General features: G+C 63.9%; 79 protein-coding genes and 4 pseudogenes (1 of these 83 running past the window's edge). 51 read left to right on the top strand and 32 right to left on the bottom strand.

Features of this window, described 5'->3' with window-relative positions; all coding sequences use genetic code 11:
* Positions 1-134 (top strand): annotated as a pseudogene (locus IPF85_RS27180) (peptidylprolyl isomerase) (its annotated part extends 208 nt beyond the left edge of the window); the annotation flags it as partial.
* A 111-nt stretch (positions 135-245) separates the two neighbouring features.
* On the opposite strand, the gene IPF85_RS27175 reads toward IPF85_RS27180, so the two are convergent.
* The 13 genes from IPF85_RS27175 to IPF85_RS27115 form a co-directional block, all read right to left on the bottom strand.
* Entirely contained in the window at positions 246-1,013 is a 768-nt protein-coding gene (locus tag IPF85_RS27175; protein WP_343411184.1) for an electron transfer flavoprotein subunit alpha/FixB family protein, read from the bottom strand.
* Positions 992-1,195 (bottom strand): hypothetical protein, encoded by a 204-nt coding sequence (locus IPF85_RS27170; RefSeq protein WP_343411183.1) that lies wholly within the window; start codon positions 1,193-1,195, stop codon positions 992-994. Before IPF85_RS27170 ends, IPF85_RS27175 begins: the two co-directional genes overlap by 22 nt.
* Positions 1,196-1,213: 18 nt before the next feature.
* Positions 1,214-2,008, bottom strand: a complete 795-nt coding sequence (locus tag IPF85_RS27165) for an electron transfer flavoprotein subunit beta/FixA family protein (protein ID WP_343411182.1) — start codon at positions 2,006-2,008, stop codon at positions 1,214-1,216.
* A 338-nt stretch (positions 2,009-2,346) separates the two neighbouring features.
* The gene (locus tag IPF85_RS27160) at positions 2,347-2,796 is read right to left on the bottom strand and encodes a hypothetical protein (RefSeq protein WP_343411181.1); all 450 of its coding nucleotides are present in this window, start codon (positions 2,794-2,796) and stop codon (positions 2,347-2,349) included.
* 17 nt (positions 2,797-2,813) lie between these two features.
* Entirely contained in the window at positions 2,814-4,772 is a 1,959-nt protein-coding gene (locus IPF85_RS27155) for a DUF2723 domain-containing protein (RefSeq protein WP_343411180.1), read from the bottom strand.
* A gap of 122 nt (positions 4,773-4,894) precedes the next feature.
* Positions 4,895-6,139, bottom strand: coding sequence for an interleukin-like EMT inducer domain-containing protein (locus IPF85_RS27150; RefSeq protein ID WP_343411179.1), 1,245 nt, complete (start codon positions 6,137-6,139; stop codon positions 4,895-4,897).
* Complete coding sequence (locus IPF85_RS27145) at positions 6,028-7,173, bottom strand: hypothetical protein (RefSeq protein WP_343411178.1); 1,146 nt, start codon at positions 7,171-7,173, stop codon at positions 6,028-6,030. The genes IPF85_RS27150 and IPF85_RS27145 overlap by 112 nt, the downstream gene beginning before the upstream one ends.
* Positions 7,076-7,654, bottom strand: coding sequence for a hypothetical protein (locus tag IPF85_RS27140; RefSeq protein WP_343411177.1), 579 nt, complete (start codon positions 7,652-7,654; stop codon positions 7,076-7,078). Before IPF85_RS27140 ends, IPF85_RS27145 begins: the two co-directional genes overlap by 98 nt.
* A gap of 651 nt (positions 7,655-8,305) precedes the next feature.
* Positions 8,306-10,330: a glycosyltransferase family 39 protein gene (locus IPF85_RS27135; RefSeq protein ID WP_343411176.1), complete on the bottom strand. Its 2,025-nt coding sequence runs from the start codon at positions 10,328-10,330 to the stop codon at positions 8,306-8,308.
* Complete coding sequence (locus IPF85_RS27130) at positions 10,330-11,817, bottom strand: hypothetical protein (RefSeq protein ID WP_343411175.1); 1,488 nt, start codon at positions 11,815-11,817, stop codon at positions 10,330-10,332. The genes IPF85_RS27135 and IPF85_RS27130 overlap by 1 nt, the downstream gene beginning before the upstream one ends.
* Positions 11,814-12,848: a hypothetical protein gene (locus IPF85_RS27125; RefSeq protein WP_343411174.1), complete on the bottom strand. Its 1,035-nt coding sequence runs from the start codon at positions 12,846-12,848 to the stop codon at positions 11,814-11,816. Before IPF85_RS27125 ends, IPF85_RS27130 begins: the two co-directional genes overlap by 4 nt.
* Before the next feature lie 12 nt (positions 12,849-12,860).
* A complete protein-coding gene (locus IPF85_RS27120) occupies positions 12,861-13,271 on the bottom strand; it encodes a hypothetical protein (RefSeq protein WP_343411173.1) in 411 nt (136 codons plus the stop codon).
* The gene (locus IPF85_RS27115) at positions 13,271-14,809 is read right to left on the bottom strand and encodes a cytochrome c biogenesis protein ResB (RefSeq protein WP_343411172.1); all 1,539 of its coding nucleotides are present in this window, start codon (positions 14,807-14,809) and stop codon (positions 13,271-13,273) included. The genes IPF85_RS27120 and IPF85_RS27115 overlap by 1 nt, the downstream gene beginning before the upstream one ends.
* Before the next feature lie 285 nt (positions 14,810-15,094).
* Here IPF85_RS27115 and nuoB point away from each other — a divergent pair.
* From nuoB to IPF85_RS27065, 10 genes and pseudogenes are all read left to right on the top strand, one after another.
* A pseudogene (nuoB, locus tag IPF85_RS27110) lies at positions 15,095-15,604 on the top strand (NADH-quinone oxidoreductase subunit NuoB); the annotation flags it as partial.
* A 451-nt stretch (positions 15,605-16,055) separates the two neighbouring features.
* A pseudogene (locus IPF85_RS27105) lies at positions 16,056-16,496 on the top strand (NADH-quinone oxidoreductase subunit C); the annotation flags it as partial.
* A 216-nt stretch (positions 16,497-16,712) separates the two neighbouring features.
* A complete protein-coding gene (locus IPF85_RS27100) occupies positions 16,713-17,825 on the top strand; it encodes an NADH-quinone oxidoreductase subunit D (protein WP_343411216.1) in 1,113 nt (370 codons plus the stop codon).
* 56 nt (positions 17,826-17,881) lie between these two features.
* Complete coding sequence (locus IPF85_RS27095) at positions 17,882-19,345, top strand: 4Fe-4S binding protein (protein ID WP_343411171.1); 1,464 nt, start codon at positions 17,882-17,884, stop codon at positions 19,343-19,345.
* Between the two features lie 208 nt (positions 19,346-19,553).
* Positions 19,554-19,931 carry a hypothetical protein gene (locus IPF85_RS27090; protein ID WP_343411170.1) on the top strand — a complete coding sequence of 126 codons (378 nt, stop codon included), beginning with the start codon at positions 19,554-19,556 and terminating at the stop codon, positions 19,929-19,931.
* Positions 19,932-19,985: 54 nt separating this feature from the next.
* Entirely contained in the window at positions 19,986-21,302 is a 1,317-nt protein-coding gene (locus IPF85_RS27085; protein ID WP_343411169.1) for an NAD(P)/FAD-dependent oxidoreductase, read from the top strand.
* A gap of 94 nt (positions 21,303-21,396) precedes the next feature.
* The gene (locus IPF85_RS27080; RefSeq protein ID WP_343411168.1) at positions 21,397-22,449 is read left to right on the top strand and encodes an Mrp/NBP35 family ATP-binding protein; all 1,053 of its coding nucleotides are present in this window, start codon (positions 21,397-21,399) and stop codon (positions 22,447-22,449) included.
* A 35-nt stretch (positions 22,450-22,484) separates the two neighbouring features.
* Positions 22,485-23,090, top strand: a complete 606-nt coding sequence (locus tag IPF85_RS27075) for a YdcF family protein (RefSeq protein WP_343411167.1) — start codon at positions 22,485-22,487, stop codon at positions 23,088-23,090.
* Positions 23,091-23,133: 43 nt separating this feature from the next.
* Positions 23,134-24,690: a Ppx/GppA phosphatase family protein gene (locus IPF85_RS27070; protein WP_343411166.1), complete on the top strand. Its 1,557-nt coding sequence runs from the start codon at positions 23,134-23,136 to the stop codon at positions 24,688-24,690.
* A gap of 174 nt (positions 24,691-24,864) precedes the next feature.
* Positions 24,865-27,612 carry a choice-of-anchor B family protein gene (locus IPF85_RS27065; protein WP_343411165.1) on the top strand — a complete coding sequence of 916 codons (2,748 nt, stop codon included), beginning with the start codon at positions 24,865-24,867 and terminating at the stop codon, positions 27,610-27,612.
* 179 nt (positions 27,613-27,791) lie between these two features.
* On the opposite strand, the gene IPF85_RS27060 is transcribed toward IPF85_RS27065, so the two are convergent.
* Together IPF85_RS27060 and IPF85_RS27055 are read right to left on the bottom strand one after the other, a co-directional pair.
* Positions 27,792-28,565: a PIG-L deacetylase family protein gene (locus IPF85_RS27060; RefSeq protein ID WP_343411164.1), complete on the bottom strand. Its 774-nt coding sequence runs from the start codon at positions 28,563-28,565 to the stop codon at positions 27,792-27,794.
* 46 nt (positions 28,566-28,611) lie between these two features.
* Complete coding sequence (locus tag IPF85_RS27055; RefSeq protein WP_343411163.1) at positions 28,612-30,219, bottom strand: SagB/ThcOx family dehydrogenase; 1,608 nt, start codon at positions 30,217-30,219, stop codon at positions 28,612-28,614.
* 285 nt (positions 30,220-30,504) lie between these two features.
* On the opposite strand from IPF85_RS27055, the gene IPF85_RS27050 reads away from it, so the two are divergent.
* From IPF85_RS27050 to IPF85_RS27025, 6 genes are all read left to right on the top strand, one after another.
* A complete protein-coding gene (locus IPF85_RS27050) occupies positions 30,505-30,777 on the top strand; it encodes a 4Fe-4S binding protein (RefSeq protein WP_343411162.1) in 273 nt (90 codons plus the stop codon).
* Between the two features lie 85 nt (positions 30,778-30,862).
* Positions 30,863-31,570: a PIG-L deacetylase family protein gene (locus IPF85_RS27045; protein ID WP_343411161.1), complete on the top strand. Its 708-nt coding sequence runs from the start codon at positions 30,863-30,865 to the stop codon at positions 31,568-31,570.
* Between the two features lie 30 nt (positions 31,571-31,600).
* Positions 31,601-33,025 carry an aspartate ammonia-lyase gene (locus IPF85_RS27040; RefSeq protein WP_343411160.1) on the top strand — a complete coding sequence of 475 codons (1,425 nt, stop codon included), beginning with the start codon at positions 31,601-31,603 and terminating at the stop codon, positions 33,023-33,025.
* A gap of 157 nt (positions 33,026-33,182) precedes the next feature.
* On the top strand, positions 33,183-34,073 hold the full coding sequence (locus IPF85_RS27035; RefSeq protein ID WP_343411159.1) for a phosphatase PAP2 family protein: 891 nt from the start codon (positions 33,183-33,185) through the stop codon (positions 34,071-34,073).
* A 9-nt stretch (positions 34,074-34,082) separates the two neighbouring features.
* Complete coding sequence (locus tag IPF85_RS27030) at positions 34,083-34,721, top strand: DUF624 domain-containing protein (protein ID WP_343411158.1); 639 nt, start codon at positions 34,083-34,085, stop codon at positions 34,719-34,721.
* Between the two features lie 52 nt (positions 34,722-34,773).
* Positions 34,774-35,634, top strand: coding sequence for an alpha/beta hydrolase (locus IPF85_RS27025; RefSeq protein ID WP_343411157.1), 861 nt, complete (start codon positions 34,774-34,776; stop codon positions 35,632-35,634).
* Positions 35,635-35,644: 10 nt separating this feature from the next.
* Here the strand turns inward: IPF85_RS27025 and IPF85_RS27020 are convergent, their stop codons facing one another.
* Positions 35,645-36,961 carry a hypothetical protein gene (locus tag IPF85_RS27020; RefSeq protein ID WP_343411156.1) on the bottom strand — a complete coding sequence of 439 codons (1,317 nt, stop codon included), beginning with the start codon at positions 36,959-36,961 and terminating at the stop codon, positions 35,645-35,647.
* A 282-nt stretch (positions 36,962-37,243) separates the two neighbouring features.
* A complete protein-coding gene (locus IPF85_RS27015) occupies positions 37,244-38,116 on the bottom strand; it encodes a DMT family transporter (protein ID WP_343411155.1) in 873 nt (290 codons plus the stop codon).
* A gap of 299 nt (positions 38,117-38,415) precedes the next feature.
* Here IPF85_RS27015 and IPF85_RS27010 point away from each other — a divergent pair, with 299 nt between their 5' ends.
* From IPF85_RS27010 to radA, 6 genes are all read left to right on the top strand, one after another.
* Positions 38,416-39,171 carry a Nif3-like dinuclear metal center hexameric protein gene (locus IPF85_RS27010; protein WP_343411154.1) on the top strand — a complete coding sequence of 252 codons (756 nt, stop codon included), beginning with the start codon at positions 38,416-38,418 and terminating at the stop codon, positions 39,169-39,171.
* Between the two features lie 82 nt (positions 39,172-39,253).
* Positions 39,254-39,550: a hypothetical protein gene (locus IPF85_RS27005; RefSeq protein ID WP_343411153.1), complete on the top strand. Its 297-nt coding sequence runs from the start codon at positions 39,254-39,256 to the stop codon at positions 39,548-39,550.
* Between the two features lie 6 nt (positions 39,551-39,556).
* Positions 39,557-40,696, top strand: a complete 1,140-nt coding sequence (locus tag IPF85_RS27000) for a glycosyltransferase (RefSeq protein WP_343411152.1) — start codon at positions 39,557-39,559, stop codon at positions 40,694-40,696.
* Between the two features lie 22 nt (positions 40,697-40,718).
* A complete protein-coding gene (locus IPF85_RS26995; protein ID WP_343411151.1) occupies positions 40,719-41,876 on the top strand; it encodes a glycosyltransferase family 1 protein in 1,158 nt (385 codons plus the stop codon).
* Positions 41,873-43,300 (top strand): sugar transferase, encoded by a 1,428-nt coding sequence (locus tag IPF85_RS26990; RefSeq protein WP_343411150.1) that lies wholly within the window; start codon positions 41,873-41,875, stop codon positions 43,298-43,300. Before IPF85_RS26995 ends, IPF85_RS26990 begins: the two co-directional genes overlap by 4 nt.
* A 2-nt stretch (positions 43,301-43,302) precedes the next feature.
* Positions 43,303-45,888 (top strand): DNA repair protein RadA, encoded by a 2,586-nt coding sequence (gene radA / locus IPF85_RS26985; RefSeq protein WP_343411149.1) that lies wholly within the window; start codon positions 43,303-43,305, stop codon positions 45,886-45,888.
* Positions 45,889-45,943: 55 nt separating this feature from the next.
* Here the strand turns inward: radA and IPF85_RS26980 are convergent, their stop codons facing one another.
* The 3 genes from IPF85_RS26980 to IPF85_RS26970 all read right to left on the bottom strand — a co-directional run bounded on the left by IPF85_RS26980 (position 45,944) and on the right by IPF85_RS26970 (position 52,816).
* Positions 45,944-48,748, bottom strand: a complete 2,805-nt coding sequence (locus IPF85_RS26980) for a leucine--tRNA ligase (protein WP_343411148.1) — start codon at positions 48,746-48,748, stop codon at positions 45,944-45,946.
* A 452-nt stretch (positions 48,749-49,200) separates the two neighbouring features.
* The gene (locus tag IPF85_RS26975; RefSeq protein ID WP_343411147.1) at positions 49,201-51,786 is read right to left on the bottom strand and encodes an SdrD B-like domain-containing protein; all 2,586 of its coding nucleotides are present in this window, start codon (positions 51,784-51,786) and stop codon (positions 49,201-49,203) included.
* Positions 51,787-51,904: 118 nt separating this feature from the next.
* Entirely contained in the window at positions 51,905-52,816 is a 912-nt protein-coding gene (locus IPF85_RS26970; protein ID WP_343411146.1) for a TIGR01777 family oxidoreductase, read from the bottom strand.
* A gap of 206 nt (positions 52,817-53,022) precedes the next feature.
* Between IPF85_RS26970 and grpE the strand changes: the two genes are divergently transcribed.
* The 12 genes and pseudogenes from grpE to IPF85_RS26910 all read left to right on the top strand — a co-directional run bounded on the left by grpE (position 53,023) and on the right by IPF85_RS26910 (position 68,205).
* Complete coding sequence (grpE, locus tag IPF85_RS26965; RefSeq protein ID WP_343411145.1) at positions 53,023-53,145, top strand: nucleotide exchange factor GrpE; 123 nt, start codon at positions 53,023-53,025, stop codon at positions 53,143-53,145.
* Between the two features lie 37 nt (positions 53,146-53,182).
* The gene (locus IPF85_RS26960; protein ID WP_343411144.1) at positions 53,183-54,169 is read left to right on the top strand and encodes a J domain-containing protein; all 987 of its coding nucleotides are present in this window, start codon (positions 53,183-53,185) and stop codon (positions 54,167-54,169) included.
* A gap of 39 nt (positions 54,170-54,208) precedes the next feature.
* Positions 54,209-56,614: an endopeptidase La gene (lon, locus tag IPF85_RS26955; protein WP_343411143.1), complete on the top strand. Its 2,406-nt coding sequence runs from the start codon at positions 54,209-54,211 to the stop codon at positions 56,612-56,614.
* A gap of 13 nt (positions 56,615-56,627) precedes the next feature.
* Positions 56,628-57,083, top strand: a complete 456-nt coding sequence (locus tag IPF85_RS26950) for a DinB family protein (protein WP_343411142.1) — start codon at positions 56,628-56,630, stop codon at positions 57,081-57,083.
* 25 nt (positions 57,084-57,108) lie between these two features.
* Positions 57,109-57,741 (top strand): hypothetical protein, encoded by a 633-nt coding sequence (locus tag IPF85_RS26945; RefSeq protein ID WP_343411141.1) that lies wholly within the window; start codon positions 57,109-57,111, stop codon positions 57,739-57,741.
* 83 nt (positions 57,742-57,824) lie between these two features.
* Positions 57,825-60,728: pseudogene (locus IPF85_RS26940) on the top strand (SUMF1/EgtB/PvdO family nonheme iron enzyme); the annotation flags it as partial.
* Positions 60,611-61,234 (top strand): SUMF1/EgtB/PvdO family nonheme iron enzyme, encoded by a 624-nt coding sequence (locus tag IPF85_RS26935; RefSeq protein WP_343411140.1) that lies wholly within the window; start codon positions 60,611-60,613, stop codon positions 61,232-61,234. The pseudogene IPF85_RS26940 and the gene IPF85_RS26935, both read left to right, overlap by 118 nt.
* A gap of 447 nt (positions 61,235-61,681) precedes the next feature.
* Positions 61,682-62,284 (top strand): IS200/IS605 family transposase, encoded by a 603-nt coding sequence (tnpA, locus tag IPF85_RS26930; protein ID WP_343411139.1) that lies wholly within the window; start codon positions 61,682-61,684, stop codon positions 62,282-62,284.
* Between the two features lie 477 nt (positions 62,285-62,761).
* Positions 62,762-65,047, top strand: coding sequence for an NACHT domain-containing protein (locus IPF85_RS26925; RefSeq protein ID WP_343411138.1), 2,286 nt, complete (start codon positions 62,762-62,764; stop codon positions 65,045-65,047).
* Positions 65,044-65,529 carry an SUMF1/EgtB/PvdO family nonheme iron enzyme gene (locus IPF85_RS26920; protein ID WP_343411137.1) on the top strand — a complete coding sequence of 162 codons (486 nt, stop codon included), beginning with the start codon at positions 65,044-65,046 and terminating at the stop codon, positions 65,527-65,529. Before IPF85_RS26925 ends, IPF85_RS26920 begins: the two co-directional genes overlap by 4 nt.
* Before the next feature lie 556 nt (positions 65,530-66,085).
* Entirely contained in the window at positions 66,086-66,688 is a 603-nt protein-coding gene (gene tnpA, locus IPF85_RS26915; protein ID WP_343411136.1) for an IS200/IS605 family transposase, read from the top strand.
* Positions 66,689-67,368: 680 nt separating this feature from the next.
* The gene (locus IPF85_RS26910) at positions 67,369-68,205 is read left to right on the top strand and encodes a DegV family protein (protein WP_343411135.1); all 837 of its coding nucleotides are present in this window, start codon (positions 67,369-67,371) and stop codon (positions 68,203-68,205) included.
* A 5-nt stretch (positions 68,206-68,210) separates the two neighbouring features.
* Here IPF85_RS26910 and IPF85_RS26905 read toward each other — a convergent pair whose 3' ends face one another.
* Positions 68,211-69,677, bottom strand: a complete 1,467-nt coding sequence (locus tag IPF85_RS26905) for a HEAT repeat domain-containing protein (protein WP_343411134.1) — start codon at positions 69,675-69,677, stop codon at positions 68,211-68,213.
* Positions 69,678-70,080: 403 nt separating this feature from the next.
* Between IPF85_RS26905 and IPF85_RS26900 the strand changes: the two genes are divergently transcribed.
* The 15 genes from IPF85_RS26900 (at position 70,081) to IPF85_RS26830 (ending at position 99,124) form a co-directional block, all read left to right on the top strand.
* Entirely contained in the window at positions 70,081-70,608 is a 528-nt protein-coding gene (locus tag IPF85_RS26900) for a hypothetical protein (protein WP_343411133.1), read from the top strand.
* Positions 70,511-72,934, top strand: a complete 2,424-nt coding sequence (locus IPF85_RS26895) for a hypothetical protein (RefSeq protein ID WP_343411132.1) — start codon at positions 70,511-70,513, stop codon at positions 72,932-72,934. The genes IPF85_RS26900 and IPF85_RS26895 overlap by 98 nt, the downstream gene beginning before the upstream one ends.
* Before the next feature lie 144 nt (positions 72,935-73,078).
* On the top strand, positions 73,079-74,881 hold the full coding sequence (gene lepA, locus IPF85_RS26890) for a translation elongation factor 4 (protein WP_343411131.1): 1,803 nt from the start codon (positions 73,079-73,081) through the stop codon (positions 74,879-74,881).
* Between the two features lie 15 nt (positions 74,882-74,896).
* Complete coding sequence (locus IPF85_RS26885) at positions 74,897-78,670, top strand: DUF2298 domain-containing protein (RefSeq protein WP_343411130.1); 3,774 nt, start codon at positions 74,897-74,899, stop codon at positions 78,668-78,670.
* Positions 78,556-79,599 carry a DUF2298 domain-containing protein gene (locus IPF85_RS26880; protein WP_343411129.1) on the top strand — a complete coding sequence of 348 codons (1,044 nt, stop codon included), beginning with the start codon at positions 78,556-78,558 and terminating at the stop codon, positions 79,597-79,599. Before IPF85_RS26885 ends, IPF85_RS26880 begins: the two co-directional genes overlap by 115 nt.
* Positions 79,600-79,795: 196 nt before the next feature.
* Entirely contained in the window at positions 79,796-80,326 is a 531-nt protein-coding gene (locus IPF85_RS26875; protein WP_343411215.1) for a sigma-70 family RNA polymerase sigma factor, read from the top strand.
* 41 nt (positions 80,327-80,367) lie between these two features.
* On the top strand, positions 80,368-81,237 hold the full coding sequence (locus IPF85_RS26870) for a hypothetical protein (protein ID WP_343411128.1): 870 nt from the start codon (positions 80,368-80,370) through the stop codon (positions 81,235-81,237).
* 69 nt (positions 81,238-81,306) lie between these two features.
* On the top strand, positions 81,307-83,910 hold the full coding sequence (locus tag IPF85_RS26865) for a DUF2298 domain-containing protein (RefSeq protein ID WP_343411127.1): 2,604 nt from the start codon (positions 81,307-81,309) through the stop codon (positions 83,908-83,910).
* 78 nt (positions 83,911-83,988) lie between these two features.
* Positions 83,989-85,722, top strand: coding sequence for a hypothetical protein (locus IPF85_RS26860; protein WP_343411126.1), 1,734 nt, complete (start codon positions 83,989-83,991; stop codon positions 85,720-85,722).
* Between the two features lie 126 nt (positions 85,723-85,848).
* Positions 85,849-89,292: a flippase activity-associated protein Agl23 gene (locus IPF85_RS26855; protein WP_343411125.1), complete on the top strand. Its 3,444-nt coding sequence runs from the start codon at positions 85,849-85,851 to the stop codon at positions 89,290-89,292.
* A gap of 48 nt (positions 89,293-89,340) precedes the next feature.
* A complete protein-coding gene (locus IPF85_RS26850) occupies positions 89,341-92,226 on the top strand; it encodes a PA14 domain-containing protein (protein WP_343411124.1) in 2,886 nt (961 codons plus the stop codon).
* Between the two features lie 139 nt (positions 92,227-92,365).
* Entirely contained in the window at positions 92,366-96,229 is a 3,864-nt protein-coding gene (locus IPF85_RS26845) for a DNA polymerase III subunit alpha (protein WP_343411123.1), read from the top strand.
* Positions 96,187-96,432: a hypothetical protein gene (locus tag IPF85_RS26840; protein WP_343411122.1), complete on the top strand. Its 246-nt coding sequence runs from the start codon at positions 96,187-96,189 to the stop codon at positions 96,430-96,432. Before IPF85_RS26845 ends, IPF85_RS26840 begins: the two co-directional genes overlap by 43 nt.
* 136 nt (positions 96,433-96,568) lie before the next feature.
* Positions 96,569-97,936, top strand: a complete 1,368-nt coding sequence (hydA, locus tag IPF85_RS26835; protein WP_343411121.1) for a dihydropyrimidinase — start codon at positions 96,569-96,571, stop codon at positions 97,934-97,936.
* A 9-nt stretch (positions 97,937-97,945) separates the two neighbouring features.
* Positions 97,946-99,124: a hypothetical protein gene (locus tag IPF85_RS26830; RefSeq protein WP_343411120.1), complete on the top strand. Its 1,179-nt coding sequence runs from the start codon at positions 97,946-97,948 to the stop codon at positions 99,122-99,124.
* Positions 99,125-99,267: 143 nt separating this feature from the next.
* On the opposite strand, the gene IPF85_RS26825 is transcribed toward IPF85_RS26830, so the two are convergent.
* Entirely contained in the window at positions 99,268-101,622 is a 2,355-nt protein-coding gene (locus tag IPF85_RS26825; protein ID WP_343411119.1) for a hypothetical protein, read from the bottom strand.
* Between the two features lie 114 nt (positions 101,623-101,736).
* A complete protein-coding gene (locus tag IPF85_RS26820) occupies positions 101,737-102,150 on the bottom strand; it encodes a hypothetical protein (protein WP_343411118.1) in 414 nt (137 codons plus the stop codon).
* A 283-nt stretch (positions 102,151-102,433) separates the two neighbouring features.
* Here IPF85_RS26820 and IPF85_RS26815 point away from each other — a divergent pair, with 283 nt between their 5' ends.
* Positions 102,434-102,895: a hypothetical protein gene (locus IPF85_RS26815; protein ID WP_343411117.1), complete on the top strand. Its 462-nt coding sequence runs from the start codon at positions 102,434-102,436 to the stop codon at positions 102,893-102,895.
* Here IPF85_RS26815 and IPF85_RS26810 read toward each other — a convergent pair.
* The 9 genes from IPF85_RS26810 to IPF85_RS26770 all read right to left on the bottom strand — a co-directional run bounded on the left by IPF85_RS26810 (position 102,834) and on the right by IPF85_RS26770 (position 114,553).
* Positions 102,834-105,197: a M4 family metallopeptidase gene (locus IPF85_RS26810; protein ID WP_343411116.1), complete on the bottom strand. Its 2,364-nt coding sequence runs from the start codon at positions 105,195-105,197 to the stop codon at positions 102,834-102,836. The two genes, IPF85_RS26815 and IPF85_RS26810, sit on opposite strands and share 62 nt — an antisense overlap.
* A 136-nt stretch (positions 105,198-105,333) precedes the next feature.
* The gene (locus IPF85_RS26805) at positions 105,334-107,040 is read right to left on the bottom strand and encodes a hypothetical protein (protein WP_343411115.1); all 1,707 of its coding nucleotides are present in this window, start codon (positions 107,038-107,040) and stop codon (positions 105,334-105,336) included.
* On the bottom strand, positions 106,991-107,395 hold the full coding sequence (locus IPF85_RS26800) for a hypothetical protein (RefSeq protein ID WP_343411114.1): 405 nt from the start codon (positions 107,393-107,395) through the stop codon (positions 106,991-106,993). The genes IPF85_RS26805 and IPF85_RS26800 overlap by 50 nt, the downstream gene beginning before the upstream one ends.
* Positions 107,344-110,025: a M4 family metallopeptidase gene (locus IPF85_RS26795; RefSeq protein ID WP_343411113.1), complete on the bottom strand. Its 2,682-nt coding sequence runs from the start codon at positions 110,023-110,025 to the stop codon at positions 107,344-107,346. The genes IPF85_RS26800 and IPF85_RS26795 overlap by 52 nt, the downstream gene beginning before the upstream one ends.
* 131 nt (positions 110,026-110,156) lie before the next feature.
* Complete coding sequence (locus IPF85_RS26790) at positions 110,157-111,710, bottom strand: LamG-like jellyroll fold domain-containing protein (RefSeq protein WP_343411112.1); 1,554 nt, start codon at positions 111,708-111,710, stop codon at positions 110,157-110,159.
* Between the two features lie 72 nt (positions 111,711-111,782).
* Entirely contained in the window at positions 111,783-113,114 is a 1,332-nt protein-coding gene (locus IPF85_RS26785) for a carbohydrate binding domain-containing protein (RefSeq protein ID WP_343411111.1), read from the bottom strand.
* 57 nt (positions 113,115-113,171) lie between these two features.
* The gene (locus IPF85_RS26780) at positions 113,172-113,417 is read right to left on the bottom strand and encodes a hypothetical protein (RefSeq protein WP_343411110.1); all 246 of its coding nucleotides are present in this window, start codon (positions 113,415-113,417) and stop codon (positions 113,172-113,174) included.
* Entirely contained in the window at positions 113,414-113,884 is a 471-nt protein-coding gene (locus IPF85_RS26775) for a family 16 glycosylhydrolase (RefSeq protein WP_343411109.1), read from the bottom strand. The genes IPF85_RS26780 and IPF85_RS26775 overlap by 4 nt, the downstream gene beginning before the upstream one ends.
* A 519-nt stretch (positions 113,885-114,403) precedes the next feature.
* On the bottom strand, positions 114,404-114,553 hold the full coding sequence (locus tag IPF85_RS26770; RefSeq protein ID WP_343411108.1) for a hypothetical protein: 150 nt from the start codon (positions 114,551-114,553) through the stop codon (positions 114,404-114,406).
* Positions 114,554-115,343: the final 790 nt, after the last annotated feature.

Raw genomic sequence — 115,343 nt, 5'->3', positions numbered from 1 at the left:
CCCTGGATGAGAGCACCCTCGGCGCCAAGAAGGATCAGGCGTTCGAAGAATTCCTGACCAAGCTGCGCGATGAGAGCACGATCGAACGGACGTGGAATACCAGTAAGATTCCGCCCACGCCGATCGGCGGCTAGTTTTCTTGCGCCACACCACGTAAAGAGAGCCGGGTTTCCAAAGAAACCCGGCTCTTTCTTCTGATGCGATCTGCAGAATGGACTAACCCAGACGCTTCTTCGCCTCAGCGGTCAGCGCCGGCACGATCGTGAACAGGTCGCCGACGATGCCGTAGTTGGCAATGCCAAAAGATGGGCGCTTCGGCGTCCTTTGTTGATCGCCACGATGACCTTGGACGACCCCATGCCGGCCAGGTGCTGGATGGCGCCTGAAATACCGCAGGCCACATACAGATCGGGGCGCACGGTCTTGCCGGTCTGCCCCACCTGGTGCTTGTACGGAATCCAGCCCGCATCCACGGCCGCGCGGCTGGCGCCCAGGGCAGCGCCCAGGGCATCGGCCAATGCCTTGATCGGCGCAAAACCTTCGGCGCCCTTGACGCCGCGACCGCCGGAAACGATGATGCGCGCATCGCCCAGGCTGATCTCGCCACCGCCGACCACCTCGAAGCTGTTCACGCTGGTCCCGGCCTGTCCTTCGGCCAGCACCGGCGCCACCTTGACTACCTTGCCCACCAGACCCGGATTGGCTTCGGGCGCCGGGAAGGCGCGATTGCGCACGCTGGCAATCTGCGGATCGGCTTTGCTGACCACATCCACCATGATGTTGCCGGAGTAGATCGGCCGCGTCGCCAGCAGGCGCCCGTCACGCAGCGCCAGATCGAGCACGTCGGCCGCAACGCCTGTGTTCAGATCGCAGGCCACTGCACCGCTCAGGTCGCGGCCGCGCCCACTGGCCGGGAAGAGCACGATGGTCGGCTTGACCTCGCCAATGACCTTCTTGATCACCTCGGTGTACGGATTGAGGCGGAACGATTTCAGGCTGGGGTCATCGCACACGTAAACGGTGTCGGCCCCATAGCTGATAGCCGCCGCGCCGCGGCATCCACACCGCTGCCCAGGACAATGGCGCCGGTTGTTACGCCCAATTCGCTGGCCAAGGCGCGCGCCTTGCCCAAAACTTCCCACGAGGTGCTGGTCGGTCTGCCCTCGAACTGTTCGACCCAAATCATGACTGACATAGTGATGTCCCCCTTCCTTTAGAGTACCTTATCGGCTAGCAGCCGATCCATGAGGATGGAGGCTTGCTGCTCCACAGTGTCGGCCTTGATGATCTCGCACTTGGTCGCGCGTGCGGGCGGCTTGCGCATGTCAACCCAAACCATGACCGACCCGGCCTTGCCCACCTGACCCGCGCTCAGGCCCAAGTCACCCCCGGTCCAGGACGGAATGATGGCTTTGTTGGCCTTGCGGATGCCCATGAAACTGGGATAGCGTGGTTCGTTGATCTCGCGGGCCACGGAGAGCACCGCGGGCAGCGTGGCTGTGGTCGTCTCTTTTCCCTCTTCCATGCTGCGCTCCACGGTGATTTTGCCACCGCTGATGTCAACCACCTTGGTGACGCCGCTGAGGTAGTTGGCGCCCAACAGGCGCGACAGCCCCACCGACACCAGGCTGCTATTGCCATCCACCGCCTGTTTACCGGTGACGATCACATCGGCCGCGCCATTCTTCTTGATCGCGGCTGCCAGGACACGGGCTGTTGCCCAGGCATCGCCATCTTTGAATGCCTCGTCGGACAAGAGCACCGCATTGGCAACGCCCATCGCCAGCGCAGTGCGCAGCGCGGCGACCGCCTGTTCCGGGCCGATGCTCACCGCGGTGACATCACCGCTGAAACGCTCGCTCAGGCGGATACCCTCTTCCAGGGCAAACTCATCCCAGGGGTTGACAACCATGGTCACGCCTAACTCGCCTGACTTGACACGCGTCAAATCAACCTTGGGTAATTCCGCCGTGTCAGGCGTCTGCTTGACGCAAACAACAATCTTCATACACCTCTCCCTTTGATTGGCCGGGGGAATCGTGAGTACCGAATTCAGGAATAAAGATTTTTCAACTGTCCAGTTCCGAGCAAATTCTGAGCATACTTAGGATCCGTCACGAAATGACTGTTACATCTTTCCTTCGTGTCCAAGCGTGTCATATGCGACGCTTATTTCGTGACGGATCCTTACAGCACCAAATCGGACACTCATTTAATTTTTATTCCTTACGTGGATGATGCACCCATCAGCACGATCGTTCACAAGTTTAACATCATCGCGGCTGCCTGCCATGAGGAAAATCATACAGAGGCAGTATATTAGCGGGCAGGCGCAAGGCCGTGCCCCTACTCTCGACGTGCCAGGAAGGTGACCTCTTGCAGAAACAGGCTCTCTCCTTGTTGTGACACCGGCCCATCCGTGATGATCAGGCGCTCACGCGTGGTCTGATCGTACATGCCGCACACCAGGGTGTAGGTGCCGGGCGCCATGTCGGACGGCAACAGCAAGCGGTGTTCGTCGCGGATCGCCTGCCCAGGCACCCAGATGGAGGTGGAAGCCAGCCCCTCCGCGGGTTCACCGTCGTGTTGCGCCACGATATTCCCACGGCGGTCGAGCAGATGAACGAACACCGTGTAGTCTGTGTCAACGTAACGGGTGGCATGCCACTGCAGGATGACCTCCAGCGCGGTATCTGAGCGGCGCAGCGAATAGCCGAGCAGAAGGATGCGATCGCCCAGTTCCACGTTCAGCGGCCGTTCGGGGTCCGTGGCCGGTCGGGCGACATCGGGTAACATGCCGATCTTGCCCAGGGTCAGGGCGGCGCCATTTCTTGCACTGCGCCGGTGACCTCGTGTGTGCGGTACATGCCGGCCAGTATGGTGTAGGCGCCAGGCTGCAGCGAAGATGGCAGGGTGACGGTGAAGACATCGCGCAGCAATTCGCCCGGCCGCCACAGGCTGGTGGGGTAATAGGCGCCGCCGGCCGGATGATCATTGCCCTGCGCCACCTTGTCGCCGGACGCAGCGAGTAATTGCACGAAGCCGGTGAAGTCGGCATCCAGTTTTTGCTGCGGCTGCCAGTAGAGCGTGACGACCAGGGCGCCTCCCGGACGCAATTGATTGTTGGGATCGGCGCCATAGCCGATCAGGCGCAACGCGTCGCCCAGGCCCAGGTCAAGCGGGCGCTCCGGGGTGCGCGTCACCGCCGGCCCATTCACGCGCACCACCTGCCCCGTGGCGGTCAGGTCGAACTTCACATCCAGGCCCGGCATCGGTTTGATCAACACCACCGGCCGACCGCCGCCCAGACTCAAGGCACTCTCCACGACACGGGCCACATCGCTAAATCCCGAACCGGGCATGATCTGTGGGAAGAGGCCGGTCAGGTCTTGGTGCTGGCCCCGCACGAGCTGGTAGTACCAGAGCGGCGTCATTTCATCACGGTCGTTGCTGACCAGGATGGCATTGGCCGGAATCGGTTGACTCAGAATCTGCTCCCACCACACCGCCGCCTTGTTCTGCTGGCTCAGGTCAAGCAGGGGAAAGCGCCAGACCAGCCACGCGAGAGGCCACACGAGCAGGACGGCCGGCACGATCAATGGCAGTCGCCCGATCTGGCCGCGCGCCAGCCGCGCGCCCGTTTGCACCAGCGCGGCCAGGCCGATCGCCAGCCAGATGCCGAGCACCAGGTAGACCGGGATGTACAGGACGGCGATGTCGCCGATGCCATAGAAGAGATTGAAGGCGAGCAGGCCCAGCAGGGCCGCGCCGGTCAGGGTCAACATGCCGCGGCGTTGGTGCAGAAGCAGATGGAGCACGCCCAGGGCCGCCAGTGCCAGGCCCGCGGCGCCAAATTGCTCTCTGGCCCAAGTTAGCGCCTGGGGCAACTGCGCCAGCGCAGCCTCTGGTGTGCGCAAGGCGCCGGCAAAACGCACGCCGGTGGTCCATTGCATGAAGCCGCTGAAGCCCGATTCGTACAGTTGCAGCGCATGGCCGTTGCTCAATTCCACGCGGGCGTAGGGGGTGAACTGCGCACGCCAGGGAATGGTCAGATAGAGCAGCAACGGCAGGCCGGCGCAGAGCAGCAGGATCGTCAGGCGACGCAGCAGCAGGGCAATGGCGGGTTGCACGCGCAGCATGAAGAGCATGACGGCCGGGGCCAACAGCACCGTGGTCTGATGATGCGTCAGGCTGAGGCCGAACATGACGCCAGTGGCGTTGAGCCAGCGCCCCGCCGTGGCCCGATCGGCGCGTTGGGCGGCCGCCCAACGCAACACCAGATAGAGGACGGCCAGCATCAGCACCGCGTTGAAGGTGTAAACTTCGGCAATGACCGCCTGCGACCACCAGGTTGGGGAGACCGCCAACAGCAGTGTGGCAAACACGCCGCACAGCCACCGGCTGCCTGTTGACTGGGTGGGGAGGACGCGTAAGAGCAGGTGCTGCGTCACCAGGAAGAAGAGGCCCAGCGCGACACCGCCCCACAGCACCGAAAAGGCGTTGACCCGCGTGGCCGGTTCGGGCCACCACGGCGTTGCCTGCGTCCACAGCCAGCCCAGCGCGCCAAACAACGGGTAGCCGGTCGGGTGGATCAGGCCGCCGATGGGCAGGGCAAATTGCAGCTCACCGGAATCGCCGAACAGCAGCCCCGGCGCCATCGTGGCCCCGTACAACGCCCAGCCGCCGACCATCAGCGCCAGGGCCAGCCAGCGCTGCGCCGGCGGCCCATCCACCGACTTGGTTGTTGCCTCGTCCAGTTTTTCCATGCTCATGGTTCATCCTCACGGATGCATTTTCATCCTGAAGCGCAGCCCACGGGGATGGGCCTTGCCTGGGTTGCCGCGACTCCAGCGCGTGCTTGCAAGCGCCAGGTCGCCGGATCGAGTCACAACGCTCACTGCACGCGCACCCAGTCCAGGGCGAAGGCCAGCGGCCGGGCGTCGCCGCCCACCTTCAGATAGGCATCGCCGGGCGCCCAGGCTATGGCGCCGACGCCATTCCCCGCGCCTTGCACACCGACCGCGGCCAAACTGGCGCCGGCCGCCAGATCGGCCGGCAGCCCCAGACGCCCCAGGGCCGCGCGTGCCGCCGCGGTCAGGTGCCGCGTCGCATCTTCTTTCGTGGCAACCACCACCACGCGCCCGGCCGGCACCTGCGCCAGGTAGGCGGTCAGCGCCTCGGCCTCGAAGTCGTTGGCCGCGGTGTCGAAGCCGCGCTTGTCCAGCAGCGCGCCCGTCTTTTCATCCAGCACCGCCAGGTTGATGCCGCGGCGGCCGGCCGAGGCATCGAATCGCTCGCCCTCTGGCCCGATCAGGGTAATGAAGGCTTCGCTGAAGGCATGCACCTCGATGATGACCGGCGCAGCCACGCCAGTCGCACCGATCAGGGCGCTCTCCGGCTGCGCGTTGCGCGGGGCCTGCGTCCAGCCGCTGGTCAGGCTGATGATGCTGGGGCCGCTGCCCCCCGTCTCCTGGACATCGGGCACGTCGAACGTCAGCTCCTGCCAACCTGGCGTCAGGCTGCGCTGGCCCAAGGCGCGGCCGTTCCAAGCCACCGCCAACGTTTGCCCAGGGCCGCCGGGGTAGCTGTAAGGCGTGACCCGCAGCGTCAGCCGCAGCTTCTGACCGGGCTGCGGCTGCACCGGCAGGAAGAGCTCAGTCTGGCGGCCGGTCATCCAAACCGCGCTGGCGCCGGCCAGATCGGCTTCATCCACATCCCAGTGGTCGCCGCGGTAGGGCAGGGTGTCCTGGCCGCCAAAATCGAGCTCGAACGGCAGCGGCGGGGGCGGCGCCTGCACCCGGTAGACCTGCACGCCATCGGCCTCGAAAATGGGCTGCGGATCAACCGGCAGCACCTGCAGGGCATAGTCCCGCGTCGCCTGCCAGGTGTCCACATACGGATAGCGTCCTGGCACCGGCGGGTTGACCACCAGGTAACGCACGTTGAGCAGGCTCATCAGCGCCGCGGCCTGATCGCGGGCAGCCTGATCGAGCGCGGGCGCGGGCGTTCGATACATCTCCAGGCCGGTCAACGCCTGGAAGAGCGGCAGGCGCTCGAAATAGTCGAACTTGAAGGGCGGATTGCGCACCGCGTTACCGCCGATGATGGGCTGACCGTGGAGATGTTGGTACCACTGCACGCGTGTATCTTCGGAGCCGAAGACACGAAAGCCGTTGCGCCAGCCCAGCGGCAGGAGAGCACCGCGAACGGTCCCGGCTCCTGCGCCAGTTGGCTGTAGACGGCCGGCGGCCGCGTGTCGGTCAGCGGCAGGGGCCAGGCGAGATGCTCGAAGAGCACCGCGGCGGCCAGCACACCGCTCAACCCCGCGATCAGAGGCCGGCCGGGCCGCCAACCCGCCAGCCGCGTGCGCAGATGTTGACTGCCCACCGCGGCCAGCACCGCCAGCGCCAGCATCAGCGGGATGCTGAAGCGGTTGGGCGTGCGGTTGGCGTTGATGAACGGCAGGTAGTGCAGCAGGGCAAACGGCAGCGGGAAGGTGACGCCCTCCGGCAGCAGGTTGTCCAGCCCGAAGCGCCATTGGCCGTTGATTTGCAGCAGGGGGCCGAGCGAGAGCAGCGCGCTGAGCAGGGCCAGGCCGATCCAGCCGGCCAGCGCCTGCCAGGCTGCCAGGCCGGACTTGCTCCAGCGGGCGGTCAGGCCGGCCACGAGCGCCAGCGCCAGGGTGACGATGCCGACGAAGCCGGTGTTGACATCGCTGAAACGGGCGCTGCCGGTTTCAGCCGCGCGCAGCGCCTGCGGCCAATTTTGCCCCAGCAGGGGATGCAGCGCCACCGGCGTGACGAAGCTCGCCAGGTCGTTGGAGAGCTTGAGCGCATCGCCCCAACCCTCCAGGCCGTAGCGGCCGCCGAGCATCTCGCGCACGGTGGGCAGCAGCAGATAGCCGCTGACCAGCGCGGCCACCGCGCCGGCGAGGGCCAATCGGGCCAACTGCTGTCCCCAGGTCGGGCGGCGGGCAGGCGGCGCGGCGTTTGGCCGGGGCTGCATGGGCAGCAGCACCAGCAGCGCCAGCGCCAGGAAGACGGCAAAGGTCATGTCGGTGAGCAGGAGGAAGCCGCTAAAGAGGCCGGCCAGCACGGCTGCGCGCCAGGCGGCGCGGCCGTCGGCCTGCGCAGCCTTGAGAAAATAGAGCAGGGCAAAGGGCAGCCATTGCACGCTGGCGATGTTGTAATGACCGAGGGCCTGGTAAATGGCCCGATTGGCGCCAAACGCGTAGATCAGCCCGGCCAGCAGCGCTGGGAAGGAGTGGCGCGGCCTGGCGTTTATCGGTAGGTCGCAACAGCCAGCGGGTCAGGAGGAAGGCGCCGTAGCCGCTCAGCAGCGTGGCAAACCAGAGCATCAGGTTGCTGGCGAGGGGCACGTTGCCCGCCAGTTGCAGGGGCAGGCCCAGCACGGCATGAAAAAAGTTGTAGGTGTAGAGAATCAGATCCAGGCCAAGCGGATAGAAGAGCAGATGGGTGTGCAGCGGGCTGCTGTGCAGATCCAGCGCAGCCGTTTTGAACCACCAGGCGCTCCAGAGGAAGGTGTATTCATCGAACGCCCAAGTGGCGCTGCCCGGCACATGCGTGGTCAAATGAGTGACCAGGGGATAGGTCAGGGCCAGGGTGAGAAAGGAAAATAATGTCAGAGCCGCCATGTGTGGTCGGCGCCTGATGAACGACAACAAACGCATACCTGCCTCGCACAACGAGATAAGGCTATGTTACCACAGGCGTGGACAGGTGACAAGGTGGGATGAGGACAGCAGCTCCAAATGTAGCACACATTCAACCACAAAGAGCACATGCGGGGGTTGGTGAACACAAAGAAACGGCAGATCAGACGCAAATCGGCAACTTCTCTGCGTTCTTTGTGATCTCTGTGGTAAAAACCAGGCTACATTTGGAACTACTGGGATGAGGATGTTGGGATCACTGTGCGATCGTCAGCGTGGTGATCTCCACATGATTGCCCGCGGCCTGGCCGGATTGATCGAGTACGGGCAGGCGCTGCCCGCTGGGCGCGTGGTACAGGCCGGTGATGAGGGTGAGCGGCCCGACTGGCGCATTGGCCGGTACGTGCAGGATGTAGGTTTCCAGGCTGCCTTCGCCCGGCCGCCAGAGGGAGGTGGGGTAGCGACCGCCGGTCGGCTGATGATCGTCCTGCGCGAGGATAGCGCCATCCGCGGCCAGCAGGTGAACGAACGCGGTCAGGTTGAGGGACGGCGCCGCGCGGGCCTGCCAGGCCAGGGTGACGGTCAGCGCCTGGCCCGGTGTGATCTGGTCGGGCAGGCTGGCCGCGACCAGGTTCATGCCCTGGTCGAACGCGGCCGCGACGCCCGTCTGCAGCCCGGCGGTCGCGACCCGGTCGAGCGCTGCGCCCAGGTCGGTTGGCGCAATGGGGACGCCTGGCCCGATCTGTGCCTGCACGCCGCCCTGGCCGCGGCCGGCACGGTCAGCCAGGCGTCATCCCCCGCGCCGAACGCGCGCACCTGCACCATTAGCAGGTAGCGGCTGGGCCGCACGCCCTCGGTCGGCGGGTTGAGGATGATGATCTCCTGGAACGCGTCGCCCGCGCGCCAGCGGTCGGTCGGCCAGCGGCCGTGGGTGGGCGCGTTCGAGTGTTCGGCCAGCAGCGCGCCATCGTCAGGGTGGCGCAGCGCCACGCTGACGCGCCAGTCCTGGGTCGGGACCATCTGCGCTCGCCAGGTCAGCGTGACGGTCACCGGCTGGCCGGGCGCGTGGCGGGAATCGTCCACCTGCGCCTCGAGCAGCGCCAGCTCTGCGCCGAAGAGGATCGGCGTCGCGTCCGGCGGCAGTGCGGCCAGGGCGGGCCGGCCAAACGCGGGCCGGATCAAGCCCAGGGCCGCGATCAGGGCCAGCAGAAACGTGGCCGCGGGGATGAGCATCCAGGAGGGCCGGCGGGTCGGCCAGAAGCGCCGCGCCAGTTCGTGCAGGCCGGCCACGAAGCCGATGGCAAGCGGACCGATCACCGGCCACAGCAACCGCGCCTGATCGGTGCCCAGGGCCAGGCCGGTGTACTGCACCAGTGTGGCGAGCGACAGGACCACGCTCAACGCCAGCAGCGCCGCCAGACGGACAGCGCCGGATGAATCCGGCGGTACGGAGGCAGGTGGCTCGAACCGTAGGTCACGCCTCCGGCGTGACGGCGTCGTCTGCAACAAATCATCGCTCCCCGGCAACGGCCCAGGTTGCGCGCGCCGCTCGAACCGTAGGTCACGCCTCCGGCGTGACGGCGTCGTCTGCGACAAATCATCGTTCAACTGCCCAGGCTTACGGAATCCATACAGCGCAAGCCCCGCCAGCGCGGCCAGGCTGGGCAGCAGGAGCAGGACGTAAACCCAAGCCGGATATTCGATCTGCCCGGCCGCGCCAAATTTGCCCCAGAAGGTCTTGAAGAGGCCGCTTGCCAGCCAGACCAGCACGGAGAAATCCACCGGCCCCTGGCGCACATCCACCGTGGCGCGCACCAGCGGCCAGCCCAGGAGATCATGATACAGGAGCCAGTTGCGCAGCAGCCAGGGCGCGGCGATCAAGCCGGCCGGCGCCAGGCTGAGGCTGGCCGCAGCCAGCCTGGCCGTCCACGAACGCCAACCCGGCGCCAGAACGACGGCCAGGGCGGCCACCGGCCACAACACCAGCAGGCTGACCTTGGTCAGGAGACCGAGGCCGAGCAGGACGCCGAGCGCCAGCCCGCGGCGGTGCGTCCAACCGCCGGCCGCGATGCGCAGCGCCAGCAGCAGGCTGAGGGTTCCCAATGTGGCCGCCAGGTTGTCGTTGCTGACCGCGCCGCTGCTGAAGAGGAAGCCGGGCAGGAAGCCGACGAAGCCGGCCGCGGCCAGCGCCAATGCGGGCCGACCGGGCGCCAGGGTGCGCGCCAGGGCAAAGACGCCCCAGACGGTGACGGTGCTGAGCAGCGCGGAGAAGAAACGCAGGAGGTGCATGGCAAGGCTGCCGCCCTGCCAGGGGAAGTCTTCCAGGCGGGTATGGATGAAATGGTTCGGGTAGATGGCATCCGGGCCATGCTGGGCGTCTGGGTTGGCGCGCAGAAAATCGAAATCGAGGCCGGTCCACGCGGTCAGCGCCGCGCCCAGGCCGTGGTAGAGCGGCGGATGTTTGCCCTGGGTGATCGCTGGCCCCACCGGTAGCCGGCCCTGTGTGCCGATGAAGACCACATAGGCGTAATGATCGGCCTCATCGGGCGCTTCACCCAGCGGCACGATCAGGCTGAAGAGGGTCGCCAGCGCCAGGTGAACGGCGAGCAGAAGCCGGAGCGGTGAGCGCCAGGGTGGACGCGGCTGGGCGGTCGGCATCAATGCACCGTGACTTTTCCCAGGGGAATGCGCTGATCGGGCACAGGCGGCGTCACCGGCAGGTTGCGCAGCGGCTGCGGTTGATACATCCCGGCGCGCAGTTCGTAGACGCCGGGCGGTAGGTCGGCCGGCAGGGTGATGAGATGACGGTCGAGGATCAGCTCGTTGGGGTGCCAGCGGGTGGTCGGGGTGAAGCCGCCAACCGGTGCGCCGTCCTGCTGAGCGCGCACCGCGCCGCCCGCGTCGAGCAGGTGGACGAACACCTGGTAGTTCTGATCGGTGTCGCGCAGGTTGAACCAGTAGAGCGTGACGGCCACGCGCTCGCCGGGCCGCGCCTGCCCGGGCAGATCTGCGCCGATGAGGAGCGCCTGATCGCTCACCGCGCTGGACAGGCGCTGCGGCTGCCAGGCGGCCGTAAAATGAACCAGCGCCAGCAGCGGGGCCAGGGTCAGGGCCGCCACGATCAGCAGCCCGCGACGGTCCGCCAATGACAGCCCTCCGGCCAGCAGCAGCCAGAGCAGGCCGCCCCACCAGGTCAGGGCCGTCAGCACGCCGGCCACCTGGCGCGGCAGGGTCGCTTCGAAGGCCATCTCCACCATATGCCGCCCGGCCGGAATCTGCGCTGTCACCAAGCCCAGCTCGCCGCTGGCGCCGGTCGGCACGCGTTGACCGTCCACGCGCACCTGCCAGCCAGGGAAGTAAAAGGCGTGCAGGCGGATCGTCTGCGCCTGCGGGCTGTCCAGCAGCAGGCGGTAGGTCAAGGGGCCGCGTGCCAGCAACACGATGTCCGGGATGGCCGCGGGCGCAGGGCCAGCCTGCGGTTGCGCGGGCGGCCGGCCCAATGCCCAGCGCTGTTCTGTCACCGTCACGGGCAGAAACTCGCCGGTCCAGGTGGCGCCCACCTGGCCGTTGGCGGCATCTTCGGCCCACATCTGTTCTGGCGTCACCTCGGCCGGGCTGCGCGGCAGCACGCGGTAGGGGAGATCGGCCAGGCCGGTCCACAGGAGCAGGATGACGATCGGCAAGGCCAACGCGGCCTGCCAGCGCAATCGGCCGCCGCTGAGCCAGGGCAGGGCGCCCACCACCAGCGCGCTGGTGAACGCGGTCATGCTGAGCCAGCGCCAGGGGTATTGCAGGCGGGCCAGCAGCGGTTCGGCCAATTGCCACAGGGGCAGCGAGGGCGCGGTCAGCATGACCAGCGACAGCAGGCAGGCGATGACGGCAAAGATGAAGAGGGCGACGCGCGGCGAAAACGAGAGTTCAGGCGACGCGGCGCCATCGAGCGATTGAAATCGCGCCTGGTGGGCGTTCCGCCGGGCGTCCACCGCCGTGGACGCGAAATCGGTCGGCGCAGGTTCAGGCGGTGCGGCGCCATCGAGCGATTGAAATCGCGCCTGGTGGGCGTTCCGCCGGGCGTCCACCTGCGTGGACGCGAAATCGGTCGGCGCAGGCCAGCGCGGCGGAACGCCCCTTCGCCCCGAATTCATTCGGCGGCTGTCGTCAGGCGGCCCGCGCCAGAGCGAGAGGGGCGCCGCTGGGCGGCCACGGGGGCGCAGGGGGGCCAGCCCAGGCCCAGGACATGCTGCCAGGGTTGGTCGGCCGCCAGGCGGTAGACATAAGTCAGGGATCGTCCCACCAGAAGGGGCAGCAGGTGTTGGCGGTAGCCGGTGGAGAGCGGGTCCGCGCCCAGCTTGACCGCGCCGGCCTCCGCGATGACCGGCAGCCAGTAGAAGGCGGTCAGGCCCAGGGCGGCGCTGAAAGCCGTCGCGGCGCTGAGGATGCGGCGGCCGGGGGCAGATGTTCCACCCAGGCAGATCACCGCGCCGGCCCAGATGGGCGCCAGCAGTAGGGCGGTCAGGTGATGGGTGAGGATGAGTCCGGCCCAGGCCAGGGCGTGGCATGTCCAACGCCAGGCCTCACGGCGGGGTGTGCGGCCGGCGGCGTCGCCGGGCAGCAGGGTCAGGAAGATGAGCGGGGGCCAGACGAAGGCCAGGTGTTCGGCCAGCGCGCCGCGCAGCAGGCCATCGGCCAGATGATAGGGGGAGTAGGTGTAGACGGCCGCGGCCAGCAGCCCGCCGGCGTCGCCCCACCAGCGGCGGGCAAAGGCGAACATCGCCAGCGCCGGCAGGATGAATCCCAGGGCGAAGACGATCTTGGTGGCGGTCAGGGCGCCGAACGGCAGGAAGGGTACGGCCAGGTAGTAGCTGAGCGGGCTGTAGAAGTGCAGCACGGGCTGGCCGTAGCCGAAGCCGAACTCGGCAAACCAGCGCGGGTAGAGCAGGCCCTGACCGATGGCATCACCCAGGGCAGCTACACGGTAGAGATGAAAAAGGCCGTCGTCAGAGGCAAAGAAGCCTGGTTGCAGGAGCGGCAGGCAGGCGGGCAGGCTGACGAGCAGCGCCAGCAGCCAGACGATCCAGCGGCGGCGCGGCGCGGGCCGGCGCAGCACGCGGCCGCCCTCCCGGAGGGGGCCAGGCGGCGGCGCGAATGGAGCAAGTGCAGGCAGCGTGGTTGGCATGGCCGGTATGACTCAGCGGGTCAGGGCGATGATGAGCAGGCCGGCTTCGATGAGGAAGAAGGCCAGGGTGATCAGGCTGAGCGCGGAGAGCTGTCCGCGGGTCAGCGCCAGTTGGAAGCGGCTGCGGCGATAGGCGAGCAGGAGCAGCCAGAGAATGAGCGCCCAGATCATGACCGGTTCCCATGACCAGTAGCCGCCGGTGCGCTGCGCGTGCAGCCAGAAATTGAGCGTCAGGGCGGCGGTCAGCGCGAGCAGGCTGATGCTGCTGAGACGCCAGGCGCGACGAGCCGGGCCGGACAAGCCTTCGAGGAAGGGGCGGCGGCCGGCTGACAGTTCGAGCAGCAGGCTGATGCTGCCAACCAGCACGGCGAGCGCGATCAGCGCCCAGACGACCCATTGGGCCAGCGCGGTAACGGCGCCCATCAGAAGTCACTCACGGACGCCGCGCGCGGCGCGGTGTCTGCGTGCAACGGCGTGCCACTAGCCACCATGCCGGCCAGGGCGTCCTGCAAGGCGGCCAACTCGGCGCGCGTCCACGGTCCGCTGCCGAGCAGGGCCAGGGTCGCGGCGGTTTCGTCAGCCTGACCATTGAGCCAGGCCCAGGCGCGGGCAGGCGGTTGACTTTGCGCCAGCAGCAGGCCCATGAAGGTCAACAGGCCGCCGATGAGGGCCAGCGGCAGGCCGGGGTCGAAAATGGCGGCGAGCTGAACGTAGCGCGTGGCCGTAAAATGGAAGGTGTCCTGGGTGGTGGGGTCGGTGACGGCCGTCTGGGCGTGCTCCTGCAGGAAGGTGCTGAAGACGGGGGTCTCGCTGCCCAACGTCAGGGCCTGTGCCAGGAAAACCGGGCCGGCATAGCCTTGCTCAGGCAAGCTGGCGTAGTAGACCAGGCGTAGAACCTGGCTGCGCAAGGGCAAAGCCAGGCTCTGTTCGATCTGCGCCCGATCGAAGATCAGCGTTTGCTGCGTGGCCTGGTTGCCGCCGGTCAGCGGTCGTAGGGAGAGCGGCCGGCCATTGCTATCGGTCACGGTGACTTGCAGCGCGGGGCCGCTGCCTGTGCTAAGCAAGCGCAGCCCACGCGGCGCGGCCGCGGCCTCCGGCCCCAGGCTGACCGCGTCCGCCTGGCCGCCGACGGTGACGGTGAGGTGAGATGTGCTGCCGATGTCGCTGGCTTCGAGGGTGATGCCGGGACGGGCGCGCAGTTGCCAGGTTTGGCCGGGCGCCAGGTTGATTCCCTGTTCGCGCCAGCCGCCCTGTTCGCTGACGAACAACGCCAGCATGACCAGGAGCGGGCCGAGATAGCTGAGGATGTTGCCGATGGCGCCCCAGGCGCCGCGCGTGGCGTGAATGATGATGCGCTGGCTTGCGCCAGGCTCAGCGCCGTCGGCGGCCGAGGCTCCGCTGACCACGAGGCGAAAGCGCGAGCGCAGCTCGGCCATCAAGCAATCTGCCGCGGTCGCGGGCGCGGCGGGCACACGCACCTCGGTGATGACGAGGCCGCTGGGGGGCAGGGGCGAATCTGGGGTGGGGTGCCGTAGGTTGATCCAGAGCAGGTATTGATCGGCCAGGCGTACCAGGTTGTGGATGGCAAGGGCGGCCAGCACGAGGCGTAGCCAGGCAGCCTGCCCGATGGTGAAGAGGCCAAGCGCCAGCCAGACCGATCCCCACACCCCATAGGGCGCCGCGAGTTGCTGCAGAGCGCGTTGGTAGGCAGGCGTGTCTGGTGTGACGACTCTTGGCGCCGACGCGGTGGTCAGTTGTTGGGGCAATTGGGGCAGGGCGGAGGCAACAGCCAGACCCAGGATGAGGGGGATGACCAACAAGAGGAAGGTGCGACGCGATCCGGCCAGGCGCCAGAGTCGCGTCAGGCGATCGGGCGACGCGGTTCTCTCGTGAGTCAACGGGTCAGTCGAATCTGTGCGCAAACCAGCCACCCCATCCCAGGCATCGCGTGATGAGCGCATGATACCTTCATTCACACGGTCAGTCAAGCTCACAACGTGGACGCCAAATTGTTTGACAAAGTGATAGCGGACTGGTACAATTTTCACAAATTCATGCAGCGCAAAGGCGCATTTTAATGTCGGGGATGTCGGGGACCTGGCCCACGCAGGTGGACTTTGTACTCGTTGCAGCGACTTACAGTCGCCCGGTCTGCGCCGAGGCCCGCGTCAACCTGCGTCAACCTGCGTCAACTCGCGTCAATCCGCATCAAGATGAAAGGATCCGGTATGAATGGAAGCAATGTGATGCCATCGTCAGGTCCGACCGCAGTCGAAATCCCGCAAGACCTACAGCAGAATGTCTTCATCACTACCCTCGACAAGCTCTACAACTGGTCTCGTGCCTCTTCGATGTGGCCGCTGATGTTTGGCCTGGCCTGTTGTGCCATCGAAATGATCTGTACCGCCGCCGCACGCTATGATTTGGCCCGCTTCGGTATGGAAGTGATGCGCCCTTCACCCCGTCAGAGCGACTTGATGATCGTTTCGGGCACCGTGACCAAGAAGATGGTGCCGCAGATCGTGCGCATCTACAATCAGATGGCCGAACCGCGCTACGTCATTGCGATGGGGGCGTGCGCCACCGGCGGTGGTCCGTTCAAAGACGGCTACAACGTTGTCTCTGGCATTGATAAATACCTGCCGGTGGACGTGTATGTGCCGGGCTGCCCGCCCACGCCCGAAGCCTTGCTGCACGGCTTCATGAAGCTGTTCGACAAGATTCAGCATCAGTCCATCACCCAGGTTCCCTGGTACCGTAAGACCGAGCCTTATATGCCACTGGTGCCGGTTTTGGGGCCGGACATTTTCCGCCCTGAGGACGCCGAAACGATTGCGGCGATCTTGCAGGCCAGGCGGGCGCCGGCCGCGCCTGTCGCGGCGCTAACCGCCATTGCGCCTGATGTCAAAGCGGCCCCGCCGCGGGCCGCGGTTGCGGCTGCGGTCGCGGGCAAGGCGGTGGCGCGCACCATCAGCCCCGAAGAGCTGGCGGCTCGTCAGGCGAAGTTGGCGGAGCGCAAGGCGGGCTGGGCTGCGGCCGGCAAAAATGTGCTGGGCGATGAGCAGATCAATGACCGCATGGAAAAGGCACGTCGCGAGGCCGCGGCGCGCAAGGCACAAGAAGGCGGGCAGTAGACGGACGATCGTCAAGCCGTCGCGCTGGCCCGCTGTACGATGACCGGCGCGCGCGGAGAAGGATGAAAGATCAATGGCTGAAGCACGAACAATTGACAGCGCCGACCTGACCAATGCCGTCCCTGGCGCGGTGACCGCAACGTTGCCCAATGGGGATTTGGTCGTTGCGCGTGAAAAACTGATCGAATTTTCCACCTACCTGCGCGACAAAGCGGGTTATGATTACCTGTCCAATGTCACCGGGGTAGACTACCTGGGCTACAAGGGCCGCACCGAAGCCGACCGTTTCGAGGTGGTGTACCATGTCTTCTCCACCAAGCAGGGCGGCGGTCCGGTGACGATGCACGTGCGCGCACCGGCCAGCGATCCCTCTGTGCCGTCGGTGATCTCGGTTTGGCCGGGCACTGACCTGCAGGAGCGGGAAATCTGGGACTTGTACGGCATCCGCTTTCCCGGCCACCCCAACTTGCGCCGTATCTTGTTGTGGGAGGGCTTCGACGGCCACCCCATGCGCAAGGATTGGAAAGAGGCCTATTTCGAGGACGACAAGAAGCCGTTCAAGAGTCGCCATCCCGATGGCCATCACACCTGGGCAGAAACACGCACGCCCTGGGCACACAATGTGGCCTATGCGAGCGACTTCGATCCGCAGGAGTGGCTGCAGCCGGCCACGCAGTTCCGCGCACCGGTGACCAGCGGCGCGGCTGGACAAAATGGTCACGACGCCGACATGAAGACCGAGCGCATTGTGGTCAACATGGGGCCGCAGCATCCGAGCACTCATGGCGTCTTTCGCATGCTCGTGGCCCTGGAAGGCGAAACCATCACCGCGCTGGAGCCGGAGATGGGTTACCTGCACCGCAATCACGAGAAGATCGGCGAGCGCAACACCTACATCCAGAACATTCCCTACACCGATCGCCTGGACTACATTTCGTCCATGTCGAACAACTTTGGCTATGTGCTGACGGTGGAAAAGCTGCTGGGCGCGCAGTTCCAGCCGACCGAGTATGCCAATTATCTGCGCATCCTCATGGTCGAGCTGACGCGAGTCATCAACCACATGTGGGCCATCGGCTTCCTGCTCAATGACCTGGGCGCCTTCTTCACCCCGGCGTTGTACGCCATTCGCGAACGTGAGCTGATCCTTGACCTGTTCGAGGCTGTGTCAGGCTCGCGCATGATGTGCAACTATATGCGCTTCGGCGGCGTAGCCCGCGACCTGCCGGCTGGCTGGCTGGATGAGTGCAGCAAGATCATCAATCAGCGCCTGGATCGCAAAATTGATGAGATGGAATACTATCTGACCAATAACGAGATCCTGGTGGCGCGCTGCAAGGGGGTTGGCTATCTTTCGCCCGCAGACGCGGTGGCCCTCAGCACGGCCGGGCCGGTCTTGCGTGCCTCTGGTGTTCCCTACGATGTGCGCAAAGCCGATCCGTACTCCATCTACGACCGCTTCGATTTCAAGGTGGCCTGCTTCGATGGCTGTGATGTTTACGCGCGCTACCAGGTGCGTATCGAAGAGATGCGCCAATCGGTGCTTATTCTCAAACAGGTGCTGCAACAGATGCCCAAGTCCGGTGAGATTCAGGCCGGCAAGAAGCAATACAGCATCCGCGTGCCAGAAGGCACAGCCTACGGTCGCGTGGAAGGGCCAAAGGGTGAGCTGGGCTTTTACGTGGTGAGCGATGGCACCGGCAACCCCTGGCGCTATCGCATCCGCGCCCCAAGCTACATCAGCCTCAACGCCTTGGGGCCAATGTGCGTGGGTTATAAGGTCGCTGACTCGGTCATCGTCCTCGGCAGTATTGACATCGTGCTGGGCGAGACCGACCGCTAGCCAACGGCCGCGTTGAGCCGTGGATTTAGCCATTTTTGGACTGAGCTGGGGGTGCTATGTTTGGATCGGGAATTCTCAAGGGCCTGGGTGTCACGTTCAAGCACCTGGTTGACACCTTTACCGACGACGTCAAGAAGATTCCGAGCCGCTATGCCGGCCTGAACGGCGACCGGCAGTTCATTGACCAGCCCTGGAATGAAGAGGGGCTGTTCACGATCCAGTACCCGGAGGAAAAGCGCGTCATTCCGGAGGGTTTCCGCTTCATCCCAATGCTGCTGTGGGACACAGCCAAGAGTGAAGACCGCTGCACGGCCTGTGGCATCTGCGCCAAGGTCTGCCCACCGCAGTGTATCTGGATCGTACGCGACAAGGACGAAAAGGGAAAGCCGGTCACGCGGCCGGCCGAGTTCTACATTGATGCTTCGATCTGCATGAGCTGCGGCTTTTGCGCCGAGTTCTGCCCGTTCGACGCCATCAAGATGAATCACGACTACGAACTGGCTACCTTCGACCGCTACCCGCGCCTAATCTACGACAAAGAGACGCTGACGGTGCCGATCGAGTATTACGCGCGCCTGTGGCCGGCGCAGTACCAGGAAGAAGAACGGGTGCGCGCCGCGGAAGAAGAGGCGAAGCGCAAGCAGGCCGAAGAGAGGGCCAGGGCCGCCGCGGCCAAGGCCGCCGCGCCGGTTGCGGCTGCGGAAGCGACACCGAGCGCCGCAATGGCGCCAACCGCGCGCCCCAAGATGACGCCAGAAGAGATCGAGGCGCGCAAGGCCGAGGTGGCTGCGCGTCGCGGGGGCGAGGCCAGCGCTGAGGCTGCAGTGGCGCCAACCGCGCGCCCCAAGATGACGCCAGAAGAGATCGAAGCGCGCAAGGCCGAAGGTGGCTGCGCGTCGCGCGGGCGAGCCTGCGCCAACCCCTGCGCCCAGCATCGCTGCGCCGGTGGAACAGGCGTCCAGCATCGCCGCGCCGGCGCTGTCACCGAACGTGACGCGGCCGCGCATGACGCCGGAAGAGATCGAGGCGCGCAAGGCCGAAGTGGCCGCGCGTCGCGCAGGCGAGCCTGCGCCAACCCCGGCGCCCAGCATCGCTGCGCCGGTGGAACAGGCGTCCAGCATCGCCGCGCCGGCGCTGTCACCGAACGTGACGCGGCCGCGCATGACGCCGGAAGAGATCGAAGCGCGCAAGGCCGAAGTGGCCGCGCGTCGCGCAGGCGAGCCTGCACCAACCCCGCGCCTGCGCCGGTTGTGCCCACGCCCATGGCGGCCAGGTCGGATGAACTGGAACTGATCGAGGGCATCGGGCCGAAGATCGGCGCCGCGTTCCGCGCGGCCGGCATTACCACCTTCAAGCAGCTCGCCGCGACGCCGCTGGAGCGCATGAAGGAAATCCTGGCCGCCAACAGCCTGCGCGCTGATCCAAGCACCTGGGCCGAGCAGGCCGCGCTGGCGGCTGCTGGTCGCCTGGAGGAACTGAAAGCGTTGCAGGATCAGCTCATCGCCGGACGGCGCGACTAGAAACACAACCCCCCGATCACGCACCAAAAACCTTTGGAGCCAGGCTGGTTCCAAAGGTTTTTTTGATGTATGCACCGGCCTGATTTTCACGCCGAAGGCGCCCGGCAAAGGGGCGATGTCATCATTTGACTTTTGCCCGTTTTTTCGATACTCTTTACCCCTCAAGCGATTCTGACGCATAATGCTGAGAACGATTCGGAGAGGCACCATGATTGCTCCAAAAGCTGAGATCATTTTTCCACCCAAGCTGATCCCCCATCTGCGCGACCTGCGCGGGGATGAATGGCGCGTCCTGGTGGATCGCGTCACGCCCCTGTCCGAGATGGATCCCGATAGCCTGGCCTTTTCGCTGCTGATGATTCGCCTGGACGGCTGTCTCAAGTGTTACGCGGGCAGCTACAAGTTCATGCGCGGTTGCCAGTTGTGCGCCGTGCAGACCATCACCCAGTATAAGGGCAGCGACAGCCAGCTCCTCAAGGAGTATCAGCGCGCACAGGTTGACATTGACGATTACCTGAGCGGCCGTCGCCGCGTGTTCACCGAATCGTTTGCTGATGACGGCGAGGCAGACAAGCTGGCCGCGTAACGACCAGGCGCAAGTGGCATCTGAATCTTAGACTTCCGAAGTCTGAGGAGCGATATGAACGAATTCTCTGGCACAAAACGTGTGGGTATCATCGGCGCCGGCATCGCCGGACTGGCGGCCGCGTATGACTTGACGCGCCAGGGCTGCGCGGTGACGATCTTCGAGGGCGCACCGGTGGCCGGTGGTCTCGCCTCTGGCTTCAAGGCCGACACCTGGCAATGGCCGCTGGAACGCTTCTACCATCATCTGTTCACCTCCGACAGCGACATCATCCGCCTGACCCAGGAGATTGGCTGCCAGGACCTGCTCATCTTCCGCCGCCCCATCACCTCGATGTGGTACCAGGGCAAACCCTACGCCTTCGACTCACCCTTGCGCCTGCTGGCCTTTCCGCACCTGGACTGGCCCAACAAGTTCCGCATGGGTTTTGTCTTCGCCTACCTGCGCTATGTGGGCAAGAACTGGCGCGCCTTCGAGCAGACGACCTCGCACGCCTGGCTGGACCGCTGGATGGGGCCGCGCGGTTACAACATGCTGTGGCGGCCGATGTTGGAGGGCAAATTCGGCGATCACTACCAGGAAGTCAACCTGGCCTGGTTCTGGGCGCGCATCGTCAAACGCAGCCCGCGCCTCGGCTACTTCCAGGGTGGCTTTCAGGCCTTTGTAGATGCGCTGGTTGCCAGGGTCACGGCCCAGGGCGCGGTCGTCCACCTCGATAGCCGCGTCACCAACGTGCGGCCGGCGGCCAACCGGACACTGATCGTCAGCCATGACCGCGGCGAAGACACCTTCGACGCGGTGATTGCCACGGTCAGCCCCAGCCAGATGGCAGCCCTGGCGCCTGACCTGCCCGCGGCGTACCTGGGTCAACTGGGCCAGCTCAAGAGCATGGGCGCGGTGGTGATGACCCTGGCGCTGAAGCACAGCCTGATGCAGGACACCTACTGGCTGAACATCCCGAAAGCCGAGGGTTTCCCCTTCCTGGCGCTGGTCGAGCACACCAACTACATGGAAACGACGCATTACGGCGGCGATCACATCATTTACCTGGGCGACTACCTCGATCCCACGCATCGCTACTTCAGCCTGAGCGATCAGGAACTGCTGGCGGTTTTCTTGCCCGCGCTGGCGCGCATCAACCCGGACTTCCGGCCCGACTGGGTGCGCGAGGCCTGGGTACACAAGGCCACCTACGCGCAGCCGGTGCCGCCGGTCAACTACTCAGCCATGATCCCGCCGCTGCAAACACCCATCCCCGGCCTCTTCTTCGCCAGCATGAGCCAGGTCTACCCCTGGGATCGGGGCACCAATTATGCGGTGGAAATCGGCCGTCGGGTGGCGCAGCAGGTTCAACTTTCAGCATTGAATTAAGGGCTTGTCAAAGAAAGAATAGGTTCCCGCATTTTCCTGACCGAAATGCGGACAAGAACAGGAAGTTGTTTCTTGACAAGCCCAGGACAAGGACATGTTTGGTAAGAATCATCAAGTGACGGAGAAAGATGTTTTACGGGCGTTGAGCGCTGTCATAGAGCCGGAACTGCACCGGGACCTGGTCACGTTGAACATGATCAAGGACATCAGGATCGCGGGCCAGGAGGTCGGATTTACGATTGTGTTGACGACGCCGGCCTGCCCCCTGCGTTCGCAGATCGAGAGTGAGGCCTCGGCCGCGGTGGCCGCGCTGCCGGGCGTGGCGCAGGTGCAGGTCAACTTCGACGCCAACGTGAGGACCGATCGGCGCATTGCTGGCAAGCTGGATATTCCGGTCAAGAACATCCTGGCGGTGGGCAGCGGCAAGGGCGGCGTGGGCAAGACCACGGTCGCGGTCAACCTGGCCGTGGCGCTGGCGCAGATGGGCGCCCGGGTGGGCATTCTGGATGCCGATATCTACGGCCCCAATGTGCCGATGATGATGGGCGTGCATGCCATGCCCAGCCCGCGTGACAACAAGCTGACGCCGCCGGTGGCCTATGGCGTGGAAGTGATGTCCATGGGCTTCCTGGTTCCGGCTGGCGAGGCGCTCATCTGGCGCGGGCCGATGCTGCACAGCGCCATTCGCCAGCTCTTCACCGATGTCAACTGGGGTGACCTGGATTACATCATCGTTGACTTGCCGCCGGGCACCGGTGATGCCCAATTGACCCTGGCGCAGTCGGTGCCGTTGGTTGGCGGGGTCATCGTCAGCACGCCGCAACAGGTGGCCCTGTCGGATGCGGTGCGCGGCCTGGCGGCCTTCCGCAAGCTCGAAGTGCCGATCCTGGGCATCGTGGAGAATATGGCCGGCGATGTCTTTGGCAGCGGCGGCGGCGAAGCGGCGGCCCGGCAGTTGGGCGTCCCCTTCCTGGGCCGCATCATGCTCGATGCCGCCATCCGCAGCGGCGGTGATGTCGGCCAGCCGATTGTGGCGGTTGACCCCGACTCACCGCAGAGTCAGGCCTTCCGCCAACTCGCGCAAGCCATTGCGGCGCGCATCAGCGTCATGTCCATGCAGCCAGACCCCGAACTGCGCATCATCTGATGCCACCACCCTCTGAACCCCTGCTTGGGCGACGCGTGTTCGAGCTGGTCCGCAATCTGATGGCGCTGTTGGGCGTCTTCACCACCGTCTACGTGGTGGGCCTGACGCTGATCATCTCCTGGCAGGCCAGCCGTGACGAGGCCCGGCCGGTTGATGCGATCGTGGTCCTGGGCACGGCACAGTACAACGGCCGGCCGTCGGCGGTGCTGGCCGCGCGGCTGGATCATGCCATCAGCCTGTACAATCAGGGGGTGGCGCCGGTGCTGGTGACAACCGGTGGCTCCGGCCGCGATTCCCGCTTCACCGAAGGCGGGGTAGGGCGCACCTACGCCATGGGCCAGGGCGTGCCGGCTGGCGCGATCCTGAGCGAAGAAGGCGGCGCCAGTTCGTGGGAAAGCCTGCGCAACGTCGCGGAACTGCTCGAGGCGCGTGGCTGGCGTCGCATCGTCCTCGTCAGCGACCCGTTTCACATGACACGACTGAAGCTGATGGCACTCGGCCTGGGTTTGGAGCCGTCCGCTTCGCCCACGCGCACCTCGCCGATCTCTTACCGCCCCGCGGCCGAGATGTTCTACGTGTTGCGCGAAGTGGCCGGGGTGACCGTCTACGTTCTGACCCAGGCCGCCGCAAGCCTTCTGTGAGCACCGCCTGGCGCCTGGCCGGGTGCAGACCGCGAGGAACAGCATGGGGATAGTCCAGTCGCAGCGTATGGCGATCATTGACCTCGGCTCCAACACCGCGCGCCTGGTGGTCATGAACGCGATCCCCGGTTTTTCCTATCATCAACAGGACGAGATTCGCGAGGTGGTGCGTTTGCGCCAGGGCATGAGCAAGAAGGGCCTGAGCCGCGAAGCGATCGGGCGCGCCCTGGCAACCCTGCGGCTGTTCAAGCGCTTTTGCGACAGCACGCAGGTGGACATTATCCTGCCCACGGCAACCAGCGCCGTGCGTGAAGCGGCCAATGGCCCGGCCTTCATCGAGCAGGTGCGCCGCGAGGTGGGGCTTGACCTGCGCATCCTGAGCGGCGAACAGGAGGCGAGCTACGGGGTGCTGGGCGCACTCAATGAGGTTGCCTTCACGCAGGGCTTCGTGGTGGACATCGGCGGCGGCAGCGCGCAGATCAGCGAGGTGCGCGACCGCCGCTTTTTTGCTGGCGTCTCGTTGACGCTCGGCACCCTGGCGCTGACCGAAGGGTTCATCAGGAACGATCCCATCAAGCCGGCTGAGTTCGAGGCGGTGCAGGCCGAGATCGGCCGCCAGTTGGACAGCGTGACCTGGCTGGGCAAGGGGAGTGGGCCGCTGATTGGCCTGGGCGGCGCCATCCGCAACCTGGCCAAGATCGAAGCGGCTCGCCAGGCCTACCCGCTGAATACCCTGCACGGCTTCACCCTGCGCCGGGCCTCGCTGGAGCAGACGATCGAACTGCTGCGCAGGCTGCCCCTGACCGAGCGCCAGGCGATCCCCGGCCTGCGCACCGACCGCGCGGACATCATCCTGCCGGGCGCACTGGTCATCCGCGCCATCATGGAACGCCTCAAGGTCAACGAGCTGACCGTTTCGGCCAACGGCCTGCGTGAAGGGGTCTTCTTCGAGCACTTCTGGCAGCATTTTGCCTATCCGGTGATTCCGGACGTGCGGCGCTTCAGCGTGCTCAACATGGCGCGCACCTACAGCTATCAGAAAGCACACGCCAATCATGTGCGTTACCTGGCGCGGCGCATCTTCGAGCAGTTGATCCCGCTGCACGGTTATGGCATGGCCGAGCGCGAACTGCTGGACGCGGCGTCCCTGCTGCACGACATCGGCACCATCATCAGCTATCAGGATCATCACAAACATTCGCAGACGCTGATCGTCAACGCCGGCCTGCCGGGCTTCACCTCGCGCGAGACTGCGCTGATTGCCCTGCTGACCCGTTTTCACCGCAAGGGTAAGCCTGAGCCGCTGGAGTTCGCGCCGCTTCTCAAGGACGGCGATAACATTCTGCTGACGCGCCTCTCCGCCATTCTGCGCCTGGCCGAATACCTGGAACGCGGCCGCAACGCCACCGTGGACGACGTGAGCGTGACCTGGGGCGATGATTACTTGCGCCTGACGCTCATCGCCGACGAATACCCGGCCGTAGAAGTTTGGGACGCGCAGCGCAGCGCCCTGCCGCTGGTGGAAATGGCCTTCGGACGCCGCGCCCTGCTGGACAGCGTCGCCGCACCGAGCGCGTGGCGCGACAACGTTACGGCCTGAATTCCCCTGCGCGCTTGACAACTCAACCGGGCAATCCTTCCGTGCTGACGAAACGGAAACTTCTCCACTTTACAGAAACGGGCCTTTCCCTTACAATAGCGGCCTCTGCAATCCCCAGCCGTGCCAACGGCTCAACCGTGTGCCAGGGTTCAATTCAGAAAGGAAAACCGACCGATGACTCGTGCAATCGTCCCATCTCGTGCCCGCCTGCGCCGTTTTTGTCTGTTACTCTTGATGTTCTGTCTGCTGGGGGCCGGGTTGGTTCCAAGCGCCCTGGCCCATCCGAGCCGGCCGCCGCTGATCAACCGGCCCAAGTCTGTCTTGCCCACAGTCTGGAGCGCGCCCACGCCCGCGGTTCAGCGTGGCTCTGACGGGCTGACCGACGAAAAACCGACCCCGCTCACCGACGCGGAACGCGCGGCCATCGTGGACGGCGCCCGCGCCTACCTGGCTGAAGGCCCGCACGCCGTGGCGGTTTGCCCGGCGGGCGGCGGCGTGATCAGCGGCTTCGAGTGCCTGAACGTGGACCTGTTGTCCTGGATGCCCTTGAACGCCTTCAGTTCTGGCCCCACCAGTGCATCCAATATCTGGGAGTACCTGGCGCCCGATGGACGTGAGTATGCGGTCATTGGGGTGCGCAACGGCACGGCTGTGGTGGATATCACCGACCCGGCCAATCCGTTGGAAGTCGGCCTCGTGCCCGGCTATAGCAGCACCTGGCGCGAGGTCAAAACCTACAATCAGTTTGCCTACATCTCTACCGAAGCGTCTGGCCAGGGGATGCAGATCATTGACCTGCGCGATCTGCCGCAGAGCATTGCGCTCGTCAACACCTACACCGGCAACGGGTTGGGCACCATTCACACCCTCAGCATTGATGCACAGAATGGCTATCTCTACCTGAACGGTTCCAACCTGGCTAACGGCGGCCTCATCATCCTGGACGTCCACACCGATCCGATCCATCCGGTGGAAGTGGGGCGTTGGTCCACGCGCTACGTTCACGATTCCCAAATCGTCACCTACCCGCCCAACCATCCCACCTACGCCAATCGCCAGATCGCGTTCCTGTACACCGGCGCGCAAGGCATTGACATTGTGGATGTCACCAACAAGGCCGCGCTGGTTCTCTTGTCGCACACCACCTACACCGGCCTGGCCTATTCGCACCAGGGCTGGTTGACGCCGAATTTCCAGTACATCTACCAGGACGATGAACTGGACGAGCAAAACAACCTGGTGCCCAACATGACCACGCGCATCTTCGATGTGAGCAATCTGTCCAGCCCGCAACTGGCCGGCACCTATGTGGCGGCCAACAAGACGATTGACCACAATCTTTACATCCGCGATAACTTTGTGTATGAATCGGACTACCGCAACGGCCTGCAGATTCTGAACATCAGCGCGCCCACCGCGCCGGTGCTCACCGGCTACTTCGACACCTATCCCGGCAGCAATTCCACGGCTTTCAACGGCAACTGGGGCAATACCCCCTTCCTGCCCAGCGGTCACATCATCCTGGCCGACATCGAGCGCGGGCTGTTCGTGCTGCGTTTCAATGAACTGCCCGGTTCGACCACATTCACCATCGCCGCCGCGCCGCAGGCGCTGAATGTCTGCGCCGGCGGCAGCGCGCAATCCACCATCAGCATCGGTCAGATTCGCGAGTTCCTGCCCACCGTCAATCTGAGCGCCAGCAACCTGCAGCCGGAGATCACGGCCAACTTTGGCGCCTCATCCCTGCTGCCGGGCAGCAGCACCAGCCTGACGCTCAACGTGACGCCCAACCTGGAGCCGGGCAACTATCCTGTCCGCATCACCGGCGCCAGCGGTGCTGTCAGCTACTACACCGATTTGAGCCTGAATGTGGTCAGCGGTTTGCTGGCGGCGCCGGCACTGCTGTCGCCGGCCAACGGCGGTAACAGCGGCGTGCTGGCAACGCTCTCCTGGCAGGCCCTGGCCGGCGCCAGTGCGTATCATGTGCAGGTCTTCGACAATCCATTCCTCACCGGCGCCCCGCTGGTGGATACGACGGTGAGCGCGACGAGTTTCGCCATCCCCAACGGCCTGCTCAACGCCAACGGCCACTACACCTGGCGCGTCGCCACCGTGGGCGCGTGCGGTGAAGGCGCATTCAGCGCGCCGCGTACGTTCACCACGGTTGCCAACCTGTGTCAGGAACTGCTCCTCAACAATGGCTTCGAGAGCGGCAGCAACCCGCCCGGCGGCCCGCCCTGGGTCTGGAGCACCGAAAATACACAGACTGTCATCCGCCAGGGGCCGTTCCTGGACGATGGCGCCACCATCTATCCGCACAGCGGCGCGTGGGCGGCGCGCCTGGGCGGCTATAACAACATCGGCCCCACGCCCGATTCGCTCTACCAACCGTTCAGCATCCCGGCCGGCTACACCGCCACGCTCAGCCTCTGGTGGCAGATGCGCACCCAGGAGCAAAATACCGGCACGCAGTATGACTTCTTCCGCGTCAAGATCAAGGACGCCGGCGGCAACGATCTGCAGACCGTCTATAGCGGCAGCAACACCAGCCCTGAAGGAGTGTGGCAGCTCCAGACGCTCGATCTCACCGGTTCCGCGGGCAGCACGCTGCGCCTGTTTGCGGACATCACCACCGATCAATCACTGGCGACCTGGCTCTACCTTGACGACACCAGCGTGTCGGCCTGCGCGCCCTCTGCGCCCACCTGCACGTGGGCCGATGTCAACTGCTCGTGCAACGCCGTAGACGTGCGCGACATTCAACTCATGGCTGAGGCGTGGCGGGACTCCACGGTCAACGGCCAGACCTACCCCCAGTTTGATGTCAACAGCGCGGCGGGGTTGGGCAGCAATGATGGTCTCGCCACCATCGTGGACGTCCAGGCCGTTCTCACGCGCTGGAACACCGCCGCCTGCCAGTAAATGCGGCGTGCGGAGCCAGAAAAATCAATCCGTGTTGATCCGCGTGCTTTGGAATTGGCGCCGGATCAACACGGATTTTTTTCTTTAGCGGTCGGGAGTCCCGAATTTGTGCGGGAAGACAGCGTGCTCAGCCGCGGACGACGTCGCCACGCCGGAGGCGTGACCTACGGTGTGATGACCTATGCGGGTACGGGGTTGTCGCCTGGTGTACCGACGGCCGGTGAAACCGGCGGCTTCTCTTCACGCCCCAGGATCATGCGCCGGAACCCTTCCGCGGCGACCAGCCCGGCCTTCTCCCCTTCCTCCCTGGCCCAGGCGGTCACCATCTCGGTGGGGTCCCATCCTTCCACCTGGCTCTTGTGCTGCCGCAGGGCCGCAATCTTGTTGGCCAGGGTGCCGCTGATGTCCACCATCGTATCTTTCAGCGTGCTGTCGGTGACCCACACCTCGCGCACGCTGTGCGCCTCATAGCCCTCGGCCAGCAGGTCAGGGAAGGCCAGCGGCATGGAAACGGCCGGGAAGACTGCTTCCAGGGTAGCCACAGCCGCCGCGCGGTGATCCGGGTGGTTGATGTAGAAGTTGCCGTAGAAGAAGGCGATCGGGTCGCCGCAGACCACCGTGTCGGGCCGGTACTTGCGCATCACCCGCACCAGGTCTTTGCGCAACCCCAGGGTGGGCTGCAAGGTGCCATCATCGTAGCGCAGGAAGACCACCTCGTGTACGCCACATTCGCGCGCGGCCGCGCGCTGCTCCTCCTCGCGGATGGCCGCCAGGTGCTCCTTGGTCATCCCTTCGACATGGCTGCCGGAATTGCCGCTGGTAATCAGCACGTAGATCACCTCCGCGCCGGCCTGACTCCAGGCTGCGGCCGTGCCGCCGATGCTAAAATCGGGGTCGTCGGGATGGGCGTAGACAACCATCGCGCGTGTGGGGATGGGTGGGTTCGTGTCCATTTGGCTCATACTGATTGATCGTACCTCTCTTTGCTCGTGATTGATCTCAGGCTGGCGTACCGATCGCCAGCTCATAGATGATGGCGGTTGTCTCCGGGAGGTTGAAGAAGCGCACGGTTTCCAGGTCATAGAAGGCGCCGATGCCGGTGCAGCCAACGCCCAGGGCGTGCGCGACCAGGTAGGCAGCCTCGGCGCGCAGGCCGGCCTCCAGGTGCAGATTGCGATAGATGCGATCGCCGCACTGTTGCACCAGGTTCCCCAGGTCAGCGGCGAAAAAAATCACCGCGCCGGCGGCGGCGCAGAAAGCCTGATCGAGCGATAGGTGCATGGCCCATTCAGACAGGTTGCCCGCGCGCTCCAGGATGAGGCCGCGGCTGGCCGCATCGTAACGATAGGCGCCCTCCGGCACCCCTTCCACTCGAATGACAATCATGACCAGTTCGAGCGCGCCCTGGGCGCTGTCGGTTGCATACGCGACGTCGAGGGCCTGGATGATGGCGCTGAGTGCATCCCCTGGCAGAGGCGCCGGCTTGAACTGATGCGATGAGCGGCGCCCCAACAGCGATTGACAGAGGGACACCGGCACCGTTGGCCTGAGCAGGGGCGCCTGGTCAGGCGATTGCAGTTGACGGTGTTCTGTTTCGGTCACAAGCGCCGCCGGGCAGCGACGCAGGGCCTGCACGGCGGCCGGCTCGCGCAGCGCCGTCGCGCCGGCCGCGGGCAGGATGGCATCCACGGCGGCGTCCGGCTGCATGGGCGGCAACGATTCAAGCGCGAGGGGCGCCGGTTGGTCGGGCGCGCCGCGTGGCGGGGGTCTGTAGGCCCGATCGGCCCGGATTGCCACCAGGATTTGCACGGCTTCCTGCGCCGATGACAGCCCAACCAGGCGATTGACCGGTTCATCCACGAAATTGTAGACAACGGTGGCGGTGTAGCCCAGCGCCGCGGCCACCAGGATGACGTTGCCCGCCAGGTGACCGCAGTCCTGCAGGCAGTAGCGGTAGGCGCGCGGCCCATACTTCCAGGCGGTGCGCCACCACAGGCTGGAGATGGCGAAGACTGCATCCGCTTCTGCCACGGCCGGCAGCTCGGCCGCCGCGTCAGCCAGCCAGGCGATCCAATCGGCCGGGCGCAGAAGTTCCAGCGCATGTTCACCGGGCGCGTAATGATAGACGCCGTTGCGCGCACCGGCAGCGCCGCGCAGCGCCAGATAGAGCTCTGCAGGATAAAGCGCGCCGGCCGAGGGCGCCGCGCGCAGGGTCAGCGTGGCGCCGGGCAGCGCCTGTTGCGCGGTGGGGCCATAAGCATAGTAGCACAGACGCGAGAGCGTCTCCAGATTCCAGGCGGCCGGCGCCGCCAGGGCCGCATGGGGCGACAAACGCTGCACGACCTCCAGGGTATCAGGAAAGTCGCAGTCAATTTGCTCGGTCAGGGCCAGGCGGGCGACGGTTGGGTAGAGCTTGTAGATGGATGGCTGGCGGCTCCAATCCACGTCGGTGCTCATGGTTTGCAGGCGTCCGGCCGTCTGAGCCGTTTCCGCGTGCAGACGCAGAGTCAGGGGCTGGCGGTTGCCGCTGCGCGGTCGCTCAGGGTTTTGCTGTGCGGCGGCCACAGGCGATTTGCGCCGGCGCTGGGATAACCAGTCTTGCCACATAGAATCCTCCAACCGGGCTGGAATCCATCATGCTGGGGTGGAATTTACCATTTTGGGGTGGCAGATTCCACCCCATGTGTTGACACGAGAGCGGCCCGATTGTAGCACAAAGCGGAGCGAAACGGAAGCAATGTCATGGCCGCGGGTGATTTGTGCAATTGACATCTTGTCAGAAGTCATGTAAAATGACCGTAGCTTCGCTTGTCAAACACGGTACGTGTGCAGCAAGCTATGGAAAATCCCAAATTCGCTGTATTCTCTGCGTGTAAGAAGGAGAATCAATTCATGACGCATGTGATTTTTGACCTCTGTATTCGTGATGGCGCCTGTGCAGAAGTCTGCCCGGTCGAGTGCATTGTTCCTGGCCAACCCGAAGAAGAATGGCCCTGGTTTTACATTGATCCCGACACCTGCATTGACTGCGGCGCCTGCGTGCCGGAGTGCCCGGTTGATGCCATCCGCCCAGAAGAGGACTTGGAGCCGCAGTATTTTGCGTCCACTGAGATCAACGCCAAGTTCTTCATAGATGGGCCTGGCTACGCAGCCGTTGGCAAATAACGCTCATCCGTGGCGGTGAGATCGAAAACATCATTCTGAGATTGGGAACCTCTGCCTGCCAGCAGGGGTTCTTTTTTGGTGAACCATGAGCGAGCATCTGCCTCAACGCGCCCTGGTGATCATGGCGCATCCTGATGACCCCGAATTCTTCTGCGGCGGCACTGTGGCACGTTGGGCGCATGCCGGCTGTCAGGTGACCTACGTCGTCATCACGCGCGGCGACAAGGGCAGCGACATGCCTGACATGACCCCGGAGAGTCTGGCCATCCTGCGCATGGCCGAACAACGCGCGGCCGCGGCTCTCTTGGGCGTCGCAGAAGTTGTGTTTCTCGATTACCGCGACGGTGAGCTGTTTCCCGACATGCGCCTGCGCGAAGACCTGGTGCGGCAAATTCGCCTGCATCGTCCCGATACCGTCATCTTGCCTGACCCGACCACCTACTACATCGGTGATTCTCGCATCAACCACCCGGATCACCGCGCAGCCGGTGAAGCGGCCCTGGCGGCGGTTTTCCCCGTCGCCCGCGGGCGCCTCAATTTTCCACAGCACGAAGCCGATGGCCTGGCGCCGCATACAGTCCCCCATGTATTTATCGCCGGCCCGCACGAGAGCAATCATGAGGTTGACATCAGTGAGGTGTTCGACCTGAAAATTGCCGCCATTTTGCAACACAAGAGCCAGATCGCCGACCCGGCCGACCTGGAGGCGCGCCTGCGTGCGCGGGCGCACAGCACAACGCCGGATGGGCGTACCATCTACCGTGAATTGTTTCGTTGGATGAAGTTGGCGTAAATTTTTTGTGCTCAATGAGGAGACAAAACGATGTCTGATGTTGCGTTTCGAATCGAAAAAGACTCCCTGGGCGAGATGAAAGTCCCGGCCCACGCGTTGTATGGCGCACAAACCCAGCGCGCCGTGCTCAATTTCCCGATCAGCGGTATGCGACCCTACCCGGCCTTCGTCTGGTCCATGGTCGCCATCAAGCGGTCGGCGGCCGTGGTCAATCACGGGCTGGGCTTGCTGGATGAACAGCGCGCCCATGTCATCGTGCAGGCGGCCGACGAGGCGTTGGCGGGTGTACTGAATGAGCATTTCGTGGTGGACCCGTTCCAGGCCGGCGCCGGCACCTCGCACAATATGAATATCAACGAAGTGTTGGCTAACCGAGCCAACCAACTGCTCGGCTTTGCGCTGACCGACCCCAAGAAACCGGTCAACCCGAACGACCACGTCAACATGGCGCAGTCCACCAACGACACCATCCCCGCCGCGATCCGCCTGGGCGCGCTGTGGCGCCTGCCGGAGTTGCTCCAGGCCCTGGATGATTTGGCGGCCGCGCTGCGCCAGAAGGCGCGCGAGTTCGACGACATCGTCAAGTCGGGCCGCACGCATCTGCAGGACGCGGTGCCGGTGCGTATGGGGCAGGAGTTTGGCGCCTACGCGCGTGCCGTCGAGCGCGGCCGTGAGAAAATCGTGCAGGCGGCCGAGGCCCTGCGCCGCCTGGGCATCGGCGGCACTGCCACCGGCACCGGCCTCAACGCCCATCCAGAATATCATGCACGCATGGTGGCCGCGCTCAGCGATCTGTTGGGCCAGCCGCTCTTCACCTCTGATGACCTGTTCGAGTCCATGCAGAGCATGGGAGACAACGTCTACTTCAGCGGCAGCCTGCGCACCGTGGCCCAAGACCTGATCCGCATCGCCAACGATTTCCGCCTGCTCTCCTCCGGGCCGACCACCGGCCTGGATGAGATTCGCCTGCCGGCGGTACAGCCTGGGTCCAGCATCATGCCAGGCAAGGTCAACCCGGTGATGGCCGAGATGCTCGACATGTCCATGTTCCACGTGCTGGGCTGCGACTTGACGATCACGCTGGCCGCGCAGGCCGGCCAACTGGAGCTGAACGTGATGATGCCGATCATCGCGCACAACCTGTTCGAGATGATGCATGTGATGATTGGCGCGGTCAATGCCTTCACCAGCAAGTGTGTGGTGGGGGTCACAGCGAACCGCGAGAAGGCGCTGGGTTGGCTGGCCAAGAACGCCATCCTGGTCACCGCGCTCAACCCGGTGATTGGCTACGCGAATGGCGCGGCCGTGGCTAAGGAATCGTTGGCCACCAACCGCGCCATCAAGGACGTGGTGGTTGAAAAGGGTCTCCTGACCGCAGCACAGGCCGATGAGCTGCTGGATGCGCGCAAGATGACCGAGGGCGGCATCCAGGGCAGCGGCGGTGGCGGCGGCTGAGGACGACCTCAACCCCGGCCCCTTCTCCTCTCCGCCACGCGGAGAGGAGAAGGGGTCAGGGGTGAGGTGAGACCCGCGGCGGGGATGCCATTTTCAAGTCAATGTCTATGCCTCTGCCGGGCACATCCTGGCAGATTGTCGCTTGAGAGGAGAACTGATGACCGACTGGCTTCTGAGTCTGAATGATTGGGGTACCCAGTTTTTGTTGGCGCTGCAACAGGCGCGCACTCCCACACTGAACGCGCTCTTTCTTTTCATCACCGAACTGCATGGCGACAATTTCTATCTCTTCATCTTTCCGCTCTTGTATTGGTGCCTGAACAAGCAGTTGGCTGTGCGCCTGGCCTATCTCTTCTTCTTTGGCTATGACTTCTGCAATGGTTTTCTGAAAGATCTGCTCCATACGCCGCGGCCGTTCGATCCGCGGCTGGAAGTCCTGGTGACGGAGACCAGCTACGCGTTTCCCAGCGGCCATGCGCAGGGGAGCCTGATGTTCTGGGGCTACCTGGCCCTGGCCGTACGTCGCACCTGGTTCTGGATCGGGGCGACGGCGCTGGTGCTGTTGATTTCGTTCTCGCGCCTCTACCTGGGCATCCACTTTCCGCACGATGTCGTGGGCGGCCTGCTGATCGGGCTGGTCCTGCTGGCCTTGTTTGTCTGGCTGCAGCCGCGGGTTTCCCCGGTTGTTGCGCGTTGGCCCTGGCTGCAACAAGTGGCCGTGGGAGCGCTGCTGCCGCTGTTGATCTTCCTCCTGGCTCGCTCCGAAACCAGCGCCCGCGCCCTGGGCCTCCTGTGCGGGGCCGGCATCGCCCTGCCCCTGGAAGCGCAAACCGTCCGCTTCGCCGTCAGCGGGCCGCCGGTGCAGCGCCTGCTGCGCTTCCTGGTCGGTTTTGTGGTGCTGCTGACCTTCTACCTGGGGCTGAGCGCCGCGCTGCCCCACACCGACATCATGCGCTTCATTCGTTACGCCATCGTGGGGATCGCCATGCTCTGGCTTGCGCCGTGGCTGATGGTTCGCCTGCGCCTGGCGCCCGGCGGGAAGGTATAGGCCCGGCGCATGACACGTCCACTACGCATTGCCTGGTTGGGACTCAAGGCCAGCTATGAGGAGATGCTGCTGCTGGCGATCCTCAGCCTGCTGGTTTGGGTGTGTTGGCTGTTAATCATCCCTGGTCCGCCGGCCACCGCGGGGCTGTACTATGTGGCCCACCGCATCGCCACCGAACGTCGCGTCAACTTTGATCTGTTCAAGGAGGGCTTTCGTCTCTATTTCGTGCGCAGTTGGATCATCAGCGGCATCAGCCTGGTGCTGCTGGTCGTCCTCGTGGCCGGCTTTTTCTTCTACCTGGCTCCGCCACTAAGATTCCCGCAGTGGATGCAGGTCCTATCGGTGGTGATACTCTATATGTTAGTCGCCTGGTTTGCCATTCAACTCTATCTCTTTCCCGCGTTGATCGAACAGGACCTGCGTATCTGGCCGCTCTTTCGCAACGCGCTTTACCTGGCCCTTGCCAGCCCCATCTTCACCGGGGTCCTGCTCCTGGCGCTGGCGTTCATCGTGCTCCTGTGTGGCGTCACCACCATCCTGCTCTTCCTGATTGCGCCTGCCCTGGTGGCCGTCATCAGCAGCCTGGCCCTGCAAGACCGCCTGATCTTTTTCCGCGTCAAGCCCGCACCAACCACCGCGCCCGATTGATTACAAGGCGATTCTTGAGCAAATCACTGAAGACGGAAAAAGGATCTTGACGATGTCTTCCTGGCAATCCGACACTATCCAAACTAATGGAATTCGCCTGCACGTCACGCGTACCGGCGGCGCGAAACCGCCGCTGGTGCTGGCACACGGCTATTCTGATGACGGGCTGTGCTGGACGCCCGTCGCTGAGGAGCTGGCGATGGCCTACGATGTGGTGATGCCCGATGCGCGGGGACATGGCCTCTCGGATGCACCTGATGGGGACTATGGCCCGCTCGAGCAGGCCGCTGACCTGGCCGGTGTGATCGAGGGCTTGGGGCTGCAGCGCCCCATCATCGTGGGCCATTCGATGGGCGCGCTGACCGCGCTGACCCTGGCCGGTCGCTATCCGGCTTTGCCGGGCGCCATTGCGCTTGAGGACCCGCCGCCCTGGTGGGCCGACGATTGCGTGCCGCCGTTTGGCGAGGAGTGGCAGCGGCAGACCCGCGCCTGGATTGTGGGCTTGCAGCAGCAGACAGCCCCGGAGATCATCGCGGCGCAGCGCGCCCACCAACCTAACTGGCCCAGCGCTGAGTTCGAGCCCTGGGCCGCGGCCAAACTGCGCGTGCATCTCAATTCTCTCAACCGCCTTGCGCCGCTCAACATCAACTGGCCGGCCCTGCTGGCATCTGTCCAATGCCCTGTGCTGTTGATGACCGCGGAGCCGGCGCTGGGCGCGCTGGTCAGCGCGCGCCAGGCCGCGGCCCTGCAGGACTCCGTGCCCCAGACCCGCATCATCCATTTTGCCGAGGCGGGTCACAGTATTCGCCGCGATCAGTTCCAGGGCTACATGAACGTGATTCACCGGTTCTGCGCAACGGTCACAGCCAGCACTGACCTGCGCATGGTTTGGCCCATGCACCACGAAGCCTGACTTCGTTTGCTTACTGGGTGACGGAAAACTCAGCCGTCGCCTTGATCCCACCATCGGGCGTGGAGGCAATCCAGGTCAGGGTGGCATCGGAGACGGCCGCGCCATTGGGCCAGGTGGCCGGCGCCGTCACGCTGACATCGAAGGCGCCAAACCCGCCCACCACGCTGCTGGCCACGACCTGCGTGGCGTCGAAGGCGACGGTGGCTGAGGCCAGGTGGATGTTGACCTTTTGGCCCAGGGGCCAATTCTCACCGTGCAGTTTGACCTGGCTCGAGAGTGCGCCGCCGGTCGGTTGGGCTTGCAGCGTGGGCGTCAACTTGCCGGTGCTGGCGGGCAGGGTGCTCTTGAGCGTCTGATAGACATCATTGACCCAGGCCAGCAGCGCGTTGACGTCGGCCTCCGTGGCGGTCGTTTGCCCACTCCCCTTGAAGGTCAACGTCTGCAGCATGGCGTCGGGCACGGGCGGGTCCTTCATGAGAAAGTCAATCGGTCTGTACCGCGCCAGCCAGGTCAACAGTTGCAGTTGCTGGTTTGCGTCCAGGCTCACATGCAGGGCGTTCGATCCCTGTTTGCCCTTGCAACTCCCCCCGCTGACCACACCGGTCGCGGTGATACTCAGATCGTCGCAGAAGCCGGCAATGCCGCCCTCGCGATGCCAGACGAGCACGGTGTCGGATGGCGGCACCGGTACGACCAGCGACCCGTCCTGGTTCGTGCGCACCTCGTAGGTTCGACCATCCACTTTCAGCATGATTCTGAACCCGGACACCTGGGCCTCGCTGCAGCCGGCGCCGGCCTGCTCCACTTCCAGGCAGCCGTTGCGCCAGGTGATCGGTTCGACGGCCACGGTTGTGATCTCAGTGGCCGATTTGCCCAGGCTGTTGGCGAGCGCCTGCTGCGCGGCCCTCACCGCCGGGTTGACGGTGGCCGCGGCCGGCCGCACGGCTGAGCCATTCATGTCGGTGTGATACTCATAGGCCTGGCCGTTGACTTCCAGCATCACCAGGTAGCCCGGCACGATGGCCTGCGTACACATCTCACCGGGTTGTTCCAGATCCAGGCAGCCATTGCGCCACTGCCTGACCTCCACCGAGGTGATGTTGACATCGGCGGCGGTCACGCCCAAGGCGGTGGCCAGCGTCTGCTGCGCCAGCGTGGCGGCCGCCGGCAGCGTATTCTTGTCCGGGATTGGGGTGGACACCTGCTTGTCGGGCGCGGCCGTTGGCGTGCTGCGCACCGTTTCTGCGCCCGGTACACAGGCGCCCAGCACCTGGGCCAGCAGCAGCAGGCCCATCGCGATTACCGTCCGTTTGTTGACTCGTTTCATCTTGGCCTCTCCTCTTCGCTGTTGCTCTTCGAGCGTGGGTGACCGCAAGGGTGCGCCCCTACAAATCGGGTTGCTGCGGTTTCAACCGCCGGTGCGCCCCTACAAATCGGGTTGCTGCGGTTTCAACCGCCGGTGCTGGCTGCCTGAACAGGCACAAAAAAGCCGAAGCATGTGCGCTGCCGGCGCAGCATGCTTCGATTGGCCTTATTATGCCCGCTGGCGCTGTCGCGGGCATCCGATGCCCATACGATTTTTCTCTACGCCAAATGGCGGATATGACCTTCAGCGACCGGCCCGCCGCCAATTGCCCATGACAACCCCGCCGATGACCAGGCCGGCGCCGGCCAGCACGCGGCCTTCGAGCGCTTCATGCAGCACCAACACGCCGAGCAGGACTCCAACCACCGGAATGGCATACGTCACCGTCGTGGTGCGGCTGGCGCCCATCTCTTTGATCAGGTAGAAATAGAGCAGGTACGCGAACCCAGAGCCGAGGATGCCCAGCCAGAGGACCGACAGCCAGGTGATGGGCAGGGTGGGCAGGCGCAGCGGCCATTCGGCCAGCAGGATACCGGCCAGCAGGAACACCTCGGCCGAAGCCAGTTGCCCGATCGCCAACACCGTGGTTGGCTGATCGCGCAGAAAGCGCCGCACGAAGACCGAGGTTGATGCGTACGAGAGCGATGCGGCGATGACCGCCAGTTCGCCCAGGACATTGCTGAAAAAGCCGCTGCCTGGGTTGCGTCCCACGATGATGATCAGACCGATGAAAGAGATGATGACGCCGATCAACTTGGCGCCGGTGATGCGTTCATCGTGCAGCACGAGATGCGCGATCAACAGGCCGAAGAGGGGCGTGGTGCCGTTGAGAATGCTGGCCAGGCCGCTGTCAATGGTTTGCTCGCTCCAGGCGATCAGGACAAAGGGAACGGCGGTGTTGAACAGGCCGGCCACGGTTAAAAGCCCCCACAGTCGCGGGTCTCTCGGCAACGATAGCCGCTGCCAGCGCAGCACCAGTAGCAGGAAGACCAGGCCGAAGCCGACGCGCAAGGCAACCAGCGTCAACGGCCCCAGTTCCGCCAGTGCAATCTTGATAAAAAGGAACGAGGCTCCCCACACCAGGCTGAGCAGTCCAAACACGCCCCAAGCGCGCATAGACGGTGCTGAGATAGACGGCGCTGAGATGGGTGATGGTGGTTGTGTTTGCACGATTCTCTCTTGTAACGTATCAGTGATAAGGGGAGAAAGGCCATCAACGTTGATCTGTGCGCTGAAGCCGGTTTCCTGATGGGCGGGCATGGAGAATGGCAATCAACGCTAAGTTGTGCTATGATGCCCGTAGGTCGGCGCGAGTTTACCACGAAACAACCGTAAACCGCAAAAGAATACGACCGAGAGAAGATTCCTGGTGCCGGGAGGTACTGGTACCGGGAGGTACCGACAGGAGGCAAGCAGTGGTCAAGCGCGAATTGATCGCCTATCTCGATGCCTTTTTGCGCATCGAGCAGGTGAAGGACTCCGGCCCGCAGGGCCTGCAGGTTGACGCCGGCGCCGATGAGGTGACCACGGTGGCCTTCAGCACCGATTCGGCCCTACCCTGCATCGAGAGCGCGGTGCAGGCAGGCGCGCAGCTCTTGATCGTTCACCACGGCTTGTTTTGGGGGCATGAACAACTGCTGCGCGGCCCGTTTGGCGCACAGGTTCGCCGCCTGTTCGAGGCCGGCCTGTCACTGTACGGCGCGCACCTGGCGTTGGATGCCCACCCGGAGGTGGGTAACAACGCAGAATTGGCGCGCCTCTTCGCTGTGACGGTCACGCGGTGGTGGGGCGACGCCAACGGCACCCCCATTGGCGTCCTGGGTGACGCGCCGGCCGGGCTGACGCTCGCCGACCTGGTGGCCCAGGTCGGGGCGCTGCTGGGCGTCGCCCCACTGGTGCATGCGTATGGCCCCGCACAGGTGCGCCGGGTAGCCATCGTCTCCGGTTTTGGCGCCCCCATGGCGGCCGAGGCTCAAGCCCTGGGCGCCGACACCTTCCTGACCGGTGAAACCTCGCACGCGTCCTTTTACACGGCACAGGCGTTGGGCATCAACCTGATCTATGCCGGCCACTATGCCACCGAGACCGTTGGCCTGCAGGCGTTGGCCCGTCATCTGGCCGCGCGCTTCCCCCTGCAGACGGTGTGGCTCGACCATCCGACGGGTTTGTGAGCGAGTTTGAGATTTTTGCACTCTTCGGCTATAATCGCGCCGGTGGACACAAAACTCTATCAAGGGAGGTCTGGATATTGGTGTGACATCACCCATGATCGAAGTCTTATTGGCCCGCGTCGGGTTAGAGTATGCGCAGCCGCCGCGCCAAACGTCGGTGCTCATGCGGGCCGATTATCAGTTGATGCGCTGGCGTCTGCTGAATTTGCGGCGGCACTACCAGGTCAAACATCCGAACGAGCTGGCTGCCAAGGCGTGCGCCCTGGCGAACGCGCAGGTGGAAGCGCCCACGCTCGATGCCATCTGGCAAGACGTGGCCGAATGGCAAGAGCTGGAGCAACGAGTCGTCTCCCTGTGGCAGCGGCTCTACGCACATTAACCGACCATGCATGTTGTGATGGTCTCCAAGGCGGTGGTGGTTGGCGCCTATCAGCGCAAACTGGAAGAACTTGCTCGGCTGCCGGGCTTGCAGTTGACGGTCCTGGCGCCTCCTGGCTGGCGCGATAGTCGAGGCTACACCCGCCTGGAACGTGTACACGTCACCGGCTATCAACTGCTGGCAACGCCGCTGGCCTTCGACGGACATTTCCATGTGCATTTCTACCCCCGCCTGGCCAGGGAGTTGGCTGCTCTGCAGCCCGACCTGCTGCATATGGATGAAGAGCCGTGTAACCTGGCGACATTGCAAGGCGTCTGGCTGGCTCAACGCCAGGGGACGCCGGCCTGTTTCTTCACCTGGCAGAACCTGTATCGGTCGTACCCTCCTCCGTTTCGCTGGTTCGAGCGCTACGTTTTTCGACATGTGGCCCATGCCCTGGCTGGCAATGCCGAAGCCATTGGCATCTTGCAGCGCAAAGGCTATCGCGGGCCGGCGACGTTGGTGCCGCAGTTTGGGGTTGACCCCGACATCTTTCGACCGGTGACGCGCCCGCCCTCTCCCCGTTTCGTGATCGGCTACGCCGGTGGCCTGGTGCCAGAGAAAGGGATTGACCTCTTGTTGCGCGCCGCCGCCGCGTTGCCGGACAGCGAAGTACGCCTGGCCGGCAGCGGGAGCCAACAGGCCGCCCTGGCCGCGCTGGCCCGGCAACTGGGCATGGACGGCCGTGTGACCTTCATCCCTCGCCTGGCATCCACGGCGATGCCTGATTTTTACGCCGCACTGGACGCGTTGGTGCTCCCCTCGCGCACCGTCTCGAATTGGAAGGAGCAATTTGGTCGGGTGCTGATCGAAGCCATGGCCTGTGGCGTACCGGTCATCGGCGCTCACAGCGGCGAGATCCCGCACGTGATCGGCGATGCCGGGCTGGTCTTCCCCGAAGGTGATGTGACCGCCCTGCGCGACCATCTCCGGCGCTTACAGCAAGATGCTGCCTTGCGGCACGATCTGATCCGGCGGGGACGCGCGCGCGTTCTGGCCCACTACACACAGGCGAAAATTGCGGCCATGACCTATGCTGTCTACCAGCAAATGTTGACCGACGCTGCGCCACCCACCCCGGGGCCGACGGCCGGCGCCCGGTTTTGACCCCGGTTTTAGGCTAAACCCTGTGCCGATTGTTGGCATCAATTCACTCTTGCTGGCGCTGGACGAAACCTATCGCAGCGCGGGCGTGGCCAATTATAACGCGCAGCTCCTGCGCCATTTGCCCGCCGCGGCCCCCGATCTGCACCTGCGTGCCTTTGTCGGCGACCGGCGTTTTTCTGCGGCGCCAGGCATGGCGGTTGCACGGCCGGCCTGGTCAACGCGACGCCCGTTGGCGCGTATTGCCTGGGAGCAGAGCGCCCTGGCGCTGGCATCGCGACGCCTGGACCTGCTGCACGGCGCCGTCTATGCCAGCCCCCTGCTGGCGTCGTGTCCAACCGTCATCACGGTGCATGACCTGACCTTCGTGCATCATGCGGCTGCGTTGAAACGTTTTCATCGTGTCTACCTGCGCCTGATCACACGTCTGTCGGCGCAGCGAGCCGTGCGGGTCATTGCCGCCTCGGAAAATACCCGGCGCCAGCTGATTGATTGGCTGGCACTGCCCCCGGCGCGGGTCATCGCCGTTCCCAACGGCGTCAGTGAGGAGTTTGCGCCGGCCACGCCGGTTGCGGTCGAAGCATTCCGCCGTCAGCACGGCCTGCCTGCCCGTTTCATCCTGTTTGTCGGTACGTTGGAGCCGCGCAAAAATGTGGAACGACTGCTGACCGCCTTTGCGCAGGCTCGTGCGCACCTGAATGCGGACACCTGCCTGGTGATTGCGGGCAGCAAAGGCTGGTATTACCAACAGATTTTTGCCCAGGCTGCGGCCCTGGGCCGGGGGGATCGTCCGTCGCGGGTGATTTTTCCGGGCTTTGTCCCGGCCGCTCAACTGCCCTGGTGGTACCGGGCAGCGACTGTTTTTGTCTATCCATCCCTCTACGAAGGATTTGGACTACCGGTTTTGGAAGCCATGGCCAGTGGAACAGCCGTCATCACATCGAACACCTCGTCACTGCCCGAAGTGACGGGAGATGCCGCTATCTTGATTGATCCCACCGATGTAGATGCGTTAGCCGCTGCCCTGGTGCGCCTGCTGAACGACGAGGACCTGCGCGCACACTTGAGCGCGGCCGGGGTGCGTCAAGCCGCCCAATTCTCCTGGCGACGTTGTGCCGAGGAAACGGTTGCCGTTTATCGTGAAGCCCTTGGCCTGCCGCCCGGCATGGAGCGATCCCCATGACACCAGCGCTCCGCCGTCGCTTCGCCCGTCTGTTGGTGGTCACAGATGTCTTCCTGATCAACGCCGCGTTTGGCGTGGCCTACTACCTGCGCTATGAGCTGCAATGGCTGCGCGATCTTGACCCCAGCACCTACCGTCGGTTCGATGCCTACCTGCCTTTCGCACTCATCCTGACCCTCTTGCTGCTCTTCGCCTACCGCGTGGACGGCGCCTACGACATTCGGCGTGACAGCAGCCTGGTCGAAGAGGCCTATCGCATTACCGCAGGTACGGCTACCGCCATCATCATCATGGTGGCGATTGCCTTTTTCACCCGGCCGCAGCTCAATTCCCGCCTGATCTACGTTTACACCGGCATCTTCATCCCTGTCTTTCTGATTGTTTCGCGCATCGTCTTTCGGGCCTGGCTCTGGCGCCTGCGCCGCCGCGGCATTGGCGTGGACCGCCTGCTCATCGTGGGGGCCGGCGAAGTGGGGCGCATGGTAATGCGCAGCGTAGTGGCGCAGCCGGAATTGGGCTATGAAATCGTCGGTTTTCTGGATGACGACCCTGGTAAGAGCAACACCGCCCTCGGACGCCTGCGCGGACTCGGCACCCTCGACTCGCTGCAGGATGTGCTCAAGTCTATGCCAATAGATGAGGTGATCGTAGCTCTGCCCTGGCATGCCCATCGCAAAATCGTGCAGGTCGTGCAGGAGGTGCAACAGGCCAACGTGCGCCCCCGCATCGTGCCCGATCTGTTCGCCCTGATGCTCGGACGGGTGCAACTCGACCAGATCAACGGCATCCCGCTCATCGGCATGCAACCCGTTGCCATCACCGGCTTCAACCTGGCGGTCAAGCGTCTGCTGGATGTGCTGGTGAGCATCCTGGCCCTGACCCTGGCGGCGCCATTCTGGCTTCTCATCCCCATCGCCATCAAGCTCGATTCGCCCGGCCCGGTGCTGTTCAACCAGGTGCGCATCGGTCGGGCCGGCCGGCCGTTCGTTGTCCATAAATTCCGCTCGATGGTGGTGGACGCCGAGGAGCAGAAGGACAGCCTGCGCTCACTCAACGAGGCCGACGGACCGCTGTTCAAGATCAAAGAAGACCCGCGCACCACCCGTGTGGGGCGCTTGATACGCCGTACCAGTCTGGATGAATTGCCGCAGTTTCTCAATGTGCTGAAGGGTGACATGAGCCTGGTGGGGCCACGGCCGGCCCTGCCCGAAGAAGTGGCGCAATACGAAGAATGGCACAAGCGGCGCCTGGAAGCCTCGCCCGGCATCACCGGCCTGTGGCAGGTATCGGGTCGCAGCCTGGTTGGTTTCGAAGAAATGGTGCTCCTCGATACATTCTATTGCGAGAATTGGTCCTTCGGACTCGATCTCAAGATCCTGTTCAAGACCATCCCTCGCGTTATTCTCGGTGAAGGGGCATTTTAGCCTTGCTCAAAATTCTTATCGGTATGTCCGACACGGGCGGCGGTCACCGCAGTGCCGCAGAGTCGCTGGCCGCAGTCATCAAACAGCAGCGCGGTGACTCGGTAGAGGTGGTGGTGGCTGACCTGCTTTCCAATCACACCTTCTGGCCGCTCAACCAGGTGCGTCACGCCTATGCGCCAGTCGTCACCAGGGCGCCCTCCCTGTGGAAACTGAGCTGGTGGCTGCCCGAAGCGACCTGGCGTTGGAAACTGCTCCAGCGCTCCTTCCTGCCCTTGCTGCGCGGCCCCCTGGGCGGCTACCTGCGCGCCCAGCACCCTGATCTGTACATCTCGGTGCACCCGCTCCTCAACCATATGCCGCTGCGCCTGCTGCATGCGGCGGGCAACTATTGTCCGGCGGCTACCGTCGTCACCGATCTCGGTGGCGGCCATCCTACCTGGTTTTGCCCGGACATAGACCTGATTACAGTGGGCAGTCAGGCTCTCTACGACTTGGGGCTGCAACGCGGGGTGCCGCGGTCACGCCTGCGCCTGCTGGGCTTGCCGGTCAACCCACGCTTCGGCGCGCCAGGGCAAGATCAGGCGTCACTGCGCCGCGCGCTCAACCTGGCGGAAGGCCGTCCCACGGCCCTCGTCATCGGCGGCGGCGAAGGCATGGGGCCTCTGGCCGAAATCACGCGCGCGCTGGCGCAAGCCTTGAGCGCGGTGGGCGGGCAAGTCGCGGTCATTTGCGGGCGCAACGAGAAGCTGCGCGCCGAACTGGCCGGCCAGGACTGGCCGCTGCCGGTGGTGGTGCAGGGCTTTGTGCGCAACATGTCTGAATGGATGGCCGCCAGTGATTGCGTGGTGACCAAAGCCGGCCCCGGCACCATCATCGAGGCTTGCATCGTCGGGCGTCCCATCATGCTCAGTGATTTCATCGAGGGACAAGAGACCGGCAATGTGACCTACGTGGTGGAGAATGGCATCGGCGCCTTCAGCCGTGAGCCGGAGGAGATCGGCCGCATCGTGCGTGGCTGGCTGACGCCGGGCAACGCCGGCCTGGCGGCCATGTCGCTGCGGGCGCCGGGCCATGGCCAGACCGCAGGCCACCACCGACATCACCAATGCCCTGCTCAACCTGGTGAATCGGCGCACACCGCGCCGCGACCGACGCGGGCCTGTGCCCAAGAAGCGCCCTCTGCGCCTGACCTGACAAGGAACCATACCATGGCAAAAACCACCAAAGTGAAGACCGTTTTTATCTGTCAGCAGTGCGGCAATACCGCCCCGAAGTGGATGGGGCGCTGCCCGGACTGCGGTGAATGGAACACCCTGGTCGAAACCACACTGGAAGCTGAGCCGGCGGCCGGGCGGCGCGGCGGTTTGGCGCCATCACACAGCGCGCCGCAGGCCCTGCCCGACATCCCGGCTGACGGCTACGCGCGCATCCCCGTGCCCATGGGTGAACTGAGCCGGGTCCTGGGTGGCGGCATCGTGCCCGGCTCGGCCGTCTTGATCGGCGGCGACCCCGGCATTGGCAAGAGCACTTTGCTCCTGCAGATGTGTTCCATGTTGGCCCAGCGCGGCCCCGTCCTCTACGTCTCCGGTGAAGAATCGGCCGCGCAGATCAAACTGCGCGCCGAACGCCTGGGTATTGCCGATCAGACGCTCTTCGTCCTGGCTGACAACCAGGTCGAAAGCATGGTGGCGCACATTCAGACCATGCAGCCGGCCCTGGTGGTGGTAGACTCGATCCAGGCCATCTACACCGACAGCATTTCGTCAGCGGCCGGCAGCGTCAGCCAGGTGCGCGAGAGCGCGGCCGCCCTGGTGCGCCTGGCCAAGGCTCAAAACACCCCCATTTTCCTGGTAGGGCATGTGACCAAAGATGGCGCTATCGCCGGGCCGCGGGTGTTGGAGCACATGGTTGATGTGGTGCTTTACCTGGAAGGTGAACGCTTTCACACCTATCGCCTGCTGCGCGGGGTGAAGAACCGCTTTGGCGCGACTGATGAGGTGGGGGTGTTCGAGATGGGCAGCCAGGGCATGAGCGAAGTGACGAATCCGTCGGAGGTGTTCCTGGCTGAACGCATGCCCAATGCTGCCGGCTCGGCCATTGCGGTCACGGTGGAGGGCACCCGCCCGCTGCTCGTCGAGATGCAGGCCCTGTCCAGTACGACCAGCTTTTCCATGCCGAGGCGCACCGCCAACGGCATTGACTTCAACCGTTTGCTGCTCCTCGTGGCGGTGCTGAGCAAACGGGTGGGCCTGCGCCTGTCTGACCAGGACGTGTTCGTCAATGTCGTGGGCGGGTTGACCGTGGAGGAGCCGGCCGCCGACCTGCCGGTGGCCGTGGCGATCGCGTCGAGTTACAAGAACGTGCCGGTGGCGGCCGATGTGGCCCTGATGGGCGAGGTGGGGCTGTCTGGCGAGCTGCGCACCATCAGCCATCTCAGCAAGCGCCTGAGTGAGGCGGCCAAGCTCGGATTCAAGCGTGCCATCGTCCCGCGCAATTCGCAGCGCAAGCTCGACGGCGCGCCTGCTGCCATCGAAGTGATCGGCGTGCGCACGATCAGCGAAGCCATCGAAGCCGCGCTGATCGGCTGACGCTGCGTCTCGAGTGACAGACACCGGGTTTCTGCAAGAAACCCGGTGTCTCGAGTCAAACGACGATGTTGACCAACTTCTGCGGCGCGTAGATCACCTTGCGCACCGGCTTGCCTTCCAGCCACTTCTGCACCCTCTCGCTGGTCAGCGCGGCGCTGCGGGCGCCTTCCTCGCTGATGTCGGCCGCCACCTCGATACGCTCGCGCACCTTGCCGTTGATCTGCACCACCAGGGTGATCAGCTCGGCGCGGGCGATGGCCGGATCAAAGCTGGGCCAGGCCTGCTGATGGACGCTGTAGGCGCCGCCGACGCGTTCCCACAACTCCTCGCTGATGAACGGCATCACCGGCGCCAGCAGCAGGATCAGGCTGCGGATGGCCTCATGCCAGGCATCGCTGCCGTAGACGGTCGTTTCCCTGACCTTGATCAGGTAGTTGTTGAACTCCATCAGCGCGGCCAGCGTGGTGTTGAACTTGAACGCGGCCATGTCCTCCGTCACCCGCTGGATCGTTTGATGGGTCTTGCGCCGCAGCTCGCTGATGTTGCCCGCGGCTGTCGGCGTCTCGGGCGGCGCCAGCACCACGCTCCAGGCGCGCTGGGCAAAGCGCAGCACCCCTTCGATGCCGCGGCTGTTCCACGGGCCGCCCATGTCCCAGGGGCCAATGAACATCAGATAGGCGCGCACCACATCCGCGCCATACTTGGCCACCAGGTCGTCCGGCGACACCACGTTCCCGCGGCTCTTGGACATCTTCTCGCCGTCTTCGCCCAGGATGATGCCCTGGTTGAACAGGCGCCGCATCGGCTCGTCGAAGTTGACCACGCCGATGTCACGCAGGGCCTTGGTGAAGAAGCGCGTGTACATCAGGTGCATGGTGGCATGCTCGATGCCGCCGGTGTACTGATCCACCGGCAGCCAGTAGGCGCCCTGGGCCGCGTCCCACGGCAGATCGTCACGCTGAATCGGCTGGCCGCGCTTGTGGTACGGCGTGACGTACGCGTACTGATACCACGATGAGCACATGAAGGTGTCCATCGTATCGGTTTCCCGTTCGGCCGGCCCACCGCACTCCGGGCAGGTGACGTAGCGAAAACCTTTATGAAACTTCAACGGGCTTTCACCGGTGGGCAGAAACTCCGCATCGGCGGGCAGGCGTACCGGCAAGTCAGCATAGGGCACCGGCACGATGCCGCACTGCGCACAGTGGATGATCGGAATCGGCGTGCCCCACATGCGTTGGCGGCTGATCAGCCAGTCACGCAGGCGGTAATTCACGGCCGCCTTGCCCATGCCCTGCTGCGCCAGCCACGCGCTGACCTTCTTTTTAGCGCCATCGCCGGGCGTGCCGCTGAAGGCGCCAGAGGCGATCATCGTGCCGTAGGCGTCATGGAACAGCACATCCTGATAGAACGCCTTGTCTTGCAGCAACTGCATGGCGATGGTCGCCTGGCCCGCACGTGCCGGGGCGATGGCCTGGCAGCGCCGCACGATCTCCTGGTCATGCGCCACACTGTCCAACTCGACGATGGCGTCGTCGAAAACGAAGGCCGCCCGACTGCCGGCCACGTCCAGCCACTTGCCCGGTGTCTTGGCCCGCTGCGCCAGGGCCAGGTAGGCGTCCACCTGTGCGGGCGTCAGGGTGACGTGATACGCGTCGTCAGTTTCCTCGAACGCGATGTCGGCCGCGGTCAACGCGGCCGCAAAGCTGGCGTTGACATGATCCTTCCAGGCCACGCTCCGGCTGACGCCGTCCGGCCGGGCGATGACCGGGATGATGGGCAGGCCGAACTTGCTGGCAAAGACGAAGTCGCGTTCGTCGTGCGCGGGCACGGCCATGATCGCACCGGTGCCATAGGTCATCAGCACGTAATCGGCGATCCAAACGGGGATGCGTTCGCCGTTGACCGGGTTGGTGGCAAAGCCGCCGGTGAAGACGCCGGTCTTTTCCCGGTCGGTTGCCAGGCGTTCGATCTCTTTTTGGCGGCTGGCCTGGAAACGGTAAGCCTGCACCGCGGCCGTCTGGGCATCTGTGGTCAACGTGTCAACCAGCGGATGTTCCGGCGCCAACACCATGAAGGTCGCGCCCCACAGCGTATCGGGCCGGGTCGTGAAGACCTCGATTGGCTCCCCGCCTTGCGCCTGGAAGATGACGCGTGCGCCCTCGCTGCGGCCAATCCAGTTGGTTTGCAGGACCTGCACGCGTTCCGGCCACTGCATGCGGCTGAAATCCAGCAATTCTTCGGCGTAGTCGGTAATCTTGAAGAACCACTGGTTCAGTTCTTTCTTGATCACCGGCGTACTGCAGCGTTCGCAGTGGCGATCGTCGCCCCAGACCTGCTCGCGCGCCAGGGTGGTGTTGCACTTCGGGCAGAAGTCCACCGGTGCGAAGGCACGATAGGCCAGCCCGGCCTCGTGCAGGCGCAGGAAGAACCACTGCGTCCATTTGTAATAATCAGGATCGCAGGTGATGGCCTCGCGATCCCAGGCAAACATCCCGCCCATCGAACGCAACTGCTTGCGCATCCGCTCGATGTTGGACATGGTCCAGGTCGCCGGGTGGATGCCGCGCTTGATGGCGGCATTTTCGGCCGGCAGGCCAAAGGCATCGAAGCCCATGGGGAAGAAGACATTGTAGCCCTGCATGCGCTTGAAACGGGCGGCCGCGTCCGACGGCGCCATGGCAAACCAGTGACCGATGTGCAGCTCGCCGGATGGATAGGGCAGCATGGTCAGGAAATACCACTTGGGCCGGCTCGCGCTGGCGGCTCCTGTCAGCTCATGGGTTTGGTTGATGCCGGATGCATCCCAGCGCTGCTGCCATTTTGGCTCGATCTCTTGTGGCGTGAAACGTGCATTCATGGTCGTTCTCCGATCTTTAGTTGGTTGCTGCCCTGTGCATAGAAATAAAAAAACGTCGCTCGTCCCTGGCAGGGACGAAGCGACGCTCCGCGGTACCACCCTGATTAGTGCCGATGGGTTTTGCCGCTGCCGTGTGTAAGACGGAGGGCAGCCCAGGTGTGACACTCACTCAAGCGCCCGTTAACGCTGGCGTTGCGGCGCAGACTAGAAAGCGTGTTTCATTGCTTCATCATCTGTGCGGCTCCCGGTCGAGTTCAGTCTTGAGGCGCACGCCGCGGCGCCGTGCAGGCTTGCACCAACCGCCTGCTCTCTGGACGTTGACCTACTACTACCGTTCATGGCCTGTCATCTATTTTGCCGTTGCCTGCTCAGGCGACGACAGGCTGAGTATAGGCGACAGCGCGGGGATTGTCAAGGACAGACAACCGACAAAACGGCAACAAGGCGCTGCGTCAGGGTATCTGATCCAGCAGCAGCGGCAGAAAGATCTGACGGCTTGTGCGGGCGTCCAAGCGCCAGGGACCAAGCCATTCTCCCCTGGGCTGCACCACCAGCCAATACCAGGCCACAGCGCCTGACCAAACCGTCGTGTCTTCCAGGCTGTACGGTTGACCGGGGCCATGCGCTGGAATCAGCGTCGCATTGACACGGGTGCGGTTGGCCAGGGGCGCCCGCGCCCGATAGATGTCGAACCCGGTCACGCCCGTTTCCGTCAGCGTCTGCCAGGTGATCCAGGCATTCGAGCCAACCCAGGCCAATTGCAGGTCTTGCAGGGCCAGACCGGTGGGGCTGACAAAGCCGAAGTCGAGCTGGCGTTCGCAGGCGCCCGGCGCCAGGGTGACAGTGCGCTCGGCGGGCGTCGTCAACCACAGGTGAGGCAGCGGATTGGACGGAACTGCCACGGTGTAGGCGCCGGGCAAGAGCTGGTCGAACCGGTAGAGGCCGGGTGGCTCAAGGCTGCTGACGACGGTGACTGTCAGTCCACCGGGGCCGCTGATGTGAATGGGGACGCCGGCGATGCCATCACTTTCCGTGCAACTGAACGGGTCGGCCGGGTCGGTGCAGCCATCCTGCAAACCGTTGGTGTTGGGGTCCAGGAAGATGAAATCGCCCAGGCAGCCCGCGCGCCAGAAGCCGAAGTCCAGGCCTGGGGTCACGTTGCTGGCGGCCACGGCGCCAATGGCCTGATGGGTGTTGACGTCGCCGTCCGAATCGAGCGTGTCGTCATCGCCCTGGTCTTGGGGGCTGCTCTGCCAGCCAGCCAGCACTCCCTCAGGGTTGAAGTTCGCTTCATTGATCTGCACACAGTAAGCGCCTGGCGCCAGGTCGGTGAAGAGGTACAAGCCGTCTGCGCTGGTGGTGTAGGCGGCGACGGCCACGCCGCTGCAATTGGTGTTGGGGTAGAGTTTGGCGAGCACGCCGGGGATGCCTGGTTCGCCCGACTCGCGGATGCCGTTGCCGTTGCGATCATCCCAGGCGTAATCACCCAGGCGATAGGCCAGGCTGCTGAGCGACGATTCATTGCCGGCCAGGTCGCGCGCCTGCACATCGAGTCGGAACAGCCCCGGCTCGGCGAGCAACGGCATGTAGTTGTCTTTGCCTTGCCACGCGCTGAACTGAGACGGCTCGCCCTCGCGCTGCCAGGCGAAGCGGTAGCCGGCCTGCGCACCGCTCAGCCCAGAATGTTCTTCCACGCTGCGCCATCTGAACTGCGGATCACGACACGCCGCGCGGGCAGGGAGCCGGCCATGGTCGCTGCAATCCACCGCGATCGCGGGCGCGGTGGGCGGGATGGGGTCGAAGCCAAACCAGCCGAACTCCGCCAGGCGTTCGTGCCGAGTGGGCGCCAGGTCCCAGGCCCGGATGTTGAGGGTGTGCTGACCGGGCGCCAGGCCGCTGAAGTCGGTCAGGCCGGTTGTCTGCAGGACGGCGGGCGGCGGACCTGTCGGGAGTGCGTCCCAGGCTGCGCTGTAGCCCCACACGCCTGACTCATCCTCGATGCTCCAACTGATGGTTTGGTTGCTGTTGACCCAGGTCTGGGCGTTGGGGCCACCGGTGAGCCGCACCGTGGGCAGGGACTGATCGTCATTGCCTGACGTCACCCAGGTGCAGCCCTGGATCACGCCGGCGTCGGCGAAGTTGATGAAGATGCGCTCGCCGTAGCCGTTTTCCACATGGAAATGCAGATGCGGGCCAGGCAAGCAATTCCCCAGGTTGCAGGTGCCCGCGGCGCATGTGCCGCTGCCACAGGTGTAGCCAATCTGATTGCTCAGCGCCAGGACCTGACCTTGCTCGACATAATCACCGGCCTGCGCCGTGATCGTACCGTGACCGACATGCGCGTACCAGTCGTAGAGGTCGTCGTCGGGGATATGGCGGATGATGATTTTATTGCTGGCATTGCCGGCCGTGCAGCCGCAATCGCTGCTGACCTGTTCGGCCACCATGATGATGCCGCTGCGCATGGCGACGACGGGGTTGCCGATGGGCATGGAGACATCAACGGCGTGAGAGCCGTGGTTGCAGGCGCCGGTGGCCCAAGCGCGGGTGATGTAGTAGGTATTCCCGGCCGGCCAGGGCAGTTTGTAGTTGGAGTCCTGGGGTGTGTTGGCGGATGCGTGCAACGGGGCGGTTGGGTCGAGGCTGGAATAATCGAGGCTGGATTTCCTGGCCACCGGCAACAGCGCAGCAGGCACGTTGGGCAAGAGGGCGCGCAGGGCGGTGGCGCCCTCGAAGGCCACCTCCCAGGCGTTGTCACGCCACTGAGCCACGAACTGGGTGCCTTCGCCGGTGATGAACGCGTCTTCCTGCGTGTCAACCAGGGCGCCGTAGGCCCAGGCGTCGCGACGTTCGATCTCGGTGATGACGGCGTCTGGGGTGGCCCAGGCCGTGAGAACAGCCTGGCGCAAACTCTCCATGCGCGGGTCGGACGCGCGGGATGGCGTGGTCTCCGCGCCGCTCAGGCTCAGGCTCACAAAAAGCATCGCGGTGATGCTGGCGCCCAGCAGGCGCCAGCCGGATATCCGTTGTGTTCCCATTGTACGCCTCTTGCACGCCTCTTGGTTTGCAGCGGTCAAGCGACCGACGCTATCCCTCGTAGTTTACGCTCGTCAACTGACCAGCGCCGCCTTTCGGGACCGGAGCGGATGGCTCGTTTTACGTCTGATAGATGGCTGACAGGGCGGCGTCCACGGTGGAATACTGGAATCTGAACCCTTGCTTTTGCAAGCGGCTGGGGATGACGCGTTGGCCGTTGAGGAGGATGCCGGCCATTTCTCCAAAGAGAAGCTGCAAGGCGAAGCCAGGCACGGGCATGAACGCCGGTCGTCCCAGCGCCTTGCCCAGGGCGGTGGCAAATTCCCCCATCGTGACCGGGTTGGGGGCAGACAGGTTGAAGACGCCACGCGCCTGCGGGTCTTCCAGCAGAAATTGGATTGCGTTGATTTCGTCGGCCAGATGAATCCAGGGGAAATACTGCTTGCCGCTGCCCACCGGCCCGCCGATGAAAAGCTGGAATGGCAGGGCCATGCGGGCCAGGGCGCCGCCGCGCTTCTCGATCACAACCCCGGTGCGGATGATGACCCGGCGCACGCCCAGGGCTTCGGCGGCCTCGGTGGCTTTTTCCCACGCCACACAGGTCGTGGCTTCGAAAGTGCTGCCCGGTTTCTCATTCTCGTTGATCTTTTCATCGCCGCGCGGGCCGTAATAGCCAACCGCCGAAGATTGCACGAGTACCGCAGGCTTGACTTCGGCCTGGCTGATCGCCTCCAGCACTGCCTGCGCAGCCTGCTGGCGGCTGTTCACAATGGCGGCTTTGCGCGCCGCAGTCCAGCGCCCGGCGCTGAGATTCTCACCGGCCAGGTTGATGATCGCGAACGCGCCAGAGGCCAGGTGACCCCAGCCCTGCGCCGTGCGACCATCCCAGGCCACAACCTGCACCCCATTGCCCAGGCTGCCCGCGGCCGCCGGGTTGCGCGAAAGGACCACCACTTCATACTTGGCGGCCAACTGCCGGGCTAACGGCGCACCAATGAACCCGGTGCCGCCGGTAATGATGACTCGTTGCATGTCTACTCCCTCCTGTCTGCTGCCGGTACCGCGAATTTATTCAATCTCTGATCCCTTTGACGACTTCTAGGCGGCGGCGGTCACGGGGAAATGCTAAATGATGAAAGCTGAATTCTGAACAGGGCAGAGGGCGTTCAGTTTTCCAACGTTTTTCTTATGCAAGGGGGTTACAGTGGTCAGGGCGAATACAACTAGGAGGCGACACGATGTTCGAGTATAATCCATGTCGTTGGCAAGCGGAGCCAGGCATGATCGTGGAGGTCATAAGCCCCGGCTATTGCGACAAGGACGCTCTACTGCGACCGGCGCGCGTGCGGGTCAGCCAGTAGGACCGACCAGTGTACGTCACAGAGAGGGAGGTGTGCCATGCAACCCAGAGATTACTATCATATTCTCGGTGTGGACCGCAAGGCCAGCGAAAAGGACATCAAGAAAGCCTATCGCAGATTGGCTCGCGAACATCACCCTGACCTGAATCCCGGTGACAAGCGCGCCGAAGATCGCTTCAAGGACATCAACGAAGCGCATGAGGTGCTATCTGACCCGGAGAAGCGGGCCAAGTACGATCGTTTTGGCGCACAATGGCAGCAGTACGAGCAGTCTGGTGGCCGTCCCGGTGGTTTTGACTGGTCACAGTGGGCCAGGCCTGGCCAGGGCGGCGCGACCACGCAACAATTCACTGCGGACGATCTGCAGCGAATGTACGCCAGCGCGGGTACGGGCGGTTTTTCGGATTTCTTTGAATCGCTGTTTGGCGGTGCGGGCCAGCGCAGATCAAGCACAAATCCTGCTGCGGGTGCAGGCCGCGGCCAAAGCCGGGTGCGCCGCGGGCAGGATATTGAGCAGACGCTGGAAATTACCCTGGAAGAGGCGTTCAACGGCACGACGCGCTTGTTGCAGCGTGACGATAACAGCACAGGTGAGGTGCATATTCCCAAAGGCGTGCAGACCGGCTCGCGGGTGCGCGTCAGCGGTGTGGGCAGTGCGGGAACGGCCGGTGGGAACGCGGGTGACCTTTATCTGAAGATTGCAGTCAAACCACACCCGGTGTTCGAACGGCGCGGGGATGATCTGGTCGCGAAGGCACCCGTTGATTTGTATACGGCTATCCTGGGTGGCAATGTGCAGGTGCCGACGATGACGGGGCCGGTAATGCTTACTGTTCCGCCGGAGACGGCCAATGGCAAGACGATTCGCCTGCGTGGGCAGGGGATGCCATTGGTCAAAGGCGACGAGCAGCGCGGCGATCTGTACATCGAAGTGCAGGTGACGACGCCGCGCAATCTCAGCCCGCGTGAAATGGAACTATTCAAGCAATTGGCCGACCTGCGCAAGGCAGGGGGCGCCTCATGACTGAGTCGGGAAAAAGTTTCGAGATTAGGAGAGACGATCATGGCGAGTTTTATGCAACCGGACGATAGTAACGATCGCGTGGCAAGTATTCCACGTGATCTCCCCATCTTGCCACTGCGCAATACGGTGGCCTATCCGTTTTCTGTTCTCCCCCTGGTGGTGGGGGTTCCGCGCTCGGTCAAGCTGATCGAGGACGCCCTGCAAGGCAACCGGCTGATTGGCCTGGTTTCGATGAAGGATGGCTCGGTCGAGGAGCCGCTGCCCGGCCAGGTGTTCGAGATTGGCACCGTGGCCATGATTCACCGCGTGGTGCGCGCGCCCGACAACACACTGCAGGTGGTGGTGCAGGGGCTGGAGCGCCTGAAGGTCGAATACTGGTTGGGCGCGGAGCCTTACCTGCGTGCCTATATTGCCCTGGCGCCCGACATCGTGCAGCAAGATGTGGAGCTGGAGGCGCTGGAGCGCAGCCTGCGCGAACTGGCCCAGGAAGTGATCGCGCTTTCGCCCAACATGCCGGAGGACGCGGGCAAGTTTCTCGATCAAGTGCAGGATTCACGCTACCTGGCCTATCTGATTGCCGCCAACTCCCGGTTGGAAATGGCCGAGGGTCAGAAGATCCTGGAGATGGACAATGTCAAGGATAAGTTTCGCGCCTTGATGGTGCATCTGACGCGCGAAAAAGAAGTGCTGACGCTGGGCCAGAAGATCCAGAGCGAGGCCCGTGAGGAGATGGACAAGGCGCAGCGCGAGTATTACCTGCGCCAGCAACTGCGTGCGATTCAGAAGGAACTGGGCGAGGCGGACGAGAGTCAGAGTGCGGTCAGCGACTATCGCCAGAAAATCGAGGATGCCGGCCTGCCCGAAGAGGCCAAGAAGGAAGCGCAGCGTGAATTGAAGCGCCTGGACGGGATGCCGCCGCAGGCAGCCGAACATTCGGTCATCAAGACCTATTTGGACTGGCTGATCGAGCTGCCCTGGAACAAGCTGAGCGAGGATCAGCTCGAAATTGTCCATGCGCGCCAGGTGTTGGATGAGGATCACTACGACCTGCAAGAGGTCAAGGACCGCATTCTGGAGTTCCTGGCGGTGCGCAAACTGGTGCAGGAGCGCGGCGTGCGCGCGGAGCCAGGCGAGGAGGAGAAGGTCAGCGAGGCGATGGGCGCCATCCTCTGCTTCGTGGGGCCGCCGGGCGTGGGCAAGACCAGCCTGGGGCAGAGCATTGCGCGCGCGCTGGGGCGCAAGTTCACGCGCATGAGCCTGGGCGGGATGCGTGACGAGGCGGAGATTCGCGGGCACCGGCGCACCTACATCGGCGCGCTGCCCGGGCGCATCATCCAGGCCATCAAGCGCGCCGGCACGCGCAACCCGGTTTTCATGCTGGACGAGGTGGATAAGATCGGCAACGATTGGCGCGGCGATCCAAGCAGCGCGCTGCTGGAAGTGCTCGACCCGGCGCAAAATCATGCGTTTCGCGATCACTACCTGGATGTGGACTTCGATCTGAGCGACGTCATCTTCATCACAACGGCCAACACGCTGGAGACCATCCCACCGCCGCTGCGTGACCGCATGGAGATTATTCAACTCGATGGCTACACCGAGCGTGAGAAGATCAAGATCGCGCAGGGCTTCCTGGTGCCCCGGCAGATCAGAGCCAATGGTCTGCGTGAAGGCGAGGTGACATTTGGCGAGGAGGCGCTGCGCAAGACGGTGCAGGATTACACGCGCGAAGCTGGCGTGCGCAATCTGGAACGCCAGATTGGCGCCATTTGCCGCAAGAGCGCGGTGAAGATTGCCGCGGGCGAGGTGCAGGCCATCGCGGTGACGCCAGAGATCGTGCGCGAGTATCTGAAGCGCGAACGCTTCGAATCAGAGGCGAGCGAGGCGATTGAGATTCCGGGCATCGCGACCGGCCTGGCGGTGACCGCGGTGGGCGGCGACATACTCTTCATCGAGGCGACGGGGATGCGCGGCAAGGGCGGTCTGACGCTGACCGGGCAACTGGGCGATGTGATGCGCGAGAGCGCACAGATTGCGCATAGCTATGTCCGCTCCAAGGCCGCCGCGCTGGGGGTGGACGCGGATAAGTTCGAGCAGACCGATGTGCATATTCACGTACCCGCGGGTGCGGTGCCCAAGGATGGGCCGTCGGCCGGGATCACGATGGTGACGGCGATGGCAAGTCTCTTCAGCGGCCGGCCGGTGCGTAGTGATGTGGGGATGACCGGCGAAGTGACACTGCGCGGCCGCGTCCTGCCCATCGGCGGGGTCAAGATGAAGGTGCTGGCCGCGCACCGCGCCGGGCTGACCACGATCATCTTGCCCAAGCGCAATGAGCGCGATCTGGAAGACCTGCCGGACGATGTGCGCCAGGCTATGACCTTTGTGCCGGTGGATCGGATTGATGAGGCGCTGGCCGTGGCGCTGTTGCCAGTGGAACGCTGAGGGCAGAGGGCAGATGACACACGAGGAAATTTTGGCACAGGAAGATGCGGGCTGGCAGGCGCTGATGGCGGCTGTCGAGGGGTTGAGCGATGCGGACTGGCTGCTGCCGGGCGCGGCCGGGGAGTGGACGTTGAAAAACGTGGCCGCACATCTCTGTTCCTGGCAGGAGGAGACGCTGAACGTGCTGCCTGACATGGCGCGTCAGATCATCGCCGGGGTCAAGGAGCCGCGACGTTACGACATAGACGCCTGGAACGCGGAGCAGTACGCGCAACGCCAGGAGCAGTCGCTGGCGGAGGTGCGCAGCGGGCTGTTGACGACGCGCGCCGCGCTGCTGGCGATGATTCAACGCATGCCGGCCGAGTGGCTGGCAAGGTACAAGCACATGCGCAACTGGATCGCGGCGGTGACCTACGAGCACTACGCCGAACATGTAGAGATGATCCACGCCTGGCGCGCTGCAGCTTGATCCAATGACGCGAAAGGGAATACCGATGCCTGACATGTTCGATGCGTATCAGAAGGCTTTGACCCAACTGCGGGCTGCGCTGGGCAGCGGGCACCCTGACTATGGGGATGTCCTGCTCTACGAGCAGCGGCTGACTGAAAACATGCGCAGCGCCCGCCGCTTTGGCGATACGGAAGCCTTGCGCGCAGAGCGGGCGCAGGTCATTGATGGCCTCAACCGCCTGGCCTTGCAGCACGCGGGCCGCAGCTTCAACGAACTGGCGTTCTCAGCGCCGCCGGCGCCCAACCCACCGCCGGCCCCGCCCCGCCGCGCAGACTTCGACATAGCCGCGTTGCGCGCCCTGCTCAACGCCGCGTTCTCCGACGAGGAGCTGACGACCCTCTGTTTCGATCATTTCCGGCCGGTGTACGATCAGTTCAGCACAGGCATGGCGCGCACGGCCAAGATCCAACATCTGTTGGAGTACGCGGAAAAGCGGCAGCAGGTGGCGCGCCTGATCGAGTTGGTGGGGGATCTCAACCCGGCGCAGGCGGCTGCGCACCGCGGCCGGCTGCGTCGCGGCGCGGTCGTGCTGGGGGATGTCAACACCGGCGGCGGCGCGATCGTGAATGGGGATGTCAGCACCGGCGGCGATTTTGTGGGGCGCGACCGGCATTAGCAGTGCGGCCTCACCTCATCCCCCGGCCCCTTCTCCTCTCCGCGCAGCGGAGAGGAGAGGGGGGAGGAAAGGATGGCCGCGGGATGAGGTATCCTATGCTCGATAACCCTGCCCTGGAAGAAACGCTGCAGCGCCTGGTGACGCTGCTGAATGTCAGCGAACGGGGGGCGTGGGCCTTTGCGCTCTACGACAGCGAGGGCGGCCGCCTGCGCATGCGCCAGGAGTTGGCGCTGCGCCTCTCCGTGCCTCTCATGGATGTGGCGCTCGACGCCGGCCATGCCAATCCCCTGGCTTTCCTGGACGCGCTGCCGCCGGCTGTGCAGGCCGAGCGTCTGGTGATCTCCTTCACCGGCCTGGAAGCCGCGATGCCCGCGGTCTTCGGCTACCTGGACTTGCAGCGCGACGCCTTCAGCGACTATCCGCACAGCCTGATCTTTTGGGTAACGGAAGAGGCCTGGCGCCAGGTGATGGCGCAGGCGCCCAATTTCTATTCGCGGCGCCGCGGCCTCTTCGATTTCCGCGGCGCGGGGACGCAGCCCGCGGCCGCGGTCGCCTCGCACATGCAAACCCTGCGCAAGCGCGTGGCCGACCTCAAGGACAAGCTGCTCAAGCTCGAAGCCCTGCGCAGCGTCCTGGGCGATGAGATCACCGAACAGAAGAGCCGGGAATTGAACGCCGAGCTGCAGATGCTCATCCAGACCGCGGGCGGCGCGCTCGTGGTCGGGGATGTGCAGACGGCCGGCGATTTCGTCGGCCGCGACCAGTGGCGGGTTTACATCAGTAATTTCTACGCTGACAAGCCGGCTGATCAGATACCGGTGGAGGTGCTGCTGGCCGCGTACCTGCGCAGCCTGGCGGCCGAGTGCAGCCGTCTGCCCCTGGGCCTCATTGACACCGAGTTCGTGCGCAGCAGCGGCGAGTCGCCCGTGCTCCTGGCTGATGTGTATGTGGATTTGGACGTGGTGTCGGTTCCGGCCGAGCGCACGCGGGACGAGCGCAGCCTGGCCCTGCACCTGGCGCGCGGCAAAGAGGGGGACCGCACGCCGTTGCTCGAGGCCATCGCGGTCGCCACCAAGCGCCGCATCGTGTTGACCGGCGACGCCGGCTCCGGTAAAACCACGTTCGTCAACTACCTGACCTATCTGCTGGCGACCCACAGCCCGGCCCTGCCCCAGGCGCTGGCCGACGCGCTGCCGGTGCGCCTGCTGCTGCGGGAGGTGGCCGCGCGCCAGATTCCGCTCGACGCCCGCCAGGGCGCGGCGGCCATGATCTGGGCCGCGCTGCGCGACGACCTGCGCCAGCGCCTGGGCGAGACGGCCGGCGACCGCGCGTTCGAGACCTGGCAGCAGCGCCTGCTCAAAGAGCCGGCCGTCATCCTGCTCGACGGGCTGGATGAGGTGCCGGAGGCGCAGCGCCGGCGTGAGGTGCTCCTGCAGGCGATCCGGGACTTCCTCGCGCCCCTGCCCAAGGTCACGCGTGTCTTGGTGACCGCGCGGCCCTATGCCTATGCCGACCCACGCTGGCATCTGCCCCGTTTCAGCACCCTGGCCCTGGCGCCCTTCGACGAGCGCCAGGTGCAGCGCTTCATCGCCCGCTGGTATCAGGCCGTGGCGCCCGACCTGGGCTGGGATGCCGCGACCGCGCAGCAGCGCGGGGAGCGCCTGGCGGCCGCGCTGCAGGAGCGCCCCTTCCTGGCCGACCTGGCCTCACGACCTCTGCTGCTGACCCTGATGGCAACGCTGCACAGCAGTTGGGGCCAACTGCCCGAAGATCGCGCCGACCTGTACGAGGAGACGGTCAAGCTACTGCTGGCGCGCTGGCAGCGCGGCCGCGAAATCAGCAGGCCGGACGGTCAGCCCATGATCGAGCCGGGCATTGCGCAGGTGCTGGGCGTGGGCGAGGCCCGCGTGCGCGAGGCGCTGGAGCGGCTGGCCTTCACCGTTCATCAGCGCCAGCGCGAGGCCGCGGCGGCCGGGCAGGATGGCGAGGCGGCCGACATCAGCGAAGGCGAAATCCTGGTTGCGTTCAAGCCGCTGCTGGGCGAGGTGGCGCCCGACGTCCTGCTGCGCTATTTGCAGGAGCGCGCCGGCCTGTTGATCGAGCGGCGCAGTGGGGTCTACGCGTTCGTGCATCGCTCGCTGCAGGAGTACCTGGCCGCGTGCCTGGTTTTGAGCCAGCCGGACGCGGCCGGGCAGCTCGTGCGTCTGCTCAGCGCGGACCCGGCCTGGTGGCGTGAGGTTTTCGTGCTGGGCGCGGGCAAGAAGCAGCGCGGCGGCTACGGCGACGCGGTCAACCTGATCAACGCGCTGCTGCCCGACGATCCCGACCCTGCGGCCGAGGAGGTTGCCTGGCGCCTGGCTGTGATTGCCGGGCAGGCGAGCAGGGAGCTGCGCCTGCCGGAGAAAGCGGCCGGCCAGCGCGTCTACGAGGCGGTGCTGGGCCGCGTGCGGCGTTGGTTGGCGGCCCTGGTCGAAGGGGGGCGGCTGCCCGCACCTGAACGGGCCGAGGCCGGCGACCTGCTCGGCCAGCTCGGCGATCCCCGCTTCGATCCGGGCCGGCTGGGCCTGCCGGTGCGCTTCCGCGGCCAGGCCGAGCCGTGGGCAGGCTTCGTGGAGATACCGGCCGGGCCGTTCGTCATGGGCAGCCGCAAGGGGGACAAGGATTCCTGGGAAGATGAGTTGGGTCACGACCACAAACCGCTGACGATCCCCTACCACTTCTGGATGGCGCGCTACCCGGTGACCGTGGCGCAGTTCCAGCCCTTTGTGGAAGGCGATGGGTATGGCAATCAGCGTTTGTGGACCAAGACCGGCTGGGCCTGGCGCCAGGGCACGTGGGACAGCCAGGCGGAGAACAAAGATGTCCGTGAGTGGATCCAGCGGCGCACGCCGGATCAGCGCCATACCCCGCTGTGGTGGAGCGACCAGGTGCGCACGCCCAACCGGCCGGTGATGGGCATCAGTTGGTTCGAGGCGATGGCCTACGCGGCCTGGCTCGATGCGCAGTGGCGGGCGGGGCGGGTGCGGGCCAGTGGCCGGAGCTGCCGGCCGGTTACGTGGTGCGCCTGCCGGACGAGGGGGAATGGGAAAAGGCCGCGCGCGGCGGCGATGACCGCGTCTACCCCTGGGGCAACGAGGCGCCGGATGCAGAGCGAGCCAACATCGAGGGGGCGATCGGCCGGCCCACGGCGGTGGGCATGTACCCGACCGGCGCGACGCCGGCGGGCCTGCTCGACATGAGCGGCAACGTCTGGGAATGGACACGTACGCGCTACCGGCCCTACCCCTACCGGCCGGCCGATGGCCGCAACGAGCCAGAAGCCGAGGGCATGCCCGTGGTGCGGGGCGGTTCCTGGGACAATTTTCCCAGGAACGCTCGTTGTGCGGTGCGCAACAGGAACGTGCCCGACGACTTCAACAATAATCGGCGTTCGGGTGGTTGTGTCCCTGGCGGCTTCTGGTTTCTGATACCACCGAATGAATTCGGCGTCTGATACCGAAAACCTGCTGAAGCAGGTTGGTGGGGGGCTTGAATCTTCGTCGCGAAAAAACGATGCAAGCCACCGAATGAATTCGGCGTCTGGTACCGCCGCATGAATTCGGCGTCTGATACCACCGAATGAATTCGGCGTCTGATACCGAAAACCTGCTGAAGCAGGTTGGTGGGGGGCTTGAACCTTCGTCGCGATAAAACGATGCAAGCCACCGAATGAATTCGGCGTCTGGTACCGAAAGCTGAAGCAGGTTGGTGGGGGGCTTGAATCTTCGTCGCGAAGAAACGATGCAAGAGGGTGTTGGGGGTAGGGGTGAGGTGTCGTTGAGGTTGTGGTGGAGAGATTCATGGGTGGGTTGCCGTGGATGGATTCACGGGCGGGGTGCGGTGGATGGATTCACCTCACGGCGCCGCGGACGTTCGATCATGAAGGATGGGAGGACAGCACATGCCATTTTGGCGCACGTATTATCACCTGGTGTGGGCCACGAAAAACCGTGAGCCGTTGATTACACCGGACATCGAGCCGCGTTTGTACGCCTACATTGTTCACAAAGCCGCCGAGTTGGGCGTGTTTGTGTACGTCATCAACGGCTGGACCGATCACACTCATCTGATCGTCGCCATCCCGCCGCACGTTTCCGTAGCCGAGCTGGTCAAGCACCTCAAAGGCGCCTCTTCGCACGATCTCAACCAGCAGGGGCTTGCCGCGCATTTCGGCTGGCAGCGCGGCTACGGCGTACTGACATTGGGTCAGCGGCAAAAGCCCGATGCCGAAGCGTATGTCAGCAACCAGAAAGAGCACCATCGCATGGACACCGCCATCGCCTGGCTGGAGCGTTACTCGGAGTTTGATGAAGGGCCTGACGACCTACCATCATCGCCCGCGTCCCAACCGGTGCCGGCCCTGCGTGAATCATCGCCAACCTATGACTACTCGGAGTTTGGTGAAGGGCCTGACGACCTATCATCATCGCTAGCGTCCAAACCGGCGCCGGCCCTGCGCGAACCATCGCCCACCTATGACGTTCTCGACGAACCGGCATTCTAACCCCCCAAAACTCGCCCCGCATTCATTCGGCCTCAACGAATCAACATCCCCCCCCCGAACCTGCTTCAGCAGGTTTTTCCTACCAGACGCCGAATTCTTCGGTGGCTTCCCCGAATTCATTCGGCAATCCATCCAGACGCCGCATTCATTCGGTCTCAACGAATCAACATCCCCCCCCCGAACCTGCTTCAGCAGGTTTTTCATACCAGACGCCGAATTCATTCGGTGGTCTTCGCCCCGAATTCATTCGGCAATCCATCCAGACGCCGCATTCATTCGGTCTCAACGAATCAACATCCCCCCCCGAACCTGCTTCAGCAGGTTTTTCATACCAGACGCCGAATTCATTCGGTGGTCTTCGCCCCGAATTCATTCGGTGGTCTTCGCCCGAATTCATTCGGTGGTCTTCGCCCCGCATTCATTCGGTGGGTTCAGATACCGCATTCACGTCGTGACCGTTAGCCGCAAAGGTGCATCATGCGTCGACGAATCGTCTTCTTCCTGCTGCTTGCCATTCTCCTGGCCGTCCTGGCCTTGACCGTGCCCCGTTGGGCGCCGCCGCTGCTGAACTTCATCGGCGCCAACAGCGACCTCATCCAGGGCGCCGAAGCGCTGCTCGCCATCGTGACGGCCCTCCTGTCGGCCCTCAGCCTGCTGGCCACCTTCTTCTTCAGCCGCCAACCCAGGCAGGCGCCTGACGCCTCGCCGCCCGCGACCGAAACCTCGAACGTGTCATCCCAGGGCGCCATTGTGGGCGGTAACGTGACGAGCGGCGGTCAGTTCAGCGGGCGCGACAGCTACAATTTCCACGCGCCGGTAATCATCACCGGCCAACCGCCCGTCCTGCCGCCCGTACCGGCCGACCTGACGCCGGCCCGCGATGCCTACCTGGCCTACGTGCTCGATCGTCATCAGTTCCTCAGCCTCAAGGGCATGGGCGTCAGCGACCGTGTGCCGCTCAAGCTGCCGCTGCTCGATCTCTACGTGCCGCTGCAGGCGCGGCTGGAGCTGCCCGAAGGTGAAACCTGGCGCCGCAACCTACGCCTGGCCGGCCGGCCGCTCAACCCGGACGAACAGGCCAACCTGACCGGGCACCTCAGCGAGCCGCGGCCGGTGCTCGACCTGATCCAGGCGCACGATGGCCTGGTCGTCCTGGGCGATCCGGGCGCGGGCAAAACCACCTTCCTCAAATACCTGGCGCTGCAACTGGCGCTCGGTCACGGTCCAGCTATCGGTCTGGGCAACCGCCTGCCGATCCTGGCGCCCCTCTCCGGCTTTGCCAACGCCCTGGCCGCCGGCAGCGTGCGCCTGGACGATTACATCGCCAACTATTTTCACGACATCGGCGTGGATCTGCCGGTGGCCGCGCTGCTGCAGCAGGCGCTGGACAAAGGCCAGGCGCTGGTGCTGCTTGATGGCCTGGACGAGGTCAAGGAGACCGGCCTGCGCCACACCGTGGTGCAGCAGGTGGTGGATTTCTACACCGCGCAGCGCCGCCGCGGCAACAAGTTCGTGCTGAGCAGCCGCATTGTCGGCTATCGCGCGGTGCGCCCCACCGCGCCGGGCCTGGCCGAATGTACATTGGTGGATTTCGACAATGACGAGATCAGCGCGTTTATCGAACGCTGGACCGCCACCCTGGAAAAGCAGGCTTCGGGCGACACGGCCGTGGCGCGGGACGACGCCGCGCGTGAACGCCAGACCCTGTTGGACGCGGTGCAGCGCAATCCGAGCGTTCATGACCTGGCTTCCAATCCGTTGCTGTTGACCATCCTGGCCCTCATGCAGCGCCAGGGCGTCACCCTGCCGGAGCGCCGCATCGAGCTGTACGATCAGTACGTCAAGACCCTGATTTCGAGCTGGAACCGCACGCGGGGCCTGGGCCGGCCGCCCACGCGTGACCTGGATGCCGTGCAGACGCTGCGCATCCTGGCGCCGCTGGCCCTGTGGATGCACGAAACCAGCCCTGGCGTGGGGCTGGTCAAGCGCGAGGAGGTGCGCCGGCGCCTGGAGGCGATCTACCGCGAGCGCGGGGACACCGACCCCGAGGCTGCGGCGCGGCGCTTCGAGGACGATGTGCATGAACACGCCGGCCTGCTGCTGGAACGCGGCCCCGGCGAGTACGGCTTCATGCACCTGACCTTCGAGGAATACCTGGCGGCCGTCGCGCTGGCCCTGCGCGGGCAGGGCGACTGCCGGCCGATCGTGGACTACCTGGCGCAGCATGTGGGCGATGCGGCCTGGCGCGAGGTGGCGCTGCTCACCGTGGGCTACCTGGGCCTGATCCAGCAGTTGTACCGCGTGGCCGGCGAAGTGGTCGAGGGGCTGCTGGCGACGCCCATCGGCGCGCCGGGCGAGGCGGTGGTGCTGGCCGGCGCGGCTGTGCTCGACGCCTGGCCGGGCGGGGTGCCGCCAGGCAGCAGGGACAAGGCCGTGACCGCGCTGATTTCGACCATGCAGAGCGCCGTGACAGCGCCGCGTCTGCGCCGCGAGGCCGGGCTGCTACTCGGCAGCCTGCACTGGCAGCCGGACGACCTGGACACGTTCGTGGAAGCGCCGGCCGGGGAGTTCCTCTACGGCGATCCGCCGCAGAAACGGCGCATCGAGCAGCGCTTCTGGATTGCCCGGTACCCCGTGACCAACGCGCAGTACCGGCGCTTCATGGAGGATCACGGCTACGAGCGCCCGGAGTTCTGGGGCCAGGACGGTTGGGCCTGGCGCACGGGGACGTACGAAACGAAGGAACCACTGAAGACAGGATGAAAGAGCATCTCGCGCAGCGTCCGTCGGAGCTGCGCGATCAACCCTATTCCTGGGACGACCGCGAGCGCAGCAGCCCCATCTGCCCGGTGGTGGGCATCACCTGGTTCGAGGCGCAGGCGTACGCGACCTGGCTGGACCGTCAGCTCACGGAACTGCGCCTGGCTGACGGCCGGCGCCTGCTCAAGCTGCCGGGGTATGCGCTGCGCCTGCCCACGGAGATGGAGTGGGAGCGGGCGGCGCGGGGAACCGACGGGCGGGAGTATCCGTGGGGCGGACCGTTCGACTCTGTGCATTGTAACACGGATGCCAATGACCCGGAAGGCAAAATTCGGGATCGGCGCCACCGCGGTTTGCACCTACCCCAGCGGCGCCAGCCCCACCGGCGCCTGGGATATGAGCGGCAACGTGTGGGAGTGGACGAACTCACTGTATTCCGGGCAGGAACCATTCCCCGTGGTGCGGGGCGGTTCCTGGGGCGGTAATCCCAGGTTCGCTCGTTGTGCGGTGCGCAGCTGGGACGTGCCCGACCTCTTCTACTATAATGTCGGCGTTCGGGTGGTTGTGTCCCTGGCGGCTTCTGGTTTCTGATTTCTGAATGCTGGAGTGCTGAGTGCTGAATTCTGGCCCAGGAGGCGTGGGAGCCGTCGAATGAATTCGGCGTCTGATACGGCCGAATGAATTCTGATACCACCGAATGAATTCGGCGTCTGATACCACCGAATGAATTCGGCGTCTGATACCACCGAATGAATTCGGCGTCTGATACCACCGAATGAATTCGGCGTCTGGTGGCGCTTGAACCTTCGTTGCGATAAAACGATGCAAGCCACCGAATGAATTCGGCGTCTGGTACCGAAAGCTGAAGCAGGTTGGTGGGGGGCTTGAACCTTCGTTGCGAAAAAACGATGCAAGGGGGTGTTGGGGGTAGGGGTGAGGTGTTGTTGAGGGTGTTGGGCGGCAGATTCGTGGGGTGCAGTGGATGGATTCACCTCACGGCGCCGCGGACGTTCGATCATGAAGGATGTGGGAGGACAGCATATGCCATTTTGGCGCACGTATTATCACCTGGTGTGGGCCACGAAAAACCGTGAGCCATGGATTACGCCGGACATCGAGCCGCGTTTGTACGCGTATATTGTTCACAAAGCCGCGGAGTTGGGCGTGTTTGTGTACGCCATCAACGGCTGGACCGATCACATTCATCTGATCGTCGCCATCCCGCCGCACGTTTCCGTGGCCGACCTGGTCAAGCATCTCAAAGGCGCCTCTTCGCACGATCTCAACCAGCAGGGGCTTGCCGTGCATTTCGGCTGGCAGCGCGGCTACGGCGTACTGACATTGGGTCAGCGGCAAAAGCCCGATGCCGAAGCGTATGTCAGCAACCAGAAAGAGCATCATCGCCTGGACACCGCCATCGCCTGGCTGGAGCGCTACTCGGAGTTTGATGAAGGGCCTGAAGATATACCATCATCGCCCGCGTCCCAACCCGTGCCGGCCCTGCGCGAATCATCGCCAACCTATGACTACTCGGAGTTTGATGAAGGGCCTGACGACCTACCATCATCGCTCGCGTCCCAACCGGCGCCGGCCCTGCGCGAACCATCGCCCACCTATGACGTTCTCGACGAACCGGCATTCTAACCCCCCAAAACTCGCCCCGAATTCATTCGGCAATCCATCCAGCCCCCGCATTCATTCGGCCTCAACGAATCAACATCCCCCCCCCGAACCTGCTTCAGCAGGTTTTTCATACCAGACGCCGAATTCATTCGGTGGTCTTCGCCCGAATTCATTCGGCAATCCATCCAGACGCCGCATTCATTCGGTCTCAACGAATCAACATCCCCCCCCCGAACCTGCTTCAGCAGGTTTTTCATACCAGACGCCGAATTCATTCGGTGGTCTTCGCCCCGATTCATTCGGTGGCCTCCGCCCCGAATTCATTCGGTGGTCTTCGCCCCGATTCATTCGGTGGTCTTCGTCCGAATTCATTCGGTAATCTTCGCCCTGAACCCATCCAGCCCCCGCATTCATTCGGTCTCAACGAATCAACATCCCCCGAACCTGCTTCAGCAGGTTTTCCATCCAGACGCCGAATTCATTCGGTGGTCTTCGCCCGAATTCATTCGGCAATCCATCCAGCCCCCGCATTCATTCGGCCTCAACGAATCAACATCCCCCCCCCGAACCTGCTTCAGCAGGTTTTTCATACCAGACGCCGAATTCATTCGGTGGTCTTCGCCCCGATTCATTCGGTGGTCTTCGCCCCGATTCATTCGGCTCCCTTCCCCCCGAATACATTCGCCTCTTGGAGTAACATCATGGTTCATATCATCACCGACACGACCGCGGCGCTGCCGGAGACCCTGGCGCGGCAGCTTGGGATTCCGATCATCCCGCAGGTGATCAATTTCGGCACGGAGTCGTTCCTGGAAGGGGTGGACTTGGACAAGGCGACCTTCATGCGCCGCCTGCGTAGTGAGCGCACCCTGCCCAAGACCGCCGCGCCGCCGCCGGAGCTGTTCGTGCGCGAGTTCGCGCGCCTCGCGCCCACCGGCGAACCGATTCTGTGCATTCATCCGTCGTCCGAGATCAGCGGTACGGTGCGTTCGGCGCTGACCGCCCGCCAGGAGTTCCCCGGCGCGGACATCCGTGTGCTTGATACGCGGGTGGTGGCCGCGCCGCTGGCCACCCTGGTGCAGTTGGCGGTGCAGATGGCCGCAGCCGGTGAGACGGTGGATGTCATCGAGGCCCGCCTGGCCGGCTTGATTCCGCGCTGTCGCCTCTACTTCCTGGTGGCCACGCTGGAATACCTGGCCAAAGGCGGCCGCATTGGCGGCGCACAGGCTCTGCTGGGCAGCGTCCTGCAGATCAAACCCATTTTGACCCTGCGTGATGGCCGCGTCGAAGTGCTGGAACGGGAGCGCACCCACAAGCGCGCGCTGGCTCGCCTGCAGGAATTGGTGTTGACGCAAATCCCGCGGGATGGCAGCGGCCATCTGTGCGTGATGCACGCCGATGTGCCAGAGCAGGCGCTGGCCCTGGCCGAGGAGTTGCGCGGCCCGCTCAACCTGCCACCGCTGCCGATCTTCGATGTGCCGCCAGCCATCGTGGTGCATGGCGGGCCGGGGATTCTGGGAGTGAGTTTCTTCGTCTGAAATTCTCAATTCACCGCCGCGACCTGCGGCAGGGTTGGGGCGGCTGCCCTGGTGTGCAGGAGATCGAGCGCCAGGGTCGCACGCACGCGCACCATCTCATCGGCGCTCACCTGGAATGCGAGCAGGCTGGGCAGGGCGGCGGCGTCGCCCAGGCGCCCCAACGCCCGCGCCGCGGCAAAACCCACCTGGGCATTGTCGCCGGCCAGGTGCGTCAGCAGCGGCTCAGTGGCCCGCGGATCGCCCAGGATGCCCAGGCCCAGCGCGGCCCAGGCCTGCGCCGCCGGGTCGCCATCAGCGAGCTGGCTCAGCAGCGCTTCGGCATCGTCCAGGGTCAGGCTGAGCATGCCCTGGTCGGTCACGGCCCGCACACTCAGCGGGGTGTCCACGGCCGGAATCAGCGCAGTGACGCGGGCGGTCAACTGCAGCGGTTGGCCGTTCGGGCCGGGCATCGGCTGCCAGCGGCTGCCGCTGTCCATGCTGATGAAAACGCGGCCCGGCGCGAAGTGCATCTGACTGCTGCCGACCCAGAAACCGGTAGCCGCGTAGACCACACCCGGCTCGGCCGGATCGGCCGCCAGCGCGGTCACATCCAGGATAACGCCGGGCTGCAGGCCCAGGGCGCCGGACAGATTTTGCCAACTGCGCCCGCGGTCCAGGCTGCGGTAGAGGCCGTTGCTGCCCGTGGCCGCCAGCAGCACGCCATCGGTTTCCACCACGGCATGCACCGGCGCCGAGACGCTGCTGATGCGCAGCCAGCGATCGCCCTGGTCGCCGGTCGGGTCTGCCAGCTCACGATCGAGCACGAAGAGGCCGCGGCTGGCGCCCGCGAAGATCAGCGCCTCGTTGGCGTTGGTCACATGCACCTGCGCCACCGCGGTTCCAGCGGGCAATCCACGGCCAGGGCCGGTCAGCGCGTCGCCCTGCCAGTAGAAAAGACCCTCAGTGCTGCCGATGAAGACCGCCAGGTCGCGCGCCTGGTCTGAAGCCCGCGCCATCGCCAGGCGGTCAACGGCCAGGCTGGTGATCTGGGCCTGGGACGCCTGCACGTCTGCCCAGGCGAGCGGCAGCTCGCGCCAGGTCTGCGCAGCGAAATCGGCGCGGAAGAGGCGATTGCCGGCCGCGGCCAGGGCCGAATTGCCGTCAGGCGCCAGCGCCAGCGCGCTGATCTGCGCCGCCGGCAGGCTGCCCATGCTCAGCCAGGTGTGGCCGCCATCGGCCGTGAAAAACAGCTCCGAGCTTGCGCCGCTGCTCGCAACGGCCGCCGCCATCATCTGGCCGCTGCTGGAACTGGCGGTCAGCCGCTGCACCTGCGCCGCGGGCAGCGTCATTGCCTGCGGTGACGAAACCTGATCGAGCGCCCGGCTCTCGCGCTCACCAAACAGCAGGGCAAGGCCGGCGCCGCTTGCCAAGATCATCAGCGCCATCATCAGGCGCAGCAAATGAACTCCGAACGTCTTGATCGTCGTCATCATGGTGTGTTCTTCATCCTCCATTCCATTACTGCATTCCATTACTCTGACGCGTTCAGTCTAGCACCGTGCCCATCCCCGCGCATCGGTTACGCCTCTGGGTTTCCGCTGCGCAAACCACGCACCCCTTCTACGCCGTTGATTACGCCAAAATGCGTACTTGATACGTGATGCGTGACTCTCCCTTCCCCCTTCATCTTTCACTTAAACCAGAAGCCTCCCGCCTTCCACGTAAATCTCCAATCTCCAATCTCCAATCTCCGATCTCCAACCTCCAATCCTCTCTCTCCACACCCCCTCCTCAAGTTGACGCATTGGCGTTCTTGTCCTATACTGCAAACACCGACTGCCACCCGATGTCCCCCACCGCCTCTCTATTTCTTTTTCAGTTTTGGAAGGAGTTCACATGCCAAGTAAGCGTCTTCTACACGTGCTGGCTATCCTGGGGTTGCTCCTGGGCATAGTCGTGTCGAGTGTGCAGGCGAGCGCACCGTCGCGCCCGGCTGCCTCTTCCCCCATCTACGGGCCGTTCGCCGGCGAGACGAGCTACCCCACCGTCTGGAATGGCGACATGCGCGACCTGCCCCAGGGCAATAACGGCAAGGCTGCGCCAAACCAGCAGTTTCCCCTGCGCCTGACGCCGTCCGAGCAATCGGCGGCGACGTGGGCCGCGGCCCTGAACCCCAATGTGCAGGATTCGCCCGGCGCCGGGCAGATGCCCAACCCCATCATGAACTTCAACGGCATGACCTTTCCGGCGAATGGCGCCGGCTGGCCGCCCGACGTCAACGGCGCGATTGGCCCCAATCACTACGTCGAGACGCGTCAACACCTCGGTGGGTATCTACAACAAGACCACCGGCGCGTTGATCAGCGCAGTGACCTTCAACACCTTCTTCCCCGGCCCGGCCGGCACGCCGTGCGATGCCAATAACCAGGGTGATCCCCAGGCTCTCTACGATCAAACGGTCGGTCGCTGGGTTGTCACCGACTTTGCCTGGTCCGGCGCCACCGGCCCCTACTACCAGTGTATCGCCGTGTCCCAGACCAATGACCCGGTTGCGGGCGGCTGGTACTTCTACGCGCTGCGCGCGGACACCGGCATCTTCACCTCGTACCTGAACGACTATCCCAAGATGGGCGTCTGGTCCGACGGCTGGTATCTGACGGCCAACATGTTCGATCAGATCGGCACCGGCTTTGGTGTGCGCGTGTGGGCCTTGAACCGCAGCCAGATGATTACCGGCGGCGCCTTGCAGGAAGTCCACTTCGACACCTGCACCGACGCCACCTGCGATGCGCTGCTGCCAGCCAACTATCACGGCACGACCGCCCCGCCCGCCGGCGCACCCAACTACATGCTGTCGGCCACGCCGCCCGACCTGCTCAAGATGTGGAAGTTCCATGTGGACTGGGTCACGCCGGCCAACTCTACCTTCACCGGCCCGACCCTCCTGCCGATCAGCGCGTTCGAACCGGTCACCTATCAGGTTCCGCAGCAGGGCACCACGCGCCTCCTCGACACCCTCAGCTTTCGTTTGATGAACCTGTTGCAGTATCGCAACATGGGCTCCTACGAATCGCTGTGGGCTTCGCACACCGTGGACGTGGCCGGCAAGGCGTCCGTGCGCTGGTACGAAGTGCGCGCACCCGGCGCCGCCACCAATGTCTATCAGTCCGGCACCTACGCGCTGGGCGATGGCAATCACCGTTGGATGCCCAGCATCGCGGCTGACAAGGACGGTAATGCCGCCGTGGGCTACAGCGTCTCCAGCGCCAGCATGTTCCCCGCTCTGCGCTACGCAGGCCGCCGCCTGGGTGAAAGCCTGGGCCAACTACCGCAGAACGAAGCGGTGCTCATCAACGGCACCGGCTCGCAGACGGGCATCAGCCGTTGGGGCGACTACTTCTCGCTGACCCTCGACCCGGCCGATGACTGCACCTTCTGGTTCGCCGGCGAGTACCTGCCTGTCAGCGGCAACAACTGGTACACCCGTATCGGTTCGTTCAAGTTCGCCGCCTGCGGACAGACCCTGGGCACGCTCAACGGTCGCGTCTACAACACCGTCACCAATGCCGGCATCGCCGGCGCTCCGGTCACTGTGGTTGGCCCTGAGACCATGACCACCTCGACGGACGCCAGCGGAAACTACAGCGTCAACGTGGTTCCCGGCACCTATGACATCACGGCCGGCCCGCTGCTGCCTGGTTATCCCACCTCGGCGACCGTCACCGGCCGCACGGTCGGCGCCGGCGGCACCACCACCACCGACATCGGCCTGGCGCCGGTGCCGCACCTGGCTTACAACTCTTCCGCGGTCAGCGGCGGCAACGGCAACAGCGTCCCCGAACCGGGCGAGTCCAACCTGCAGATGTTGGTCAACCTGATGAACGACGGCGCCACCACCAGCACCGGCATCAACGCCGTGCTCTCGACCTCGACGGCCGGCGTGAGCGTTTCGCAGAACACCTCCGCCTACCCGAACATCCTGGCCGGCGGCAACGCGAACAACAATACGCCGTATGTCTTCTCGGTAGCTGACACTGTGCTCTGCGGTACGCTGATCAACTTCCAGTTGGCTGTGACCTCGACCCAGGGACCGTACACAATCAACTTCAGCCTTTTGGCCGGCAGCCCGCAGCCGCCCACCGCCTATTTCTTCGACAACTTCGAGAACGGCGTCAACGGCTGGACCACAGGCGGCACGCAGAACTTCTGGGCGCAGGTCACCAACATGTCGTACAGCCCCACCCATGCCTGGCACGACAGCCCGTCCGGCGTCTATCCGAACAACATGAACTCCTGGCTCAAGTCGCCGAACATCGTCCTGACCGGCAAGACGAACATCTCGGTCTCCGGCTGGTTCACTCATGCCCTCGAATCCGGCTACGACTACGCCTACCTCGAGTATTCGCTGGATGGCGGCACGACCTGGAACCCATCTTACCTGGCTCGCTTCAATGGCGTGTCGCAGAGCTGGGCGCAGACTGCGGTCGCCTCGCCGATGCTCGACAACCAGGCCAACGTGGCCCTGCGCTTGCGCGTCACCTCGGACAGCGGCGTGGTGGCTGATGGCATCTACATGGATGACTTCGCGGTCAACTACACACCCATCACCTGCGAGCCGCCGACGCCCACCGCGGTGCAGCTCAGCAATGTCGGCACAACCACGCCCGCGCTGCCCTACGGCACGATGGCGGCTGCGCTGGCCCTGCTGCTGGCGGCCGGGGCTGTGGCCTGGCGCCGTCGCACGGTCTGATTCACGCGCTGCGACCTAATCCAGGGCGTCCCCGTGCCCTGACGTAACGAACACAGAAGGCGGTCCGTCGTACTGATGGGCCGCCTTTTGTTGAGCGGAGATCAGATTGCACTTTTTCCGCTTTGTCGTGTACAATCTGCCCCTATGGAACAATCCCTGATTCGCAATTTTTGCATCGTGGCGCATGTGGACCACGGCAAGAGCACTCTGGCCGACCGCCTGCTGCAACTGACCGGAACGGTTTCCGATCGCGACATGACCGAACAGGTGCTGGACTCGATGGACCTGGAACGCGAGAAAGGCGTCACCATCAAGGCATCGGCCGTGCGCATGAGTTACACGGCCAGCAGCGGCCAGACGTACGAGATCAACCTGATTGACACACCCGGCCACGTGGACTTCTCCTACGAGGTCTCGCGCGCACTGACGGCCTGTGAGGGCGCGGTGCTCGTGGTGGACGCCAGCCAGGGCATCGAAGCGCAGACGCTGGCCAATCTCTATCTCGCGTTGGAACACGATCTGGAGATCATCGCGGTCGTCAACAAGATTGACATGATCGCGGCGCGACCGGACGAGGTGGCGCAAGAAATCGGCGACCTGATCGGCACACCGCTCGATGACGTCATTCGCATCTCGGCCAAAGAGGGCTTGAACGTGACCGCCGTGCTGGAATCGGTGGTCAAGCATGTGCCGCCGCCCAAAGGTGACGCAAGCGCGCCGCTGCGCGCCCTGGTGTTCGATAGCCATTATGACACGTATAAAGGCGTGGTGGCCTATGTACGCGTGTTCGATGGCTCGTACAGCCTGGGGCCGAACCTCAAGATCATGTCGAGCGGTCAGCGGGTCGAGCCGCTGGATGTCGGTATTTTTGGCCCCGGCATGATCCCGATCGGCGCACTGTCGGCCGGCGAGGTGGGCTACATCGCCACCGGCCTCAAGTCGGTGCGCGATTGCCGCGTGGGCGACACCCTGACCACCTGGCTGCACGGCGCTGACGCGGCCTTGCCCGGCTACGAACCGTCCAAGCCGATGGTGTTTGCGGGCCTGTATCCGACACGCGGGGAGGACTATGCCCTGCTGCGCGACGCCCTGGAGAAACTGCAGCTCAACGACGCCTCGCTCATTTTCCAGCCGGAGAGCAGCCAGGCGCTTGGCTTTGGCTTCCGCTGCGGCTTCCTGGGCCTCTTCCACATGGAGATCATCCAGGAGCGCCTGGAACGTGAATACGACCTGGACGTGCTCTTTACCGCGCCTAGCGTGGAGTACCAGGTGACCAAGACCAACGGCAGCGAGATCCTGGTGGATAACCCGGTGGAGCTGCCGCCTGAAAGCGAGATCGCAGAGATTCGCGAGCCGTGGATGAAGATCACGATTTTCGCGCCGGTGGAATACATCGGCCAGGTGATGGACCTGGCGACAAAACGCCGCGGCGAGTTCGTGAATCAAGAATACCTGGACGAGCGCCGGGTCCTGCTGACCTACCACATCCCGCTGGTTGAAATCCTGGTTGATTTCTATAACGACCTCAAGGCGCGCACGCGTGGCTATGCCAGCATGGACTACGCGTTCGACGATTACCGCGTGGCCGATATGGTGCGCCTGGATGTGCTCATCAACGACATTCCCGTGGACGCGTTGTCGGTCATCGTTCACCGCGATCAGGCTTTCCAAAAAGGGCAGCGGCTGGTCAGCAAGATGAAGGAAGTCATCCCACGCCAGCAGTACGAGGTGCCGATTCAGGCCGCGCTGGGCAAGAAGATCATCAGCCGGGCCAACGTCAAAGCCTATCGCAAGGACGTGCTTTCCAAGTGCTACGGCGGCGACATCTCGCGCAAGCGCAAGCTGCTGGAAAAGCAAAAAGAGGGCAAGCGCCGCATGAAGATGGTGGGGCAGATAGAGATACCACAGGAGGCCTTCATGTCGGTCCTCAAGCTGGACGAAGACTGAATTTAGGAGGGTATGTTGTCTGCGACAGCTCCAACTCAAGATAACGGGCGCCAGGCCCAGTTGACTCCCATGCAGGTCTTTCTGCTGCTGGCGGTGCTGGTCGCGGCCCTGGCGCTGCGGCTCTACAACAACAACTGGGATGACTACCAGCACGCGCATCCGGACGAACGTTGGATCGTGATGGTGGCCGGCGACATGCACATGCCGCACCACATCTCCGAGGCGCTCGACCCGCGGCGCTCGCCGTTCAACCCGTTGTGGAATCCGGAGCAGCGCGCGGTGCGCCATTTTGCTTACGGCCATCTGCCGCTGTATATCCTGACCGCCACAGCCGCGCTCGTCCATGCTGCGGGTCAGGCGCTGACCGGCCTGGGCCTACCAAGCGAGATCATCCGTTGGCTGGTGGCGGCCAACACCTACGACGGCCTCAATCTGCTCGGTCGCGTCCTCTCGGCTCTTTTCGACACCGGCTCGGTCTATGTCATCTTCCTGATCGGTCGGCGCATCTACAGCACACGCGCCGCTCTCCTGGGCGCCGCCTTCGCCGCGCTCACCGTGACTTCCATCCAACTCAGCCATTTCTACGCCTTTGATCCGGTGGCGGCCTTCTTTATCATGGGCGCGGTCTACGGTGGCGTGCGCATGGCGCAGGATGGCAATCTGTCGGCGTCGCTGCTGGCCGGGGCCATGGCTGGCGCCGCGGTTTCCTCCAAGTTCAGCGCCCTGCCCATTCTGGCCGCCCTGGTTGTTGGCGCGGGGGCACGTTACTGGTCCGTCATGGCGGCCCGCCGCAACCAGCCGGTGCGCGTGCGCGAAGACTACGAGATTGCGCTGGCCTCCAATCAGTTCACCCAGGCGCTCGGCCTGGCCCTGATTGCCCTCTCGGTGGCGGTGATTGTCTTTGCGGTGACCTCGCCCTTTGCGGTCATTGATTGGCCCAACTATCGCATCTCGGTGATTGACGAACAGGGCGCCATGGTGCGCGGCGATGCCGATTTCCCCTACACCCGCCAGTATCGCGGCACGCTGCCCTTCATCTACAACATCGAGCAGCAAATCCGCTGGGGCATGGGGTGGCCGCTCGGCCTGCTCGCCTTCATCGGCCTGGCCTGGGCTTTGGCGCGGGCGTTGGCCGGTCGCGCCAGCCCGGCCGAATGGGTTCTATTGGCCTGGTGTGTGCCCTATTTTGCGCTGACCGGCCTGTTCATGGTCAAATTCATGCGCTACATGCTGCCCTTACTGCCGTTCTTTAGCCTGATGGGCGCCGCGCTGTTGGAACGCATCTGGAGTCGTCAAAGCTGGATCGAGGTCTACCGCCGCGCGCGCGACTCTATTCCCGCTGCCAATCACGAGGACGCGGCACTGGATGTATCGGCATGGGTGGGGCGCAGCGAGGGCGACTCCGTAGACGTTCAGGAAGTTGTTGAGCCGCGTCCCTGGTGGGCCTGGCTGGCGCCGACGATTGGCCTGTTCGTCCTGATCGGCTCGGCCGTGTGGGCTTTGGCCTTCGTCAATGGCGTCTACGGCCATTCACATTCGTGGATCGCGGCCTCGCGTTGGATCTACGAGCATGTGCCGCAGAACAGCGTCATTCTGGCCGAACATTGGGACGATTCGCTGCCCAAGGACTTGCAGAAGCCGGCCGGCTATTATCGCGGCGCCTATGGCTACCGCGTTACGGACCTGCCCAACTACGAAGAGGATACGCAGGCCAAGTTCGAAACCATCAAGCGCATGGTCAACGAGGCCGATTATATTGTTCTGGCCACCAATCGCCTCTACCGCTCCATTCCCCGCCTGCCCCAGCGCTATCCCATGACCACGCGCTACTATGATCTGCTCTTCCAGGGCGAACTTGGCTTCGAACTGGTGCAGGAGTTCCCGTCACGGCCGCGTCTCGGCCCCGTCGAATTCAACGATGACGACGCCGATGAGAGCTTCACCGTCTACGATCACCCCAAACCGATCGTCTTCAAGAAAGTGGCGACCCTGACCGATGCCGAATGGCAAGACAAACTGGGCGATAGCTGGCAAGGCGCCATCCCCGGCTACACCGGCAGCAAATCAGCGCTGTCGCTGTTGTTCGATCGCCTGGAGGGTCGCACCACGCCCGCCGCCGCGCCCGCGGGTGAAGGCGCCAGCGGCAAGACCCTGCTGCTCGACCGTCCCAGTGAAGAACTGCCTGCGCCCTACGATCTGCGCTGGAATCGCCTGGCGACCAACTCGACCCCCATCGCCATCATCGTCTGGTGGCTGGCGCTGCTGCTCATTCAGCTCATCTCCTGGCCCCTGGCGTTCAGCGTCTTTCGCCATCTGCGCGACCGCGGTTACCTGTTCGCGCGGCTGCTCGGCTGGCTGCTCGCCGGCTGGCTGGTCTGGATCGTCGCCAGTATGCACCTGCCGGTCGTGGGCAACAATCTGCTGACCATTGGCGCCGCGCTGATCCTCATCGCCCTCCTCTCCCTCGTCCTTTGGCGCCGCAACCGTGATGAGATGCGCGCCTTTGTGCGCGCTAATCGCGGCCTGCTGCTGATTGGCGAGGCGGTATTCGGCGGCGCCTTCCTACTCTTCGTGGTCATTCGTATGCTCAACCCTGACCTGTGGCAACCCTGGCAGGGCGGCGAGAAGTTCATGGAGTTCGCCTTCCTCAACGCCACCGCGCGCAGCACCTGGATGCCGCCCCTGGATCCCTACTTCGCCGGTGGTTACATCAACTACTACTACTACGGCTACTTCCTGGTGGGCATCTTCATCAAGCTGACCGGCATCGCGCCGTCGGTCGCCTTCAACCTGGCTGTCCCCACGCTCTTTGCCGCAACCGCGGCCGGCGCCTTCTCGCTGGTCTACAACCTGGCGCCCGCGGCGGCCAACCGCCGCGGGCCATTCTGGCGTCAGGGTATTGGCGCCGGGTTGGCCGGCAGCCTGTTCGTCGTCGTCATCGGCAACCTGGACGCCATGGGGCAAGTGCTGCGCCGTCTGGCTGAACAGACCCAAACGCCGTTCCAAAGCCAGATTCCCGGCCTGCAAACGCTCGTGCGCGCCGTGTCCGGGGCGCTCCATCTCCTCACCACCGGCGGCCGCCTGTCGGGCTTCGACTGGTGGGCGCCCAGCCGCGTGCTGCCTGGGACGATCAACGAGTTCCCGTTCTGGAGCTTCCTCTTTGCCGATCTGCACCCGCACATGATGAGCATGCCGTTCACCATCCTGTTCCTGGCGTTGGCGCTCAACCTGGTGGCCGGCTACGGCGCCGGGATGAGCGGCGACCTCGCTGGCACGTTTCTCTCGTTCATCTTCATCCCGCTCAGTATCGGCGCATTGGCCGCCATCAACACCTGGGACCTGCCCACCTACCTGGGCGTTGCGGTTCTGGCCTTCATCATTCGCGATTACCGTGCAACCGGTCGTGTGCGGGTATGGCTGCTGCTCTTCTTTACGGCTGCCGTGGCCGCGCTGGCCTACGGTTTCTATCTGCCCTTCTTCCAGAACTACGAAGCGGTGGGCAGCAGCGGCGTTGGCCTGGTCAAAGGCAAAACCGATCTGGGCAAGTGGCTGCAGATTTGGGGCTTCTTCGCCTTCCTGGCGATCAGCTACTTGATTGTCGAGCTGCGCCGTCGCGACCATGAGCAGACCGACCCCAGGCGCGTTCACCCGCGCTGGTGCGCTGGCTGCGCATCATGGCCGATCAATGGGACCTGGCGCCGCGCGTCGCCACGCTGCATGCGGTGCTGGTCAAACAGGCCGCGCCCGCGTACCTCTTTGGGCGCCTCTTCGTGGCACTCATGGCCCTGATTGCCGTGGCTTTGGCGCTGCTCGGTTATTGGGTGCCGACGCTGCTGCTGCTGCCCTTGTTCGTGGCCGGGCTGCTCTTGTTCCGTCGTGATGTCACACCGGAGCGCACCTTCAACGTGCTCCTGATCTTCACCGGCCTGCTGGTCGCCTTTGGGGCCGAATTCGTCTTCCTGAAGGATTTTCTGTGCGGTTGTTCGGCCGATGGCAAGACCGTGGGCGACTTCTACCGCATGAATACCTTGTTCAAGTTCTACACCCAGGTCTGGGTCCTGCTGGGCCTGGGCGCGGCCGCGGCCCTGCCCACCCTGTGGGAGGCGCTGAACAAACGCTTCAGCGCGGGCTGGCGCGTCGCCTGGAGCGCTATCTTCGTGGTCCTCATGGCCTCGGTGCTGGTCTTCCCGCTCATCGGCACCCCGCGCCGCGTGGATGACCGCTTCCCCGGCACGCGCCCGGCCATCGGCACCCTGGATGGCATGGCTTTCATGACGGTCGGCGTCTACACCTGGCCGGATCAAAACAATCAAATTCACCTGCAGTACGATTACGATGCCATTCAATGGCTGCTGGATAACGTCAAGGGTAACCCGGTGGTCGCGGAAGGGCGCATTGATTACTACCGCGAAGGCGGCATGCGCGTCGCCAGCTTCACCGGCCTGCCCAGCCTCCTCGGCGCGCACCAGGGCGAGCAGCGCTACAGCTTCCTGGTGGGACCGCGTGAGAATGACGCGCGTGAGTTCTTCACCACCGCGGACATCGCGCGCACGCAGGATCTGATTCAGCGCATCAACATTCGCTACATCTATGTGGGCCATCTGGAGCGCACGGTCTACCCGGCGGAGGGCATCGCCAAGTTCGAACAGATGACCCAGCAAGGGCTGCTCTCCGTGGCGTATCGCAACCAGGAAGTCACCATTTACCTGGCGCCCTGAGCGCCGAATGAATTCGGCGCCTGATACGTCAAACCCGCTCAAGCGGGTTGCGCTGGCGGCAACCTGCCTCGGCAGGTTTGTTGTAGCAGCCCGTGAATTCATTCATGGGCTACCTGGCGCCCTGAGCGCATTGCGCGTAATGCCGGCGCGCTGAACGCATCTATTTACCTGACGCCGACCGGGGAGGCACTGAGCACTGTCAACACCATCCGACCCGCTGGAACGCGACCAATTTGCGGCGCTTTACCAGGAATTCCTACCGCGTGTGCTCAACTACTTGCGCGTACGCGTGGGTGACGAAGCGCTGGCTGAAGAGCTGACCGCCACCACCTTCGCACAGGCTTTCGCCAAACGTCAGCAACTGCGCAACGTGGCGGCGTTTCCGGGGTGGTTGTTTCGCATTGCGCACAACGAACTGGCGCAGCACTTCCGGCGCCGGGCCAATCGCAACACGCTCACGGTGGACTTCGATTTCCTGGTTGCGCTTCCGTCGTCTGAGCCTGATCCTCACCAGGTCGTGGTTCAGCAGCAGCAGGTGCAGCTTCTGCTGCAAGCCCTGCGCTCGCTGCCCCCGCGTGAGCAGGAAATTTTGGATCTGAAATTCGTGGCTGGACTGAGCAACGTGCAGATTGCTGAGGCAACCGGCTTGACCCCCAGCAACGTCGGTGTCATTGTCTTCCGTGCCCTGCACAAGCTGCGTGACTACCACACCAACATGCGAGGTTGATGATGTTTGCCCGCAGGGATGATAGGGATGATAAGAAACCGATGAGCGACGCCGAATGGGCCGCGGCCGACGCGCTGGAAGCCGTCTGGGAGAGCGACGTGCAACCCGACGCAGACCTGCAGCCGCTGCTGTTCACCGCGCGTCAGTTGACCGACCTGGCGGCCGCGCTGCCGCCGCCGTCACTGGCGTTGACGCAGCGCGTGCGCCGGCTGACCGCCGCTCCGCCGCGGCCGGCAGGGCGCCTGCAACGAATCTGGTCGCCCCGGCCCTGGTTGCGCGTCGCGACGGCGCTGGCGCTGGCCGTGCTGGCTCTGTCGCTCTTCACGGCGCCAGGCCAACGTGCTATGGCCGCACTCATGGCCTCACTTAACCTGGGCGACGGCGCCGCGCACAATGTGCGGGTCAATGTGTCGCCGGACCCACTGCGCACAGGGCCGCAGTACACCGGCGCCCGTGCGGAAAATCTGGCTAACCTGGACACGGCGCGCGCGCGCGTGCCCTATCCCTTGTTGGAACCGGCCTGGCTGCCGCCCGGCTACACCCTGCAGGGCGTTTCGGCCGTCTCATACGCCGGTATGCCCGATTGGTTCCCACAGCCGCTGTACATCGAAACTGATTACCGGGCCGCCGGCGCATCGCGCGTGGGCTTCGACCTGACCCTGCGCCAGTTCGGCGTGGCGCTCGGCGAAACGGGGCGCATCCGCACCTTGCGCTTCGACTCTGTGGATGTCACCGCGACGCAGGAGGTGCAGGTAAACGGTCGCGCCGCGCTGCTGCTCACCCTCGGTCAGCCCAGCCAGGATGCCGCGGTGCGTGAACTGGTCTGGCAACAGGGTGACGTGATGATCGAAATCTTGAGCCAGTCCCTCAGCCCCGAAGATATGCTGGCCGTGGCCGCGTCCCTGCGCTGAACCGATCTCGCAGACTCAATCGCAGACTTCTGCAGGCTCGCAGACTGTGGAAGTCCATTGTGGGGTATCATGCTTGCTGTACTCTCATTTTGGATCGTTGTCCAACTCATCGCCCTGGCGACTCTGCCGTTGACCTGGCGCCTGTGCAGCCGGCTGCCGGACCGCGGTTACGCGTTGGCGAAACCGCTTGGCCTGCTGCTTGTCACCTATGTGCTGTGGCTGGGCGCCAGTTTTGGCTTCCTGCGCAACAGCCTGGGCGGCATCATCCTGGCGCTCTTGCTCGTCGCCGGCCTCTCGGCCTGGCTGCTCTGGCGTGACGCCAGCGCCACCCCCATGCTGGCCTGGCTGCGCCAGCACGGACGGTTGATCCTCATCACCGAAGTGCTCTTTGCCGTGGCTCTTGCCATCCTGGCCTATTACCGGGCCTTCGATCCTGCCATCTCCGCGACCGAAAAGCCGATGGAACTCATGTTCCTCAACAGCGTGCTGCGCAGTGAGCGCTTTCCGCCGCTGGACGCCTGGCTGTCTGGCTACAGCATCAGCTACTACTACTTTGGCTATGTCATGCTCGCCGTGCTGACCCAGCTCAGCGGGCTGACACCCGCGTTCAGCTTCAACCTGGGTCTGGCCACCTGGTTTGCCCTGGTTGTGGTGAGCGCCTTCAGCGTGGGGTACAACCTGGTGGCCCTGCTGCCCGGCGCCAGCACCCGCTCGCTGCGGAACAGCGTGCTGGCCGGGCTGTTGGCGGCTGTCTTCGTCGTCGTCATGGGCAATCAGCAGGGCATCCTGGAGTTTGCCTACCACAACCGCATCGTGCCCGCGGAAGCGATCCAGGCCCTGGACATCAAAGAGATGACCGATAGCGCACCGACCGGCCAGTGGAACGTGGGCGAATACTGGTGGTGGTGGCACGCGTCACGGGTCATTCATGACCGTGACCTGGCGGGCAACACGGTCGAGGTGATTGACGAATTTCCGAATTTCAGCTTCATCCTGGGCGACATGCACCCGCACGTGCTGGCCCTGCCCTTCGTCATCATGGCGATCGGCCTGGCCCTCAACCTGATGCTCAGCGCGGCACAGAGCGCCGGGCAGGGGACCGCCGGGAACGGTGAGGCGTTTTCCTTCCGTGGCCTGGTGTCCGCCTTGCCAACGCTCTTTCCCCTGGGCAGCCTGGGCGTGTTGCTCTACGCCCTGGTGTTGGGCGGCCTCAGCTTTCTCAACACCTGGGACTTCCCCATCTACCTGGCGCTGACGGTGGTGGCGGTGGGCGCGGCCCTGGCCCAGCAGCGCCGCGCGGTGGATGGCGTTGTGCTCGGACGCAGCCTGGCGCTGGGCGCACTGCTCGGCTTGCTCGGCATCGGCCTCTATCTGCCTTTCTACCTCGGTTTCCAGTCGCAGGCCGGCGGCATCCTGCCCAATCTGCTCTTCCCTACCCGGTTGAGTCAGTATGTGGTCATCTTCGCGCCCTTCCTGACGGCAACTCTCGCCTTTGCCCTGTTCTTGACCCTGCGGGCCGGCCCGACTACCGTGCTGCGCGGCAGCCTGGCCTGGCTGCCCTGGACCCTCGGCCTGCCCCTCGCGCTCGTGCTCTTGATGCTGCTCCTGACCAGCGTGGTGCCCTCCTTCCAGTCCTTCGTGCGGGAACTGCTGGCGAATCCGGCCGTGCAGGCGCAGACCGGCGGCGCCGACGCCAACGCCCTGCTCGGCCTGGCGCTGCGCGTGCGCCTGGCCAGCCCGTGGACATTCCTCCTCCTGGCCGTGCTGCTGGCCTGGCTGGCGGGCCTCTTGAACAGCCAGATCACAGCACGCAGTGAATCTGCGCCAGACGCACCGGCCCCGGCGTCGTCGCCAGCGCTTGCCGTCACCTTTGCCCTGCTTCTGCTCGGCCTGGCGCTGCTGCTCACCTTTGCGCCGGAGTTCGTCTACCTCAAGGACAACTTCGGCACGCGCATGAACACCGTCTTCAAGTTGTACTACCAGGGATGGACGCTGCTGGCGCTGGCGTCCGCGTTCATTGCGGCCTACTTGTGGCAGGAACGCGGACAAATCCCGCTGCGCAGTGTGGCCCTGGCGTTGCTGGCCCTGCTGACCGTGACCGGCCTCTACTACCCGGTGGCCGCGGGCTACAGCAAGGCGGGCCGCTTCGCGCATACCCCCACGCTCGACGGCCTGGCCTACCTGCGCCAGTACAACGCGGGGGACTACGCGGCCATCCAGTGGATCAAGAGCAACGTCAGCGCGGCCCGCGTCATGCTGGAGGCCAGCGGCGGCTCTTACGATCGTGACGGCGCCGGGCGTTTTTCGATGAGTACCGGCATCCCCACCCTGCTCGGTTGGGACGGGCATGAGGCGCAGTGGCGTGGCCGCGCCTATGGCGAGATGGTCAAGGGGCGACCGGAAGCGATCGAGGCGATCTATCGCACGGCCACCGCCAACGAACTCAACTCGCTCCTCAATCAATGGGGCGTGGACTACATCGTCGTCGGTCAGCTCGAGCGCAACAAATACCGCTTGCAGCCCACCGCGCTGACCCGCCTCGACCGCAGCCTTGACCTGGTCTACGATCAGGACGGGGTGCGCATCTACCGGCGCCGCGGCCCGATCATCACCCAGCCGCCACCCATCGGCCCCGTAGCTGCGGCCGCAACCGTGGGCGGCGCCAACCCGTAACCTGCGGCCGCAACCGTTGGCGGCGCCAACCCTCTGCAAGAACGAACATTCAAGGTAACTATGGTCTCTTCGCACATCATGACGCAATCATCCGCAGCCGACTCCGAATCAACCTGGGCGGGCTGGCTCACCGTGGAACGGGCTGCCTATTTGGGGATAGCTCTGCTTGCCCTCTTCGTCAGGTTCTTCAACCTGGGGCTGCATCCTCTGGGCGCGGCCGAAGCTCACCAGGCCCTCACCGCCTGGCAACTGGCGCAGGGCGATTCCCTGGGGGGCATGGTCAGCGGGGTCAGCCCCCTGCTGCTGTCGCTCAATCACGTGCTTTTCCTGCTCACCCTCGGCAGCGATACCCTGGCGCGCGCGCTGCCCGCGCTGGCCGGCACGCTCCTGGTACTGTTGCCCTATGGCCTGCGCCATGAGCTGGGCCGCCGCGCCGCGCTCATCGGCGCTCTGCTGCTGGCGCTTTCGCCCACGGCCGTGCTCTTTTCCCGCACGGTGGATGGTCACAGCCTGGCCTTGCTGGGCGCGCTCCTGGCCCTGGTGGCGGTGACGCGGAGCCTGGCCGGCGCCAACCCCTGGGCCGCGTGGGCCGGGGTGGGTGTGGCCGTCGCGCTGAGCAGCGCGGCCGGCGGCATCACCGGCGTCCTGGCCCTGCTGCTCGGCCTGGTTTGGTTTGCCCGCGGCCAGATCGCCAACCTGTCGTCGCGCCTGCGCAGCCTGATCCAGGCGGCTGCAGGGCCGGCCGTCCTGGTTTTCGTTCTCGGCGCCACCCTGCTGCTCACCTTCTGGCCTGGCCTGGGCGCCACCGCGGATCTGTTCGGCCAGTGGCTGGCGCACATCGCCCCGGCTGCCGATGCGCCGCCGTTTTGGTGGCCTCTGCTGCGTCTGCTGCTGGATGAACCGGTCATCCTCTTCGGTACGCTGCTGGGCCTCGGTTTCTGGGCCTTCAACCCTGCTTTCAGGCAACGGCTCACCTGGCCGGTCAAGACGGCCGCACTTTGGGGCGGCCTGGCGCTGCTCCTGGCGCTGTTGGGTCGCCAGCCAGCCGATGGTTTTGTCATCGCCGTGCCCTTAACCCTGTTGGCCGCGCAGGCGTTCGATTGGCTGCTCTCCCAAGTGCAGGATGGCCCGCGCTGGTCCGAAGAGTGGATCGTCATGCTGACCAGCCTGGTTCTCATCGTCACCTTTCGCCTCTACCTGGCGAGTTGGGCGCAAGCCAGTCAGAATCAGTACCTCATCGCCGCGCTGGTCCTCCTCGGCCTGATTCTGGTCCTGCACGTGCTCAGCGGCTTCTGGATCGGCCTGCGCGCCACGTTGGGCGTCCTGGCATTGTTCGTGCTGACGGCGGTCAGCGTGGGACAGGTGGGGCGTCTGTGGGCGCTCAATCATAATCTGCTCCCGCGCCAGGTGCTGTTGGCTTACGAAACCGTCACCGCGCCCGATGTGCGCGTGCTGGTCGCGACCCTGGTCAACCGTTCGGCCCATCGCTACGGCGACGAGCACCGTTTCCAGGTGGACGTGGTGGCAGGGCCAACCAGCGACATCGTGCGCTGGTACGTGCGCGACTTCCAACGTGTGCGCCTGGTGACCTCAGCAACGGACGCCAACGACACCGACGCGCTGATAAGCGCCATGTCCGACGATCCATCGCCGCCTGGCGCCGACTTCATCGGCGCGGCGTACACCGTGACGCAGCGCTGGACGCCCCAGGGCTTGAGCGGTGCGCCCCTGCTGCGTTGGCTGCTGAGCGGCGAAGCCAAGACGCCGGCGCAGAATCAGGACGTGGTGCTGTGGGTGAATGGGGCTGAATAGGGCAGACTGAAATACAGAGCAATCATCTGGCAATAGCCTGGAATCTTGCTAAACGATTATCGAGGATGAAATGCAAAACGTAGGAATCACGGAAAATTTGGACGCGTCATTTGTCAAACGCTTCAATTGGAATTCGAAAAGACAGCTTGGGCCTTGCTCTTGATCCTGGCGGTGGTCACGCACCTTTACATGCTGGGAGTGCGCGCCATGAGTCACGACGAGAGCCTGCACGTGCTCTACTCCTGGAAGTTGTATGACGGCCAGGGGTATCAGCACCAACCGATGATGCACGGGCCGTTCCGGTTTCACATCAACGCGTTGGGTTACGCCCTGTTCGGCGTCAACGATGCCGTCGGACGGCTGCCGGCGGCTGTGGCTGGCATCGCGACCGTTTGGCTCTTGTGGTTCTTCCGCTCTTACCTGGGGCGCCTGGGCGCGTTCCTGGCCGCGACGATGTTTGCCATTTCGCCGGCCATTCTCTACTACACGCGCTACATCCGCGATGAGTCTTTCATGCTCCTATTCCTGGTCTGGCTCATCCTGATGATCTTCCGCTACTTCGACACGCGCGAACCGAAGTACCTGATCGTGATGATGGTGCCCTACGCGTTGATGTTCACCTCGATGGAGATCTCCTATATTTTCGCCGGGCTTTTCATCGGTTTCTTCCTGCTCTACGCCCTGTTGGACATCGCGCGCGACGCCTGGTCGCAAGACGCGCTCAAGATCCCCTTCTTTGTGGCCCTGGCAGCCAGCGCCGTGGCGGCCGTCTACAGCTTCTATCGGGTTACCCGGGGTGAGGTTGGCGTGTCTGAAACGGGCGCCATCATCGTTTTCTTCCTGGGCGTGGCCCTATTAGCCACCGCGCTCTACCTGGCCTGGCGAGGCGTAGGCGAGCGCCTGCATACCCATCCGGCCCTGGACGTGGTCATCTGGCTGTTGGCCATCGCCGCGCCGCTCTTTTCGGCCTTCATCATTCGCATGTTCGGCTGGGATCCGCAGGATTACAGCCAGACCGGCTACATCCGTTCGTTGGGCGTCTTCCTGGTGATGCTGGTGGCGGCCGGCGCAGTCGGTGCGCTGTGGGGTCGTGTGCGCTGGCTCATCGGCGCGGGCGTGTTCTACGTGATTTACATCCTGCTCTTCACCACCTTCTTCACCAACGGCCAGGGCATCGCCACCGGCGCCATCGGCTCCCTGGGCTATTGGCTGGCGCAGCAGGAAGTAGCGCGTGGCGGGCAGCCCCTCTACTACTATCTGCTGACCACGCCGATGTATGAGTTCCTGCCCCTCTTCCTGACCCTGGGCGGCATCGTGGCTTTCATCACCGGGCGCGGCTGGCGTTTCCTGATTCCAAAGCCGGAGGCGGAGGGCAAAGATCAGAGATCAGAGATCAAAGATCGGGTTCATGGAAGGCGAACGATCTCCGGTCTTAGGACAGAGATCGGAGATCAGAGAGCAGAGATCGGGTATGTGGAAGACGAGAATGCGCCGCTCAGTGGTCTCCGGTCTCCGGTCTCCGGTCTCCGGTCTCCGGTCTCCAATCCCCAATCTTCGGTCTCCAATCCCCAATCTCCAATCTCCGGTCTCCGGTCTCCGGTCTCCAATCCCCAATCTCCGGTCTCCGGTCTCCGGTCTCCGACCTCAAACTTCCAGTCGCTCTTCACCCTGTTCAACATCTGGTGGTTCCTGGGCGCGTTTGGCGGGTTGACGTGGGCCGGCGAGAAGATGCCGTGGCTCACCGTCTACATTGCGTTGCCCATGACCCTGATGGGCGGCTGGTGGGCCGGCCGCGTGCTGGAGCGCATCGAGTGGGGCGCGTGGCGTAAGCAGGGCGGCCTGTGGCTGCTGCTCTCCCTGCCGGTGATGATCTTTGCCCTGACAACCCTGGCGCAATCCAGCCCCTTCCAGAATGTCACCATCGCGGGCCTCAGCACCACCCTGCAATGGCTGGCCGCGCTGGCGATGCTGCTGGCGCTGGCCTGGCTTGCCGTCGGTTGGATTCGCAACCTGGGACGCCAGCGCAGCGGGCAGACGATCTTCCTGGCGCTGGCGCTGGCGCTGGGCCTGTGGACGGTGCGCGTCAGCTACATGTTCAACTACATCCACTTCGATGACGCGACGGAACTGCTGGTCTACGCGCACGCCACCCCGGACATCAAGCGGGCCATGAACGAAATCGCAGAGATTTCCGAGCGCACGGTGGGCGGCAAGCAGATCAAGGTGGCCTATGATGATGATTCGACCTGGCCGCTGGAATGGTACCTGCGCGAGTATCCCAACCGCTCCTTCTACGGCGCGTCTCCCAACCGCGATGCGCTCGACGCGCCGGTTGTCCTGGTGGGCGACAAGAATGAAGACAAGGTCAAGCCGTACCTGGGCAGTCGCTACGTGCGTTACAGCTATCGTTTGGTCTGGTGGCCCAAGCAAACCTACTTCGGTCTCACCTGGCAGCGCATCCGTGACGGCTTGCGCGATCCGCAACAGCGCAAGGTCGTCTGGGATGTCCTCTGGTATCGCAAGTACACCCAGCCGCTCAGTGAATGGGACCCGGTGCATCGCTTTTCGATGTACGTGCGCAAGGATGTGGTGACATCTATCTGGCAGTACGGCGCGGTGGCCGCCAGCGGCGACATCACCGATACCGTTGCGGCGGTTGATCCCTACGAAAAGGGTGTGCGTCAGGTGACGTCGCTCCGCCAGTGGGGCGGCGCCGAGGGTGAGGCCAATGGTCAGTTCCGCTCCCCGCGCAATGTGGCCACCGCTCCGGATGGCTCCCTGTATGTGGCTGACACCGGTAACCACCGCATTCAACAGTTCGACGCCAGCGGCAATTTTGTGCGCCAATGGGGCGGACAGGGCGCCGGCAACGGTCAGTTCAACGAGCCGTGGGGCGTGGCTGTGGCCCCCGATGGCAAGTTCGTCTACGTCTGCGACACCTGGAACCACCGCATTCAGAAGTTCAGCGCCGAAGGCACGTTCGTCAAGGCCTGGGGCGCCAACGGCGTCACCGATGGTCAGTTGGGGCAACAGGGCGTCTTCTGGGGGCCACGCGCAGTGGCTATTGATGGACAGGGCCGTGTCTACGTGACTGACACCGGCAACAAGCGCGTGCAGGTCTTCGATGCCGATGGATCACCCGTGGGTCAGTTCGGCGGCGCCGGTCTGGTGGACGGCGCCCTGGATGAGCCGGTCGGCCTCGCCATTGACAAGGACGGCAACATCTACCTGGCCGACACCTGGAACAAACGGGTGCAGGTCTTCAGTAAGGATTTCAAGTATCTGCGCCAGTGGCCGGTGGAGGGATGGCCCAGCCAGTCTGTGGTCAACAAGCCGTACCTGGCCGTGGCCGACACAGCCAACGGTCGCCGCGTCTACGTGACCGATCCTGAATACTACCGGGTACTCATCTTCGATGACCAGGGCAAGTTCATTGCGCTCTTTGGCCAATACGGCAATCAGGCCAATGAGATGACCCTGCCCACCGGCATCGCCGTGGATGCCCAGGGACAGTTGTTCGTGGCCGACCCCGATTCGCACCGGGTGATACTCTTTCCGGCCGTGAACTGAATGCTCAGAGCTGAACGCTGAACGAGGAATGCTGAACGAGGTGGTCGCTTGTCCCAATTGATTGCTCTGCTGGCTGCAGCTATCCTGGCCTGGCAGGGTCTGCGCTCGTTTGCCACGCCGCCCTTTGCGGCCGATGGCTGGTTGTGGATGGCGGGCGCCGCGGTGCTGGCGGCGGTGGCGTTTGCGCGCAGCGAGGTTTTCATGCGCGAGCCGCAGCCGCGTCAGACCTGGCACTGGGCCGCCCGCGCACCGTTGCTCGCCGGCCTGGCGCTGCTGTTGCTCGGCATTGGCGTCAACGTCTGGGCCAACGTCACGTTGCACCAGAAGCTCTACGACATCCCCGCCACGGCCGCCTGGGTTGCCAGCCTGCTCCTGGCCCTGGTTGGCGCCGGCCTCCTGCAGCGCCGCCAGGCGAGCGCACCAGCCAACGCCGGGGCGGGCGCTGGTGTCACGCCGGAGGCGCTGACCCACGGCGCTGCTGTTCAGCAGTCAGCATTCTCAGCGTTTTCGCAGGAGACGCCAGACAGTCAGCATTCCCCCTGGTATCGTCGCCTGCCTTACCTGGAACTAGCCCTGGTGGCCCTGCTGGCGGGGGTCGCCATCTTCTTTCGTGTCTATCGCCTGACCACCATGCCGCCGGGCATCTTCATTGACCAGACCAACGGCGCGCTCGACGCGCTGGCCATCCTGGAAGGACGCCAGGCTTCGCCCTTCGGCACCAGTTGGTATGAAATCCCCACCCTGTACGTCTACTTCATGCTCGGCATGTTCAAGCTGCTGGGCGCTAGTTGGCTGGCGCTGGTTCTCGCCTCGGTTGTTCCCGCGGTGCTGACCGTGCTGGCCGTCTACCCCCTGGCGCGCACCCTGTTTGGCGTGCCCACCGCCCTGGCCGCTATGGCGTTCATGGCCTTCAATCGTTGGCACATCAACATGAGCCGCTGGGGCTGGATCGAAGTGGCGACGCCGTTCTTCCAGGTGGTCAGCGTTTACTTCCTCGTGCGCGCCGCCAAGACACGGCGCCTGCTCGATTTTGCCCTGGCCGGGCTTTTCCTGGGCCTGGGCATGTACATGTACCTGGCTATTCGCATGGCCGTCGGCGCGGTGGCGCTCTATGTGCTCTATCGCCTGCTCGTACAGCGCGGCTTCTGGCGCGCCTGGGTTGGGCTGGCGCTGATGGCCCTGCTCTATCTGATGACCTTTTCCCCCCTGGCCGACCATTACCTGCGCAATCCGTTCACCTTTCTCAACCGTTCGCAGCAGGTGACCATCGCCAACGACATCAAGCAGGCCGGCTCCTACCAGCCGCTGTGGGAAAACCTGCGCCGCCATGCCGAGATGTTCACCGTGCGCGGCGACTCCAACCCGCGCCACAACTTGCCGGGCGCGCCCATGGTGGACCCCGTGACCGGCGCGCTGCTGCTGATCGGCTTCGGCTACGGTCTTTGGCGTGTCCGCGATCACCGCTACGGCCTGTTGCTCATCTGGATTTCCATCACCCTGGCCGGCGGTGTGCTTTCATCGCTGGGCGAAGGCCCGCAGGCCTTTCGCACCCTCGGCGTGACGCCGGCCGTCGCCATCCTGGCCGGCGATGTGCTTGTGCGCGCCTGGGTTGCACTGCGCCGCGGCCTGGCGCCGCGGCCGACCGCTGCGCCGTCGTCTCCTGGCCCTGATGGCCTCCCCTTACCCTGGAACGCCTGGGCCGGCCTGAGCCTGGTGGCGCCGCTGGCGCTGCTCGCTCTCGCCGCCTACGCCAATTACACTGTCTTCTTCAACCAGCAGGCCCACAATGAAGCCGTCTGGCAGGCCTTCTCCCCGATGGAGACCGCCGTGGCGCGCGAGGTGCAGAGCAAGCTGTCCACGCACAGTCTGTACCTGGCGCCGCGTCTCTTCTATTTTTCGCCGCTCATTTTTCTCACCTACCAGGCGCCTGGCGACGGCGGGGGCGGTCTGCGTGAGAAGCCGTACCGCATGGCGCAGCCGGTGGACGACCTGCCGCTGCCTGACACCTCCGGGCAGGATGCGCTCTTTCTGCTCGACACGCACTATCAGGATTTGCTGGAACTGTTCACCGCCTATTACCCCGGCACGACCTCGCAGATGGTCACCGGCCCGCAGGGTCAGCCCCTCTATCTCAGCGTCAACGTACCCGGCGCGGAGATCGTCGCCTTGCACGGCCTGAGCGGCGACTACAACGGCGTGACGCGGCGCGATGCCCAGGTCAATTTCACCTGGCCGCAGGACTGGCCGGCCGGCGCCGCGCCTGGCCCCGTCACCTGGACAGGCGCCCTGCGCATGCCGCATACCGCCCAGGTAGACTTGCGCAGCGAAGGGGACTTGCAGATCGAGGTGGACGGCCAGCCCTGGGACGGCGGACGGATGCTGGGCAAGGGCCTGCACGCGCTGCGCCTGCACCAGGCTGATCCGGCCGCCGCGGGCCGCGCGGCCCTGCTCTGGACGGTGGCCGGGCAGGGCGAGCAGCCGGTTCCGCCCGAGGTGCTGTTCGGGGTTGGTCTACCGCAGCATGGCCTGATCGCCACCTATTACAACGGTGAGAGCTGGAGCGGTCCGCCCGCCTTCTCCGTCATCTCCCCGCTCGTGCTGTACGCCTGGGCCGAGGCGGAACCCTGGCCCGCGCCGTTCAGCAGCACGTTCAGCGGCGAACTGGAAGCGCCCGTGGATGGCAGCTACTTCTTCACCGTCAACGGCGACGACGGCGTGCGCCTCTGGCTGGATGGGAAGGTGGTTGGCGAAGCCATGCAACCCGACACGGCTAACGAGTTCAATGCGACCGTTTCGCTGACCGCCGGCCGCCATGCCATCCGCGTGGACCATTTTCAGCGCGGGGGCGGCAAGGCCCTGGAGCTGTGGTGGCAACCGCCCAACGGCCCGCGCCAAGTCGTGCCGCCGCGGGTGCTGTGGCCCACGCAGGAGTAGTGGAGATCAGAGATCGTCCGGTAGAAAAGCACCCGCAGCCGCGGCTTATCGTTCATGGGTTCAAGGCAAATGTTGAGAAAATCCGCTGCCTGGTGTATAGTTCAGCCACATCATTCTCGCAATTCACGAGGCTCCTTCCATGGCGGCTGAGTTCGTTCATCTACATGTCCATTCTGAATTCTCCCTGCTCGATGGCCTCGGTCGGGTCAACGACCTGGTCAAGCAGGCCGCCAGCCTGGGCCAAAGGGCGATGGCCCTGACCGATCATGGCACCATGCATGGGGTCATTGACTTCTTCCGCGCGTGCAAGAGGGAGGGCATCAAGCCCATCGTCGGCGTGGAGGCTTACCTGACCAAGCACGGCCGGCCGATGGAGGGTCGCGACGCCACGCTGGACAAGGCGCGCCATCACCTGCTGCTGCTGGCCGAAAATGAAATCGGCTACCGCAACCTGCTCAAGGTCTGCACGCATGCCCAACTGGAAGGCTACTACTATCGCCCGCGCATTGACAAAGCCTTTCTGGAGGAGCACGCGCAAGGGCTGATCTGCACCAGCGGCTGCCTGGCGTCCGAAATTCCCACGCTGCTCAACCAGGGCCGCGAGAACGACGCGGTGGAACGCGTGCAGTGGTATCGCGACGTATTTGGGCCAGGGCGCTATTACCTGGAACTGCAAGAACACAGTATCCCTGAGTTGGACAAGGTCAATCGCCAGTTGATCGAGTTCAGCCGCCAGTATGACTTGCCGCTGCTGGCAACCAACGATGTGCATTATGTGAAATCACGCGACGCCACTCCGCACGACGTGCTGCTGTGCATTCAGACCACCGCGGCCATGACGGCCAAAGAGCGCCTGCGCATGAGCGATGGCTCGTACTATGTGCGCAGCGCGCAGGAGATGGACCAGATCTTCGGCGCGTACCCCGGCGCCCTCTCCAATTCGCTGCTCATCGCCGACATGTGCAACGTGGATGTGGAGGACAAGAACTACCACCTGCCGCCCTTCCCTGTACCTCCAGACCATGATTACCAGAGCTACCTGCGCCACCTGGCCGAAAACGGCCTGCGTCAGCGCTACGGCAGCCGGGTGAACGATCCGGCCGTGCGCCAGCGCTGCGAGCACGAGTTGAAGGTCATCCATGAGATGGGCTTCGATGTCTATTTCCTGATCGTGGGCGACCTGTGTCGCTACGCCAGGGAGCGTGGCATCTGGTACAACGTGCGCGGCTCCGGCGCCGGCTCAGTCATCGCCTATGTCACCGGCATCACCAACCTCGACCCGCTGCCCAATAACCTGATCTTCGAGCGCTTCCTCAATCCGGGCCGCGTCTCCATGCCCGACTTCGACCTGGACTTCCCGGACGATCAGCGCGAGGAGATGATCCGTTACACCATCGCGCGCTACGGCGAAGATCAAGTGGCGCAGATCGTCACCTTTGGTCGGTTGAAGGCGCGCGCCGCGGTGCGCGACGTGGGCCGCGTGATGGAGATTCCGCTGTCTGCGGTGGACCGCGTGGCCAAGATGATCCCCAACATCCCTGGCAAGCCGGTCAGCATCAGAGAGGCGCTGGAGCAGATTCCCGATCTCAAACAGACCTACGACGAGCAGGCGCAGGTCAAGGAACTGCTGGAGACCGCCAGCCTGATCGAAGGGGTTGCGCGTCACGCCTCCACCCATGCGGCCGCCGTCATCATAGCCGACCGGCCGCTGATTCACTACACACCGCTCATGCGCCCGCAGAAGTCGGCCATCACCAAGATGGTGACGCAGTACGAGTTTCCGGTACTCGAATCCATCGGCCTGCTCAAGGTGGATTTCCTCGGCCTGTCCACGCTCAGCGTCATGCGCGAGGCCACGCGGCTGATTGCCGAACGTCACGGCACGCGTTTCACCCTGGACAACATCCCGCTCGACGATGTGGAATCATACAAGCTGCTTGCCGGCGGTGAAGTGGCCGGCGTCTTCCAGGTGGAAGGCGCGGGCATGCGCCGTGTCCTGACCGAGATGCAGCCGCACGAGTTCAACAACATCGTCGCGGCCATTTCCCTCTATCGCCCCGGCCCCATGGACTTCATCCCGGAGTACATCGCCTGCCTGCACGGCCGCAAAAAGCCCGAATACGTCCATCCCGCCCTCGAGCCAATTCTGGGCGAGACTTACGGCGTTTGCATCTATCAGGAGCAGATCATTCAACTGCTTACCCTGGTAGCAGGTTACACGGCCGGCGAGGCGGACCTGGTGCGCCGCGCCATCTCCAAGAAGAAGGCGGACGTGATCGAGAAGGAGCGTGCCAAGTTTGCCCAGGGCAGCGCCAGAACCTCGGGCCTGACGCGCGAGGAGGCGGACAAGATCTGGGACGCGCTGGAGGGCTTTGCCCGCTATGGCTTCAACCGTGCGCACGCGGCCGACTACGCGGTGATTTGCGTGCAGACCGCGTATCTGAAGGCGCATTACCCGCTGGAGTTCATGGCCGCGCAGCTCCTGGTTGAGCGCGACAAGAGCGATAAGGTGACCAATTTCATCACCGAGTGCCGCCGCATGGGCATCGAGGTGCTGTCGCCGACGCTGAACGCCAGCGGACTCGATTTCACCATCGAGCAGCGGCCGGCCAACACGCCGCCGCCCATCGGCCATGATGCGCACATGGCCTACCGCTTCCCCATTCCTCCGGGCGCGGCCATTCGCTTCGGCCTGGCGGCCGTCAAGAACGTGGGCGAAGGGCCGGTTGAAGTTATCCTGGCGGCGCGGCGCGCGGGGGGGGCGTTCCGATCACTGGAAGATCTTTGCCAGCGCGTGGACCTGCGCAAGATGACCCGGCGCCCGCTGGAGTGCCTGATCAAGGTGGGTGCGTTGGACGACTTCGGCGAGCGGGCGCAGATGCTGGCGGCCATCGAAGGCATGATGGGTGAGAGCGCCGCCGCGCATGAAGCCAAAGATGTCGGGCAGATGAGTATCTTCGACCTCTTCGGCGGCAAGGACAGCAGCGCGCGCGGCGCGCTGACCAAGATTCGCCTGCCGAAAGTGGAAGCAGCCAAGCCGCGTGAACAGCTCACCTGGGAAAAAGAGCTGCTGGGCGTCTATGCCTCTTCGCACCCGCTGCAACAGATCACTGTGGATGTCAGCGACCTGGTCACTTGCCAGTGCGGCGCGGTGGATACGACCAGGGCCGGCCAGTCACTACTCCTGATCGGCATGTTGACCGAGATCAAGCAGATTGTCACCAAGAAGGGCGAGCCGATGGGCTTCTGCACGCTGGAGGACCTGGGCGGCTCCGTGGAGTTGACTATTTTCCCGCGCACGTACGCGGAGGTGCGCGAGCGGCTGGCGCTGGAGAAGGTGGTGCTGGTGCGCGGCAAGGTGGACGCACGCGACGGTAGTCGGGTCAGCATCCTGGTGGATGTGCTGCAGGATTATGTGGATCGGGCCAAGATCCTGCAGGACGGCATGCCTGTGCGCCCCCCGAGCCAGGCGAGCCGTGCGATCAGCCTTCCCGGCAACGGCAAAGTGTACGATGCCCAGTTTGGGCCTGGCCGGCCCTCCGCCGCGGCGCCCGCGCTGGCTGCGAAGCCTGGCGGCGGAGGGCCGATGGCCGGCGCCTGGTACAACTTCGGCGGCGAAGGCAGCGATGACGACGAAGAAGACGCGCTGGCGCCGCTGCTGACGGACGACGATGACGAGGAGGCAGAGACGACCTGGCAGCCCGCGGCCGAATCGCCGGGCGCCTGGGGACGCTTTACGCCCAGGCTGCGACCGCCTCTGCGCCCGTTCTGGCCGACGGCGGCCGCGCCCAGGCGGTCTACGTGGCAGCAAGCGCCGCAAATGACCATCCGCCGGCAAATGGCGCGCCGGCGCCGATCGCCGCGTCCACGCTGTTCGAGCTGGCGCGCGATCCTGCGCATGGCGCCACGGCCGCGCCGCATGATCCGCCCGCGCCGCGGCCGCGCACCCTGCACATCACCATGCCGCCCAGCGCCAACGCCGAAGAGGACAAGCGGCGCCTGACCCAAATCTACGACCTGATGCGCCAGCACCGGGATGCCCAGAGCCGCGACCGCTTCGTGGTCTACCTGACCCAGAGCGCGCGGCGGTTGATGCTCGATTTTCCCAATGATCCCGTCACCTGCAACCACGCGCTGCAGGCCACGCTGGCGGGGCTTGTGGGGTGGGAGAGCGTGCGGGTGGAGGCGACTGCAGCCGCCGAATGAATTCGGGGCGAAAGCGCGTGCCGCCGCCATGTCACCAACATCGCGTCCACGCAGGCGGGCGCCCGGCGGTACGCCCATCAGGCGCGATTTCAATCGCTCTTGCGCCGGCTGTAATCCGAACGACGAGGTGAGCACAATGACCTACGACCTGGTGATTCGCGGCGGCCGCGTCATCACGGCCACGCACGAACTGACCGCCGATGTGGCGATTGACGGCGAGAAAATTGCAGCGATCGGGCGCGGGCTGCATGGCCGGCGCACCCTCGACGCAGACGGGCTGCTCGTCTTACCCGGCGCGGTGGATGGACACGTGCATTTGAACCTGCGCACCGCCTATGGCCGCACCGCCGACGATTTCTACCAGGGCACGGTGGCGGCCGCGTTTGGCGGCGTCACCAGCATCGTAGATTTCGTTGATCCCCGGCCCGATCAACCGCTGCCGGAGGCGCTGGCCGAGCGCCGCGGCGAGGCCGACGGCCGCGCGGTGATTGACTACGGCCTGCACATGACCCTGACCGGCCCCATGATTGCCACGCGTCCGGCGTGGCGCGACGAGGCGCCGCTGGTGCGCCGGGCTGGCTGCTACTCCTTCAAGCTCTACACCGCCTATCCCGGCTACTACCTGCCCGACGATGCGCTGCTGCAGGCGCTGGAAGCCGTGGCCGCGGTGGATGGGCTGGCGGTGGTTCATGCCGAAAACTGGCCGGTGATCCAAACCCTGACGCGGCGCTTCGTGGCGGCGGGGCAGGTGGAGCCCCGCTGGCATCCCCACAGCCGGCCCGCCATCACCGAAGGCGAAGCGGTGCAGCGTGTGCTGGCCCTGGCGCGGCTGACCGGCGCGCGCGTCCTCATCTTTCACATCTCCTGCGCGGAGGCCAGTCACGCCCTGGCCCTGGCGCGGGCGCAGGGGCAGGTGGCCTACGGTGAAACCTGCCCCCACTACCTGGTCCTGGACGATTCCGCCTATCTGCGCCCCCTGCCGGAGGCGCTGCGCTTCTTGTGCCAGCCGCCCATTCGCGGGCTGGATGAACAGCAGGCGCTGTGGCGGGCCGTGGCCGGCGGCGACCTGGACGTCATCTCCACCGATCACTGCCCGCACCCGGACGAGCAGAAACAGGCCGGCGCGACCGATTTCACGCGCACGGCCGGCGGCATCTCCGGCATCGAAACGCGGCTGGCGCTGCTGCACACCTTTGGCGTGCGCCGCGGCCTGCTCAGCCGTTCGCGCTGGGTCGAACTGTGCTGCACCGCGCCCGCGCGCATCTTCGGCCTGCCCGGCAAAGGCGAGATCCTCCCCGGCGCGGACGCCGACATCGTCCTCTTTGACCCCACGCGGCCGGTGACGCTCAGCGCGGCCGGTCTGCACTCGGCCATTCCCTACAGCCAGTACGAGGGCGTGCAAGTTACCGGCTACCCCGTGACCACCCTCAGCCGCGGCGAAGTCATCATCGCCGACGGCCAGTTCAGCGGCCGTCCCGGCCGTGGCCGCTTCTGCGTGAGATGAGGGGTTACCATGAACACCACCCTGCTGGATCAGATCATCGCCATCACCGAGGTCAGCGCCAAACACTGGCAGCCCTTCGACGCGACCTCGCCTGGCGGCATTCCGTTCGCCGGCTACCTCTGTCGCCAGGAGAGCGACAAATTGGGCATGCTGGCCGTCACCCGGTTGGGCGGCCAGGAGCGCCTGGAGTTCATCCCGGCCATGCCCAAAATCCACTATCCGTACATTCAAGATCGTGAGGGGCGCCTGCAGGTCAGCATCCCCGTACCGATCAACATCGTGGATGCGCGCTTCACGGTCAAGCTGGATGGCACCGCCATCATCTTCTACCCGCTGACCGATGCCCAGGGTCAGGTGCTCGAAGTCGTCGCCCGCACGCGCTTGCTGCCGATGTTGGCGCCCAGCCGTTGGGGCGACTGGCATGGGCTGCTCGCCGATGTCCTGCCCAACCGCGGCCCGGTGGAAGCCGCGGTGCGTGAACAGCATGTCGTGCTGGTCTTCGAACTGTGGGGCTATCGCAACCCGCACCTGGTGCGCTACGAGCAGCCGCTGGCGCTGACGCTGCACACCGCCATCCGCCACCGCAAGCCGGTCAGCCATCGCCGCCTGGCCGACATCGCGCAGCGCTACGGGCTGGCCCTGGCGCCCACGCTGGAGGCGGCCGCGCCCGATGCGGCCGGGCTGGCGGTCGCGTACCGCCGCTGGCAGGCGCGGCTGGAGACCGAGAATCAAGCCGCGGGCCAGGATGTGTTCGTGCAGGAGGGCGCGATCCTGGTGCTTTCGACGGTCGAAACGGCCACCTACTGGAAATGCAAACCGCCTTCGATCGAAGAGATTCACTGGCAGGCCGGTCAGCGCATCAGCAAAGAGATCGTGCGCCAGGCGCTGCTCAAGCTGCTGGAAAATGGCTACGACTTCGCCGCCGGCGGCGTGGAAGATCTGCAGGCAGCCCTGGAGGGCGATTTCGATCCTCAGCAGGTGGCCGCCGAGATCGAAATGATCAACCGCACCTACCTGGACTTCGTGATCGAGATCCAGCGTCAGGCCTGGCTGCGCAGCCTGGTGGACAGCTCCGGCCTGAACCCGCATGACCTGCCGGCCCTCATGCGCCACCTCGCGCCGCACTACCCGCGCAAGGAGATGGGCTGGGTCTACGCCACGGTCAAGACGTTGTATGGCGCAGGCTGAAGGTTGTTTTGCCTGGTGGGATCATCATTGCGCCACGGGGCGTCTGATGACTGCGTTGACACCTCTCCCCGTTCTATCCGAGGCAAGCGATGGACGTCACAAGTCTTGAAGACTCGTGACGTCCGTGTTTGTGTGATGCGATCTCAGTTGTTCGCGGCCTTGGGCGGTTGACCTTCGTAGGTTGGCGCCCGGTCCGGATCGTCCGCGGTCAGCGCGAACGGTATGTCAATCAGCCGCGCGTCGGGGCCGATCTCCTCCATCGCCTGGGCGGGGCAGGAGCCTGAGGTGCATTTGCGCACCAGCAGATTGTCCAGGTACGCACCCTCAGAATAGGTGATCGAGTAATCGGTGTAGAACTGCACAGCAACCCACACTTGCGGCCGGCCACGCAGGTCGCCGATGGTGTAGACGTTGGCAAGATCCAACACGCGGTCAATCCAGCCGTTGGAGTATCCACTGGTGCAGTTGCCGTACCAGTTGCTGCCATCTACCGAAGCGTAACGGCACACGTAATCGCAGCAGCTCTCGGAGTTCAGCCACAGTTTGAAACTCATGTTGGCGGCCGTGGCGCCAACCAGGCTGAACGGGCCATACGTCATCCATGAACGAGTGTAGTTGGCGTAGTAGCTGCCACAGCTCAAGGCCGCGCCATTGGCGCCGCCGCCAATGGCCCATCCGCTGTAGCTTCCAGCATAGGCCCGGCAGCCGCGCTTGGCCCAGTAGTACTCGCCATATCCGCTCAATCCGTCGAACACGCTCCAGGAGCCGGGGAAGCCGCCTTCGAAACTGGTATCCACAATGGTCGTCCAGCCCGGCGGCGCGGCATCTTGCCAGCCGTTCCAGCTCTGAAAATCACGGGCACGACCAAAGTTGAACAGGACCGGCAGTGCGCAGTAAGCGCAATTGCTGCCGCTCTGAATCGTGTGCCCGGCGCCTACCCAGGTGTCCTGCGTGGGCAGAAACGCCCGTACGGTGTTGTAGTCTCCCCACACGTTATCAGATGGTCGGGCGTTGCCGGTCTGTGCGGTGTAGTAGGTAAAACCGGGCGGCACGGCCGTGAAATCATCGGCGATGGCATAAGCAACGCTGGGGTTCATGTTGGAACCGGTGCTGGCATCGAAGACCAGGGCCAGGTCGCCGCGTTTGTTGGCGGCCGCGCTGGGATACAGAAAACAGATGTCGGGATTCCACAGATAGGGTCGGCCCTGGGCGCCGCTCAGCGGCGTCAGGTTGTTCTCGTAGATGGTGAATCCGTTGATGTAGGGCTGGCCGAAGCCGCTGCCCTGTTTGACGTTCCACCACCAACCCAACACCATGCGGCCCGGCTCCTTGTAATTGGAGTTGTGAAGCATGTAGCGGGCGCCGGTCAACAAACGATCGTCTGTGCGCGCCGCCCAATTGGCGTTGGTGCTGCCGCAGACGGCCTGGTTGCGTCCAGTGCGGCTCCAACTCGGCGCCGTGTACACAGTGCTGGTGGTGGATATCTGATCTTCGTACCATCGCCACACGCTGATGCGGTTGTAAGGTGCGGAAGTCGGCCAATTCGAGGCGAAGTACATGACATGATCCGCGCCCTGCACAGGCACCCAGGTGAACCAACTGGTAGTGGCAAGATAGTTGTAACTGAAACTGCTGCAGGCCCGCAGATTGTCGAGCGGAAAACGCAGCATCACGGTGCGCGTCCATTGGGGCGAGGACGAGTTGTCGAACATGTTGGTGGTGATGTACAGATAGTCCGCGCCCAATTGCAGATGCGGATAGTCCCACCACTGATTCGTCCACCCGCTATTGACGCCGGTCGGGTAAACATCATAGGCGCAGAAACTGCCGCCCCCGTCCGTGGAGACGCTGAGACGGAAGCGATTGACTCCGCTGCTGTTCCGGCTACCTTGCCGATACCAAAGCAGCATGTTGCGGCTTTCATCGTGCAGCGTCACCTGGTCGCAGCAGAAATCGCTCATGGTGGCCGCAGGGTTGATATAGGTCCAGCCCTGCCCGCCATTCGTGGAGCGTGCGGCAAACCAGTTGCCGGTGTAGAAAACGTTCTTGCCATTCTCCGCCACGCTGCTTTCCATGATGTTCGAGCGCGTGCCGCTGGGAAAGCCGCTGCCGAAGGTCACATTACGGTAGATTTGCGCATCGCCGGGCGCCAATGGCCCAGGCACATCCATCTTGTCGGCCGGCGCCGGGTTCGATTCGCTGCCCGCGACTGGCGCAGCAATCTCAAGACCTTCATCCTTTGACTCAATCACCGGGCCGGGCAGATGGGAATTCCCGGCCCAGGCGACCAAGGCCTCTTCCTGCTCTTTGGTCAACACCGGCATCTCAGCCTGCCAGTCCGGCGCCTCACTGACAGGCGCGGCCATCGCGGCCGCTTCGGTTTCTTGAACATCTTTGGTAAGACTGCGGTCGGCGGCATTGACCGAGAACCCCACGCTCGACAGGAGCACCACGATCAGCGCCAGGCGACCCAACGACCAACGTCTTGTGCGTGACATAAGACACCTCCTCTGAGTGTCAATCTACAAGCATCACAGGCGCCGAGGCGCAGGTTGCCTGCTCAGACTTTTAGGCGCGCAAAAAGGTTGTGCGGAAGCGAGAGAAACAGGTCTCTACTGATGCGGTCTTTCGACCACCCAGGTTGCTGCGGGCGGCGGGCCAGCCACGACGGTGTCCAGATTTCGATTGTCCAGCACTGCCGGCTGCGCCGCGTGCTGCCAGGCTGCCTGATACGACCACGGTCCACCATTGATATAACCACAGCCGGGGATGTAGAAGTTCGTCAGGCCGGTCGTGCCACTGCATGTGGTCGAGTTGCTGAAGGTGCCGTTAGCGTAAAAGGTGCCGGTGAAGGAAAACGCGTTGCCGGTAATCGGCTCCAGGGGCAAGTGCTTGATCTGATAATTGCCACAGCCTGGTACGCTGATATACACGGCAAAATCATCCACATAGGCCCGATCGCTGGTGACATAGAATTCGGTCGGTCCACGCGCTATTGCGCCAGAAACCCGGATTCGGACCGGCAAGCGGCGTGGGCGTCGGCGTCGCCGTCGGAGGCGCGGTTGGCGTGCGCGTTGGGGTACGCGTGGGCGTGCGCGTAGCGGTGGGCGGCGTTGTGGGAGTGCGCGTTGGCGTCGCCGTCGGAGGCGCGGTTGGCGTGCGCGCAGTGTGCGCGTGGGCGTGCGGTCAGCCTGGTGGGCGGCGTTGTGGGAGTGCGTTGGCGTTTTGGTTGGTGTGCGTGTGGCAGAAGGCCCTGGTGTTCGTGTTGGCGTCGAACTCACAACATGCGTAACCGTCGGGGTGGGGGTCTTGGTGGGCCTGGGTGTGCGTGTCGGCGGTACACCGGCCGTCGGGGTGCGGGTGGGGGTGCGGGTGGGGGTGACGCTGGATACTCGCGTGGCTGTCGGCGTGGGGGTTTTGGTGGGCTTGGGTGTGCGTGTAGGCGGCACACCGGCCGTCGCGGTACGGGTGGGGGTGCGCGTGGGGGTGACGCTGGATACCCGCGTGGCTGTCGGCGTGGGGGTCTTGGTGGGCCTCGGTGTGCGTGTAGGCGGCACACCGGCTGTCGCGGTGCGGGTGGGCGTCGGTAAAATCGTCGGGGTGCGGGTTGGTGTGCGCGTAGCGGTGAGCGTGATGCCTGCTGTGGGGGTGCGCGTAGGAGTTCGGGTTGGCGTCGGCGAGATCGTGGGGGTGCGCGTAGGAGTTCGGGTTAGCGTCGGCGTGTTGATGTGGGTGGGCTGGGAGTGGGTGTGGCGGATGGAGTGGCGTTGACACAGGTGTAGATGCGGACATCGTCAATGAACCATCCCCAATCGTCGTAGGCATTATCGCTGCCGATACGCCAACGAAAACGGATGCTTTGCCCGGCCAGCGAGGCCAACGTCAACCGGCTGGAGATGTAGCCATGGCTGTCGGCAAGGAATGCCTGCCGCCCGCCCAGGGGATTGCCGTAACCCGTGCCGATCGCTCCATCATAGCCGTTTACCTGAATGAAACTACCGGCATCGGTCCAAGTGGAACCACCGTTAATGCTGTATTCCAGGACGCCGCCATCATAATTGGCTCCTTCGAAGAAGTAGGCGTGGGCAAAGTGCAGATACGCATTGGGAGGCAACGAGACGCCCGATGCCATCGCCAGGTACGTATCCAGGATCACATTCGGATCGTATCCCCACGCAGAGTGAATCGGCGAATGAGCATTGCCGACAGGAACCGTCCATATGCTTGCGTTATTGGTTATCCAGTTCGTGAGAGCGCCTTCGAAATCATCGAAGTAAGTGGTATTGGGTACCTGGCCTGCTTGCGGGCAGAGGGCCGCGTCGGTATTGTAGCCGGACACGGGCTCCAGGTTCATTTCTACGGCATCGGTCGCATCACGAACTTCCTGGCAGTCGGCCGGTGTGATACCGGCCGTCCCGACCAGACTAAGGCAGGCCTGGTACAGCAAGTTGTACAGATCGCCATAGTCACCACCGGAGGCCAAGCGGTTAGTCTGCACATCGTAGTAGATTTTGGCCACCTTGGTGATGCCGAGAGCCGTGACGGTTCGACCATTGAATGAGCCTCCATCGGTCATGAGAAAGACGGCCTTATTGTTGACGCCGCTGTTATAGTGAACGCCCCCGTTATCACCAGTGCCGGTATAGTAATAGACACTGGTCATCTTATCCGGGTCTTGAAAGGCGGGGGGATTTTGCATATTGCGGATGGCGCCACCGCCGCCAATATCTTCACCCAACAGCCAGCGCACCGGCGCCGTGTCGTTACCGGCGCCATTGGTAAGATCAACGAACTCGCCCCACAGATCAGAGAAGGACTCATTGATGGCGCCGGATTGGTAGTAGTAAAAGAGGCCGGATTCATACTGGGTCACACCGTGCGTCAATTCGTGTGCAACCACGTCGTCGGCCAGTGCATAACCGACGGCGTCACCATACACCATCTGGCTTCCATTCCAGAACGCGTTGTTGTATGGGCATGCGCCCTGGCCGGTCGGCGGGCAATAATGGACACTGGAGATCAGCGACATGCCGGCGCCATTGATGCTATCCCGACCGTGGTAGCTTGTATAGAAGTCATACGTGTGCCCGGCATACACATGAGCGCCCACCGCATGCGTATCGCCTCCGCTGCACGTAGGATTGGACTCGTTGCACACCAGGGTTCCTGGTAGCGTCGAGCTGTGATTGGTCGTGTAAGTCAGGCGGTTGCGCGCGGTGTCCACCTGGTTGAAATGGAGCAGCACGATTCCACGCTGGGCATCCACCAACACCAATTCTCGGATCGGCGCCAAGTCGTGAGTTGTCACCTCCAATTGCCAGACCAGAGATGTCATACCATTTCCGGGCGCCATGAGCATCGGATTGTAAATCCACAACGTTGGCGTGATCGTCACGAAGGTGTCCGTGGGCAAGCCATATTCCTTGCCCAGGATGCCGAACGCCTTCGCGCGGGCCGCGTCAGCACTGATCGCAGGTTCTAATGACACCGCCGGTCCCGGCAGGATTTCGCCGCTGACCGAGTAGACATGGCTCTCTGCGTCCAACTCGACGATGATCTCTCCGGCCAGGATCGGAATGCCGGCATGAACTTGCTGAAAGCGTACAAAGGAACGGCCCGTCTCGCTTGTACGCACGTGCCTGACATGCAGTTCTTGAGCCGGATCACTCAGGCCAAACAACGTGCCGTACTGTTGCAGGAAGGTGAGCGCGGCAGCCACAGGCTCCACGATGACCTGGCCGTCAGGTGCGGCAGTCAGAAAATGAGCGGGATCGGTCCCGATAAACCGCAAGTAGCCGGTTTGCGGGTGTATGTCCAGCCGGATGGTACCGTCGGTTTGACGTTGCAGTTGCTCGACCAGCAGCGGATCGAGGGATGCAGGCGCCTGGACATACCCAGGCCACTGCGGCCGATCGGGCGGTGGAGCCTCCGGAACAGGCAGGCCCGGTTCGACAGTGCCATCGTCAGCCCAGGCAACCGGCGGGGCGCCTGGGGCGACAAAATTCCGCGGATAGGGGGAGAGTACAAACACCAGCGTAAGGACAACAGTCAGAATCACAGAATGGGTTTTCATCGCAATCTCCTTTTGATAGAACAAATCACGAAGGGTTCGTAAGAGAATGAGTTCCCGCATTTTGCCGAGAAAACGCTGAGACACGAGAAGTCATATTTTCACGAACCCTAAACACACACGGTGACCACCCCACGGATCAGTTCTTGGGTGGCAATTCTCTCGGCGTGATGAGGCGGACGCCCTCGCCGATTGTGGCCTCAGCCGGAATTTCGATCAGCTCCGGCACGTTGCCTGCGCCGGGGTCAGGGTTGACGCCGGCGCAGGTGGCGGCGGTGCATTTGCGCACCAGTACATTGTCCACGTACGCGCCCTCAGCGTAGTTGATCGAGGAGTCCGTATCAAAGATCAGGGCAATCCACACCTGGGGTCGTCCACGCAAGTCGCCCAGGGTATAGACATTCGACAGATCTAACACACGGTCAATCCAGCCCCCGGAATTGCCTGTCGTGCATGAACCATAGAACTGCGAGCCATTGACGGATGCCATGCGGCACAGCGCATCATAGTTGTTTTCAACATACAACCAGAGCTTGAATGTCAACTCGGCGGCTGTGGCATCGGCCAGGCTGAAGGGGCCGAAGATCATCCAGGCTTCAGCATTGTTGGGATAGTTGCTGCCACAGGCCAATGCGGAGCTGCCGATGGCCCAGCCACTGTTGGCGCCCTGATAAGGACGACAGTTGCGCGCCCCCCAGGTGGGGTTGCCGCTAAGCTGCCAGGCGCCGGGGAAACCGCTCTCGAAACTGGTGTAGTTCAGGTTGGTCCAACTGCCGGATGACGATGTTGGGGTTGGGGTAGGCGTGCGGGTTGGCGTCGGTCCGACCGGGGTAGGCGTGCGGGTCGGCGTCGGTCCCGTAGGTGTTGATGTGGGGGTGTTGGTTGGCGTGACCGATCCATCCACCTGGAAACTGACATCGTCAATGAAGAAACTGGTCAAGATCGTCGCGTTGGTGACCACGCGGAAGCGCACGCGCACGGTGCGTCCGCGGATGGCGCTGATCTGTTCGCCGGTCAGGGCGTAGCTGGCAAATCGCCACCCATTGGTGGGCGGCACCGCTTCGATGAGGAACGCCTCGACGTAGTGATGCCCGGTGTTGGGATCGAGCAGTTGCAGGGTGAAGTAGTCGCGACCGGTTGCGGTTTCGCTGCTCTGCGACCAGTACCAGAAACTCAAGACGCCGCTGGACAGGTTCGTTGGAATCGTCACGTTCTGGAATAACTGGTCATCGGCGTTGTGATAGCCGCCCAGCCAGGCCAGGTAGCGGCCGCTGTGCGTGGTGATGCCGGAGGGCGGCGGCTGAATCACCGGCACACCCGCTTGCGTGGTCTCCGTCCAGTCGGTGTGGTACTGCTCGAAGTCGCCGTTGACCAGCAGTTCCGTGACGGGTGGCGATGTGGGCGTCCGGGTTGGCGTCCGGGTCGGGGTTTGCGTGATCGTCGGCGTGATCGTCGGCGTCGGTGTTTTGGTCGGCGTCGGTGTTTTGGTCGGTGTCGGGGTTGGGGTTGATGTCGGCGTCCAGGTTGGTGTTGGTGTCGGGGTTGGGGTTGGGGTCAGGAAGATGGGAATGGGGACGTTGAGACCCCAGGCGATCGTGCCGGATTTCTGCAATTGCCGGCTGCCAACGGTCAACTGGAGAGTGAAGGGCGTGCCGCGCGTCGCGCCGGCCGCCTGTTTGAGGCGGATGTCCACGCGGCCGCTAGGATCGCCCAGGTTCACGGTCAGATTCGTGCTGCCATTGGCAAAGCGCGCCGGCCCGTTCAGTTGGGCAGTCAGCGCGGCGGGTAAGGTCACATTACCGTACGCCACGCCAATCGTTGTACCGCCAGGTGGCAGCAGGAGCACCTGCGCCGGCCACTCCCAGCTCAGCCAAGCGCCGGTCGGGGTGCGGGTGGGCGTGACGGTCGGGGTGGGCGTGTACGTCGAAGTCGGCGTGCGTGGGGGTAGGGGTGCGGGTGGGTGTGACGGTAGGCGTTGGTGTGCGGGTGGGGGTAGGGGTAATCGTCGGTGTATCTGTGGGGGTGGGGGTATTCTCAGGAGTTGGCGTATTGGTTGGCCGAATGCCGGTCGGAATCTCGATGTGCGCGTTTATATCTCCACCAATGTAGGCGCCACCGTAAGCGCCGCCGGTATAGCTTAGACGGAAAGTCAGCCTGTCTCCGGCCTGGGCATTAGGATCAATACTGCTGACTTCACCCACGTAGCGCCCCGAGCCCACGTGCATCCCAGGTCGACGTGCGCCAGGGTGGTGACGCTGCCCGAGTGGTTCAGAACCAAATCGGCATCGTAACAACTCGGAAGCTGGTTGGGAAACAAGGTATAGACGGTTACATCCATCCAGAAGTTTGGCTCCGTGATATCTCCGATAAGCGTGTATGTCCACTCACGTGTTGGCCAGGCCGGACGAATTGGAATGTCGCTGGTGTTTGCCTGCGGCGATGTTTGCAGCGTGTAATTCTCATGCAAGTACAGTCTAGTAATATATTCTGGCGGGTAGGTTGGCGTGTGCGAGGGTGTGATCGTTGTCGGCTGGCACTGATAGATATTGCCGTCATCGAGCCACCAGCCCCAATGATAATCATAGCGGTCCGTTCCCATGCGCCAGCGGAAACGCACATTGCGCCCGGCCAATGAGGCAAGATTCAGGCGACTCGTAATATATCCATGACTGTCCGCGGTAAACGCAGACCGTCCTCCGATCGGATTTCCAAAATATGACGACAGCGTACCTTTATAGCCGTTGTAGTCTATCAACCCGCCCGCATCCAACCAGGATGATCCATTGTCGGTGCTGTACTCAATAACACCACCGTCGTAGTAGTGATCCAATCCATAGGCGTGGGCAAAGCGCAGGTAAGCGCCAGTCGGAAGCGTCACACTGTTAATCATCGTTGCGTAGGAGTCAGACACAGCCGCTGGGTAGTCGTCAGCATAGAGGAAATGACCGCCAGAATGAGCATAGGCGCCGTAGGATGAGTCGTAGCGCCAACGTCCCGTGCCACTGAGCGCGCCGAACTGCCAGTTGCTCGGTCCGTTTTCCAGGTCGTCTGCGAAGAGCACCGTGTGCGGTTGGCTTCCGTCACACCACGGCGCATCAGAATTGAAGTTGGGCAGCGGCTGCAGGTTCATCTCGACGGCGTTCGCTGCCAGGCGAACCTGCTGGCAGTCGCCGGCTGTTATCCCAGCCGTTCCTATCAGGTTGTTGCACGCCTGGTAAAGCGCATCGTACAAATCGGCATAGTCAGCGCCGGACACCAGGAGGTGGGTTTGAACTTCATAGTAGATTTTAGCCACCTTGACAATGCCCAGCCCACGCACACTGAAACTATTGAAGCCTCCCCCGTCCGTCATCAGGTAGGCCGCCTTGTTATTGATGCCGCTGTTGGTATGGACACCGCCGTTGTCGGAATCGCTCAAAACATAGTAGTGACTGCGCATGCGATCGGGATCCCCATAAGCAGGTGGGTTCTGCATGTTGCGGATCGCGCCCAACCCTGTAATGTCCTCCCCCAAGAGCCAACGCACAGCGGGTGTATCATTGCCAGCGTTGTTGGTCAGGTCCACGAACTCACCCCAGAGGTCGGAGAACGATTCATTGATCGCGCCAGATTGGTAGTAGTAGAAAAGGTCGGATTCATGTTCGGTGACGCCATGCGTTAGTTCATGGGCCACTACGTCATCGGCCAGCGGGAAGCCGTAGCCATCGCCATACACCATTTGGCTGCCATTCCAGAAGGCGTTTTGGTAACCAGATCTATAGTGTACAGTTGATTTGAGCGTCATCCCGGCGCCATCCATGCTGTCACGGTTGTGGTTGTTGAAGTAGAAATTGTAGGTATCGCCGGCATAGCGATGTGCAGCAACCGCATGGGCATCTCCACCGCTGCAGGTGGGGTTCGACTCATTGCACACCAGGGTTCCGGGCAGGGTCGTACCGTTGTTGGCCGTGTAGGTCTGACGATTGAGAGCGGCGTCAACCTGATTGAAATGCAGCACGACGCCGCCGCGGCGTGCGTCAACCAACACCAGCTCTCGAATCGGCGCCAATTCCTGCGCTGTAATCTCCAGGCGCCAGACCAGGGATGTGAAGCCGCTGCCTGGACCAAGCAAGGTGGGGTTGTAGACCCATAGAGCCGGAGTGGTGCTGGTCAATGTTGTTGTTGGAACAACATAGGCTCTTGCAATCACTTCCAGGGCTTGCTGTTGCGCAAGATCGAGTTCGAAGGTCGGGGTGATCGCCAGGGCAGGCACAGGCAGGATCTCACCGGTCACGGCTGCGGTGTGCAGATCGGCGGTGAGTTGGACGATCAACTCACCGCCCAAAACCGGCACTCCTTGATATACCTGCTGAAAATGCACGAATTGAAAGCCAGCCTCATCTGGGGTCAGGCGTAACAGGCTCAAGTCTTGTGATTGATCAGTCAGGCCAAACAGGTCGCCAAAAACGGTCAAGAACGAGCGCGCCGCTTGTTCAGGCGTGGTGGGGGCTGCTCCCAGATCGAGTGGGGGAATGGCGTGCCCTGGGGTCACGCTCATGAAGCGAACCCGGCCGGTCTGGGCATGATAGGAAATCGTCGGATCGTCTCCGGCCAGGTCATGCAGCTGCTGCAGCAACTCCTGGTTCACCCAAATGGGTAAAACCTCCTCGACGACCAGGTTTCCGTCAGTCTGTCCAGGGGGAGTTCCATTCTGTGCATGAACACCCCATCCTACCCCCAGACTGACGATCAGGATCAGTAAGATTGACACGAACCATCGCGGTTGCATAGTTGCTCCTTTCATATCGTTCCTGCTATGTCTGATTTGCCCCTCGGCATGAACCTGGCTCATTCCCGCAACCCAATCGTAAACAGGTTGGCGTGCAATTGACAGGCAGCCGTAGCGGGTGCTGAATATTTCTCGCTTCCCCACCGTTCATGACCCGAACGGCTGCCTGTGGGCTGGCTGATTGCTGGCGCCGGTTATGGGTTGCCAGTCTGCGCGCCGTTCATGCCGGTCAAGGTATTGGTATAGCCTGACCAGTCATTGAAAACCATCGTGCCGGCCGCCTCGTCGAAATGCCACAGAGCCCGGGTAGACGCATCACTGGCAAATCGTGCGCCAGGCACCGTGTACGTGGCGTTGCTGTAGCGCACTACACTTGAAAGACGGATCTCTTCCAACCAACGTGTGAAGTAGCCACCGGCGACACCCCCGCCCACCAATACCGGACTGGTTGAATTGTATGCGCCCGAAACAAGGTCGTAACCTGTCTGGTCGGCGATGCGAGTGCCATCCAGGAATATCATGAAGCGATCGCTTGCCGCGGTGTATTCGTTGTCAAACACGCCGGCAATGTGATGCCAACCGGCGCCGATGTTCAACAAGGCGAGCACCTGGACATAGTTGACGGGATCGGCGTCGACCTGGAATGCAACCACATCTAGCTCTGTCGAGCGCAGGCTGAGATAGAGACCGTAGTTGTCGTTCTTGATCACGAGTACTCTCGCGCCCGTGAGCGACGTATCAGGCAAATAGAAGAACCCCTCCAATGTAAAATCAGCCACGCTACCGCCCAAATCGAGTGAGGCGCTGTCTGGCGCGGTGGCGTAATCGTTCACACCATCCAGGTAGAGTGCCGAGGCGAAAAGTGGCTTGGGCGTGGGAGTCGGCGTCGCTGTCGGGGTGCGTGTAGGCGTAGGTGTACGCGTTGGCGTGTTTGTTGGGGTCGGGGTAGCGCCGCCACCGCACGTGTGCCCAAACTGAGCATTGGCTGACATCACATCAACCATGTCTACCCTTCCATCCTGGTTCATGTCAAATCGATAGTCCCAATTGGCGCCGCCGCTGACCGTTCGCCAATGGTTGGCGAATGCCTGAATATCCTCCACACCGACGCCGGCTGGCGCCACGACGTCAGGGCACAGACCGGTGAGATTGAGAGAGACATCGTCAATCGTGAACCCGTTGTAGGTGTTACTGCTGTCGCTCGCCATCAGAAACGCCACCCAAACCTGGCTTTGGCCCAGGCGGCTGGTCAGGTCGAGCGTTTGCTGGTAATAGCTATTGCCCGCCGTGCCGGCGGCCCAGCTACCGCAGTAGGCAGTACCACCGCCAAAATTCGCACCATCAATAGACGACCCCACAAACAGGTAATCATAAGGGCAGTTGGTGCCTCCCTCTGATTGTCCCCACAGATGAAAGGCGAGGTTCGCGCCCGTGGCGTTGCTCAAGCTAAAGGGGCTGTAGAGGGCCCAGGTGTATACGTAGTTCGGATAGTTCGCACTGCAGCCCAGGGCGCTGCCCTGCGCGCCGCCGCCGACCGACCAGCCGGCTGGGGGCAGTTGCAGCCCTCCTGGGGTCACCAGGGCCTGGGTAACGTTCTCGACGATCACGGCCTCGCTGCTGTCAAGCACGGCGGGTTTGGTGGGCTGGGACTCCTGCGCCGGTGGCGTGGCAACCGCCAAATGGGCCGTGAGCGCCAGGATGGCGAGCAAGAGGCATCCAACTATGATGAGTAGTTTGCGGGTTGACATGAGACCCTCCTTTTCCTACTGGCAGGACAGAGAACAAATCTGTCCGCGGGCATAAACGCTTGTATCTCTATTCTACCTGCTTTTGGCCGCCCGAGACTGCACACATACTGCACAAAAACTGCATAGGGGGTCACTGCAGCCGAATCCGGTCAAGGTACTCATCGTCTGGATTCGGATCCCACTGATTGCTCCCGGCATAGGTGCGCCGCAGCTCGATGCGTAGACCGGCGACATGAGTCCAGTCGAAGCCAGCTTCATGCCGCAGCGGAATGAAGTATTCCAACCAGGCGTCGTTTTCGACGATCGTGCGCCAGCCGCCTCCGGCCAGGGTAAGTACTGATCGTTGTCGCGGTGGATGACGAGCGCGTTGCCGCTCGCATCCCGAATGGTCACGGTCAGGGAGGGACGGCCGCCGCGCAAGGTCTCGCCGCGTTTGGCGCAGTAGACCAGGTTGGTCTTGTCCTGCCAGTTACGCGGACGGTCGGCCCAGTCATTGATCACGGCCGCGCCGACCCAGGAGTTACCTTCGTCCGTGCCCCCCATGCGCAGGGCGAGGCTACCCTGGCACGCGCCTGCCGTCACGTCGAAGTGGTCGAGATCGTTGTGATCGCTATACCAGCCCACCAATCCATCCTCGAAGTCCTCGATCAAGCCGGTTGGGGTCGTTGGTGGTGTCGGAGTCCGCGTGAAGGTCGGCGTTGACGTTGGGGTGCGCGTCGGCGTTGGCGTCCAGGTCGGCGTGCGGGTCGGCGTTGGCGTCCAGGTTGGCGTGTGGGTTGGGGTGATCGTTGCGCAGCCGCCAGGCACGGGCACACTGCCGGTTGGACAGGCCGTCGGTGTGGAAGTCGGCGTCCAGGTTGGCGTGTTGGCCGGGGTAATCGTCGCAGCCGCCGGGCACAGGAACTGTATCGGTCGGACAGGCCGTCGGCGATAGTCGGCGTGGTCGGGCGTCATCGTCGGTGTCCGGGTTGGCGTAGGTGTGCGAGTCGCTGTCCAGGTTGGCGTCGGCGTGGGAGTTGGCGTCCAGGTTGGCGTCGGCGTGGGAGTTGGCGTCCAGGTTGGCGTCGGCGTTGCGGTCACGGGCGCCGGGCAGACCCGGAGTTCATCGGCCCAGGCGATGACGTGGCCGGGTTGCCGAGGCCAGTGTCGCAGGCGGATTTGTTTGACGTTGGAAAGATCGAGCACGCCATTCCCCTGGTGATCCCACGGATCGCGCCAGGTCATGGCCGCCAGCGGCACCGAAATCTCCTGCCACCCAGCGCTATCGGCCGTGATGGGGACGCCCCAGATTTCGTCATCGGCGTCTTGCAGGGCCAGGTACAGATCAGCGCTCTGGCCTGCTTGCGGTAGAAAAACCGCAGGCTCCTGGACGGCGCGCCAGTCACGATTGACCGGCTTTGCCACGAACCACCAGTCGTCAGGCTCGAAGGTGGTGCAGTCCAGTTTGATGGCCTGCCCGCGTTAGTGGCGTCCTGGGGAGTAGCTGCAGATGGCGCCATTGCCAAATTCGCCGTGCCAGTCACGAATATCCTCGAAGCCTTCGAGGGTCTGGCACGGGGGCGGATAAGCTCGCGCGGCCAGCGGCAGGAACTGCGTGGTGAAAGCCGTGTACCGAATCCAGTCGAGCGTCACGAACGTCGCGGCGCCGGGGTAGGTGAAGCGGCCGCACCAGTCATCCACCTCGGTGCATGCCCAATAGCTCGTCATGATGCGCATGGGCGTGGTTGGCAGGGGGGCCCGCGCCGATTTCCTCGTGCCGCAGGCGCCATCCACGTACCAGGCCAGCGCCTGGCCTTCCCCTCGATGGCGTAGGTATGAAACGCCGCCGCGGCGTCGAAGCCCAGGTCAATCCAGGTTTCGTGACCGCCGACGCCCTGTGTGAAGTAGTTGACCTGCAGGCGAGTCGGATCGCGCCCCAGGATTTCGATGTCTATCTCATCGTTTGGGTTGTTGTCGTTTGGTCCCGTGTAGGTGAAGAATGCCGTCACCGTGCCGGGGACATCCGAGGCCTGGTCCGCGCTTCGAAACGCCCGTACCCAACCAACGCATTGCTGCGATATTCTCCCGACGCATACGGTCGGTCTCGACAACCATCCGGGCAGGGGATTGTCATCCAGGCGAATCTGCAGCAGGCTGTCGGCCACGCTGATATGGTCAGGCAACCAGCAGTTCAAGAAGGGTAGTCGTGGATTGCACCAATCGGCCTTGTGCCAGCGGACTGTGTCAAAGGTGTTGAAATCATCAAAGAATGAGGGGGGTAGACGTGTTCAGGCGCATAGCACCGCGGCGGCCACGCCCACGACCAGAGTCAGGCCAAGAATAGCCAGGCCCAGAAGAAGTGAAAATCGTTGTTTGGATCATGATCGTCCCCCTATCGGTCACATTGCTCGCATTGTCACCTTTCCAGGAACCCGCCGGGCTGACTGAAAGGTTCACTTAGCGGAAGCGTGGGGCACGAACAGTTGAAATCCGGCTGTTTCTCTGCGATAAGAGATGGCTCAGAGTCCGGCTAAGGGCGCCATGAACGCTGGCGTCTACGCATCAGGAAATTCCTCATCGTATGCACTGTCATGGCCTGCGCCGACCGTGCACCCGCATAAACACCCGCTCGCACACCAGCCAGTCGGCCGGCCTTGAAGGAATTTTGCTTGCGCATCTGCTGCCCCGACCGGCGGCTGGCGGGAGGTATCCCTTCACCCCATGCCAGTGCCCGGCAGCACTGATCGCACCAGGCGTTCGCCGGTTCTGCAGGCCCACCAGGCCAGGGCCGCCTGCGCGCCAGGGCCATCTGCACGGGCAGGCCGGCGCGAGGGCGCGCGAATGTGGCTTGCGACATCGTTCATCTTCCTCCGAAGTCCGAATCAACTGACGATCTTGCTTTGCGCATTCTACATCCAACGGCGCACGTTCGGACTGCACACTGTCTGCACAAATACTGCGGGCTTCCTCGCAACCGGCAGGGACTGCGGCCGAAGTACGCTTGCTCCCTCTCCAACTGGTGTATAATTTTGCTAGCCACCGCAGGAGGAGTTTCGCCATGCCACGCTGGTTCAGTGTCGCCGGACCGTACGGTCGGACATATTCACTTATGCTATCTCCCCTGGCGCGTATCCCACGCTTGTGGCGGCTGGTCAACAACGTGGGGCTATTTTGTGATCCACTCGCGCCAGACGGGAAAACGACCGCCATGAATCGCCCTGGCGCGTGCATTGACCTGCCGGACGCTTCGCCGCCGTTCTGCTCTCAGGCGAAGTCGGCGCCGCGTTCAACAATGGCCCCGGCGCCGGAGGCTGGCGATCCCTGAACTCCTGGCGGCGAGCGGCGGCCTTCTTCACTGCCGTCCGGCTGCGTCCACCGCCCTGGCCCAACGCAGAGCCGGGCGCAGCAACGGCTGCGCTCGATGCCTGGGCTTAGGCATCGCCGCCCCTGGTCATCTGCATTGACGAAGGTGATGCGCTGCGGAGCAACGAAGCGCTGTTGCCGTTCTCGCCAGCTGCGTGAAGGCTACTTTCGCAGGCCAGAATTCTTTCCTGGTCCACGCCTGATTGGCCTGCGTGATGTTAGCGACTACAAGGTGGCGGGTGAGTGACGCCTGCACACCGCCAGTCCCTTCAACATCAAGACCGATTCATT

It is taken from the genome of Candidatus Amarolinea dominans (assembly GCF_016704685.1).
GTDB classification, from domain to species: domain Bacteria; phylum Chloroflexota; class Anaerolineae; order SSC4; family Amarolineaceae; genus Amarolinea; species Amarolinea dominans.
This window is presented reverse-complemented; position numbering and strand designations above follow the sequence as displayed.

Bases quoted from the DNA above. Each gene is read 5' to 3' on its own strand.
- IPF85_RS26925 (WP_343411138.1), top strand. From the start codon at position 62,762: ATGCGTCGACGAATCGTCTTCTTCCTGCTGCTTGCCATTCTCCTGGCC.
- IPF85_RS27155 (WP_343411180.1), bottom strand. From the start codon at position 4,772: ATGAGCATGGAAAAACTGGACGAGGCAACAACCAAGTCGGTGGATGGG.
- IPF85_RS27060 (WP_343411164.1), bottom strand. From the start codon at position 28,565: ATGGACACGAACCCACCCATCCCCACACGCGCGATGGTTGTCTACGCC.
- IPF85_RS26795 (WP_343411113.1), bottom strand. From the start codon at position 110,025: ATGAGCCAGGTTCATGCCGAGGGGCAAATCAGACATAGCAGGAACGAT.
- IPF85_RS27135 (WP_343411176.1), bottom strand. From the start codon at position 10,330: ATGCCGACCGCCCAGCCGCGTCCACCCTGGCGCTCACCGCTCCGGCTT.
- IPF85_RS26870 (WP_343411128.1), top strand. From the start codon at position 80,368: ATGAGCGACGCCGAATGGGCCGCGGCCGACGCGCTGGAAGCCGTCTGG.
- IPF85_RS27100 (WP_343411216.1), top strand. From the start codon at position 16,713: ATGAAGACCGAGCGCATTGTGGTCAACATGGGGCCGCAGCATCCGAGC.
- IPF85_RS27080 (WP_343411168.1), top strand. From the start codon at position 21,397: ATGTTTGGTAAGAATCATCAAGTGACGGAGAAAGATGTTTTACGGGCG.
- IPF85_RS27035 (WP_343411159.1), top strand. From the start codon at position 33,183: ATGACCGACTGGCTTCTGAGTCTGAATGATTGGGGTACCCAGTTTTTG.
- IPF85_RS26970 (WP_343411146.1), bottom strand. From the start codon at position 52,816: ATGCAACGAGTCATCATTACCGGCGGCACCGGGTTCATTGGTGCGCCG.
- lepA (WP_343411131.1), top strand. From the start codon at position 73,079: ATGGAACAATCCCTGATTCGCAATTTTTGCATCGTGGCGCATGTGGAC.
- IPF85_RS27120 (WP_343411173.1), bottom strand. From the start codon at position 13,271: ATGGGCGCCGTTACCGCGCTGGCCCAATGGGTCGTCTGGGCGCTGATC.
- IPF85_RS26905 (WP_343411134.1), bottom strand. From the start codon at position 69,677: ATGATGACGACGATCAAGACGTTCGGAGTTCATTTGCTGCGCCTGATG.
- IPF85_RS26865 (WP_343411127.1), top strand. From the start codon at position 81,307: ATGCTTGCTGTACTCTCATTTTGGATCGTTGTCCAACTCATCGCCCTG.
- tnpA (WP_343411136.1), top strand. From the start codon at position 66,086: ATGCCATTTTGGCGCACGTATTATCACCTGGTGTGGGCCACGAAAAAC.
- IPF85_RS26990 (WP_343411150.1), top strand. From the start codon at position 41,873: ATGACACCAGCGCTCCGCCGTCGCTTCGCCCGTCTGTTGGTGGTCACA.
- IPF85_RS27030 (WP_343411158.1), top strand. From the start codon at position 34,083: ATGACACGTCCACTACGCATTGCCTGGTTGGGACTCAAGGCCAGCTAT.
- IPF85_RS26810 (WP_343411116.1), bottom strand. From the start codon at position 105,197: ATGAAAACCCATTCTGTGATTCTGACTGTTGTCCTTACGCTGGTGTTT.
- IPF85_RS26950 (WP_343411142.1), top strand. From the start codon at position 56,628: ATGACACACGAGGAAATTTTGGCACAGGAAGATGCGGGCTGGCAGGCG.
- IPF85_RS26780 (WP_343411110.1), bottom strand. From the start codon at position 113,417: ATGACGAGCTATTGGGCATGCACCGAGGTGGATGACTGGTGCGGCCGC.
- IPF85_RS26920 (WP_343411137.1), top strand. From the start codon at position 65,044: ATGAAAGAGCATCTCGCGCAGCGTCCGTCGGAGCTGCGCGATCAACCC.
- IPF85_RS26960 (WP_343411144.1), top strand. From the start codon at position 53,183: ATGCAACCCAGAGATTACTATCATATTCTCGGTGTGGACCGCAAGGCC.
- IPF85_RS27050 (WP_343411162.1), top strand. From the start codon at position 30,505: ATGACGCATGTGATTTTTGACCTCTGTATTCGTGATGGCGCCTGTGCA.
- IPF85_RS27070 (WP_343411166.1), top strand. From the start codon at position 23,134: ATGGGGATAGTCCAGTCGCAGCGTATGGCGATCATTGACCTCGGCTCC.
- IPF85_RS26790 (WP_343411112.1), bottom strand. From the start codon at position 111,710: ATGTCAACCCGCAAACTACTCATCATAGTTGGATGCCTCTTGCTCGCC.
- IPF85_RS27020 (WP_343411156.1), bottom strand. From the start codon at position 36,961: ATGAAACGAGTCAACAAACGGACGGTAATCGCGATGGGCCTGCTGCTG.
- IPF85_RS26945 (WP_343411141.1), top strand. From the start codon at position 57,109: ATGCCTGACATGTTCGATGCGTATCAGAAGGCTTTGACCCAACTGCGG.
- IPF85_RS27000 (WP_343411152.1), top strand. From the start codon at position 39,557: ATGCATGTTGTGATGGTCTCCAAGGCGGTGGTGGTTGGCGCCTATCAG.
- IPF85_RS27140 (WP_343411177.1), bottom strand. From the start codon at position 7,654: ATGGCGGCTCTGACATTATTTTCCTTTCTCACCCTGGCCCTGACCTAT.
- grpE (WP_343411145.1), top strand. From the start codon at position 53,023: ATGTTCGAGTATAATCCATGTCGTTGGCAAGCGGAGCCAGGCATGATC.
- IPF85_RS26980 (WP_343411148.1), bottom strand. From the start codon at position 48,748: ATGAATGCACGTTTCACGCCACAAGAGATCGAGCCAAAATGGCAGCAG.
- IPF85_RS26770 (WP_343411108.1), bottom strand. From the start codon at position 114,553: ATGAACGATGTCGCAAGCCACATTCGCGCGCCCTCGCGCCGGCCTGCC.
- IPF85_RS27130 (WP_343411175.1), bottom strand. From the start codon at position 11,817: ATGAATTCGGGGCGAAGGGGCGTTCCGCCGCGCTGGCCTGCGCCGACC.
- IPF85_RS27055 (WP_343411163.1), bottom strand. From the start codon at position 30,219: ATGTGGCAAGACTGGTTATCCCAGCGCCGGCGCAAATCGCCTGTGGCC.
- IPF85_RS27160 (WP_343411181.1), bottom strand. From the start codon at position 2,796: ATGTTACCCGATGTCGCCCGACCGGCCACGGACCCCGAACGGCCGCTG.
- IPF85_RS27170 (WP_343411183.1), bottom strand. From the start codon at position 1,195: ATGTCAGTCATGATTTGGGTCGAACAGTTCGAGGGCAGACCGACCAGC.
- IPF85_RS27065 (WP_343411165.1), top strand. From the start codon at position 24,865: ATGACTCGTGCAATCGTCCCATCTCGTGCCCGCCTGCGCCGTTTTTGT.
- IPF85_RS27165 (WP_343411182.1), bottom strand. From the start codon at position 2,008: ATGAAGATTGTTGTTTGCGTCAAGCAGACGCCTGACACGGCGGAATTA.
- IPF85_RS26910 (WP_343411135.1), top strand. From the start codon at position 67,369: ATGGTTCATATCATCACCGACACGACCGCGGCGCTGCCGGAGACCCTG.
- IPF85_RS27090 (WP_343411170.1), top strand. From the start codon at position 19,554: ATGATTGCTCCAAAAGCTGAGATCATTTTTCCACCCAAGCTGATCCCC.
- lon (WP_343411143.1), top strand. From the start codon at position 54,209: ATGGCGAGTTTTATGCAACCGGACGATAGTAACGATCGCGTGGCAAGT.
- IPF85_RS27045 (WP_343411161.1), top strand. From the start codon at position 30,863: ATGAGCGAGCATCTGCCTCAACGCGCCCTGGTGATCATGGCGCATCCT.
- IPF85_RS27115 (WP_343411172.1), bottom strand. From the start codon at position 14,809: ATGCGCTCATCACGCGATGCCTGGGATGGGGTGGCTGGTTTGCGCACA.
- IPF85_RS27125 (WP_343411174.1), bottom strand. From the start codon at position 12,848: ATGCCAACCACGCTGCCTGCACTTGCTCCATTCGCGCCGCCGCCTGGC.
- IPF85_RS26900 (WP_343411133.1), top strand. From the start codon at position 70,081: ATGCCAAGTAAGCGTCTTCTACACGTGCTGGCTATCCTGGGGTTGCTC.
- IPF85_RS26860 (WP_343411126.1), top strand. From the start codon at position 83,989: ATGACGCAATCATCCGCAGCCGACTCCGAATCAACCTGGGCGGGCTGG.
- IPF85_RS26840 (WP_343411122.1), top strand. From the start codon at position 96,187: ATGCCGCCCAGCGCCAACGCCGAAGAGGACAAGCGGCGCCTGACCCAA.
- tnpA (WP_343411139.1), top strand. From the start codon at position 61,682: ATGCCATTTTGGCGCACGTATTATCACCTGGTGTGGGCCACGAAAAAC.
- IPF85_RS27040 (WP_343411160.1), top strand. From the start codon at position 31,601: ATGTCTGATGTTGCGTTTCGAATCGAAAAAGACTCCCTGGGCGAGATG.
- IPF85_RS27015 (WP_343411155.1), bottom strand. From the start codon at position 38,116: ATGCGCGCTTGGGGCGTGTTTGGACTGCTCAGCCTGGTGTGGGGAGCC.
- IPF85_RS26975 (WP_343411147.1), bottom strand. From the start codon at position 51,786: ATGGGAACACAACGGATATCCGGCTGGCGCCTGCTGGGCGCCAGCATC.
- IPF85_RS27095 (WP_343411171.1), top strand. From the start codon at position 17,882: ATGTTTGGATCGGGAATTCTCAAGGGCCTGGGTGTCACGTTCAAGCAC.
- IPF85_RS27085 (WP_343411169.1), top strand. From the start codon at position 19,986: ATGAACGAATTCTCTGGCACAAAACGTGTGGGTATCATCGGCGCCGGC.
- hydA (WP_343411121.1), top strand. From the start codon at position 96,569: ATGACCTACGACCTGGTGATTCGCGGCGGCCGCGTCATCACGGCCACG.
- IPF85_RS27025 (WP_343411157.1), top strand. From the start codon at position 34,774: ATGTCTTCCTGGCAATCCGACACTATCCAAACTAATGGAATTCGCCTG.
- IPF85_RS26845 (WP_343411123.1), top strand. From the start codon at position 92,366: ATGGCGGCTGAGTTCGTTCATCTACATGTCCATTCTGAATTCTCCCTG.
- IPF85_RS26880 (WP_343411129.1), top strand. From the start codon at position 78,556: ATGGCCGATCAATGGGACCTGGCGCCGCGCGTCGCCACGCTGCATGCG.
- IPF85_RS26825 (WP_343411119.1), bottom strand. From the start codon at position 101,622: ATGTCACGCACAAGACGTTGGTCGTTGGGTCGCCTGGCGCTGATCGTG.
- IPF85_RS26830 (WP_343411120.1), top strand. From the start codon at position 97,946: ATGAACACCACCCTGCTGGATCAGATCATCGCCATCACCGAGGTCAGC.